The organism is Pseudomonas sp. Tul2A7 (assembly GCF_054790505.1).
This window is the reverse complement of sequence record NZ_CP186499.1, coordinates 4,217,672-4,333,014: the sequence shown is the minus strand read 5'-3', so window position 1 is coordinate 4,333,014 and position 115,343 is coordinate 4,217,672. Positions and strand designations below refer to the sequence as shown.

The 115,343-nt window shown below is 59.0% G+C and carries 103 protein-coding genes and 3 pseudogenes (2 of these 106 running past the window's edge); 51 read left to right on the top strand and 55 right to left on the bottom strand.

The window, feature by feature from the left end; all coding sequences use genetic code 11:
- Nucleotides 1–9,389, bottom strand: partial view of an autotransporter-associated beta strand repeat-containing protein gene (locus tag ACOYXJ_RS19520; protein ID WP_460371086.1) — the 5' portion only. It extends 1,138 nt beyond the left edge of the window; the window shows 9,389 of its 10,527 coding nt (coding positions 1–9,389); its start codon is at nt 9,387–9,389; its stop codon lies beyond the left edge, outside the window.
- Nucleotides 9,390–9,901: 512 nt separating this feature from the next.
- On the opposite strand from ACOYXJ_RS19520, the gene ACOYXJ_RS19515 reads away from it, so the two are divergent.
- Both ACOYXJ_RS19515 and ACOYXJ_RS19510 read left to right on the top strand, forming a co-directional pair.
- Nucleotides 9,902–10,861: a nucleoside-specific channel-forming protein Tsx gene (locus ACOYXJ_RS19515; protein WP_150795839.1), complete on the top strand. Its 960-nt coding sequence runs from the start codon at nt 9,902–9,904 to the stop codon at nt 10,859–10,861.
- A 15-nt stretch (nt 10,862–10,876) separates the two neighbouring features.
- Nucleotides 10,877–11,899 carry a purine-nucleoside phosphorylase gene (locus ACOYXJ_RS19510; RefSeq protein ID WP_460371083.1) on the top strand — a complete coding sequence of 341 codons (1,023 nt, stop codon included), beginning with the start codon at nt 10,877–10,879 and terminating at the stop codon, nt 11,897–11,899.
- 122 nt (nt 11,900–12,021) lie between these two features.
- On the opposite strand, the gene ACOYXJ_RS19505 is transcribed toward ACOYXJ_RS19510, so the two are convergent.
- From ACOYXJ_RS19505 to ACOYXJ_RS19495, 3 genes are all read right to left on the bottom strand, one after another.
- Nucleotides 12,022–12,978, bottom strand: coding sequence for a quinone oxidoreductase family protein (locus ACOYXJ_RS19505; protein ID WP_460371081.1), 957 nt, complete (start codon nt 12,976–12,978; stop codon nt 12,022–12,024).
- 30 nt (nt 12,979–13,008) lie between these two features.
- Nucleotides 13,009–13,182 (bottom strand): DUF1427 family protein, encoded by a 174-nt coding sequence (locus tag ACOYXJ_RS19500; protein WP_007969534.1) that lies wholly within the window; start codon nt 13,180–13,182, stop codon nt 13,009–13,011.
- A 224-nt stretch (nt 13,183–13,406) separates the two neighbouring features.
- Nucleotides 13,407–14,189 carry an AraC family transcriptional regulator gene (locus ACOYXJ_RS19495; RefSeq protein ID WP_460371079.1) on the bottom strand — a complete coding sequence of 261 codons (783 nt, stop codon included), beginning with the start codon at nt 14,187–14,189 and terminating at the stop codon, nt 13,407–13,409.
- Between the two features lie 136 nt (nt 14,190–14,325).
- On the opposite strand from ACOYXJ_RS19495, the gene ACOYXJ_RS19490 reads away from it, so the two are divergent.
- Together ACOYXJ_RS19490 and ACOYXJ_RS19485 are read left to right on the top strand one after the other, a co-directional pair.
- Nucleotides 14,326–14,553, top strand: a complete 228-nt coding sequence (locus ACOYXJ_RS19490) for a DUF6555 family protein (RefSeq protein ID WP_007919026.1) — start codon at nt 14,326–14,328, stop codon at nt 14,551–14,553.
- Between the two features lie 38 nt (nt 14,554–14,591).
- The gene (locus ACOYXJ_RS19485) at nt 14,592–14,864 is read left to right on the top strand and encodes a hypothetical protein (protein ID WP_150811723.1); all 273 of its coding nucleotides are present in this window, start codon (nt 14,592–14,594) and stop codon (nt 14,862–14,864) included.
- 23 nt (nt 14,865–14,887) lie between these two features.
- On the opposite strand, the gene ACOYXJ_RS19480 is transcribed toward ACOYXJ_RS19485, so the two are convergent.
- The 3 genes from ACOYXJ_RS19480 to ACOYXJ_RS19470 all read right to left on the bottom strand — a co-directional run bounded on the left by ACOYXJ_RS19480 (nt 14,888) and on the right by ACOYXJ_RS19470 (nt 16,923).
- Nucleotides 14,888–15,055 (bottom strand): metallothionein, encoded by a 168-nt coding sequence (locus ACOYXJ_RS19480; protein ID WP_016982823.1) that lies wholly within the window; start codon nt 15,053–15,055, stop codon nt 14,888–14,890.
- A gap of 926 nt (nt 15,056–15,981) precedes the next feature.
- Nucleotides 15,982–16,434, bottom strand: a complete 453-nt coding sequence (locus tag ACOYXJ_RS19475) for a DMT family transporter (RefSeq protein ID WP_150794919.1) — start codon at nt 16,432–16,434, stop codon at nt 15,982–15,984.
- A gap of 3 nt (nt 16,435–16,437) precedes the next feature.
- Nucleotides 16,438–16,923 carry a DMT family transporter gene (locus tag ACOYXJ_RS19470; RefSeq protein WP_016987941.1) on the bottom strand — a complete coding sequence of 162 codons (486 nt, stop codon included), beginning with the start codon at nt 16,921–16,923 and terminating at the stop codon, nt 16,438–16,440.
- A gap of 113 nt (nt 16,924–17,036) precedes the next feature.
- Here ACOYXJ_RS19470 and ACOYXJ_RS19465 point away from each other — a divergent pair, with 113 nt between their 5' ends.
- Complete coding sequence (locus tag ACOYXJ_RS19465; protein WP_460371075.1) at nt 17,037–17,972, top strand: LysR family transcriptional regulator; 936 nt, start codon at nt 17,037–17,039, stop codon at nt 17,970–17,972.
- Nucleotides 17,973–18,180: 208 nt separating this feature from the next.
- Here the strand turns inward: ACOYXJ_RS19465 and ACOYXJ_RS19460 are convergent.
- The 3 genes and pseudogenes from ACOYXJ_RS19460 to ACOYXJ_RS19450 form a co-directional block, all read right to left on the bottom strand.
- Nucleotides 18,181–18,774: pseudogene (locus ACOYXJ_RS19460) on the bottom strand (methyl-accepting chemotaxis protein); the annotation flags it as partial.
- 312 nt (nt 18,775–19,086) lie between these two features.
- Nucleotides 19,087–19,863: pseudogene (locus ACOYXJ_RS19455) on the bottom strand (cache domain-containing protein); the annotation flags it as partial.
- A 201-nt stretch (nt 19,864–20,064) separates the two neighbouring features.
- Nucleotides 20,065–21,381, bottom strand: coding sequence for a Na+/H+ antiporter family protein (locus ACOYXJ_RS19450; RefSeq protein ID WP_122598902.1), 1,317 nt, complete (start codon nt 21,379–21,381; stop codon nt 20,065–20,067).
- A gap of 184 nt (nt 21,382–21,565) precedes the next feature.
- Here ACOYXJ_RS19450 and ACOYXJ_RS19445 point away from each other — a divergent pair.
- Both ACOYXJ_RS19445 and ACOYXJ_RS19440 read left to right on the top strand, forming a co-directional pair.
- A pseudogene (locus ACOYXJ_RS19445) lies at nt 21,566–22,996 on the top strand (cache domain-containing protein); the annotation flags it as partial.
- Between the two features lie 150 nt (nt 22,997–23,146).
- Nucleotides 23,147–23,902: a methyl-accepting chemotaxis protein gene (locus tag ACOYXJ_RS19440; protein ID WP_371044236.1), complete on the top strand. Its 756-nt coding sequence runs from the start codon at nt 23,147–23,149 to the stop codon at nt 23,900–23,902.
- A 296-nt stretch (nt 23,903–24,198) separates the two neighbouring features.
- Here the strand turns inward: ACOYXJ_RS19440 and ACOYXJ_RS19435 are convergent, their stop codons facing one another.
- From ACOYXJ_RS19435 to ACOYXJ_RS19420, 4 genes are read right to left on the bottom strand one after another with little or no spacing between them, the layout of a single operon-like run.
- Nucleotides 24,199–25,512 (bottom strand): sensor histidine kinase, encoded by a 1,314-nt coding sequence (locus tag ACOYXJ_RS19435; RefSeq protein WP_137218752.1) that lies wholly within the window; start codon nt 25,510–25,512, stop codon nt 24,199–24,201.
- Nucleotides 25,509–26,177 (bottom strand): response regulator transcription factor, encoded by a 669-nt coding sequence (locus tag ACOYXJ_RS19430; protein WP_007915592.1) that lies wholly within the window; start codon nt 26,175–26,177, stop codon nt 25,509–25,511. Before ACOYXJ_RS19430 ends, ACOYXJ_RS19435 begins: the two co-directional genes overlap by 4 nt.
- 3 nt (nt 26,178–26,180) lie before the next feature.
- Nucleotides 26,181–26,492 (bottom strand): PepSY domain-containing protein, encoded by a 312-nt coding sequence (locus tag ACOYXJ_RS19425; protein WP_007915591.1) that lies wholly within the window; start codon nt 26,490–26,492, stop codon nt 26,181–26,183.
- On the bottom strand, nt 26,492–26,800 hold the full coding sequence (locus tag ACOYXJ_RS19420; RefSeq protein ID WP_150794913.1) for a PepSY domain-containing protein: 309 nt from the start codon (nt 26,798–26,800) through the stop codon (nt 26,492–26,494). The genes ACOYXJ_RS19425 and ACOYXJ_RS19420 overlap by 1 nt, the downstream gene beginning before the upstream one ends.
- Nucleotides 26,801–27,045: 245 nt before the next feature.
- Between ACOYXJ_RS19420 and ACOYXJ_RS19415 the strand changes: the two genes are divergently transcribed.
- The 5 genes from ACOYXJ_RS19415 (at nt 27,046) to codA (ending at nt 32,424) form a co-directional block, all read left to right on the top strand.
- Nucleotides 27,046–28,125 (top strand): patatin-like phospholipase family protein, encoded by a 1,080-nt coding sequence (locus ACOYXJ_RS19415; protein WP_460371072.1) that lies wholly within the window; start codon nt 27,046–27,048, stop codon nt 28,123–28,125.
- Nucleotides 28,126–28,210: 85 nt separating this feature from the next.
- Nucleotides 28,211–28,567 (top strand): 6-carboxytetrahydropterin synthase QueD, encoded by a 357-nt coding sequence (gene queD, locus ACOYXJ_RS19410; protein WP_007915588.1) that lies wholly within the window; start codon nt 28,211–28,213, stop codon nt 28,565–28,567.
- A 198-nt stretch (nt 28,568–28,765) separates the two neighbouring features.
- Nucleotides 28,766–29,578, top strand: coding sequence for an alpha/beta fold hydrolase (locus ACOYXJ_RS19405; protein WP_460371070.1), 813 nt, complete (start codon nt 28,766–28,768; stop codon nt 29,576–29,578).
- A gap of 312 nt (nt 29,579–29,890) precedes the next feature.
- Nucleotides 29,891–31,162: a cytosine permease gene (gene codB / locus ACOYXJ_RS19400; protein ID WP_460371068.1), complete on the top strand. Its 1,272-nt coding sequence runs from the start codon at nt 29,891–29,893 to the stop codon at nt 31,160–31,162.
- 14 nt (nt 31,163–31,176) lie between these two features.
- A complete protein-coding gene (gene codA, locus ACOYXJ_RS19395; protein WP_150794909.1) occupies nt 31,177–32,424 on the top strand; it encodes a cytosine deaminase in 1,248 nt (415 codons plus the stop codon).
- A 19-nt stretch (nt 32,425–32,443) separates the two neighbouring features.
- Here the strand turns inward: codA and ACOYXJ_RS19390 are convergent, their stop codons facing one another.
- Complete coding sequence (locus ACOYXJ_RS19390) at nt 32,444–33,646, bottom strand: aromatic ring-hydroxylating oxygenase subunit alpha (RefSeq protein ID WP_460372986.1); 1,203 nt, start codon at nt 33,644–33,646, stop codon at nt 32,444–32,446.
- A 223-nt stretch (nt 33,647–33,869) separates the two neighbouring features.
- Here ACOYXJ_RS19390 and ACOYXJ_RS19385 point away from each other — a divergent pair, with 223 nt between their 5' ends.
- The gene (locus ACOYXJ_RS19385) at nt 33,870–34,523 is read left to right on the top strand and encodes a carboxymuconolactone decarboxylase family protein (protein WP_150794907.1); all 654 of its coding nucleotides are present in this window, start codon (nt 33,870–33,872) and stop codon (nt 34,521–34,523) included.
- 65 nt (nt 34,524–34,588) lie between these two features.
- On the opposite strand, the gene ACOYXJ_RS19380 is transcribed toward ACOYXJ_RS19385, so the two are convergent.
- Nucleotides 34,589–35,569 carry a diaminopimelate epimerase gene (locus tag ACOYXJ_RS19380; RefSeq protein WP_460371065.1) on the bottom strand — a complete coding sequence of 327 codons (981 nt, stop codon included), beginning with the start codon at nt 35,567–35,569 and terminating at the stop codon, nt 34,589–34,591.
- A gap of 244 nt (nt 35,570–35,813) precedes the next feature.
- On the opposite strand from ACOYXJ_RS19380, the gene ACOYXJ_RS19375 reads away from it, so the two are divergent.
- A complete protein-coding gene (locus tag ACOYXJ_RS19375) occupies nt 35,814–36,965 on the top strand; it encodes an MFS transporter (protein ID WP_460371063.1) in 1,152 nt (383 codons plus the stop codon).
- A gap of 100 nt (nt 36,966–37,065) precedes the next feature.
- Here the strand turns inward: ACOYXJ_RS19375 and ACOYXJ_RS19370 are convergent, their stop codons facing one another.
- The 7 genes from ACOYXJ_RS19370 to ACOYXJ_RS19340 all read right to left on the bottom strand — a co-directional run bounded on the left by ACOYXJ_RS19370 (nt 37,066) and on the right by ACOYXJ_RS19340 (nt 48,433).
- Complete coding sequence (locus ACOYXJ_RS19370) at nt 37,066–39,492, bottom strand: TonB-dependent siderophore receptor (protein WP_460371061.1); 2,427 nt, start codon at nt 39,490–39,492, stop codon at nt 37,066–37,068.
- 98 nt (nt 39,493–39,590) lie between these two features.
- Nucleotides 39,591–40,574, bottom strand: a complete 984-nt coding sequence (locus ACOYXJ_RS19365; protein ID WP_460371059.1) for a FecR family protein — start codon at nt 40,572–40,574, stop codon at nt 39,591–39,593.
- A 40-nt stretch (nt 40,575–40,614) separates the two neighbouring features.
- Entirely contained in the window at nt 40,615–41,106 is a 492-nt protein-coding gene (locus ACOYXJ_RS19360) for a sigma-70 family RNA polymerase sigma factor (protein WP_460371057.1), read from the bottom strand.
- 104 nt (nt 41,107–41,210) lie between these two features.
- The gene (locus ACOYXJ_RS19355) at nt 41,211–41,585 is read right to left on the bottom strand and encodes a c-type cytochrome (protein WP_460371055.1); all 375 of its coding nucleotides are present in this window, start codon (nt 41,583–41,585) and stop codon (nt 41,211–41,213) included.
- A gap of 205 nt (nt 41,586–41,790) precedes the next feature.
- On the bottom strand, nt 41,791–46,260 hold the full coding sequence (locus tag ACOYXJ_RS19350; protein WP_460371053.1) for a hemagglutinin repeat-containing protein: 4,470 nt from the start codon (nt 46,258–46,260) through the stop codon (nt 41,791–41,793).
- 97 nt (nt 46,261–46,357) lie between these two features.
- Nucleotides 46,358–48,085, bottom strand: coding sequence for a ShlB/FhaC/HecB family hemolysin secretion/activation protein (locus tag ACOYXJ_RS19345; RefSeq protein WP_460371051.1), 1,728 nt, complete (start codon nt 48,083–48,085; stop codon nt 46,358–46,360).
- A gap of 108 nt (nt 48,086–48,193) precedes the next feature.
- The gene (locus ACOYXJ_RS19340; RefSeq protein WP_150794862.1) at nt 48,194–48,433 is read right to left on the bottom strand and encodes a hypothetical protein; all 240 of its coding nucleotides are present in this window, start codon (nt 48,431–48,433) and stop codon (nt 48,194–48,196) included.
- 68 nt (nt 48,434–48,501) lie between these two features.
- Between ACOYXJ_RS19340 and ACOYXJ_RS19335 the strand changes: the two genes are divergently transcribed.
- Both ACOYXJ_RS19335 and ACOYXJ_RS19330 read left to right on the top strand, forming a co-directional pair.
- Nucleotides 48,502–49,611, top strand: coding sequence for an HlyD family secretion protein (locus ACOYXJ_RS19335; protein ID WP_460371049.1), 1,110 nt, complete (start codon nt 48,502–48,504; stop codon nt 49,609–49,611).
- Nucleotides 49,608–51,200, top strand: a complete 1,593-nt coding sequence (locus tag ACOYXJ_RS19330; protein WP_460371047.1) for a DHA2 family efflux MFS transporter permease subunit — start codon at nt 49,608–49,610, stop codon at nt 51,198–51,200. Before ACOYXJ_RS19335 ends, ACOYXJ_RS19330 begins: the two co-directional genes overlap by 4 nt.
- Nucleotides 51,201–51,338: 138 nt before the next feature.
- Here ACOYXJ_RS19330 and ACOYXJ_RS19325 read toward each other — a convergent pair whose 3' ends face one another.
- Nucleotides 51,339–51,779, bottom strand: a complete 441-nt coding sequence (locus tag ACOYXJ_RS19325) for a carboxymuconolactone decarboxylase family protein (RefSeq protein WP_186615839.1) — start codon at nt 51,777–51,779, stop codon at nt 51,339–51,341.
- A 186-nt stretch (nt 51,780–51,965) separates the two neighbouring features.
- On the opposite strand from ACOYXJ_RS19325, the gene ACOYXJ_RS19320 reads away from it, so the two are divergent.
- A complete protein-coding gene (locus ACOYXJ_RS19320) occupies nt 51,966–52,265 on the top strand; it encodes a hypothetical protein (RefSeq protein ID WP_110720605.1) in 300 nt (99 codons plus the stop codon).
- Between the two features lie 224 nt (nt 52,266–52,489).
- On the opposite strand, the gene ACOYXJ_RS19315 is transcribed toward ACOYXJ_RS19320, so the two are convergent.
- The 3 genes from ACOYXJ_RS19315 to ACOYXJ_RS19305 all read right to left on the bottom strand — a co-directional run bounded on the left by ACOYXJ_RS19315 (nt 52,490) and on the right by ACOYXJ_RS19305 (nt 55,726).
- Entirely contained in the window at nt 52,490–54,058 is a 1,569-nt protein-coding gene (locus tag ACOYXJ_RS19315) for a sensor domain-containing diguanylate cyclase (protein WP_460371044.1), read from the bottom strand.
- Between the two features lie 177 nt (nt 54,059–54,235).
- Nucleotides 54,236–55,009 carry an aldolase gene (locus ACOYXJ_RS19310; RefSeq protein ID WP_460371042.1) on the bottom strand — a complete coding sequence of 258 codons (774 nt, stop codon included), beginning with the start codon at nt 55,007–55,009 and terminating at the stop codon, nt 54,236–54,238.
- 12 nt (nt 55,010–55,021) lie between these two features.
- Entirely contained in the window at nt 55,022–55,726 is a 705-nt protein-coding gene (locus ACOYXJ_RS19305) for a haloacid dehalogenase type II (protein WP_460371040.1), read from the bottom strand.
- Between the two features lie 109 nt (nt 55,727–55,835).
- On the opposite strand from ACOYXJ_RS19305, the gene ACOYXJ_RS19300 reads away from it, so the two are divergent.
- Nucleotides 55,836–56,693, top strand: coding sequence for a LysR substrate-binding domain-containing protein (locus ACOYXJ_RS19300; protein WP_460371038.1), 858 nt, complete (start codon nt 55,836–55,838; stop codon nt 56,691–56,693).
- 17 nt (nt 56,694–56,710) lie between these two features.
- Here ACOYXJ_RS19300 and ACOYXJ_RS19295 read toward each other — a convergent pair whose 3' ends face one another.
- From ACOYXJ_RS19295 to ACOYXJ_RS19280, 4 genes are all read right to left on the bottom strand, one after another.
- On the bottom strand, nt 56,711–57,232 hold the full coding sequence (locus ACOYXJ_RS19295; RefSeq protein WP_460371036.1) for a hypothetical protein: 522 nt from the start codon (nt 57,230–57,232) through the stop codon (nt 56,711–56,713).
- Nucleotides 57,232–57,960, bottom strand: coding sequence for an alpha/beta hydrolase (locus ACOYXJ_RS19290; protein WP_460371034.1), 729 nt, complete (start codon nt 57,958–57,960; stop codon nt 57,232–57,234). Before ACOYXJ_RS19290 ends, ACOYXJ_RS19295 begins: the two co-directional genes overlap by 1 nt.
- A 3-nt stretch (nt 57,961–57,963) precedes the next feature.
- Nucleotides 57,964–58,461, bottom strand: a complete 498-nt coding sequence (locus ACOYXJ_RS19285; RefSeq protein ID WP_150811783.1) for a PAAR domain-containing protein — start codon at nt 58,459–58,461, stop codon at nt 57,964–57,966.
- A gap of 135 nt (nt 58,462–58,596) precedes the next feature.
- Complete coding sequence (locus ACOYXJ_RS19280) at nt 58,597–59,262, bottom strand: ribonuclease T2 (protein ID WP_460371031.1); 666 nt, start codon at nt 59,260–59,262, stop codon at nt 58,597–58,599.
- 165 nt (nt 59,263–59,427) lie between these two features.
- Here ACOYXJ_RS19280 and ACOYXJ_RS19275 point away from each other — a divergent pair, with 165 nt between their 5' ends.
- From ACOYXJ_RS19275 to ACOYXJ_RS19210, 14 genes are all read left to right on the top strand, one after another.
- A complete protein-coding gene (locus ACOYXJ_RS19275; RefSeq protein WP_095121097.1) occupies nt 59,428–59,898 on the top strand; it encodes a hypothetical protein in 471 nt (156 codons plus the stop codon).
- Between the two features lie 49 nt (nt 59,899–59,947).
- The gene (locus ACOYXJ_RS19270) at nt 59,948–60,913 is read left to right on the top strand and encodes a phospholipase D family protein (protein WP_460371029.1); all 966 of its coding nucleotides are present in this window, start codon (nt 59,948–59,950) and stop codon (nt 60,911–60,913) included.
- Nucleotides 60,914–60,986: 73 nt separating this feature from the next.
- Nucleotides 60,987–62,684, top strand: a complete 1,698-nt coding sequence (locus ACOYXJ_RS19265; RefSeq protein WP_460371027.1) for a copper resistance system multicopper oxidase — start codon at nt 60,987–60,989, stop codon at nt 62,682–62,684.
- An 11-nt stretch (nt 62,685–62,695) separates the two neighbouring features.
- Nucleotides 62,696–63,565: a copper resistance protein B gene (locus ACOYXJ_RS19260; protein WP_460371025.1), complete on the top strand. Its 870-nt coding sequence runs from the start codon at nt 62,696–62,698 to the stop codon at nt 63,563–63,565.
- Nucleotides 63,566–63,595: 30 nt separating this feature from the next.
- Nucleotides 63,596–63,970, top strand: a complete 375-nt coding sequence (gene copC / locus ACOYXJ_RS19255; RefSeq protein ID WP_150794849.1) for a copper homeostasis periplasmic binding protein CopC — start codon at nt 63,596–63,598, stop codon at nt 63,968–63,970.
- A gap of 3 nt (nt 63,971–63,973) precedes the next feature.
- Entirely contained in the window at nt 63,974–64,843 is an 870-nt protein-coding gene (copD, locus tag ACOYXJ_RS19250) for a copper homeostasis membrane protein CopD (protein WP_460371023.1), read from the top strand.
- Nucleotides 64,844–64,902: 59 nt separating this feature from the next.
- Nucleotides 64,903–65,694, top strand: a complete 792-nt coding sequence (locus tag ACOYXJ_RS19245) for a transporter substrate-binding domain-containing protein (protein ID WP_460371021.1) — start codon at nt 64,903–64,905, stop codon at nt 65,692–65,694.
- Between the two features lie 257 nt (nt 65,695–65,951).
- Nucleotides 65,952–66,647 (top strand): WbqC family protein, encoded by a 696-nt coding sequence (locus tag ACOYXJ_RS19240; RefSeq protein ID WP_460371019.1) that lies wholly within the window; start codon nt 65,952–65,954, stop codon nt 66,645–66,647.
- A 96-nt stretch (nt 66,648–66,743) separates the two neighbouring features.
- Nucleotides 66,744–67,379, top strand: coding sequence for a class I SAM-dependent methyltransferase (locus ACOYXJ_RS19235; RefSeq protein ID WP_102902326.1), 636 nt, complete (start codon nt 66,744–66,746; stop codon nt 67,377–67,379).
- Nucleotides 67,376–68,041: an acetyltransferase gene (locus tag ACOYXJ_RS19230; RefSeq protein WP_460371017.1), complete on the top strand. Its 666-nt coding sequence runs from the start codon at nt 67,376–67,378 to the stop codon at nt 68,039–68,041. Before ACOYXJ_RS19235 ends, ACOYXJ_RS19230 begins: the two co-directional genes overlap by 4 nt.
- Entirely contained in the window at nt 68,038–68,964 is a 927-nt protein-coding gene (locus tag ACOYXJ_RS19225; protein ID WP_460371015.1) for a glycoside hydrolase family protein, read from the top strand. Before ACOYXJ_RS19230 ends, ACOYXJ_RS19225 begins: the two co-directional genes overlap by 4 nt.
- Entirely contained in the window at nt 68,964–69,338 is a 375-nt protein-coding gene (locus ACOYXJ_RS19220; RefSeq protein WP_110720593.1) for an EamA family transporter, read from the top strand. Before ACOYXJ_RS19225 ends, ACOYXJ_RS19220 begins: the two co-directional genes overlap by 1 nt.
- A gap of 32 nt (nt 69,339–69,370) precedes the next feature.
- A complete protein-coding gene (rffA, locus tag ACOYXJ_RS19215; protein WP_150794844.1) occupies nt 69,371–70,498 on the top strand; it encodes a dTDP-4-amino-4,6-dideoxygalactose transaminase in 1,128 nt (375 codons plus the stop codon).
- Nucleotides 70,492–72,060 carry a hypothetical protein gene (locus tag ACOYXJ_RS19210; protein ID WP_186615816.1) on the top strand — a complete coding sequence of 523 codons (1,569 nt, stop codon included), beginning with the start codon at nt 70,492–70,494 and terminating at the stop codon, nt 72,058–72,060. Before rffA ends, ACOYXJ_RS19210 begins: the two co-directional genes overlap by 7 nt.
- A gap of 78 nt (nt 72,061–72,138) precedes the next feature.
- On the opposite strand, the gene ACOYXJ_RS19205 is transcribed toward ACOYXJ_RS19210, so the two are convergent.
- A complete protein-coding gene (locus ACOYXJ_RS19205; RefSeq protein ID WP_460371012.1) occupies nt 72,139–72,351 on the bottom strand; it encodes a hypothetical protein in 213 nt (70 codons plus the stop codon).
- Between the two features lie 119 nt (nt 72,352–72,470).
- Nucleotides 72,471–72,971 carry an Lrp/AsnC family transcriptional regulator gene (locus ACOYXJ_RS19200; protein WP_460371010.1) on the bottom strand — a complete coding sequence of 167 codons (501 nt, stop codon included), beginning with the start codon at nt 72,969–72,971 and terminating at the stop codon, nt 72,471–72,473.
- Nucleotides 72,972–73,090: 119 nt separating this feature from the next.
- On the opposite strand from ACOYXJ_RS19200, the gene ACOYXJ_RS19195 reads away from it, so the two are divergent.
- From ACOYXJ_RS19195 to ACOYXJ_RS19185, 3 genes are all read left to right on the top strand, one after another.
- Nucleotides 73,091–74,125 carry a histone deacetylase family protein gene (locus tag ACOYXJ_RS19195; protein WP_150794841.1) on the top strand — a complete coding sequence of 345 codons (1,035 nt, stop codon included), beginning with the start codon at nt 73,091–73,093 and terminating at the stop codon, nt 74,123–74,125.
- Nucleotides 74,126–74,175: 50 nt separating this feature from the next.
- The gene (locus tag ACOYXJ_RS19190; RefSeq protein WP_460371008.1) at nt 74,176–75,228 is read left to right on the top strand and encodes an ornithine cyclodeaminase; all 1,053 of its coding nucleotides are present in this window, start codon (nt 74,176–74,178) and stop codon (nt 75,226–75,228) included.
- A 128-nt stretch (nt 75,229–75,356) separates the two neighbouring features.
- Entirely contained in the window at nt 75,357–76,772 is a 1,416-nt protein-coding gene (locus ACOYXJ_RS19185) for an amino acid permease (protein WP_460371007.1), read from the top strand.
- An 86-nt stretch (nt 76,773–76,858) separates the two neighbouring features.
- On the opposite strand, the gene ACOYXJ_RS19180 is transcribed toward ACOYXJ_RS19185, so the two are convergent.
- The gene (locus ACOYXJ_RS19180) at nt 76,859–77,221 is read right to left on the bottom strand and encodes a DUF6124 family protein (protein ID WP_460371005.1); all 363 of its coding nucleotides are present in this window, start codon (nt 77,219–77,221) and stop codon (nt 76,859–76,861) included.
- A 709-nt stretch (nt 77,222–77,930) separates the two neighbouring features.
- Between ACOYXJ_RS19180 and ACOYXJ_RS19175 the strand changes: the two genes are divergently transcribed.
- The 4 genes from ACOYXJ_RS19175 to ACOYXJ_RS19160 all read left to right on the top strand — a co-directional run bounded on the left by ACOYXJ_RS19175 (nt 77,931) and on the right by ACOYXJ_RS19160 (nt 80,723).
- The gene (locus ACOYXJ_RS19175; RefSeq protein ID WP_460371003.1) at nt 77,931–78,386 is read left to right on the top strand and encodes a hypothetical protein; all 456 of its coding nucleotides are present in this window, start codon (nt 77,931–77,933) and stop codon (nt 78,384–78,386) included.
- Nucleotides 78,387–78,395: 9 nt separating this feature from the next.
- The gene (locus ACOYXJ_RS19170; RefSeq protein WP_460371001.1) at nt 78,396–78,941 is read left to right on the top strand and encodes a hypothetical protein; all 546 of its coding nucleotides are present in this window, start codon (nt 78,396–78,398) and stop codon (nt 78,939–78,941) included.
- A gap of 348 nt (nt 78,942–79,289) precedes the next feature.
- Nucleotides 79,290–80,276: a tRNA dihydrouridine(20/20a) synthase DusA gene (gene dusA / locus ACOYXJ_RS19165; RefSeq protein ID WP_460370999.1), complete on the top strand. Its 987-nt coding sequence runs from the start codon at nt 79,290–79,292 to the stop codon at nt 80,274–80,276.
- Between the two features lie 75 nt (nt 80,277–80,351).
- Complete coding sequence (locus tag ACOYXJ_RS19160; protein WP_460370997.1) at nt 80,352–80,723, top strand: DUF2388 domain-containing protein; 372 nt, start codon at nt 80,352–80,354, stop codon at nt 80,721–80,723.
- On the opposite strand, the gene ACOYXJ_RS19155 is transcribed toward ACOYXJ_RS19160, so the two are convergent.
- Nucleotides 80,724–81,557, bottom strand: a complete 834-nt coding sequence (locus tag ACOYXJ_RS19155) for an undecaprenyl-diphosphate phosphatase (protein WP_102902269.1) — start codon at nt 81,555–81,557, stop codon at nt 80,724–80,726. It lies immediately after the preceding gene.
- A 505-nt stretch (nt 81,558–82,062) separates the two neighbouring features.
- On the opposite strand from ACOYXJ_RS19155, the gene ACOYXJ_RS19150 reads away from it, so the two are divergent.
- The 3 genes from ACOYXJ_RS19150 to ACOYXJ_RS19140 all read left to right on the top strand — a co-directional run bounded on the left by ACOYXJ_RS19150 (nt 82,063) and on the right by ACOYXJ_RS19140 (nt 85,499).
- Entirely contained in the window at nt 82,063–82,803 is a 741-nt protein-coding gene (locus ACOYXJ_RS19150) for a winged helix-turn-helix domain-containing protein (protein WP_150731707.1), read from the top strand.
- A 279-nt stretch (nt 82,804–83,082) separates the two neighbouring features.
- A complete protein-coding gene (locus ACOYXJ_RS19145; protein ID WP_150794835.1) occupies nt 83,083–83,715 on the top strand; it encodes a winged helix-turn-helix domain-containing protein in 633 nt (210 codons plus the stop codon).
- A gap of 389 nt (nt 83,716–84,104) precedes the next feature.
- The gene (locus ACOYXJ_RS19140; RefSeq protein WP_150694573.1) at nt 84,105–85,499 is read left to right on the top strand and encodes an undecaprenyl-phosphate glucose phosphotransferase; all 1,395 of its coding nucleotides are present in this window, start codon (nt 84,105–84,107) and stop codon (nt 85,497–85,499) included.
- Between the two features lie 617 nt (nt 85,500–86,116).
- On the opposite strand, the gene ACOYXJ_RS19135 is transcribed toward ACOYXJ_RS19140, so the two are convergent.
- The 6 genes from ACOYXJ_RS19135 to galE form a co-directional block, all read right to left on the bottom strand.
- Nucleotides 86,117–88,195, bottom strand: a complete 2,079-nt coding sequence (locus tag ACOYXJ_RS19135) for a YjbH domain-containing protein (RefSeq protein WP_077573807.1) — start codon at nt 88,193–88,195, stop codon at nt 86,117–86,119.
- Entirely contained in the window at nt 88,192–88,950 is a 759-nt protein-coding gene (locus ACOYXJ_RS19130) for a capsule biosynthesis GfcC family protein (protein WP_460372984.1), read from the bottom strand. Before ACOYXJ_RS19130 ends, ACOYXJ_RS19135 begins: the two co-directional genes overlap by 4 nt.
- Nucleotides 88,950–89,615, bottom strand: a complete 666-nt coding sequence (locus tag ACOYXJ_RS19125; RefSeq protein ID WP_141127449.1) for a YjbF family lipoprotein — start codon at nt 89,613–89,615, stop codon at nt 88,950–88,952. Before ACOYXJ_RS19125 ends, ACOYXJ_RS19130 begins: the two co-directional genes overlap by 1 nt.
- An 11-nt stretch (nt 89,616–89,626) precedes the next feature.
- On the bottom strand, nt 89,627–90,742 hold the full coding sequence (locus tag ACOYXJ_RS19120) for a polysaccharide biosynthesis/export family protein (protein WP_174244467.1): 1,116 nt from the start codon (nt 90,740–90,742) through the stop codon (nt 89,627–89,629).
- Between the two features lie 90 nt (nt 90,743–90,832).
- On the bottom strand, nt 90,833–91,069 hold the full coding sequence (locus tag ACOYXJ_RS19115) for a hypothetical protein (protein WP_007910552.1): 237 nt from the start codon (nt 91,067–91,069) through the stop codon (nt 90,833–90,835).
- 230 nt (nt 91,070–91,299) lie between these two features.
- On the bottom strand, nt 91,300–92,316 hold the full coding sequence (galE, locus tag ACOYXJ_RS19110; protein WP_460370993.1) for a UDP-glucose 4-epimerase GalE: 1,017 nt from the start codon (nt 92,314–92,316) through the stop codon (nt 91,300–91,302).
- 390 nt (nt 92,317–92,706) lie between these two features.
- Here galE and galU point away from each other — a divergent pair, with 390 nt between their 5' ends.
- Both galU and ACOYXJ_RS19100 read left to right on the top strand, forming a co-directional pair.
- The gene (galU, locus tag ACOYXJ_RS19105; RefSeq protein ID WP_007910549.1) at nt 92,707–93,540 is read left to right on the top strand and encodes a UTP--glucose-1-phosphate uridylyltransferase GalU; all 834 of its coding nucleotides are present in this window, start codon (nt 92,707–92,709) and stop codon (nt 93,538–93,540) included.
- A gap of 29 nt (nt 93,541–93,569) precedes the next feature.
- Nucleotides 93,570–93,974, top strand: a complete 405-nt coding sequence (locus ACOYXJ_RS19100; protein WP_150794830.1) for a phosphohexomutase domain-containing protein — start codon at nt 93,570–93,572, stop codon at nt 93,972–93,974.
- Between the two features lie 142 nt (nt 93,975–94,116).
- Here ACOYXJ_RS19100 and ACOYXJ_RS19095 read toward each other — a convergent pair whose 3' ends face one another.
- The 8 genes from ACOYXJ_RS19095 to ACOYXJ_RS19060 all read right to left on the bottom strand — a co-directional run bounded on the left by ACOYXJ_RS19095 (nt 94,117) and on the right by ACOYXJ_RS19060 (nt 103,807).
- Nucleotides 94,117–95,247 (bottom strand): SGNH/GDSL hydrolase family protein, encoded by a 1,131-nt coding sequence (locus ACOYXJ_RS19095; RefSeq protein ID WP_460370990.1) that lies wholly within the window; start codon nt 95,245–95,247, stop codon nt 94,117–94,119.
- Nucleotides 95,248–95,465: 218 nt separating this feature from the next.
- A complete protein-coding gene (locus ACOYXJ_RS19090; protein ID WP_460370988.1) occupies nt 95,466–96,512 on the bottom strand; it encodes an acyltransferase family protein in 1,047 nt (348 codons plus the stop codon).
- Nucleotides 96,513–96,524: 12 nt separating this feature from the next.
- Nucleotides 96,525–97,628, bottom strand: a complete 1,104-nt coding sequence (locus tag ACOYXJ_RS19085; RefSeq protein ID WP_016986717.1) for a hypothetical protein — start codon at nt 97,626–97,628, stop codon at nt 96,525–96,527.
- Entirely contained in the window at nt 97,619–98,851 is a 1,233-nt protein-coding gene (locus ACOYXJ_RS19080) for an MATE family efflux transporter (protein WP_460370986.1), read from the bottom strand. The genes ACOYXJ_RS19085 and ACOYXJ_RS19080 overlap by 10 nt, the downstream gene beginning before the upstream one ends.
- The gene (locus ACOYXJ_RS19075; protein WP_150794827.1) at nt 98,848–99,960 is read right to left on the bottom strand and encodes a polysaccharide pyruvyl transferase family protein; all 1,113 of its coding nucleotides are present in this window, start codon (nt 99,958–99,960) and stop codon (nt 98,848–98,850) included. Before ACOYXJ_RS19075 ends, ACOYXJ_RS19080 begins: the two co-directional genes overlap by 4 nt.
- Nucleotides 99,961–99,975: 15 nt before the next feature.
- Entirely contained in the window at nt 99,976–101,058 is a 1,083-nt protein-coding gene (locus ACOYXJ_RS19070) for a glycosyltransferase family 4 protein (protein WP_110720569.1), read from the bottom strand.
- A 40-nt stretch (nt 101,059–101,098) separates the two neighbouring features.
- The gene (locus ACOYXJ_RS19065; RefSeq protein ID WP_150794826.1) at nt 101,099–103,327 is read right to left on the bottom strand and encodes a polysaccharide biosynthesis tyrosine autokinase; all 2,229 of its coding nucleotides are present in this window, start codon (nt 103,325–103,327) and stop codon (nt 101,099–101,101) included.
- Nucleotides 103,328–103,366: 39 nt separating this feature from the next.
- Complete coding sequence (locus ACOYXJ_RS19060) at nt 103,367–103,807, bottom strand: low molecular weight protein-tyrosine-phosphatase (RefSeq protein ID WP_460370983.1); 441 nt, start codon at nt 103,805–103,807, stop codon at nt 103,367–103,369.
- A 293-nt stretch (nt 103,808–104,100) separates the two neighbouring features.
- Between ACOYXJ_RS19060 and ACOYXJ_RS19055 the strand changes: the two genes are divergently transcribed.
- Entirely contained in the window at nt 104,101–105,057 is a 957-nt protein-coding gene (locus tag ACOYXJ_RS19055; RefSeq protein ID WP_460370981.1) for a glycoside hydrolase family protein, read from the top strand.
- A 202-nt stretch (nt 105,058–105,259) separates the two neighbouring features.
- Complete coding sequence (gene tal, locus ACOYXJ_RS19050; protein WP_102902254.1) at nt 105,260–106,186, top strand: transaldolase; 927 nt, start codon at nt 105,260–105,262, stop codon at nt 106,184–106,186.
- 216 nt (nt 106,187–106,402) lie between these two features.
- On the opposite strand, the gene rssC is transcribed toward tal, so the two are convergent.
- Complete coding sequence (gene rssC, locus ACOYXJ_RS19045) at nt 106,403–106,885, bottom strand: anti-sigma factor antagonist RssC (protein WP_003226553.1); 483 nt, start codon at nt 106,883–106,885, stop codon at nt 106,403–106,405.
- Nucleotides 106,885–108,066 carry a two-component system response regulator RssB gene (gene rssB / locus ACOYXJ_RS19040; RefSeq protein ID WP_460370979.1) on the bottom strand — a complete coding sequence of 394 codons (1,182 nt, stop codon included), beginning with the start codon at nt 108,064–108,066 and terminating at the stop codon, nt 106,885–106,887. Before rssB ends, rssC begins: the two co-directional genes overlap by 1 nt.
- A 275-nt stretch (nt 108,067–108,341) precedes the next feature.
- Here rssB and ACOYXJ_RS19035 point away from each other — a divergent pair, with 275 nt between their 5' ends.
- A complete protein-coding gene (locus tag ACOYXJ_RS19035; protein ID WP_460370977.1) occupies nt 108,342–108,641 on the top strand; it encodes a PilZ domain-containing protein in 300 nt (99 codons plus the stop codon).
- Nucleotides 108,642–108,693: 52 nt separating this feature from the next.
- Here the strand turns inward: ACOYXJ_RS19035 and ACOYXJ_RS19030 are convergent, their stop codons facing one another.
- Nucleotides 108,694–109,383 carry an MlaA family lipoprotein gene (locus ACOYXJ_RS19030; RefSeq protein ID WP_038362262.1) on the bottom strand — a complete coding sequence of 230 codons (690 nt, stop codon included), beginning with the start codon at nt 109,381–109,383 and terminating at the stop codon, nt 108,694–108,696.
- A 198-nt stretch (nt 109,384–109,581) separates the two neighbouring features.
- Between ACOYXJ_RS19030 and ACOYXJ_RS19025 the strand changes: the two genes are divergently transcribed.
- Complete coding sequence (locus ACOYXJ_RS19025) at nt 109,582–110,202, top strand: HAD family phosphatase (RefSeq protein WP_460370974.1); 621 nt, start codon at nt 109,582–109,584, stop codon at nt 110,200–110,202.
- A 108-nt stretch (nt 110,203–110,310) separates the two neighbouring features.
- Nucleotides 110,311–110,574 carry a DUF4404 family protein gene (locus ACOYXJ_RS19020; RefSeq protein WP_077573823.1) on the top strand — a complete coding sequence of 88 codons (264 nt, stop codon included), beginning with the start codon at nt 110,311–110,313 and terminating at the stop codon, nt 110,572–110,574.
- Nucleotides 110,575–110,746: 172 nt separating this feature from the next.
- On the opposite strand, the gene queF is transcribed toward ACOYXJ_RS19020, so the two are convergent.
- Entirely contained in the window at nt 110,747–111,577 is an 831-nt protein-coding gene (gene queF, locus ACOYXJ_RS19015; protein ID WP_460370972.1) for an NADPH-dependent 7-cyano-7-deazaguanine reductase QueF, read from the bottom strand.
- A gap of 61 nt (nt 111,578–111,638) precedes the next feature.
- Nucleotides 111,639–112,166 (bottom strand): copper-resistant cuproprotein CopI, encoded by a 528-nt coding sequence (gene copI, locus ACOYXJ_RS19010; protein ID WP_460370970.1) that lies wholly within the window; start codon nt 112,164–112,166, stop codon nt 111,639–111,641.
- A 165-nt stretch (nt 112,167–112,331) separates the two neighbouring features.
- Between copI and ACOYXJ_RS19005 the strand changes: the two genes are divergently transcribed.
- Nucleotides 112,332–113,012, top strand: a complete 681-nt coding sequence (locus ACOYXJ_RS19005; protein WP_460370968.1) for a heavy metal response regulator transcription factor — start codon at nt 112,332–112,334, stop codon at nt 113,010–113,012.
- The gene (locus tag ACOYXJ_RS19000) at nt 113,012–114,358 is read left to right on the top strand and encodes a heavy metal sensor histidine kinase (RefSeq protein ID WP_460370966.1); all 1,347 of its coding nucleotides are present in this window, start codon (nt 113,012–113,014) and stop codon (nt 114,356–114,358) included. The genes ACOYXJ_RS19005 and ACOYXJ_RS19000 overlap by 1 nt, the downstream gene beginning before the upstream one ends.
- A gap of 119 nt (nt 114,359–114,477) precedes the next feature.
- Here the strand turns inward: ACOYXJ_RS19000 and ACOYXJ_RS18995 are convergent, their stop codons facing one another.
- Nucleotides 114,478–115,343, bottom strand: the 3' portion of a protein-coding gene (locus ACOYXJ_RS18995) for a lipoprotein-releasing ABC transporter permease subunit (protein WP_150794820.1). Its footprint extends 379 nt past the window's final position; 866 of the gene's 1,245 nt are visible here — the last part of the coding sequence; its start codon lies off the right edge, out of view; its stop codon occupies nt 114,478–114,480.

The window sequence follows — 115,343 nt, the reverse complement described above, 5'->3', positions numbered from 1 at the left end:
CCATTGCGGCTGACCACCAGGTTCACCGAGTTGGCGTCATACACCAGGGCGCTGTTGAGGAACGCGTATTGCGGCAGGTCCGCAGCGCTGAAGGTGCCGTTCACCCCACCACCCGCCGTGATCAGCGAATACGTGGTGTTGCCGGTGAACGGTGCCAGGGAATTCACTTGCAGCCCGCCACCCAGCGTTGCCGTGCCGCCGACTGCCAGTGGCGTTGCGGTGGGTGCGCTGACTGTCAGCGCCAACACACCGTCGGAGGCGTTGGTCAGGTTACCGGCGACGCTCAGGGTTCCGGCTTCGGACCCCGAAGCGACAACCCCATGGTTGACCACGGAACCGACGCTGCCATTACCGCTCAGCCCTGCACCATTGGCCACGGTGACCTGACCGCCCAACGACGCCCGAGCCAAGGGTCTGCCGATTTGCAGCACACCTTGGTCGACCGATACGGTGCCGCTGAATGGGTTATCACCGGTCAACAGCAAGGTACCGGCGCCACGTTTGGCCATCGCCCCGAGACCGCTGAGGACCCCGTTGAACAGACCATTGACGTTTTGTTGGAACACCAGCGAAGCGTTGTTGAGAATGTTGCCCTGCAGGCTGGTGGTATTACCGATCAACGTACCGCCGCTGACGGTGGTGCCACCGCTGTAGGTGTTGGCACCGCTCAATACCAGCGTGCCGGCATCAAGCTTTTCGATACCACCCGTGCCCACCAGCGGCGCGGAAATTTCCGCACTTCCCCCGGCATTGACCCGCACCGGTGCAAGGCTGCCGTCGGCGCCATTGACCGGCGTCAACGTCCCGCCAGCCCCCGGAACCAGGCTGTAGCCGCCGGAGAGGAATTGCAGACCGGTGAAGTTCTGATTGCCCTGCACGGTCACAGTACCCGCCTGGCCACCGAACACCGCGAACTGACCGTTCGAAGCGAGCGCCTGCGTGCCGTTCGGGTCGGTCCAGTTAGTGCCTGGCCCCCACACGCCACTGCCGCCACCAATGCTGCCATCCGGATTGGTTTTGCCACCGTTCCAGAACTGCACCTCACCCGGCGTGCCTTGCACCAGCAGGTTGATCTGATTGGCGATCGCGGTTTGCAGGGTCAGATTAGCCGCCGAAACCGGCAGGCTGCCATACACCAGACCGTTGTCGGTCAGGCTGCCGCCGTAGCTGAACAGTTGATAAACCCCAGTGCCGAAACCGCCGGCATTGCTGACGTTCAGCGTACCGTCGAGGGTCAGGTTGCCAGCGACATTGACCACCGTGGTCGAACTGGTTGCCGAGCCGAGGCTGAAGTCCAGATTGGTCCCCGAGGACAGTGCCAGCGAACCGACCGACAAAGGTGTCGCCGTGCCACCGCCAGCCAGCGTCGCACCGCTGGCCAGTTGCACGGCGCCGCCGAGCTGACCGCCACCGCCGATGCTCGCGCCGCTGGCAACGTTGACGTTGGCGCTGTTGAGCACACCGTTGACGATCAGGTTGCCGGCCTGCACCGAGGTGTTGCCGGTGAAGGTGTTGTTGCCGCTCAGGAGCAATTGACCGGTACCGGTTTTGTTCAGCGTACCGGCGCCGGTGAGATTGCCGGTGTAGCTGCCATCGGCGTTTTGCTCGAAGGTCAGCGTCGCGTTGTTGACGATCGCACCTTGCAGGCTGCTGGTGTCACCGCGCGTCGTGCCGCTGTTCAACGTGGTGCCACCGCTGTAGGTGTTGGCACCACTGAGGACGAGATCGCCGCTACCGTTTTTCAGCAGACTTCCGGTGCCGGTCACAGCACCGATCAGCGTGGTGTTCTGATTGCCGGCAAGGGTCAGTTGCGCGCCAAGGTTGACGGCGTTGGCCAGTTGCAGCGCCGAGGTGCTGTCGAGTATGCCGTCACCGGTCACGTTAAGCGCACCGCTGCTGAGTGCACTGTTGTTGCCAAGAACCAGCGTACCGCCGGCGAGCTGAGTGCCGCCGCTGTAAGTGTTGCTGCCGTTGAGGGTCAGGCTCGATGCGCCGGCCTTGATGATGCTGCCGCTGCCACTGACCACGCCGTCGAGGGTCAGGGCGTTGGAACCGGCAACGGTCAAACCACCGTTGACGACCACGTCGTTACCGAGGCTGACGGCCGCATTGCTGTCCAGCGCCGTGCCATCGGCGGCGGTCAACACACCGCTGCCGAGCGCCGCGTTGTTGCCAACCACGATCTTGCCGCCATTGAGCGCCGTGCCACCGGTGTAACCGTTGGCCGCGTTGAGCACCAGCGTACCCGTGTCGTATTTGCCCAATGTGCCGCTGCCGTTGAGCGCAACACCAATGGTCGCAGTGGCATTGGGATCAACACGCACCGTGGCATTGCCCAGCGAACCGTTGACCAGGTTCAGCGAGCCCGCCGTGCCATTCACCAGGCTGTAGCCATCGGTGACGAACTGCATGCCAGTGATGGTTTGCGCGCCGTTGACGGTCACCGTGCCGGCCGCGCCCTGGAACACCGCAAAGCTGTTGGTCCAGGCTTGGTTTGTGGTGCCGTTGACGTCGGTCCAGTTGGTGGTGCCGGTGCCCCAGGTGCCGCTGCCGCCTTCGACCGAACCGTTGGCCACCAGTTGATTGCCGTCCCAGAACTGCACGGTGACGCCCGGTGCGGTGACCAGCAGGTTGATCTGATTGGCCAGTGCGGTTTGCAGGGTCAGATCGCCCGGGCTGACGCTGCCCGGCAGTGTGCCGAGGAGCATGCCGTTGTCGGTCAGGCCGCCGGTGTAGTCGATCAGGCGATAGACGCCGCTGCCAAAACCGCCGATGTCACTGACGTTGAGGGTGCCGTCGAGGGTCAGGTTGCCGCCGACATTGACCAGCGCATTGCCGCCACCGGACACCGGTGTACCGAGGCCGACGTCGAAGTTTGAATTGCCGTTGAACAGCAGCGAACTGACGCTCAGCGTACTGCCGGTGACGCCCGCCAGATGACCGCCATCGGCCACCGTCACGGCACCGCTCAACGTGCCGCTGCCACCGAGGGTGCCGCCGCTGTTGACCAGCACATTGCCGCTGGCCAGTGAGCCGTTGACCTGCAAGGTGCCGGCGTTGACGTTGGTGTCACCAGTCAGGTCGCTGATGCCGCTGAGGGTCAGGGTGCCGCTGCCGAGTTTGCTCAGGCTGCCGTCACCGCTGAGGATGCCGGCGAACGTGCTGCTGACGTTGTTGCCACCGAGGCTCAACGTATTGCCCGTACCGATCAGCGCAGTGCCGCTGCCCGTGAGGCTGGCGAGACTGCCCGAGGCACCGAGATTCAACGCCGCGCCACCCGCGAGATTGACCGTGGCGTTGTTGCCCAGCGCCGCGCCACTCAGCGTGGTCAGGCTGCCGGACGCCACATCGAAGGTGCCGCTGAAGGTGTTGTTGCCGCTCAGGGTCACGTCGGCCAGACCATTTTTGCTCAACGTGCCGGCGCCAGCGATCACACCGCCAAGGGTCAGATTATTGTTACCGGACAAGGCCAGATTGGCATTGACGTTGAGGTTGTTGGCCAGCACCAGTGGCGCGGAATTGTCGAGGGTGGAAGCACCGGCCACGGTCAGCGCGCCGCTGCCCAGAGACGCGCCCGTACCGAGGGTCAGCGTGCCGGCATTCAGCGTAGTACCGCCGGTGAAGGTGTTGATGCCGTTGAGTGTCAGGTTCGACGCGCCGTCCTTGATCAAGCCACCCGCGCCGCTGACGACACCGGCGAGGGTCAGGTTGTTGCTGCCGGCGTTGCTCAGATTGGCGTTGAGCACGACGTTGTTGCCCAGGCTCAGCGCGCTGTTGCTGTCCAGCGCCGAAGCACCGGCCACGGTCAGGTTGCCCAGACCCAGTGCCGAGTTGCTGCCGGCGGTCAGGGTGCCGGCGTTCAGAGTGGTGCCGCCGAGGAAGTTGTTGTTGCCGCTGAGGGTCAGGTTGGCTGCGCCGTTTTTACTCAGGCTGCCGGCGCCGTTGACCGTACCGGCCAGGGTCAGATCCGCCGTGCCGCCGATGCCGAGATTGCCCGCCAGGTTGACCGCGTTGTTTACCGAAACCGCAGTGCTCGCATCCAGTGTGGTGCCGCCCGCCGCATTCAACGTGCCGGAGCCCAACGCCGAGTTCGACGCCAGAATCAGTCCGCCGGCGTTCAGCGCCACCGGCCCGAGGAAGGCGTTGTTGCCGCCGAGGGTCAGGTTCGCCACGCCGGTTTTGATCAGGCCACCAGTGCCGCCAATCACGCCGTTGAGGGTCAGTGCATTGCTGCCGACCACGGTGAGGTTGCCGTTGAGCGTCGCGGCGTTGGCCAGTGTCACCGCTGCATTGCTGTCCAGTTGCGTACCGGCATTCGCCGTCAACGTGCCGGTGCCGAGCGCGGTGTTGCTGCCGACGATGATCTTGCCGCCGTCCAGTTGCGTGCCGCCGGTATAGGTGTTGGCACCACCGAGCACCAGGGTGCCGGCGTCGAGTTTATTGAGGATGCCGCTGCCATCGATATTGGCATTGATGGTCGCCGTCACGCCCGGATCGACGCGCAACGAAGTGGTGCCGCCGGTGCCGTTGACCGCCGTGAGTTGCCCCGCCGCACCGTTGACCACGTTGTAACCGTCAGTGAGGAACTGCATGCCGGTAAACGCTTGGGTGCCGTTCACCGTCACCGTGCCGGCAGTGCCCTGGAACACCGCGAAATCGCCGGCCCACGGCTGGTTGACCAAACCATTGGCGTCGGTCCAGTTGGTGCCGACCGCATTCCACGTGCCGCTGCCGCCATCGACCACGCCGTTGGCAATGGTCTGGCTGCCGTCCCAGTAACGAATGTTGACGTTCGGCGCCGACACTTGGATGTTGATCTGATTGGCCACGCCGGTCTGCACCACCAGGTCGCCGAGGCCGTAGCCGACCGGCACGCTGGCGACGTCCAGACCGAGATTGGTCAGGGCGCCGGTGTAGTTGAACAGCCGATACACGCCGACGCCAAAGCCGCCAGCGTCGGTGACGTTGAGATTGCCGTCGAGGGTGAGGTTGCCGCCGACATTCATCAGCGACGCGGTCGACGGTGTGCCCAGTGCCACATCAACGTTGCTGCCGGCGCCGAGAGTCAGAGCACTCGCCGACAAGGTGTTGCCCGACGACAACGCCAGATGCCCACCGTTGTTGATGTTGACCGCGCCGAGCGCCGAGCCGGTACCGGTCAGCGTGCCACCGGTATTGACGTTGACTTGCGCACTGCCCAGCGAACCACTGAGATTCACGATACCGCCATCGATCGCGGTATTGCCGGTAATGCCGTTGATCCCGGTGAGGTTCAAGGTGCCGGTGCCGACTTTGACCAGGCCGCCGCTGCCGCTGAGATCGCCGTCGAAGGTGCTGGTGACGTTGCCGCTGCCGACGGTCAGCAGGTTGCTGCCGGTGAGTTGCACACTGCCGCTGCCGGTCAGCGCACCGAGGCTGGCATCGCTGCCCAGATTCAGCCCGGCGCCGGCGCTGATGTTGACGCCGGAGGTGTTGCCCAATGCGTTGGTATTGAGCGTGGTGACGCTGCCCGAGATGATGTTCAGCGCGCCAGTGAAGGTGTTATTGCCGGCCAGGGTCAGGTCGGAAAGGCCGTTTTTGGTCAGGCTGCCGGCGCCGTCAATGATGCCGTTCAAGCTCAAATCGTTGTTGCCGGCGACGGTCAGTCCGGCATTCAGGGTAATGGCGTTGCCGATGCCGAACGATGCGCTGTTATCCAGCGTTGCCGCGCCACCGACGACCAATGCGCCACTGCCCAGACCGTTGGCATTGCCAAGGGTCAACGTGCCGGCGTTGAGTGTGGTGCCGCCGCTGAAGGTGTTGTTGCCATTGACGGTCAGGTTGGCTGCGCCGTCCTTGATCAACTGGCCGGTGCCACTGGTGACACCGCCGAGGGTCAGGTTCTGCGTACCGCCCACGGTCAGCGCCGCATTGAGGGTGACGGCGTTGTTGAGGCTGACCAGCGGCGAGTTGCTGTCGAGCGTTGCCGCGCCAGCAACGGTCAGCGCACCGGAGCCCAATGCAGAACTGTTGCCGACGGTCAGAGTGCCGGCGTTCAGCGTGGTGCCGCCGAGGTAGTTGTTGGCGGCATTGAGAATCAGATTGGCCGCGCCGTCTTTCACCAGACTGCCGGCGCCGCTGACCAGACCGGTCAGGGTCATATTCGCCGTGCCGCCGATGTTCAAGGCGCCGGCCAGCGCCACGGCATTGTTCAGGCTGACGGCGGTGTTGGCGTCCAGCGTGGTGTTGGCCGCCGCGTTCAACGTGCCGGAACCCAGCGCGGTGTTGCTGCCGACGGTCAGTTTGCCGGTGTTCAACACGGTGTTGCCAAAATAACTGTTGGCGCCGTTGAGGGTCAGGTCGGCAGCGCCGTTCTTGGTCAGTCCACCGATACCGGCGACTACGCCGCCGAGGGTCAGCGCATTGCTACCGCCCAAGGTCAGGGTGCCGCCGAGGTTGACGTTATTGGCCAGGGTGGCGGCGGTGCTGGCATCGAGGGTGGTGCCGTTCGAGGCGTTGAGTGTGCCGGTGCCGAGGGCGGTGCTGGAACCGACAATCAGTGACCCGGCATTCAGCGCCGTGGTGCCGGTGTAGGTGTTGTTGCCGTTGAGAGTCAGGCTCGATGCGCCGGTCTTGATCAAACCGTTGCTGCCACTGATCACCCCGCCAAGGGTCAGCGCATTGGCGCCGCCGGCGGTGAGGTTGGCGTTGAGGGTGATTGCGTTGTTCAGGGTCACCGCCGTGCTGCTGTTGAGGGTACTGGCCCCGGCGACAGTCAGGGCGCCAGTGCCCAGCGCCGCGACGTTACCGACAGTCAAGCTGCCGGCGTTCAACGTGGTTCCGCCAGCGAACGTGTTTACCCCATCGAGGGTCAGGTTGGCGGCGCCGTTCTTGATCAGTTGACCGGCGCCGTTGATGACACCGGAGAGGGTCAGACCGCTGCTGCCGCCGAGGCTCAGGGTACTGCTGTTGAGGTTGATGTTGTTGCTCAGGTTGACAGCGGTGTTGCTGTCCAGCGCTGAGACATCGATGACGTTCAATGCACCGCTGCCCAACGCGGCCGCGTTGCCCACAGTGAGCGTGCCGGCGGCCAGCGTGGTACCGCCGAGATAAGTGTTGGCACCGTTGAGAGTCAGGTTGGCAAAACCGCGCTTGGTCAACCCGCCACTGCCGCTGATCACACCACCGAGGGTCAGGTCAGCGCTGCCACGCACTTCCAGATCACCGCCAAGGGTCACCGCATTGGTCAACGCGGCCGTGGTGCTGGCGTCGAGTTTGGTGCCTGCCGCTGCGGCCAGGGCACCGGTACCCAGCGCCGTATTGGAACCGACAATCAGCGTACCGGCATTGAGCGCAGTGCCGCCGGAGAAGGTGTTGTTGCCGCTGAGGGTCAGATCCGCCGTGCCATTCTTGATCAAACTGCCGACGCCGCTGACAACGCCGCTCAGGCCCAATGCCTGAGTGCCGCCGATGGTCACCCCGCCCGCCAGCGCAACGGCGTTGGCCAATGTCACTGCGGCAGTCGCATCCAGCGTGGTACCCGCCGCCGCATTCAGTGCGCCAGTCCCCAGCGCGGTGTTGCTGCCAACGAACAGGCTGCCGGCATTGAGCAGCGTGTTGCCGCTGTTGGTGTTGTTGCCGCTCAAGGTCAGGCTGGCGCTGCCGGATTTGGTAATCCCACCAGTGCCGGACAACACGCCGCCGAGTGTCAGGGCATTGCTGCCGAGCACGTTGAGCGCGCCGGTCATGCCGATGTTATTGGCCAGGGTGACGTTGGTGGTGCTGTCCAGACTGGTGCCGGCGGCGGTATTCAGCGCACCACTGCCCAGCGAGTTGTTGTTGGTCACCAGCAGGCTGCCGGCGCTCAGGGTGGTGGTGCCGGTGAACCCGCTGTTGGCGCCACTGACGGTCAGGCTGCCGCTGCCGGTTTTGGTCAGGCCGCTGCTGCCGCTGATCAAACCGCCGAGGGTCAGCGCGCCGGTGCCGCCGGCGGTCAAGGTGCCACCGAGGCTGATGGCGTTGTTCAGGCTGATCGTGCCCGGGGCGCTCAACGTTGTCGCGCCAGTGACGTTGAGGGTGCCGGTGCTCAGCGCCAGGTTGTTGCCCAACTGCACGGTGCCGCCGTTGAGCGTGGTGTTGCCCAGGTAGGTGTTGGCGGCGCTGAGGCTCAGTTGCCCGGAACCGACTTTGGTCAAACCGCCGCTGCCGGAAATCACCCCGCTCAGGGTGGTAGCGTTGGTGCCTTGCACCGTCACGCCGCCAGCGCCGAGGGAAATCAGGTTACTGACGTTCAACCCGGCATTGCTGGCCTGGAGAATCCCGCCGTTGGATGTGATTACGCCGCTGCCGAAGGTCGCGTTGTTGTTGAACTGGGCAACACCACCGTTAAGCGTGGTCGCGCCGCTGACCAATGGCCCCTGCAAGGTCCAGGTGCCGCTGTTGAGGGTCAGGTTGTTGAAGTTGACGTAGGTCGCACTCGATGCGGTGCCGACACCCGTGGTGCCGCCGCCGACGCCGATCGGGTTTTGCAGGATGAGGCTGTTGGTGCCGCCCGCGCCACCATCGACCGTGCCGGTCGGAGCGAAGGTCAGGTTGATGCCGATCAAACCGCCGAGGCCGACGCTGATCTGTACACCGTCACCGACGTTGACGCTGGAGCCGGTCACCGCGGTGAAGGTGTTGGTGCTGGCCGCGCCCATCGACACACCGCCGGTAATCGCACCGGCGTTGGTGAAAGTGTTGCCCGCCGCCGAGGTTTCGAACGCAATTCGGCCGTTGATCACACCGGTGCTGCTGTTGGTCATGTTGACCTGCGAGCCACCGTAAACGCCGATCACCGGGGTATCCGCCAACGTGATTCCGCCGATCGAGAGTCCGGTCGAGGTGATGGTGCCGTTGTTGGTGATGCTGGTGGTGCCGGTTGCCGCGTTGTTAACCGAAAGGGCCAGGCCGTCGATGCTGGTCAGGTTGAGCCCGAGCAGCATGCCCGTACCACGGATGATCCCGCTGGCGTTGTTGAGCACACTGACCGTGCTTGTTGCGCCAGTGCCGATGAACGCGCCGCCGCTCAACACCGAGACCAGGCCGAGCAGCGCCGGGTCAATGGTGCCGGAGTTGTTCAGGGAAATGTTCACCCCGGTCAGGTCCATCACATGGCCGCCGAGGGTCGCGTTCATCTGCGCCCCGCTGTTGACGTTGACCGTCAGGCCACTGGTGGCGCTGGAAAAATTATTGAGAAACAGCGGCAGGCTCGGCACGCCGGTACAGGTCACCGTTGAACCCGCTGTGGAGCACGTGGCCAACGCAGGTGCGCTGACGCCGCCGAACAACAGCCCGGCAACGCTCAAGTGCACAGCAAGGGAAAGAGGGGAAAAGCGCGAAACGAGGGCGACACCAAACCTTGCTTCCACGGGCTACTCCTTGTCGTGGCCAATTTCTTCCTTGAGCGCGCGAAGAGCCGTGCTTATTCCACACGCGTATCAAGACTGCGACGGTCATCACAAAACCGCGTTATTGGGGACAAAGCTAGTAGACGCCCGGCAATGGGGCACGGATTAAATGGTGTTAATACTTTAATACTAGAGGGGTCTGGAATCGGCGTTTCAGCCCGCAAGCACTGGTCTGAGGGCGATACAAAACCTGTGGGAGCGAGCCTGCTCGCGAAAGCGGTGGGTCAGTTGAGAACTGCTTTTCTGACATCCAGCCTTCGCGAGCAGGCTCGCTCCCACAGGGAACTTCGAGTGCGCAAAACCGTACCTGACCGCCCCATCAGCAAATGCTGTGAAACCTTCGAAATTTCAGAGCATTGAGAAAACTGGTACGCCTTGTGCAAACGTTTGCGTAACGTCAATCCCAACATTTTCGTAACAAAACCGTACAAGCCCACGGAACACGGGCCTTGATCTGTAAAAAAGGACTTTGAATGCCCATCGCATGCCCTTTTCGCGCACCTTTCTCGTGCACGTTTGCTGTTTCCCTGCTACTGACCGGCGTTACCGGACTTCTCAGCCACAGCGCTTTGGCGCAACCGGCCGCCAAGGAAGAATCCGCCCAGGGCGAAGCGCTCAGCCCCGAAGCCAGCCCGCCGAAAAAAGGCGCCTACCTGTCGGACTGGTACAACCAGGACCTGATGCTGATCGGCAGCAAAGACATCAGCTTCGGCCCGCAACCGGCCGACGACATCTATCTGGAATACGAGTACTTCGGCCGCAAAGGTCCGTTCGAGTTGTACGGCTACATCGACATCCCGAAGATCTTCAACATCGGCAACAGCCACGACAAAGGCGTGTGGGATCACGGCTCACCAGTGTTTATGGAACACGAACCGCGTATCTCCATTGATTACCTCGCCGGCCGCAGCCTGGCCATCGGCCCGTTCAAGGAATGGTACGTCGCGTTCGACTGGATCTACGACCACGGCAGCCGCAAGGAGAACCGCGCCAACACGCTCTACAGCGGTTTCGGCACCGACATCGACACCCACTCGCGGGTCAATCTGTCGGCCAACCTGTACGGTCGCTATCAGTGGGAAAACTACGGCGCCAGCAATGAATATTCCTGGGACGGCTACCGTGCGCAACTGAAGTACATCGTGCCGATCGACAAATTCAGCAACGGCGCGTCGCTGACTTACATCGGCTTCACCAACTTCGATTTCGGCTCGGACATCCACAAGGACAACCCGGCGCGCACGGCCAATGCGACGGTAGCGACCAACGTCTTGCTCTATTCGTTCACCCACTTGCGCTTCACTCTGGTCGGCCGTTACTTCCACAACGGCGGCAACTGGGAGGACGGCAGCGAGCTGAATTTTGGCGACGGCAATTTCCGCGCGCGTTCCAACGGCTGGGGTTACTACGCCGGTGTCGGTTATCAATTCTGAATTGAGGAGTTTTCCATGCAAGCAATGATGCGTTTGACCCTGGCCGGTGCGGCCCTGCTCACTTCCACCGCATGGGCGGCCGAGGCACCGATACAACCGAAAGTCGTGCTGATCACCATGTTCGCCCCCGAGGCGCAGCATTGGATCGACCGCCTCGAGCTGAAACAGGAAATCCGCGTACCGGGTCTGTCGGCCGAGTACCCGAACATCCGCTGCAACGCGCAGCAGGTCTGCCTGTTGACCACCGGCATGGGTCAGACCAACGCCGCCGCCTCAACGCTGGCATTGGCCTTGTCGCCGAAATTCGACCTGCGCAAAAGCTACTTCCTGATCGCCGGCATTGCTGGGATCAGCCCGAAACATGGGACCATCGGCACCGCTGCATGGGCGCACTATCTGGTGGAGTTCGGCACGCAATGGGAGATCGATTCGCGTGATGCGCCGTCGACCTGGCCGACCGGCTACCTGGGCATCAACACCAAAGGCCCGGACGAAAAACCGCCGCTGGACTACAAGACCGAAGTCTTTGAACTCAATCCGAAACTGCAGGCCAAGGCGTTCGCCCTGAGCCACAAGGTCGAGCTGAGCGAAAGCAAGGAGTCCGCCGCGTGGCGTCTGAAATATCCTTCGGCACCGGCCAATCAGCCGCCGGTGGTGACGCGCTGCGACACACTGGCGGGCAACACCTGGTTTTCAGGCACGCGCCTGAGCGAACGGGCCGAGGTCTGGACCAAACTGCTGACCGACAACAAGGGCGAATACTGCACGACGCAGCAGGAAGACAACTCCACCTATGAGGCCTTGCTGCGTGCCAGTCGCGAAGGTCTGGTCGACGTGCAACGCCTTGCCGTGGTGCGCGCCGGCTCCGACCTTGACCGCCCGGAGCCGGGTGGCAGTGAAGTGGACAACCTGCTCAAGTACGCCGATCAGGGCGGTTTTGTGCCGGCGCTAGAGAACCTCTATCGCGCGGGTAATCCGCTGGTGCAGGACATCCTGAAGAACTGGTCGGCGTGGGAAAACGGCGTCCCGCAAACCTAAGCCCGACACCCATCTAATGTAGGAGTGAGCCTGCTCGCGATAGCGGTGTGTCAGTTTAATCATGAGTGACTGATACACCGCTATCGCGAGCAGGCTCACTCCTACACGGGTTTTGCGGTGGGTCAGGGAATGAGGATGACCTTGTCGCCGCTGCCCAGATTCACATCGCCATAACGCTGTAGTCCCTCGGCCAACGGCACCTCGACCAACCCTTGCGGCAACGGCAACAAGCCTTCATCGAAGAACCGCCCGAACTGCTCCAGCATCGCCGCACACGCTGCAACGCCATACAGCAACGAATTGATCCCAACCACCGAACCGCCCTTGCGATACAGCGCCAGTGCCGGCAGTTGCACATGCCCGTCCACCGGCGCGGCGATGATCGCGATCCGGCCGAAGCTAGCCAATGCCGCCACCGACGCTGGCAACCAGAAACCGGTGGTGTCGAAGATCACATCGGCGCCGCCGCGATACACCGCGTTGACCTGTGCGCCGAGGTCTTCCGGCTTATCCAGCTGAATTGTCTGATAACCCTGCGCCTGCAAATCCGCGACCTGCTCGGGTCGGCGCGCCGCTGCCAGCAATTGCGCGCCACGCACCTTCGCTAGCGCCAATGCTGCGGTCGCTACCGCCCCGCCGCCGATCACCAGCAAACGCGTTTCAGCCGTTACCAGACTGCGTTCCAGCGCATCCCACGCCGTGGTGTACGGCACGCCGAGGCTGGCGGCCTGAGTAAAACTCAGGTGCGACGGTTTGTGTGCGACGCCGTTGGCCGGCAGTTTGACGAACCCGGCGTGGGTGCCATCGGCGAAAAACCCCAGCTCACGACCGGTGCCCCAGACTTCCTGACCGATCAGCGTCTGTGGGCCTTCAATCACAACACCGGCGAAATCCCGACCGGGAATCCGTGGCAGCGTGGTGTAGGGAAAACGGCCGAGGACGTTTTTCACATCGCTGGGATTCAGGCCGGCAGCCTTGATCTGTACCAGCACTTCGTCAGCGCCGGGTACCGGGGTCGGCACCTCGACATAGCGCAGGGAAGACAGGTCACCGGTTTTATCGAATTGCAGTGCTTTCATGGGGACATCCACCAAAGGAAAAGAGGAGATTCAGGACAACCAACCCGCGACCAGTTGCCGGCCCATCGGCCACAACTGCTCACCGGCCAACATGCCGAGCAAACCCACCAACGCGATGGCCGGTGGCGCGGGAGAACGGAAATCCAGCGCGCCGTACAACAGGCCGACGCCCAGACCGATGGCCAGCGAAATCAGGTAGTTCATGGGGAGGAACTCCGCCCGTGGAAAGGAATGGGCAGAGTCTAGGGAATCGGCGGGGATGGCATCGGCCAAGGACTTCTGAATTTCGGACAAGTATCGGATGCACACCACAGAACCCTGTGGGAGCGAGCCTGCTCGCGAAGGCGGTGTGTCAGTGAAGGATGAGTCAGCTGATCCATCGCATTCGCGAGCAGGCTCGCTCCCACATTGGATCTGCGCTGGTTTGATTAATCCTGTTCCACTATGAATTGCGAGGGGGCGACACCCAATTCGCGGCGGAACATGTCACTGAAACTGCTGGGCGAGTAGCCGAGTTCCCGGGCAATCACACTCACCGCCACGCCCTGAATCAACTCTGCCACCGCCGTCGCCAGTTGCACCTGCCGCCGCCATTCGGCGAAGCCCATGCCGAGGCTGTCCTTGAACAACCGCGCCAGCGTGCGCACGCTGGCCCCGGCGTTTTCCGCATGCTGCTCGAATGGAATCTCTAGCGACGGCGCGGCCATCACCGCCTGACACAGATTCATCAAACGTCGGTCGGAGTCATCCGGCATGGGGATCTTCAACTGCGAACGCCGTGCGCGTTTCAGCTCCAGCAAGGCCAACCCGACCAGCGCCTCGTAATACGCCGGATCCCCGCTATCACCCTGCTCCACCAGCCCGACAATCAACTCGCGCAGCAACCCACAGACCTCGATCACCTGCACCGTCGTGTCCAGCGTCGCCGCCAACGCCGGGCGCAGGTAGATATTGCGCATCTGCAGATCCGACACCACCCGAATCCCGTGCGGCACACCCGGCGGCAACCACACTGCGCGTTGCGGCGGCACCACCAGCGCTTCGTGCGGCGTCTCGACCCACATCACCCCGCTCATCGCATACAGCAACTGTCCCCAGACATGCTCGTGCGGCTCGATAAACAAGCCGCGCGGATAGGTACGCGCCAGCGGCTGCACGGGCACATCGGTATCACTGAGATCGGGGGGCGTGGCGAGGGCCATGGCGAGCATTCATTGGGCTTGGCGGGAACGCCATGGTAACCAGTGCGCCACAGCGTCGCCAACGATAGATACCGTCGGACAATCCGAGTGAATTTTCCCGATGCGCCGCGATCCCTCTATTACCACAGGGAGGAATACGGGCTTTATGAACAACGCAAAACTGTATGTCATCGAATACACCCTTCACGGCACGCCCAAGTCGTTCATTATCCGCTCGGACAAAATGGACAACACCGAGGCGTGGCATTGGGCGAGTTGCGACGCCGGGGTCGGCCGCATCCCGCGCTTTGGCCGTGAGAAGGTGCAGAAGACCAGCAAACCGATGGCGGAAAAATTCGGCGTGGAAAACGTCGTCTGGCGACCGACCAGCTAAGCTCAGCTGGCGATCGGCATCATTCGGGGGAATGCACCATGACCAATATCAGCAGCCCGGCGCATCTGGACTACGGCCTTGATACGTTGTTCGGGCGTATCACCAAAAGCGTGGACTGCCGCGTTGGGCTGGAGGCGGTCGTAGATGATCCGTTTCGCTTTGCGCTGCGGGTGCCGGCACCGCTGCCGGAAGACCTTGATCAAGCGAAAACCGTGGTGGTCAGGGTTGAAGGGCGAAGGCTGCAAGGTACGGTGCGGCATGCGGAGCGGCTGGATGATGAGAGCCTGAAACTGGAAGTGGAGCCTGATTAGGCTCCACTTTTTTATGGGTGCTGTTATTTCGGATGGGCGCAATGGCAGCCTTTGCTTGAACATTCTTCGCCACTTTTGTGGTGGTGGGCGCAGGCTTCGCAGCAATAGTGTTTGCCGTGGACGGCGTAGGAATGATCGCCTTCCTTGATCGTGCATTTGCAGTTGGGACAATCGCATTTTCTATCAGGCATGGGGGCAGACTCCTTGGGTGGTGGTTGTCTGGGGCTTGAAGGGCAAGCCGTGATAACCAGTGTAGAAGCTGCCGGAGATTTGGGGATTTGGGGGGTTGGGGGCATATCCGTTGCTGCGGGTGTTGCCGCTGGCGGTTTCGCTCTTACAGCGACTCACTTTTCCAGACGCCGAAAAGTAAGCAAAAGGCTTTGCCCCTGGCGTACGGCACTTCGCTGAGGCTCAGTGTTCCCTCGCTACGGTGTCCATCCGGGGGCATCGCCTACGGTTTGCTTCGCTGCACCTCCTCTCGATGAATGCGGCTGCGCCGCACGGCGCTGCGCGCCTACCCCCGGATGAACACCTTCGCTCGGCCTGCCGAAGGGGCAAAAGATCAAAAGCCGAAGCAAGATCAAGAGCCAGATCAAGAGCCCCTCACCCTAGCCCTCTCCCGGAGGGAGAGGGGACTGACCGGGGTGTTTGGGGGAGGTACGCCGACGTGAAATACCGAGTCGAACTCAGATCTTGAAAAACACCCAAATCGGCCCCCTCTCCCTCTGGGAGAGGGCTGGGGTGAGGGGCAAACACACCACAAATCAAAAGCCGAACACCCGCTCTTCACCACTCAAGGCCGAGTGTCAGCTCGCCTGCTTTTGATCTTGATCCACGGGCGACGTCGGAAGGCTGAGTGGAGGGATTGATCCGGGCGTGGGAGCGCAGCGACCGTTTGGCGCAGCCAAACACAGCGGGAGTAGGTGCAGCGCAGCAAACCGGAGACGCTGCGCCCGGATCGATCCCGCAGCGAAGGAACCCCGAGCCCCAGCGAGCGGGCCGCACGTAGGAGCAAGCCTTTTTGGTTACTTTTTCGGCGTCTGGAAAAAGTGACCCGCCGTAAGGGCGGAACCCTAATCAGCAACACCCAAAGCAACGGATATGCCCCCAATCCAAATCACTCAGCAGCACGCGAACTCCGATACATAAACACCAAAGCCACCCCCAAACACACCATCGCCAAAATCCGCGAACCAGACAGCTCAATCGCCGGATTCCCCAACCAGCCAAAATTATCAATCAACATCCCCATCCCCAACTGCCCGACAATCACCGCCACTGTCGCCACAGCCGTCCCCACCACCGGCACCGCCCCGACCATCACCATCATGTACACCACGCCAAACAACGCCCCGGTCAACTGCCACTTCGGCACATCCAAAAGACTCACCGCATGCGCCGGCTCAAAAAACAAAATCAACAAACCGGTCGAAACCGCGCCCACAACGAATGTCAGCAAACTACTGCGCAACACCCCAACGCTCTCGCCCAGACGCCCATTGATCGCCGCCTGCACACTCAACACCGCACCGGCCAACACCACCACCGCCAACAAAATAATCAGACTCATCACTCACCCCCGCGCAATCAAAACCAAAGCCACCACAATCAACCCCAACGCCAGCCACCGCTCGGCATTGACCTTCTTGCGCGTCGCCCCGAACCAGCCGAAATGGTCAATCAACACACTCTTGCCTACCTGACCCGACAGAATCGCGATCATCGTCATGGCAATGCCGATGTGCGGCGTCGCCAGGGTCAGCACCACCACATACATCGGCCCCAGAAACCCGCCAATCAACTGCCAACGCGGCAGATCAGTCAGTGCCGGCCCCTTCTGCGGCCCCGCAAACAACAACAGCAAAAACAGAATCGCCGAGCCGACCCCGAAGATGCTCAAGGTCGCCCACAGATGCCCGACCTGAACCCCCAACGGCCCGAGCAATCCGGCCTCCACCGACAAGCCCATGCCCGCGAGAATCACCAGCGGCAGCAACAACAAGCGCAATCCGGATTTCGTCGCCGGTGCGCTGACACTCACCTCATCCAACGTCTGCATAAACAACATTCCACTCAAGTAAACGATGGCGCGGATTATCGGCTGGCCAAGCTGTGCGATAAATGGGAGCATCCGGACAACACTTTTGCGCAACTCGCACAGCAGGACGAACGATGCACGGGCTCAACGAACTTGGATTCAAAGCGCTAAGGCTGTTTGTCGCGGTGCTCGACCACGGCAGTTTCTCCGAAGTGGCCCGCCGTGAAGGCGTGGCGCCCTCCTCGATCTCCCGGCAGATCCAGTTGATGGAACAGGCGCTGAACCAGCAATTGCTCTACCGCCACACCCGCGCCGTCACGCCGACCGAAGCCGGGCGCATGCTCGGTCACCATGCGCGGCTCGTGCTGGTGCAACTGGAAGAAGCCGAACAGGCGTTGCAGGAGCAGCAAAGCGAACCCACGGGCCTGGTGCGCATCAACGCCCCGGTGGTGTTCGGCCAACGGCATCTGACGCCGTGGCTGGGCCAGTTGTGCGCGCGCTATCCGAAGCTGCAACTGGATATCCAGCAGACTGACCATTACGTCGACCCGCTTCAGGAAGGCGCGGATCTGCTATTTCGCATCGGCCCGTTGCACGACTCGAGCATGCAGGCACGGATTGTGGCGCCGCACCGTTTTCAGGTCGCAGCCAGCCCGGCTTATCTCAAGCGCCACGGTACGCCGCAGAAACCCGAAGATCTGGCGCAACACCAATGCCTGGCTTACAAAGGCGCGACCGGCCAGCAGCGCTGGTTTTTCCGCCGCGATGGCGAGGACTGGACGCCGTATTCGGTGAAGGGCCCGATCACCGGCAACCACGCCGACACCCTCACCCAAGCGGCCGAGCAAGGTTTGGGGCTGGTGATGTTTCCGTCGTGGTTGATTGGTGAAGCGGTGCGCGATGGCACGCTGGTGCCGGTGCTGGGGGAATATCAGGTGTCGAACAGTCTGGAGCCGCAGCAGATTGCGGTGTTGTGGCCGGGGAGCCGGAGGTTGTCGGTGAAGGTGCGGACGGTGATTGATTTCTTTATCGAATGCTTTGGTGAGGTGCCCTATTGGGATAGACCTTGAGGGGCTGAAGATCAAGAGCCCCTCACCCTAGCCCTCTCCCGGAGGGAGAGGGGACTGATTGGGGGATATTGCAGGCATGCACTGACCTGAAAGCTCTGCTGTGAATCCATAATCGACTCGATTTCTCAGGTCGATGGATGACACAAGACACCTCGGTCAGTCCCCTCTCCCTCCGGGAGAGGGTTAGGGTGAGGGGCTTTTCAGGCGGTCAGATACGGAACTGACCCACGAGTTTGCCAAGGCGCTGCCCCAGCTCCGCCAAACTACGCGAAGTCTGTGCACCCAGCTGCGTCTCATCGGCCACGCTGTCCACCGCCACCGCAATCTGATGCACGCTGCGGTTGATCTCTTCGGCCACCGCCGTCTGCTCTTCCGCCGCGCTGGCAATCTGCGCGTTCATCGAGTTGATCGTCGCAATCAACGATGCCATCGCATCCAGCGAAGCCCCGGCCTGATTGGCTTGCTGTGAAGTGCCGTCACCCGCTTCGCTGGAACGGCGCATCGCCTCGACCGCCGATTGCGTGCCCGCCTGCAAACGATCGATCATGCCCTGAATTTCCTGGGTGCTGATCTGCGTGCGACTGGCCAATGCCCGCACTTCGTCCGCCACCACGGCAAAGCCGCGTCCGGCCTCGCCAGCGCGCGCCGCTTCGATCGCCGCGTTCAGCGCCAGCAGGTTGGTCTGTTCGGCGATCGAACGAATCACCCCGAGCACACCCACAATCGACGTCACGTCCTGCTGCAGGCTGTCGAGCGACACGCCGCTGCTGCGGATGTCATCGACCAGCGCATGAATCTGTTTGATGCTGCCGGCTACCACACGCTTGGCGCTCTGGCCTTCTTCGTCGGTCTGCTGAGCAGCGACAGCGGCGTTCTGCGCGCTCTTCGCTACTTCTTGTGCGGCGGCGGACATTTCATTGATGGCGGTGGCGACCTGATCGGTTTCGTGACGCTGACGCTCCATCGCCTGATCCGAACGCTGGGCCTGATCGGACACTTGCGTCACCAGACCGGTCAGTTGCGTGGTCATCTCGGTGATCTGCCGCACCAGGCCATGGATCTTGTCGACGAAGCGGTTGAACGAGCCAGCCAGTTCGCCGAGTTCGTCCTGACTGGTGATGTTCAGTCGGCGGGTCAGATCGCCCTCACCCGCCGCGATGTCATCGAGGTTGGCTTTCATCAGGGTCAACGGGCGCAAAATGGTATTGGCCAACAGCATTCCCGCCGCCGCGATCACCAACAGCACCACCACCGCCACGCCGACGATGCTCAGCACCACGCCTTGCATGCGTTCCTGCACCTGCGCTTCGACCAACGCTACTTGCGCTTCGATGCCGTCGAGGTTGACGGACGTACCGACGGCCATGTCCCACTTCGCCAGATATTCGGTGTAACCGAGTTTCGGCACTAGCACCTTGGCATTCCCCGGCAGCGGCGAGCTGTATTGCAGATAGTGCGTGCCGTCCTTCGCCACTTTCACCAGACCGAGATTGACGTAAACGCCATTCGGATCGCGGTTGTCCTTGAAACTTTTGCCCACGCCTTCAGGGTCATTGGCCTTGAACAGGCGCACGGTCTCGGAGTCGTAGCCGAAGAAGTAGCCGTCCTTGCCGTAGCGAATGCCCGACAGCAGTTTGATCGCCTGTGCGCGTGCCTCGTTGTCACCCGGCGCGGCCGCGTCGTACAACGGTTTGATCGTGGTCATGGCCACGGCGACGTAACTTTGCAGAGTGGCTTTGGCATCGCCGAGCAGGCGTTCGCGGGTCTGTTCGACCTCTTTGTGCGCCTGTTCCTGGAGGATGAACAGCGTGGTCAGGCTGATGACCAGCGCAAAGAGCAACACCGGGAGAACGGCGAGGGAGAGGACTTTAGCCTTGAGGCTCAGGCGCATTGTGGGAGCTCACTCTTTTGGTTTTATTGGCGTGGTTAAAGGCTTTAACGGCACGCCATCACAAAAGTTGAGCTTCGGTATGAGGATCGTTCCCACGCTCTGCGTGGGAATGCAGCCCCGGACGCTCCGCGTCCAACAACGTGACGCAGAGCGTCACAAGAGGCATTCCCACGCAGAGCGTGGGAACGATCACCGGCGGGTTCAGAGAACCATCGCGGCTACCCAGCCGAACGCCAGCAACGGCAGGTTGTAGTGCAGGAACGTCGGCACCACGGTGTCCCAGATGTGGTGATGCTGACCGTCAATGTTCAGCCCGGAGGTCGGGCCCAGCGTCGAATCCGAAGCAGGCGAACCGGCGTCGCCCAGTGCGCCGGCGGTACCAACGATGCACACGATAGCGATCGGGCTGAAGCCCAGTTGCACGCACAGCGGCACGAAAATCACCGCCAGGATCGGTACGGTCGAGAAGGACGAGCCGATGCCCATGGTCACCAGCAAACCCACCAGCAACATCATCAAGGCACCGATGCCCTTGCTGTGATCGATCCACGCCGCCGACGTTTGCACCAGTGTCTGCACTTCCCCGGTGGCCTTGATCACTTCGCCGAAACCGGAAGACGCGATCATGATGAAGCCGATCATCGCCATCATCTTCATGCCTTCGGTGAACAGATCATCGGTCTCGCGCCACTTGACGATGCCCGATGCCGAGAAGATCAGAAAGCCGACCAGCGCGCCGATAATCATCGAGTCCAGCAGCAACTGCACAATGAACGCGGCGGCAATCGCCACCCCGGCAATCGCCAGGCTCAGTGGGTTGTACTGCACCGCCACCTGTTCGACTTGCTCGATCTTCGCCAGGTCATAAACGCGTTTCTTGCGGTAGCTGATAAAGGCAATGCCCAGCCCCACCAACATGCCCAGCGCCGGAATGCCCATGGCGTGGGTGACGTTGATGCCACTGATGTCGACACCACTGCGCGCAACATTTGCCAACAAAATCTCATTGAGGAAAATGTTACCGAAACCTACCGGGAGGAACATGTACGGCGTGATCAGACCGAACGTCATGACGCAGGCGATCAAACGGCGATCAAGTTGCAGCTTGGTCAGTACATAGAGAAGTGGCGGCACCAGCAGCGGAATGAACGCGATGTGGATCGGCAGGATGTTCTGCGAAGCGATCGCCACCACCCACAACAGGCCGATCAACAGCCATTTGACGCTGCCACCGCCCGTCGCATGTTGCCGGTCGACCATCGCCAACGCCTTATCGGCCAAGGCGTGGGCCAGGCCGGACTTGGCAATCGCCACGGCGAAAGCGCCGAGCAACGCGTAGGACAACGCCACCGTAGCGCCGCCGCCCAGGCCACTGTTGAACGCCTTGAGCGTGGCGTCGATGCCCAGACCACCGGTCAGACCGCCGACCAGCGCGCCGACGATCAAAGCGATCACCACGTGCACGCGGGACAGGCTGAGAATCAGCATGACGCCGACTGCCGCTATGACTGCATTCATTTCACTACCTCGAAAAACACTGCGGTGGAAACCACACCGCCAGACAGGATGAGTCCGCACAGGTTGACCGGCGGATTTGCAAAGAGGGTCTTATTAGAAGGGCGCGCACTGTGCCGCAGAGTGGCCGCAGTGTCAAAGCTACGGGGTGATTGATCGTTCCCACGCTCTGCGTGGGAATGCCTCAATGGACGCTCTGCGTCCGCTTTGGGACGCGGAGCGTCCGGGGCTGCATTCCCACGCAGAGCGTGGGAACGATCACGTACAAAGCATGACAGTGCGGCAATTGGTCATATTGTGTTTCAAGGATAAAGAAAGCCGATTTGAGGCCGTTACAGTGCAAAGTCTCAGATATTTATCGAATAAGGACGTCCCCATGTCGCTCAGACAACTTTCCATCCAATGGAAAATCACCCTGCTCGCCGGCCTCTGCCTGGCGGGTATCGTGACCCTGTTGGTCGGTCTTTCGCTGTATCGCATGGAGCACAGTTCTGAACTGGTGAAAGCTTCGAGCATGGAAATGCTCACCGAGTCGGCGCAAGCGCGCATCGAGTCGCAAGGTGAAGTGCAGGCCGCCGGCATTCGCCAGCAGTTCATGGACGCCTATCAATACGGCCACGGCTTCTCGCGGCAGGTGCTGTTCCTGCGCGAACAGGCCGAGAAGCGCTTCCTCGATGCCTTCGACCTGCGTGAGGACATGACCCGTCAGGTCAAATCGGCGCTGCAAGCCAACCCGGACTTGCTCGGCCTGTCGCTGGTGTTCGAAGCCAACGCCCTGGACGGCAAGGACGAACTGTTCGCCGGCCAAGCCGAATTGGGCAGCAATGACAAAGGCCGTTTCGCCCTGTACTGGTCGCAACCGACCCCAGGCAAAGTCACCTCGATGGCCCTGCCGGAAAGCGACATGGCCGACACCAGCACCGGCCCTAGCGGCCAAGCTGCGAACGCCTGGTTTACCTGCCCGCGTGCCACGCTCAAACCGTGCGTAATCGAACCGTACTTCTATGTGATCGACGGCCAGAAGGTGCTGATGACCAGCATCGTCTTCCCGCTGATGGTCAACGGCAAAGTCATCGCCTCGCTGTCGGTCGATATCAACCTCAACAGCCTGCAAGCGATCAGTCAGGGCGCGAGCAAGAAGCTCTATGACGGCCAGACCGCCGTGAGCATCATCAGCCCCGCCGGCCTGCTCGCCGGTTACAGCCCGGACGCCGGCAAACTCAGCCAGCGTCTGGATACCGTGGATAAAGTCAGCGGCGCCGAACTGCTGAGCAAACTCGCTTCCAGCAGCAGCGTCAGCAGCCTGCACAGCAACGGTCAGTTGAAAGTGCTGTCACCGTTTCCGCCGATTCCCGGCGGCCCGTCGTGGGGCGTGTTGCTTGATGTGCCGGAGAAAGTTCTGGTCAGCCGCGCCGAGGCGCTCAAGCAACAATTGGATGCCAGCAATAACTCGGGCACTTTGATCGAACTGAGCCTCGGCGTGCTGGCGGCGTTGATCGGTTTGCTGCTGGTGTGGCTGATGGCGCGCAGCGTGACCAGACCGATCCTCGGCGTGGCACACATGCTCGAAGACATTGCCAGCGGTGAAGGCGATCTGACCCGCCGTCTGGCCTACGACAAGCAGGACGAACTGGGTCAGTTGGCCGGTTGGTTCAACAAGTTCCTCGATAAGTTGCAGCCGATCATCGCCGAGGTGAAGCGTTCGGTGCAGGATGCGCGCAACACCGCCGATCAATCCTCGGCCATTGCCACCCAGACCAGCGCCGGTATGGAACAGCAATACCGTCAGGTCGATCAGGTCGCCACTGCCTCCCACGAAATGAGCGCCACCGCACAAGACGTCGCCCGCAGCGCCGCACAAGCTGCCGAGGCTGCCAAGGATGCCGATCGCGCTACCCGTCAGGGCCTGACCGTGATCGACCGCACCACCGCGAGCATCGACACCCTCGCCGCCGACATGAGCGCAGCGATGGTGCAGGTCGAAGGCCTTGCCGCCAACAGCGAGAAGATCGGCGCGGTGCTGGAAACCATTCGGGCCATCGCTGAACAGACCAACCTGCTGGCGCTCAACGCTGCGATCGAAGCGGCGCGTGCCGGTGAGGCCGGACGTGGTTTTGCCGTGGTCGCCGACGAAGTCCGCAACCTCGCCCGCCGCACACAGGAGTCGGTGGAAGAAACCCGTCAGGTCATCGAGCAGTTGCAGAGCGGTACGCAGGATGTGGTCGGGTCGATGGGCAACAGCCATCGTCAGGCTCAGGGTAGCGTTGAACAGGTTGGCCAGGCCGTGACCGCGCTACGCCAGATTGGCGATGCGGTGACGGTGATCAGTGACATGAATCTGCAGATTGCCAGTGCCGCTGAAGAGCAGAGTGCGGTGGCTGAGGAGATCAACAACAACGTGGCGACGATTCGTGACGTGACGGAGTCGTTGTCCGGGCAGGCGAATGAGTCGGCGCGGGTGAGCCAGTCGCTCAATAGTCTGGCGAATCAGCAGCAGAGTTTGATGGATCAGTTTCGGGTGTGATTCGCAGGTTGCGGGGTGTCAGTGGGATTCCCCCCTCACCCCAGCCCTTTCCCCCCAAGGGGGGCGAGGGGGAAAGGGAGCCGATCTCCATGTTATTCAAGACCTGAGTTCGGCTCCATATTTCAGATCACGGTGATGCTTTCAAACCTGAGTTCAGACTCGGTGTTTCAAATCACGGTGATGCTTTCAAAACCTGAATTCGGCTCGGTATCTCACGTCGGCGTAACTCGAACATACACCTCGGTCAGTCCCCTCTCCCTCCGGGAGAGGGTTAGGGTGAGGGGCTTCTAAAAGACTCACCGCCGAGGCAACTCGATCACCACCTTCAACCCGCCCCACTCACTCTCGCCCAACACCAGCAACCCGCCCCAGGTCTCGACAATATCGCGGACAATCCCCAGCCCCAGGCCATGCCCGTGGGTCTGCTCATCCAGCCGCGTCCCCCGGCTGAACACCTCAGTGCGCTGTTCTTCGGGAATCCCCGGGCCGTCATCTTCCACGCTCAGGGCAAAGCCGTCCGTACGTTCAATCACACTCAGGCGCACTTCGGCATCCGCCCACTTGCAGGCGTTATCCAAAAGATTACCGAGCAACTCGAGCAAATCCTCCCGATCCCACGGCAACTGCAACCCCGCCGGCGCAACATAACTCAGCGCCAGATGCTCGCCATGAATCATGTTCAACGTCGCCAGCAACCCCGGCAGCTCCGCATCGCAATCAAACAGCGCCCCCGGCAGTGCATCACCGGACAGCCGTGCGCGGTTCAATTCACGATTGAGCCGTTGCTGCACCTGCTCCAGCTGTTCCTTGAGGACCTTGCGCAGCTCAGGATGGGCATCGAGTTTTTCGCTGGAGGCCAGGCTCAATAACACCGCCAGCGGCGTTTTCAAGGCGTGCCCGAGATTGCCCAAGGCATTGCGTGAACGCTTGAGGCTGTCTTCAGTGTGCGCGAGCAAATGGTTGATCTGCGCCACCAGCGGCTCCAGCTCCACCGGCACCTGATCATCCAGTTGCGAACGCTGGCCCTGCTGCAATTGCGCGATCTGCTCGCGAGCCCTTTCCAGCGGCTTCAACGCGCGGCGCACGGTCAATCGCTGCAAGAACAGAATCAACAGCAATGCCGCCAGCCCCATGCCCAGACCGATCTGGCGCATGCGCTGGAAGCTCTCGCGCACGGGGGTGTAATCCTGCGCGACGCTGATCGAAATCGACTGGCCCAAGCGCCGATAATCCGAGCGCAGCACCAGCAACTGTTGGCCGTCCGGGCCCAGTTGCAGATTGCTGTGCAGACCGGGATGGTCGAGCAGCGGCAGGTCCTGATCCCACAACGAACGCGAACGCCAATGGCTGTCGGCAAAGTCGATCCGGAAGTAATGCCCGGAAAACGGCCGCTGATAGGCCGGTGACAAATGCCGCTCATCCAGTTGCAGGCCTTGCGGCCCACGCACCAATGCCACCAGCAAACTTTCGCTGTCGTTGCGCAAACCGGCTTCGAGATAACGCTGCAACCCCACTTCGAACAACCACAGACTGGTTTGCGCCACCACCACACCGACGACCACCATCACGCTGATCAAACCCAGGCTCAAGCGGCGCTGGATCGACCTCACGAAGCTTGCCCGCCGAACAGGTAACCCTGGCCGCGACGGGTTTCGATCACGCTTTTGCCGAGCTTGCGCCGCAGGTGATTGACGTGCACTTCGAGGACGTTGGAGTCGCGCTCGGTTTCACCGTCGTAGAGGTGTTCGGCGAGGTGGCTTTTGGAGAGAATCTGCTCAGGGTGCAGCATGAAATAGCGCAACAGGCGGAATTCCGCAGCGGTCAGTTGAATGTCGGCGCCGTCGCGAACCACGCATTGCCGACCCTCGTCCAGATGCAGGCCGGCCGCCTGCAATGTCGGCTGATTGGCCTGGCCTTTGGAGCGGCGCAACAATGATTGAATGCGCAGTTGCAGCTCTTCAGGGTGGAACGGTTTGGTCAGGTAATCATCGGCACCGGCCTTCAGGCCTTCGATGCGCTCGGCCCATGAATCGCGGGCCGTGAGGATCAGCACCGGAATTGCCAGACCACCGGCGCGCCACTGCGCCAGCACCTCAAGCCCTGGCACGCCCGGCAGGCCGAGGTCGAGAATGATCAGGTCATACGGCTCGCTGCTGCCCTGATACAGCGCATCACGACCGTCCGCCAGCCAATCCACCGCGTAGCCTTGGCGTTGCAGGCCGGCGAGCAGTTCGTCGGCCAGCGGTACGTGGTCTTCCACCAATAGCAAACGCATCGATCAATCTTCCTTGTCTTTCACAAGTTCGCCGGTATCGGCCTTCAAATGCAGCTCACGGGCGACACCTTCGACGGTGAGCAACTCGACTTCATAAATGTAGACGTCGTGTTTTTCTTCCAGCTCGACTTCCAGCAACTTTGCGCCGGGATAGCGATCCATCGCCTGCTGCAGCACTTGCTCCAGCGGCAGGATCACGCCCTGCTTACGCAAATCAAGCGCTTCGTCCGGGCCGAGGTCGCGAGCCATCGCCGTCGAGCAACACATCACCAGCGCCAACGCCGTGCGGCGGGTGGCGCGAACATTAACCTTCATTACGTATCCTGATGATCCTTGAGAACCTGCCCAGTCACCGCGTCTAATTCCAGATCCCACTCCAGCCCTTGGGGATCACGCATTTCGATCTGGTAGATGTACTTGCCGTACTGCTCTTCCAGCTCGGTGTCGGTGATCGTCGAGCCCGGATGTTTGGCCAGCGCGGTGGCGTTGAGCTTCTCGAAGGAGACGATAGTACCAGCGTCGCGCAGACGCAGGGCTTCGTCAGGGCCGAGATCGCGGGCGTGGGCGAGGCTGGCAGTAAAACCAATGATCGAGGCAATGGACAGGGCAGTCAGGGCTTTCATGGGGTCTCCGTATTTTTATGTGTTGCTTACGGTGGGCACCTTAGCGGGATGAACTTAACTGAAACTGAATTGCCATCATTGCTCTGAATCAACATACAACCCCTGTAGGAGTGAGCCTGCTCGCGATAGCGGTCTATCAGTCAAATAAGTGTTAACTGACACACTGCTATCGCGAGCAGGCTCACTCCTACAAGGTTTTGCAACATGTGCTTATAATTGTTCGCTTGCTAACGATCGAGACCGGTATGACCGCCATCCACATCAAATTCGCCGCCCTCACCCTCAAGGCCGGCCCGCGCGCCATGGCGCGCATTCGTGCGCAAGGCCTGAACGCCGCCGACGTCGGCACCCTGCCCGGCGCCGCCGGTGGGCCGAAGGCGTTGGGGATTCAGGGACTGGATCTGGCGCTGTTCGGCGAATGGCTGCCGAGCGCGCCGCGCGAGCGTTCGCTGATCGGCGCCTCGGTTGGCTCCTGGCGCTTTGCCAGCGCCTGTCTGCCGGACGCCGCCGAAGGCATACGCCGCCTCGGTCAGTTGTACGCCGAGCAGAATTTCAACAAAGGCGTGACCATGGCCGAGATCAGTCAGAGCTCGCAGCGCATGCTCAATGACCTGCTCGACGGCCGCGACGCAAGCATCCTCGACAACGCGCATTACCGCCTGAACATCATGGTGGTGAAAAGTCAGGGACGTCTGGCCGATGACCATCGCGGCCGCCTCGGTCTGGCGCTGGGCTCGGTGATTGCCGACAACTTGCGCGGTCGCGCGCGGCTGTCGCGGCACTTCGAACGGCTGATCATCCACGACCCGCGCCTCGCCCCACCGGTGAATGCGCTGAACGATTTTCCGTCACGCTTCGTCGCCCTGAATGCCGGCAACCTGCGCCAGGCGTTGCTGGCATCGGGTTCGATCCCGATGGTCATGGAAGGCGTGCGCGATCTGCCGGGCGCCGGTGCTGGCACCTTCCGCGATGGCGGTCTGCTCGATTATCACCTCGACCTGCCGTACAGCGGCGACGGCATCGTGCTCTATCCGCACTTCACTGATCGGGTCATTCCCGGCTGGTTCGACAAGACCCTGCCATGGCGCAAGGCCTCGGTGGAGCGCTTGCAGGACGTGCTGCTGCTCGCGCCATCGAAGGAATATCTGGCGCGCCTGCCCTACGGCAAACTGCCCGATCGAAATGACTTCAAACGCTTCATGGGCGATGCGCCGAGCCGGCAGAAATACTGGCACGCGGCGATGGACGAGAGCCGCCGCCTCGGCGACGAATTCCTTGAACTGACTGCCAATGGTCGCCTCGCCGAGCGCTTGCTGACCCTTTAGTCAGCACGGCCAAACACAAGCTGGTAAACTCGCCGCCTGCCCGAATCGCTGCGGCGAACGCCATCTGAACAGAGCTGAAAATACCGTGGAAATCTTCAAAGAATTTACCTTCGAATCCGCCCACCGCCTGCCGCACGTCCCGGACGGCCACAAGTGCGGGCGTCTGCACGGTCACTCGTTCAAAGTGGCGCTTCACCTCAGCGGCGACCTCGATCCGCACACCGGCTGGATCCGCGATTTCTCCGAAATCAAAGCGATCTTCAAGCCGCTGTACGAGCGTCTCGATCACAACTACCTGAACGACATTCCCGGCCTGGAAAACCCGACCAGCGAAGTGCTGGCCAAATTCATCTGGAATGAAATGAAGCCGCTGCTGCCGGAACTGAGCGCGATCCGGATTCACGAGACGTGCACCAGCGGTTGCATCTATCGCGGTGAATAACGCAGCGCGAATCCCCTTTTGTAGGAGTGAGCCTGCTCGCGATAGCGGAATGACATTCAACATGGATGTCGACTGATACACCGCTATCGCGAGCAGGCTCACTCCTACAAGGGATTTGTGTTTTGCCAGAGAACAGCCTTCACGGCTGTTTTTTTACGCCTATGCTTTTTGGCTCCCACCCGCCAAGAGGACAGGCCGATGACGGACTGGCTGCTGGATCAGGTCTTTGACTTCAACGGGCACCACATTCGTTACGCCGTACACGGCGACGGCCCGCCGCTGGTGTTCGTGCATGGCACGCCGTTTTCGTCGTACGTGTGGCACCGGATCGCACCGCACTTTTTCGCCACGCATCGCGTGCATTACTTCGATCTGCTGGGTTACGGGCGCTCCGCGCAACCCGACGCCGACGTCTCCCTCGGCGTGCAAAACCAACTGCTGGCGCAGTTGCTCGAGCATTGGAATATTGCAAACCCCGACGTCGTCGCTCATGACTTCGGCGGCGCCACCGTGCTGCGTGCACACCTGCTCAACGGCAAGGATTACCGCAGCCTGACGCTGATCGATCCAGTCGCATTAACGCCGTGGGGTTCGCCATTCGTGCAGCATGTGCGTCAACATGAGGCGGCGTTCAGTGGCCTGCCCGACTACATCCAGCGTGCCATTGTGCCGACCTATATTCGCGGGGCGATTCACCGCGAGATTACCGACGAGGAACTGGCGCCCTACGTGCAGCCGTGGCTGGGCGAGCCGGGGCAAGCGGCGTTCTACCGACAGATTGCGCAGATGGACGAGCGCTATACCCGAGAAGCCGAAAGCCTGTACCCGACGATCCGCTGTCCGGTGCAGATTTTCTGGGGCGAAGAGGACCAGTGGATCCCCATCGAGCGTGGCCGAGCGTTACATCAAATGATCCCGGGATCACAATTCCACCCGATTGCCAACGCCGGCCACCTCGTCCAGGAAGACGCCCCCGAAGCCATCGTCGCCGCCCTGCTGCGCTTCCTCTGACAAGCCCCAAATGCCCCTAATACCGATCGTTCCCACGCTCTGCGTGGGAATGCCTCAACGGACGCTCCGCGTTCGGCTTTGGAGTGAGACGCGGAGCGTCCCGGGCTGCATTCCCACGCAGAGCGTGGGAACGATCTACACAGAACGCCTTCGCGAGCAGGCTCGCTCCCACATTGGGCCTGAGTGCATTCAGTTGCACCGCTTTCGCGCCAATCCGCGCGGCTCGTCTATACATAACCCGCGCCCTCCGGCATTTGGCACGACCACTGCAACCCTCCCCCGCGTCTCCTCCACTCCTGCAAGGACCGCCCCATGACGCAGAACGATCCCGGCAACGATTACCCCCTCAGCGAAGTCCCCATGCACGCGCGCAAAGGCCTGGCCTCGACAGCGATGGTGCTGCTGGGCTTCACGTTTTTCACCGCGACCATGTTTGCCGGCGGCAAGCTGGGCGTGGCGTTCAGTTTCGGCGAGATGATGGCGGTGATCATCGTCGGTAATCTGCTGCTCGGTCTCTACGCGGCAGGCCTTGGCTATATCGCCTTCAAAAGCGGCCTCAATTCGGTACTGATGGGCCGCTTCTGCTTCGGCGAAGTCGGCAGCAAGCTCAGCGACCTGATTCTCGGTTTCACCCAGATCGGCTGGTACGCCTGGGGCACCGCGACGGCTGCCGTCGTGATCGGTAAATATTTCAATCTCGACGAAGGCACGGTGCTCGGCCTGATGGTGCTGTTCGGTCTACTGTTCTGCGCCACCGCTTACGTCGGTTATCGCGGACTGGAGATTCTCTCGTACATCGCGGTGCCAGCGATGATGTTGCTGCTGATGCTGTCGATGTGGGTGGCGACGGTGAAAGTCGGCGGTTTCGAAGGTTTGCTCAGCGTCGTGCCAAGCGGCTCGCTGGACTGGTCGACGGCGATCACTCTGGTGTTCGGCACCTTCGTCAGCGGCGCGACGCAAGCCACCAACTGGACGCGTTTTTCACGTTCGGCGCGGGTCGCGGTGCTGGCCAGCCTGATCGGTTTCTTCATCGGCAATGGCCTGATGGTGCTGATTGGCGCATACGGCGCCATCGTCTACCAACAACCGGACGTGGTTGAAGTGCTGCTGTTGCAAGGTTTCGCCATGGCCGCGATGGCCATGCTGTTGCTGAACATCTGGAGCACTCAGGACAACACCATCTACAACTTCGCCGTCGCCGGCTGCAACCTGCTGCGCACCGGCCGACGCAAAACCGTGACCCTCGCCGGCGCAGGGATCGGCACCCTCCTCGCGCTGCTGGGCATGTACGACATGCTGGTGCCTTACCTGATTCTGCTCGGCACGGTGATTCCGCCGATTGGCGGGGTGATCATGGCGGACTTTTTCTTCCGTTGGCGCGGGCGTTACCCGCGTCTGGCCGACGCACGGTTGCCGGCGTTCAACTGGCCGGGGCTCGGGGCCTACGCCGTTGGCACCGTCGCCGCGTTTAACTCGCCGTGGGTCGCGCCGCTGGTAGGGATCGCCGCTGCCGCGCTAACGTATGTCATCGTCACCGGTGTGCTCGGCGCTCGCAGCGCCAGCGCGCCACTACAAGACCTATAAAAAGGATTCGCCTGATGCACATCATCAACGCCCGTTTGCGCAACCAGGAAGGTTTGCACGAATTGCACCTTGAAGACGGTCTGATCCGCAGCATCGCCCGGCAGACCGAAGCGCCCACTCTCGGCGCGGATGACCTCGACGCCGGCGGCAATCTGGTGGTGCCGCCCTTCGTCGAACCGCACATTCACCTCGACGCCACCCTCACCGCTGGCGAGCCACGCTGGAACATGAGCGGTACGCTGTTCGAAGGCATCGAGTGCTGGGGCGAGCGCAAGGTCACCATCACCGAAGAAGACACCAAAACCCGCGCGAAGAAGACCATTCAGACGCTGGCCGCCCACGGCATCCAGCACGTGCGCACCCACGTCGACGTCACCGACCCGCAACTCACCGCACTCAAGGCCATGCTCGAAGTGCGCGAGGAAAGCCGTCACCTCATCGACCTGCAAATCGTCGCGTTTCCGCAGGAAGGCATCGAGTCGTTCCGCAATGGCCGCGAGTTGATGGAGGAAGCGATCCGCATGGGCGCGGATGTGGTTGGCGGCATTCCGCATTTCGAATACACCCGCGATCAGGGCGTCAGTTCGGTGAAGTTCCTGATGGATCTGGCTGAGCGCACCGGTTGCCTGGTCGACGTGCATTGCGACGAAACCGACGACCCGCATTCGCGCTTCCTCGAAGTGCTCGCCGAAGAAGCGCGCAGCCGCGACATGGGCGCCCTCGTCACCGCCAGCCACACCACGGCGATGGGTTCTTACGACAACGCCTACTGCGCGAAACTGTTTCGCTTGCTCGGTCATTCCGGAATCAGTTTTGTCTCCTGCCCGACCGAGAGCATTCACCTGCAAGGGCGTTTCGACAACTTCCCGAAACGCCGTGGCGTGACCCGTGTGAATGAGCTGCTCGAAGCCGGGATGAACGTGTGTTTCGGCCAGGATTCCATCGTCGATCCGTGGTATCCGCTGGGCAACGGCAACATCCTGCGAGTGCTCGAAGCGGGGCTGCACATCTGCCACATGCTCGGTTACCGCAACCTGCAAAGTGCGCTGGATCTGGTGACCGACAACAGCGCCAAAGCCATGCACCTGGGTGAGCGCTATGGACTGGAACAGGGGCGCCCGGCGAACCTGCTGATTCTGTCGGCGGACAGTGATTACGAGGTGATCCGCAGTCAGGGCTTGCCGTTGTACTCGATTCGCGGCGGCAAGGTGTTGATGAAGCGGCAGATGCCGGTGGTGGAGTTCAACCAACTGCCCGGTTGAGTATCCGGCATGCGCACTGTCACCGAACCGGCTCGGATAACCCCATGCGCTGAGCCGTCAGCGCTTGCTGGATCACTCGGTGGAAATGCTGCAGAGCCGGTTCATTCCTTCCGAACGTCAGGTGTGTCTGCGCACCTGACGCAATGCCCTGCTGTATTTTCGTGCTGACCTCGAAGTCCTCGCCGTCCACCGTTTCCAGCAGCAGCTTCATGTTCTTGTCCCAGAGATCGCGCTCACGTCCTGTGGTGGCTGCATGCGGGGTATACAGCGCGACCTGCGCCAGGCAGGCGCCGGGCGTTTGCGGCTTCGGGAACACCCGCCAGATTTCAAGGTGATCGCGCTGCCAGAGCAGTAGCGTATTGGGAAAAAGAAAATAAATGACCAACGAATGCTTGAGTAGATTCCACTGTTCGGGAGGTTGATCGCGCAGCGTCAGAATGCTTCGTCGCGGCATGATCAGACGCGCATCGTTGCCAAAGGCCTCGAAATGGCTGACCGCTGGAAGAAAAATCGACGCCACGGTTTTCTGATGCAGAAACGGGAAATGCCAGTTCTCGAAAAACGTCTCCAGTGCATTTTTCCAATTGAACGGTTTCTCGAGCAATCGCGTTTCATACAGAGAAAAGTTTTCCAGGCGCAAATGAGCCATTTCCGTATCAAGCGTACTCAATGGCCGCTTTAAACTGCCCGCTTGTCCGGGCTCCCGGGCAACCCATATCAGACCGTGCCGTTCGAACACCGGCAAACTCCGCAGGTTGCGCTCGGCGCACGTCAGGCCCGAAAAACTGCCGGCCGGCATCAATTGCACAAGCTGGCCTTGAAGGTTGTACATCCAGCCGTGATAAGGACAAGTCAAAGCGTTTTTCAGCGTCCCTTGCCCCTCGACCAGTCGCGCGCCGCGATGCCGACAGACATTGATGAACGCGTTCAATGTGCCATCGGCCGCGCGAATGATCACGATGGGCACGCCACTCAAGTCATCCGTCAGATAAGCCCCCGGATGGTCCAAACAGGCACTCAATCCCATCAACAACGGATAGGCACCGAACAGACCGGCCTGTTCCAGTGCCAACTGGTGCGCACAGTGATAAACGGACACCGGATTGAGAAACGGCGCGTCCGCCAGGCTGGTAGAGCCCTGATCCAGCAGGCTGAATATTTTGCGCAGGAGTAAAACTTGCGTTGGATGATCCATCATCGCCTCCGGATACTGATCGGGCATCGACACAGCAGGAGTCTTTGCGATTGAGCTGCTTCCCTTTTAAGCGCAATTCGGGCATCCGTAAACTGTAAGAACTAACAGGTTCGCGCCCGCAAACATTGAGCTAAGGTATCAGGGCCGCCATCGCAACGGGCCGCACACCCCCTCTCGGATGTACGCTTTTTCATGCTGAAGTTCGTGCGTAGTTGATCAGCCGCCATCCTCATTTGCTTGAGGACTCGCCATGAAACACAACCCTCACTCCCCTCCCATGACCACGCTGTATACCGAAGGTCGCCAGACCTTTGTCGAACTTGTACCTGACGGCGGTGCCCGCCTCGACGCGTTGTTTCATACAGTACCCGCGTTGGGAGAACTGGCAGTCGGTGTTGTATACGGACATCTGCATGCACGACCCGGACTCGACCCGCGCCTGCGTGAAGCCGTGTCATTCGCCGCGATCGTGGCCTCAGGCATGATCGGCCCGCCATTGAGCGTCCATCTCAAGACGGGGCTGGCCTCGGGACTGGCGCCGGGCGAAATGACCGAAGTGCTGCTGCAGGCGTCGGCATTCGCGGGGTTTCCCCGAGCGGTGAGCGCGGCCGAGCAACTCAATCGACTGTTCGACGAGGCCGGCCTGATATCGCCTCCCGCACCGACGCCGCGAGAGGTGGCTTTGGCGTTCTGTGAGCTCGTGCGCGAAGGACAAGCGCCGATTTCTGTCAGTACCGCAGTGAAGCGCCAGTTGAAGCATGCCCGCAGCCTGTCGCTGCTGGCGACATCGGCGCACTCGGTGATCGTTGAATGTTTTGAACAGCAGTCGACCGCGCAAGCCTTGCTACGACTCGAGGTGCAGGGTGAAGCCGTGACGAGCGTAACGCTGTTCAAGGCTCACTGACCTCGCGCCGGCACGGCCTCGCCCCAACGTTCTGCCGACACTGGCGCAGGCTGCGCCTGCAACGGTTATACGATCAGGCGGGCGGTGCCGAACAAGCTGACACGCAGCAATTCACCGTGGACCTCTTCCAGCAGAATCGGCGCCGTGCCGCCGGGCATGACGACGTGTACGGCGCCACCTGTGACCCAACCGACCCGCCACGCCGCTGACGCCACCGCGCTGGCACTGGTGCCTGAGGAGGCGGTCGGCCCTTCGCCGCGTTCGAACACCCGGGCAACGATGCGTTGTGTCGCCTCGCGCGCGGCCCATTGCAGATTGACGCCCGCCGGGCAGGGCTGCCCGGCGCCGGCCGGCATGGCGTAAGCGATCCGGGTCAAAACCTCATTCAATGGCGACTCACGCATCTGCTCATTGTCGGGCAATGCGCCCTTGTCGCTGAGCAGTGTCACGCAATGCGGGTTGCCGATGCGTACGAACTGGCTATGGGCCCACGACGGATCGAGCTGCACCAACGGTTGCACAGCGCTGACCTCCCGACCGTTGAAACCGACGGTTGGCGTCCACGATGCGTCAACGGCATCAGGTCCGAATACGGGTTGACCGAGGTCCAGCCAGAAGCCCCGAACGCCTTCGACCTCGGCAGGTTTTACCGAGGTTTCCACCGGCTCACCCTTGTCATGATGAACGCGCAACAGCGCACCCTGCTCCGCCATCCAGCCTTGCGCGGCGAGAAACTCAGAAAAAATCGTCAAGCCATTGCCACTGCGTTCGGCCAGCGAGCCATCGGTGTTGACGATCAGCACCTCGAACGGCGGTGAAGCCTGGAACGGACCGATCAACAGACCGTCGCTGCGGTGGGATTTGCTGTTCGCTGGACGCTGACCTTCGGGCCAGTCACAACACAACGTGATGGCTGCGCGGCTCCAGATCTGTCTCGACGAAGCAGACTGCGCGGCACTGGCCGGTAAATCAATGCCCGCCTCGCGCAATGCCTGCGGCGCAATCACCCCGTAAATATTGCCCCGTGCATCGTAGAACTGCGTCATCACCGGCCTTTGCTGTTAAATCCCCTGAAGCCGCCACTGTAAAACGCAATCCCTTGTGGGAGCGAGCCTGTTCTCGATAGCGGTGTGTCAGTCGACATTTTTTTCAATTGACGCACCGCTATCGAGAGCAGGCTCGCTCCCACAGGGTAGGATGTCGGCTGTACGTCCTCGCATGACTGGCGATCGAACCTCGACGCTCAATCACTGTCCTTCGGGGACGCGACGTTTTTTGCCAAGGATCGATATGACCAGCCTCAACCCTCAAGACACCTTCGTCCCCGGACGCCTGCAACAGATGTCCACGCGCATCGCCTTTTTCATCGCCGGGCTCGGCATTGCCGCGTGGGCACCACTGGTGCCCTACGCCAAATCCCGCGCCGGACTGGATGAGGGCACGCTGGGGTTGTTGCTGTTGTGCCTGGGGGTGGGTTCGATTCTGGCGATGCCGCTGGCGGGGATTCTGGCCACGCGCTTCGGCTGCCGGCGTGTTGCCACTGGCGGCACGTTATTGATCTGCGCGGCGTTGCCATTGCTGGCCACGGTGTCGTCGATACCGGCGTTGATCGCCACGCTGTTCATGTTCGGCGCCGGCCTGGGCACGGTGGATTCAACGGTGAACCTGCAAGCGGTGATCGTCGAACGCGCCAGCGGCAAGAACATGATGTCGGGTTTCCACGGTTTGTTCAGTCTGGGCGGGATTGTCGGCGCGGCGGGGGTCAGTGCCTTGCTCGGCCTGGGTTTGACGCCACTGGCCGCCATGCTGGTGGTGGTCGTGGTGTTGATCGCGGCGCTGTTCAAGTGCGTGCCGCACATGTTGCCTTACGGCAGTGAAAGCTCGGGCCCGGCATTCGCCATCCCCCACGGCATCGTGCTGTTTATCGGCGGGATGTGCTTCATCGTCTTTCTCACCGAAGGCGCGGCGCTGGACTGGAGTGCGGTGTTTCTGGCGCAGGAACGCGGGATCGACACCGCCTATGCGGGGATGGGTTATGCGGCGTTTGCATTGACCATGACGGCCGGGCGTTTGATGGGTGACCGGATTGTGCGGATTGTCGGTGCCACGCGGATCATTTTGTTTGGTGGTCTGTTGGCGGCGGCCGGTTTGTTTCTGGCAACGTTTGCTCCGAGCTGGGAAGCGGCGTTGGTCGGTTATGCGCTGGTCGGCGCGGGGTGTTCGAACATCGTGCCGGTGCTGTACACAGCGGTGGGCAAACAGACGGTGATGCCGGAGAGCATCGCCGTGCCGGCGATTACCACGCTCGGTTATGCAGGGATTCTGGCCGGGCCGGCGGTGATCGGCTTTGTGGCACATGCCAGCAGTTTGAGTTTTGCCTTTGGCTTGATGGCGGTGTTGTTGGTCGCGGTGGCCATTGGCGGCAAAGTCCTGAAGGTATGAGATCGTTCCCACGCTCTGCGTGGGAACGCCTCAATGGACGCTTCGCGGGGACGCAGAGCGTCCCGGGCTGCATTCCCACGCAGAGCGTGGGAACGATCAGTTAAAACCCGACGCTGGCCTGCACAAAGAACGTACGCGGCGCGCCCACATACATCCCCGAGTTGTTGTCGCTGGAGCGGGTGAAGTACTGCTTGTCGAAGACGTTCTTCACCCCCGCACCCAGTTTCAAATTCGACACCTGCGGCCCGAAGTCATAGCCGCCGCGCACGTTCCAGGTCACGTAACCCGGAATGTCGCCGTACTGCCCGTCCGCCGTGCCGTCGGTGATGTAGTTGCCGTTGAAACTGCCATCGGCATTCACACCGGTACCCGGCGAGCGCTGTTTCGATTGAGCGAAACCGTCAAGGTTGTAGGTCCAGCGGTTGATGTCATAGCGCAAACCGACGGTCGCCACCTGCCGCGAATAGAACGGCAGATCACGGCCCTTGAAACCCGGAATCTCCCCTTCATACGTGGCGCGGGTGTAAGTGAAACCGGCGTTGGCGGTCAAACCGTCGAGACGCGGATCCAGCGCCGCCATGTCGTAATGCACCGAGGCTTCGATGCCTTGGTGCTTGGTCGCACCGAGGTTGGTCCAGCCGACATCGTTGCTGATGTATTGCAGCTCGTCATCGAAGTCGATGTAGAACAGCGTCACTTCCCCGCCCCACACGTCATCGTTGTAGCGCGTGCCGATCTCGTAGGTCTTGGCCTTTTCCGGCTCCAGACCGTTGGCGGTCTGATCACCCGAACCGCCCTGACCGAGCTGGAAATACTGCAGGCTGCCGAACGAGGTTTCGTAGTTGGCGAACAGTTTCCACGCGTCCGAGAGGTGATACATCACGCTCAGCGCCGGCAGCGGTTCGTTGCTTTCGATGCTGCGGTTTTTCGCCTGCACGGGTTTGCCGGCCGTGTCGAGCACGGCGCGGTCATGCCAGTCGGTGCTGATGTGTTCGAAGCGAATGCCCGGAGTGATAGTCCAGTTGCCGACATCGATTTTGTTATCGATATAGACCGAGTTGGCCTCGGTGCCGCCCGTGCGGTCCTGGAACACATGGCCGTCGGAGGTCGGCGTGAGCACCGGCTGGTTGTTGACCAGCGCCACACGGCTCGACGATTCGTGCATCGCCTCTTTCAAGTAACGGTAACCGACGCTGACTTCCTGGGTGGTCGGGCCGACATCGAAAACCCGCGACACCCGTGGCTCGATGCCCAAGGTGTAGTAGGAACGCGGGTATGAGCTGAGGGTTTTCTGGTCGCGGGCGGCGATGGTGCTGCCACGGAAACTGTCGGTGTAATAGGTCAGAATTTCCGCTTGCGTGCGCTCGTCGATCTGGCGGATCCACTTGAACGACACGTCCTTGCGCCGACCGGTGAATTGGTCGTAGTCCCGTACGGAGTCGTACGGTTTGTCATCGTACTGTTTCTGCGTCAGACCGCCGGGCATGTCGGCCGTGGCGTCGTAGTAGTGGAAGTTGAGGCTGAAATCGTCCTGATCGGTCGGCGCCCAATGGGTCTTGAGCAGCACGTCGTCGATGTCGTTGCCGTTGTTGCGTTCGCGGTAGCCGTTACCGTTGACGCCGGAATACAGCAACGCCACGCCCATGCCGTTGTCGGCAGTGCCGCCGAGGAAAGCGGTGTCGATGTGTTTCCAGCCACCGTACTGAGTGGTTTCCAGGGTGGTGCCGATTTCACCGGTGGCTTTTTCCGGGATCGCTCGGGTGACGAAGTTGATCACACCGCCGACGTTTTGCGGCCCGTAACGCACCGAGCCGGCGCCTCGCACCACATCAATGCTGTCGAGGTTGCCCGAGGAAATCGGCGCCATCGACAGTTGCGGCTGGCCGTACGGGGCGAACGCCGCCGGCACACCATCGATCAACACGGTGGAGCGCGGCGACAGACGCGAAGTCAGACCACGCACTCCGACGTTCAGGGAAATATCGCTGCCGCCGGTGCCGTTGGAATCCTGCACCTGCACGCCCGGCACACGCTTGAGCACGTCACTGACGTTCATCGCGCCCTGCTCGACCATCGCTTCGCGGCGAATCACCGTGCGCGCACCGGGGTGGTTTTGCACCACGGCGGCATTGGCATCACCGAGCCAGTCACCGACTACTTTGATGTCGGTCACGCCCAGTTCCAGCGGACCGTTGCTGGCGGCGGAAGTCGCGGCCGGCGACAGCGTCACCGAACCTTCATTGATCTGATAATCCAGACCACTGCCCTGCAGCAATTGGCGCAAGGCCTGCTCCGGGGAGATATCACCGTCGACCGCCGGCGCCTGTTTGCCGGCGACCAGGTCCGGGCTGAAAAACACTTGCAGCGATGTCTGCTGACCGAGTTCGCTGAGGGCCTGACCCAGTGGCTGTGCGCGGATATGGATCGCTTCGCCAGCGAAGGCCAGCGGCATCGCCGCGTTGACCGCCAGCGCAAGGGCCAGCGGCAACCAAGGGGATTTTTTGTTGTTGGCAGGGGTGTTTTTCACGTCGTACGTAGTCCTGTGGATCGCAAGAGTGTGCGGCTGTTAATGCAAACCAGTTGCAGTTGAACAGGAAGACGATGAACTCGAAAAAAACCTGAATTTTATTTTGCGATTATTTCCTGACTGCCATCCGCGAGAGTGCGAACGGCCACCGGCAGGATGCTCGGCAAGGCCTTGAGCAAGGCGTCGGTGTTGTCGGATTTGAACACGCTGGTCAGGCGCAGACTGGCCACGGTCGGGTTGGCCACGGTCAGCGGCTTCTCACGATAGCGCGACACTTCGGCGACCACTTCGCTGAGGCTGGCGTTGTTGAACACCAGTTTGCCGCTGCGCCACGCCGTTAATTCCGCCGCGTTGACCGCATAGGCTGCGGCGACTTTGCCTTGCGCATCGACAGAGGTGCCAAGGCCTGCGGTCAGGTTGATGAACTGATCATCCGCTGCATCACGCCCCTGTACTTTCACTGTGCCCTGCTCCACCGCCACGCGGGTTTGCGCGATATCGCGACGCACATCGAAACGCGTGCCGGTGACTGTGACCTTGCCATTGCCGGTCTCGACCACGAACGGTCGCGAGGTGTCGTGCGCAACGCTGAACATCGCCTCGCCTTCGCTCAATTCGATGACGCGACGCTCCTTTTCATAATGCACCTGCAAGCGACTGCGACTGTTCAGATCAATCACCGAACCGTCCGGCAGCGCCACATGTTTACGCTCGCCCAGCGCCGTGGCGAACTCGGCACGGTAACCGCCCGGATGATTCAAACCACTGAACAAACCCAGCCCGAGCGCTACCGCCAGCACACTGGCAGCCACGGCATAACGCAGCAGCGGACGGCGTTGGCGGCGGGTTGGTGGTGTTTCAACGAGGGCTTTGAGGCGCGGTGCCGGGAGCAAATCTGCCGCCGACCACAAGCCCTGGAGCAACTGGAATTCGTCACGATGCTGCGGATGTTGATTCAGCCAGGCGTCGAAGCGCTGCTGCTCGTCGGCATCGATGGCCGGCTCCTGCAAACGCACAAACCAGCGAGCCGCGTCATCGCGCACCGTTGTTTGCCCGCACGCGCAATCACGCGTATCCATCATGGAATGTCCTGTTGGGCTGGGGAGGAAATGTCGCAGCGGCTCATGACTGCAACCCGTCGAGGCGATCACGCAGATGCCGCAGGGTGCGGATCATATACTTTTCGACCATGTTCTTGGACAGCCCCAGGCGTTCGGCGATTTCGGCCTGAGTCAGGCCCTCGATCTTCTGCCAGACAAAAATCTTGCGGCAATTGACCGGCAGCTCGCTGAGCGCCCGCTCGATGGAGTCGGCCAGCTGGATCGCCTGCATGTAATGCTCCGGGTCGCCGGATGACGACTCACTGTGATCAAGGGCCTGTGACTCCATGGCGCCGCGCCGATCCTCACGCCGATAACCGTCGACCGCGATATTGCGCGCGGTCTGGTGCAAATACGCCCGTGGCTGCTGCACCGCCGCCGAATCCGACTCAAGCACCCGCACAAAGGTGTCGTGCGCCAGATCCTCGGCCTGCGCGCGATTGCGCAGGCGACGAGTCCAGGTGGCGATCAACTCTTCGTAATGCTCGAAAAAGCCGGGTCTGCGGGGACGCATGGGGGTATGGGCGGCGTGCTGAGGAAAGGGGCGTGAATAGTAATGGTTACCATTAAGCCGAAGCAATGGATTCCTCGACCGACTGTCCGCGCAGCAACTGAAGATCAGCGTTTTAGCGCAATCACGCCGCTCATGTATTCATGCAGATCGCGCAGATCCTTAATGCTCCAGGCGTGTGGCGGTATCTTTACCCCGTTCTCCTGCAACGTTTTCGGAATCAGGTTGCCGTTCGGGCGAAGGATGATCGACGACACAATCACCCCCGGATATTCATTCAGGCGTTTTTTGAACGCAGGCGTTGTCAGGTCAGGTGTGGGCGGATTGCTTTTATGCGCCAGCGGCCCGGTGCCTTTTATATCGGCGCCGTGGCACACAGCGCAGCGCTGTGAATAGAGGTTTTTACCATTGCTGTTATCCGCGAAGGACACGGATGGTTGGGCGATCAACAAAACCCCGAGTACAGCGAATGCCGTTTTCATTGTTTGCCTCCATGGCATTTAGGAGGCGCAAGATAGTCGAGTTTTAACGCCCGGGGCAAAACCAAAGTGGGAGCGAGCCCGCTCGCGAAGGCGGTACATCAGTCACTTGATGCATTGACTGATCGGACGCTTTCGCGAGCAGGCTCGCTCCCACAGGGTTTGGTGGTGAATGCAGGTTCAAGTGCATCCACCACTGGCCAGTGAATCAGCCTTTTTCGTCGATCCCGGCTTGCAGGGTCTGGGTGTCCAGATGCCCGCTCAGGGTGACCGGGCCGACTTTCAGGTTGCCGTTTTCCAGGGAAACCTTTGGTGCGTTTTCCTCGGCTTTATGCGGCAGATCAAGGCCCGCTTTCATACCGTAGTCACGGTTACTCAGATCAGTGCTGCTGACCTTAGAACCACCCAGATCGACCTTCCCTTGCGCCGCCGAAATCCGCGCGCCGCTCAGTTGTGTCGCGCCGCCAACTGCTAAGTTCACGTCTTGGCTGGCACTGATCCCGGACGCCTGCGCAACGCTGTCCTTGTGCGCGTACTCACCCTGCGCTTTCAGCGTCGGCTTGTAGTCGGTGCCGGCGAGTTTCTCCTTGTCGCTCGGTGGATTTTTCTTCGCGGTCAGGCCCAGATCAACATCGACCTTGGCGTGATTGCTGGAGTCCTGACGGCTTTCGACGCTCAGATCACCCGCGACCTTGCCGCTGACAGTTTTTGCGTCGATCCGCGCCCCAGAAAGCTGTGCATCACCGGCACTCTTCAAAACCACGCTGTCAGCCTTGATCTGGCTGTTCTGCTGCGTGCTGCCTTGCAGGTAATCCACACCGACTTTCGCCCCGGCATTGAAGCCGTGGTCGCTGCTGGCCTTCTCATCAGCGGCGGTCGGGGTTTTGCTGCTCAGGTTGCCGCCAGCATTCAGCGCCACGTTCCAGTTATTGCGGTGGTCGGTGGACTGCGCCGATTCCTGCACATAGCCGCCCTTCTGCGCGTCGATGTTGACGTTCGGTGCGCTGACTTGCGTGCCCTGCAGATGAATCGAATCACCGCTCAACGCGATGCCGTTCTGGCTGCTGAGCTGGCTACCAGTAAGGGTTTTCGAATCCTCGTTGACCCGACCGATATTGAAGTTGCCACTCAGATTGCCACCCTGATCACGGCTCTTCTCGCTGCTGGTTTTGCTGCCGCCGCCCTTCAAGCCGCCGCCGAGGTTGCTGCCGGTGGCAGTGTGAGTGTCGGTAGCGGCTTGCAGATCGAGCTTGCCGTCGGCGTGCAGATTTATGGCGCCAGCGCTGTCGATCTTGCTGCCTTGCTGGACTTGATTGCCGCCGCTGCTGAGTTGCACCGGACCGTTGCCGCTGATGCTCGCCACATGGGCCTGCGTGTCAGTGCTTTGCTTGCCGGTGTGATCGAGTTGAAAGCCGGCGCCGAGATCGACGTTGGTGCCATCGGTACCCGGCAAGGTGCCGACCGTCAGCGAGCCATTGCCGCGCAGGCTGCTGTCATTGTTGCTCTGCCGATCGGTGGCCTGATTCAGCGCCAGATCACCGCCAGTCTTGATATTCACACCGCCCTGCCCGCCGTCGAAACGGCTGCCGTCGAACTGCGCATCGCCGCCGACCTTGATGTTTACACCCTGGCTGCCGGCATAAGCGCCGACGACGGCGGTGGATCTGTCCTTGCTCGACGCACTGCTGCCACCCGCGCCGCTGCCGGCGACATTCACGTCTTCACCGGTCTTGGTGTAGACGCGCACGTCGACCTTGGCATCCACCGCGTTCGCGCTGCTGTTGTGTGAGTTGCTCGCGGCATCGGCAAGCAGTTGGTCAGCGCTGATGTTCACTGTGCCGGCGCTGGCGTTGTATTGCGTGCCTTGGTCGTGCAGCGTGCCGGTGGTTTTCACATCGACAGTGCCGCCGTCAAAACGGCTGACCACAGCGTTGTTGTTTTGCTCGGTTTTGCTGGCGCTGCCGTGACCGACCGCAACGTCGATTCCGACATTCGGCTGACCGAGATTGGCCAGCGAGTCCTTGTCCGGCACCTTGCCGCCGAGCACGTCTTTGACTGCGCCCGCGATCGGCCGGGCGATGTCCTTGTATTCGACGTTGGCGCCGATGTCCGCCGACCAGTTGCTCTCATTGTGCGTGCTGCTGTCAGTGTTGCTGGCGGCACGGTTGTCGATCTCGTTGGCGGCAACATTCAGACCGTTGCCAGCCTTGAGCTGCGCGCCTTCGGTAGCGAGTTTGTCGGCATTGATTGTCAGGCCACCGCTGCTCTGCACACTCGTGGTCTGTGCGATGGTTTTGCTGGTCGAATCCTGCGCCGTGCTGTGGGCGAAATCGACGCCACTGCCGGCACGGTCGAGGCCGCCGGTGTAGTAGAAACCACCGCCGGTGCTGGAGGTATCGGTCGAAGTTTTATGGCTGTCTGCTTCCGCGAGCAACGAGACGTGTTTGCCGCTCAGCGTGGTATCGCCAGCAGTGGATTTCACTTGCGCGCCTTTGAGCGTCACGTCACCGCCCGCCTTCACCTGCACACTGCCGCCGCTGAGGCTGGAGCCTTGCTGGGTGACGTCGTTGCTAGTGACGGTTTGCTGTTTGTCTTCGTAGTGAATCCCGGCGCGATACTGCTCTGGCGTTTGCTCTTTGGCGTACGCATCGAAGCCACGGGTTTGCGTGGTGTCAGTGCTGTCGTGAGTGTTCTGCGCCGAATGCACATTGACGTCACCCGCCGCGTCGGCCGTCAGCGCCCCGTCAGCCTTGACCGTCGAGCCGGCCACTGCAATGTCCTTGGCGCTCTTGAGCTTGAGGTTGCTGTCGGACACCAGTTCACTGCGCACGGTGCTGCTGTCCTGGCTGTTTTGCCGCGACTCGTCCTTGGTGATGCCGAAGAACTTGCTGTCCTTGTCATGGTTGTTGCTGTGCGAGGAGTCCTGCACGCCGTCGATGATCAGCGAACCTTTATCGCTGATCACGCTGGCGTCGGTGCCGCCACGCACCTGGCTGCCGCTGATGCGCACATCGTCAGCCTTGACGATCAGTTTGCCGCTGGCGTTGATTTTGCTGCCCTGATGCTGGGTCTTGCCCTTGTCGGCATCGCCGGTCTTGCCGAAGAAACCACCGCCGACCAGGTCACCGGAATAGCGATTGTCGCTGCTGCGATTGGTCCGTGTGGCGGTGGCGATTTCCAACTGTTTGCCGGCCAGTTGCACGTCGCCGGCGCTGCTCAATTCGGCGCCTTCGGAGCGCAACAACGCGGCGGTTTGCAGGGCGATGTTACCGGCCTTCAACTGGCTGGTGACGCTGCGCTGCTCTTCGCTGCTGCTGTTCCAGTCGGCTTTCCACAGGTGTTTGCGATGGTTGCCTTGATCGGTTTGCGTGTGGCTTTCGGTGGCCGCAGTCAGGCGCAAGTCGCCGCCGCTTTGCACGTCGAGAGTCTTCGCGGCTTGGACTTTGGCGGCTTTCAGCTCGGTGTCTTTACCGGACGACAACTTGGCGTCGCGGCTGGCGATAATCTGGCTGCCATGCTGCCGCGATTCACTGTCGGTCTGGGTGCGATCATAGGTTTCCCAGGTGATGCCGATGGTGCTGTTGTTCCAGTTTTCACGCTTTTCCTGGAGCTTGCGGCTTTCGACCGCCGACAGGGTCAGGTTGCGCTTGGCGTCGAGCGTGACGTCACGACCACCGACGTCAGTGGCGGCCAACGTCAGGTCCTTGCCGCTGTGCAAAGCGACATCGCCCTGACTGCTACGGATACCGGCACGGGTCGCGTCGAGGCTGTTGTCCACCGCTTCACCGCTGACACTCAAGTCACCGGCCGAGCGAATCTGCACGCCGTCACGCCCGGCCACTTGCACTGCGCCAACCCGCACGCCTGCGCCTTCGGCCGTGCTGACAATATTGATGCGCCCGGCCTGCATCGCGCCAAACAGGCTGGCGTCGATGCGTTGATCAGCGGTATTGCCCGCCGGATCCACGGTTTTCACCTGACCGCTGGCGTAATCAACCTGATTGCGCCCGACGGTGAGATTCAACTGATCACGCGCAGTGATCGCGCCCTGACTGTCGATACGCGGCGCGATCAGGTTGATCGAGCCCTCACCGTTGCGCAGGCCACCGCCCTGAATCTGCAACTGACCACTGGCGTCGCGGGTATTCAGGCTTTGCAGTTTGCCGTCATTCAATTCCGGACGACCGACCACCAGATTGGCGTTCGGCGTGTTGATAAAACTGCCGCCATTGACCGAGATGCCGTTGGGGTTGGCCAGCACGTAATCGGCGGGCCGGCCGAAGATTTCCTGCGCGCCGTTGATGGCGGACGGGTTGCGACTGATCACTTCGTTGAGGATCACGCTCGCGGCCTGGCCTTGCAGTTGCGGGTTGGCCGCCAGTTGCCCGGCCAATTGCGATTGCCCGGCCTGTAAGGCGTTGTTCAGCACCAGGCCCTGGCGGTCGACGTTGTAGTCGAGGAACTGGTTGTGCGACAGGCCCGAACCGTTGGGCGCGACGATGTTGACGATGGGCACACCGCCCTGGGTCTGCAATTGCGCGGTGCCGCCGGGTCCCGGGGCGACCACGACGCCACCGGCGAGCGCGCTCGGCAGGTGCACGGCGAAGAACAGGCTGGCAATCGCCCAGCGCAATTTGCCCCGAGGCGAAAGATGAAATGCAAAGGTGTGTGCTGGCATAAAAACGTCTCCATGTGAGTACGGCATCACGTTGCGCGTTTAGTCTTGGCCGTGGCTGACGCGCTCAGATCCGACGGCTGTTTGTTCACTGCGTTGTTCAGATTTGCAGGCCCACGCGCATCAGCCAGGTTTCAGGCTCGTGCTGCAGACCGTTCGGCGTGTTAAGCGCGCGTTGGTAATCGACATCCACTTGCAGGTTCTTCCAGCCCAGATTCACGCCGACACTGGCGCCACTCAGGCGCTGGCCCTGAGCGCCGTGATCGGCCTTGATCCAGCCGTGGTCGAGGCCCGCGCGCGGGGTGATCTGCACCGGCCACTCAGTGCGCAAAGGCAAGCGCAGGGTGTTGCGCCAGATCGCACCGCTGGCGCCGGAGGCACTGCTGACCCGATAACCGCGCACCGCCGAATCGTCGGTGCCGAGCAATTGTTCGATGGCCGGCAACGGATCCGGGCTGTACTGCAAATTAAGCTGGCTCTGCCACTGCCAGGCCTGCGCGCCAAGCTGACCATTGCGCCATTGGCTGAGGCCAGCGCGGTACTTGCGGAACTGTGCCTTGGGCAGGTTGTTGATCTGCTGCTGAGAGTCGTCGTCGGCGCCAAACCAGCGCAGCCCCTGGGCGTAATTGACGTCGAGGTTCCACACCGCGCGGTCGAGCCAGAACAGATTGAGCCCAGCCTCGGCCACGGTGAGGGTCGGGCTCTGAATACCGAGGCGAACGTCTTGCAGATAGCTGTCGACATCCTTGTGCGCCAGTTGCAGGTTGGCGCTGAGCTGGCGACTCTGGTCGCGCCACAACACGCGGTCGGCGCGCAGACTGACCTGATCGGTGATGCCGGTGCTGTGGAAAGTCACGCTTGGCAGTTTGAACGGCGCACGGTATTCGGCGTGGCTGGCGAACACGCTATAAGTCCAGTAGCCGTAAGGGATCGCGTAATACAGGCTGGCATTGCGGTTGTAGCGGTCACCCTGATTGAGGGTGTCGCTGGCGCTGAGGCTCAACAGGTCGTTGAGTTGCAGCGGGCTATCGAGACTGAGGCTGACGGTGTCGCGGTCGCGCCCAGTGCTGGCGCTGCCGAGGTTGTCGATCCCGGCATTCAGGGCCCAGCGTGACGGCGCAGCGCTGCGCGAGCGCAGGATGATTCGCGAGGCGCCGGGCTGGCTGCCGGGAGCGATATCGGCGGTGAGATCGATCGAACGCAAGCGATTCAATTGATCGAGGCCTTGCTCCAGATCGCGCAGGTTCAGCGGCTCGCCGAGCATGTTCGGAAACGCGCCGCCGAGGGACACCGGCAGACTCTGATCGGCCAGTTCGATGGACTCGATGTAGCCTTCGTCAACACGGATATCCAGCGACTGCCCCGCTGCTGGTGCGCTGAGCAGATACGGACGGCTGGCGATGTAGCCCTTGTCGACGTAGCTCGCGGTGATGGTCGCCAACAGATGATTGATCTGGCCGACGCCCATGCATGGCACCAGTAGCGGTTTGATCCGTGCGTTGAGTTTGTCGCTGTCGATCAGCGTGACACCACCGATGTGCGCGCCGCTCAATGGCCAGCAACGTTCATCGGGAGCAACGGTTTGCGGGATGGCCGGGGTGATCGGCGTCGGGCCGAACGCGCCACGCTCCAATTGCCGTTTTCTCTGTTCAAGTTGCAGTTGTTGCAGATCGCGCTGTTGCTGTTGCTGCTGGCGCAGCACTTCCTGGCCCGGCGCTACAGGTTCGGCGGCTTCAATCGAGGAGGCACACACACTCAACACAAAGGCCGACAGCAGCGGGCAAAGCGGGGAACGACGGCGAAAAACAGCGCGAAACGGAAACGGCACGCAACATCCTTGCGATCATAAAATGGCGTAATGCCATGTCATCAATGATCGTGATAGTCGGAGCCCTCCTACACAAATGCAAGACGCTTCCTACAGCGCTTACATTTCTTAAACAATTGCTTTGCCTGGCTTTATTGTCAGCAGCAAGGCCACGGCACTGCACGCTATCAGGGTTTCCCCGAGGGCCTGAAAGTTGCCGGCGCGCGTCAGTCCCACGCTGACGGGGCGAGGCGAATCAATTGCAGCGCCTGGATCACTGCCGTTAAAAAATGCCTGCTCCAAAACCTGAGCTTGGCGCGAACCTTCTTCAGCGCAAACAAGCAACTGACGATCGGCGTCAGAAATCATTTGCGACTAAATATTACCTACGTCATATTACAGCCGTAATAACGACCCGTTTACGCAGGTAATTCGCCATGACCAGCATGCCCACCCTCGAACCTGTTGTGGTGAAGACCAAGCCGCCCCTGCTTAAACGCTTGCTGCTTCCCGGCGCGGGTTTGCTCGCGCTGATCTTCGCCGGTGTGTACGCCGTGCACTGGTGGGGCGCCGGGCGTTTTCTTGAAGAAACCGACGATGCCTATATTGGTGGCGATGTCACGGTGATCGGGCCGAAAGTCGCCGGTTACATTGACGAAGTGCTGGTCAGCGACAACCAGCACGTGAAGGCCGGCGACGTGTTGATCCGCCTCGACGCCCGCGACTATCGCGCCAACCTCGCCAAGGCCGAAGGCGCAGTGGCCGCCGAAGAAGCCCTGCTGGCCAACCTCGACGCCACCGAACAACTGCAACAAGCAGTGATCGGCCAGGCCCGCGCCGGCATCGATGCTGCCGGTGCGGAAACCGCACGTTCACGGGATGACAACGCACGCTACAAACGCCTGGTGACCACCAATGCCGTGTCGGTAGAAAGCGCACAACGCGCCGACGCCACCTTCAAAACCGCGCAAGCCCTGAGCGCCCGCGCCCAGGCCGAACTGCTCGCCGCGCAACGCCAACTGGCGGTGATCGACACCCAGAAACAACAGGCCCGTGCCGCCCTTCAACAAGCCCGCGCCGAGCGTGATCTGGCGCAACTGAACCTCGGCTACACCGAACTGCGCGCGCCGGTCGATGGGGTGATCGGCAACCGGCGCGCACGGGTTGGCGCCTACGCGCAGGCCGGTTCGCAACAGTTGTCGGTGGTGCCGGCCAGAGGCTTGTGGGTCGATGCCAATTTCAAGGAAGACCAATTGGCGCGGATGAAACCCGGGCAACGCGTGAGCATCCGCGCCGACGTCCTCTCCGGTCAGGAATTCCACGGCCGCCTCGACAGCCTCGCCCCCGCCACTGGCTCGCAATTCAGTGTGCTGCCGCCGGAAAACGCCACCGGCAACTTCACCAAAATCGTCCAGCGCGTACCGGTGCGCATCCTCCTCGACCCGGCCGACGGCGTGCTCGGTCACCTGCGCCCGGGCCTCTCGGTAACGGCGGAAGTCGACACCCGCGCGCAACCGGAAACCAGCGCCGTGGCCGTCGCGCCATGAGCACCACCCTCGCCGCCCCAGCGCAACCGTTCAACGCGGCGGACATGGCGACCGCGACCAAAGTATTCGCCTTCGCTACCATGTGCATCGGCATGTTCATCGCGCTGCTGGATATCCAGATCGTCTCGGCGTCGCTGCGCGATATCGGCGGTGGACTCTCCGCCGGTACCGATGAAACCGCGTGGGTGCAGACCAGTTACCTGATCGCCGAAATCATCGTGATTCCGCTGTCGGGCTGGCTGTCACGGGTGTTCTCGACGCGCTGGTTGTTCTGCGCTTCGGCGGTCGGTTTTACCTTGGCGAGTTTGCTCTGCGGCATCGCCTGGAACATCCAGAGCATGATTGCCTTTCGCGCGCTGCAAGGTTTTCTCGGCGGCTCGATGATTCCGCTGGTGTTCACCACGGCGTTCTTTTTCTTCACCGGCAAACAACGGGTAATCGCCGCCGCGACCATCGGCGCGGTCGCGTCACTGGCGCCGACATTGGGGCCGGTGATTGGCGGCTGGATCACCGATATTTCCTCGTGGCACTGGTTGTTCTACATCAACCTGGTGCCGGGGATTTTCGTTGCCGTAGCGGTGCCGATGCTGGTGAAAATCGACCAACCGGAATTGTCCCTGCTCAAAGGCGCGGACTATCTGAGCATGGTGTTTCTCGCGCTGTTTCTCGGCTGCCTGGAATACACCCTCGAAGAAGGCCCGCGCTGGAACTGGTTCAGCGACCAGACCATTCTGACCACCGCGTGGATCAGTGGCTTGGCAGGATTGGCGTTCATTGGCCGCACCTTGCACGTGGCCAATCCGATCGTCGATCTGCGTGCGTTGAAGGATCGCAATTTCGCCCTCGGCTGCTTCTTTTCGTTCGTCACCGGCATTGGCCTGTTCGCGACGATTTACCTGACACCGCTGTTCCTCGGCCGCGTGCGCGGCTACAGCGCACTGGACATTGGTCTGGCGGTTTTCTCTACTGGCGTGTTCCAGATCATGGCGATTCCGCTGTATGCCTTTCTGGCCAATCGCATGGACCTGCGCTGGATCATGATGATCGGCCTGGGTTTATTCGCGGTGTCGATGTGGGAATTCAGCCCGATCACCCACGACTGGGGCGCCGGCGAGTTGATGCTGCCGCAAGCGTTGCGCGGGATTGCTCAGCAACTGGCAGTGCCGCCGGCGGTGACGTTGACCTTGGGAGGGTTGGCACCCGCACGGCTCAAGCATGCGTCGGGCCTGTTCAACCTGATGCGCAATCTCGGCGGTGCGATTGGTATTGCGGCGTGTGCGACGATTCTCAATGACCGCACCAACCTGCACTTCACGCGGTTGGCCGAGCATCTGAACAGCAGCAATGAGGCGATGAATCAGTGGCTGTCGCAGGTCGGCGGCAACCTCGCGAGTCTGGGCCAGAGCGGCGACGTCGGCGTCACCGCCAGCCTGCGCCAGTTGTGGCTGCTGACTTACCGCGAGGCGCAGACGCAAACCTACGGCGACACCTTTTTGATGATCGGGGCGTGCTTCGTCATCGCCACCGCGATGGTGCCCTTGATGCGCAAGGTGCAACCACCGGCGGCGCCGAGTGCGGATGGGCATTGATCACTATTTTCTGGCCATGCTTATTTCCCCTGTGGGAGCGAGCCTGCTCGCGAAAGCGTCGTATCAGTCACCATGGTTGTTATCTGACACTCCGCTTTCGCGAGCAGGCTCGCTCCCACAGGGGTTATGCGTTGAGGCTTAAGCCTGTGGGGTTTTGCGGAAGCCCACCGCCAGACGGTTCCAGCTGTTGATGGTGTTGATTGCTACGGTCAAATCGACCATTTCTTTCGGGGTGAACTGGGCTGCGACTACTTCGTAATCTTCGTCCGGCGCATGGGTCAGGCTCAGCTGCGTCAACGATTCAGTCCACAGCAGCGCGGCGCGTTCGCGGTCGCTGAAAAACGGCGCTTCACGCCAGGCGGTCACCGCGAACAGACGACGCGGGGTTTCGCCGCCCTTGATCGCATCGGTGGTGTGCATGTCGATGCAGAACGCGCAGCCGTTGATTTGCGAAGCGCGCAGCTTGACCAGTTCGATCAGGTTTTTTTCCAGCGGCAGTTTGGACACCGCGGTTTCCAGCGCGATCATCGCTTTCAGAGCGTCTGGGGAAGCGGTATAGAAATCGGTACGAGGTTTCATGGTGGCTCCGGGCAACAAGTGAATGTGTGGCTACGTTAGTCCTCGCACCCGGCTCGGCAAATAGCCAATATTCCAGAAGATCAGGAGGCCACTGGGTGCAAGGGCTGACCGCTCGTCAGCCAACCGGCACCAAGGGGCCTGCGCGTCTGACCAATATCAGGTACATCCCCTTTCTGGAGACGGATCATGATCACGCGCAAACTCACTTCGTTGTTACTGGCCGGGCTGCTGGCCAGCGCCTCGGCCGCCAGCTTCGCCGCCAACGATGGCGCTGACGCCACCGGCACCAAATCCGGCGCTACGAGCGGTTCGACCATGCCACCGGATAACACGCCGGGCGCGCCTTCGGGCGGTAATGGCTCCGACGGTGCCGGTTCCGGTACCGGCACCAACGGCGGCGCCAGCGGTTCGGGTTCGGGGGCTGGCGGCGGCACCGGTTCGGCCGGCGGCGGGACTGGCGGTGCGGGCGGTGGCACGGGCGGCTGAACGAACAAGAGCCATCCGTGGTGAAAACCCTCGGTGGTATGGGTATTCACATAACCTTGGCTTGATGAAAATCACTGTGGGAGCTGGCTTGCCAGCGATAGCGTCAGCACAGTCAACATCTTCCTTGACTGACCGACCGTTATCGCTGGCAAGCCAGCTCCCACAAGTTCCTGCGACAATCACACAATCCCCTCTCACCCACAGGGTTTGTGCCAGGCTCTGGGTTAGCGATCGGAGCGCATCAATTCGGCCAGGCCGCTGTCCAGCGACAGCACCGCCGCGCGATTGCGTCCGGCATTTTTTGCCTGATACAGCGCCGCATCGGCACGCTGGATAAACACTTCCGGGCTGTCATTGCCGCTCGGAATAAACGAATAACAACCCAGACTCACCGTCAGGTAACCGGTCGGCGAGCCACTGTGGATGATGTGCTTGTCGATCACGCTGCGGCGGATCTGCCCGGCAATCGCCAGCGCACCGTTGATATCGGTGTCCGGCAACAGCACCGCAAACTCCTCGCCACCATAACGTACCGCCAAATCAGACTTGCGCTGACAGCACGTCTGCAGCACCTGTGCGACCTGGGTCAGACAATGATCCCCGGCGACATGCCCGTAGGCATCGTTGTAGCGCTTGAAGAAATCGATATCGAGCATGATCAGGCTGACCGGGCTGACCTGCCGCGCGCCACGGGCGAATTCGATCTCCAGCGAGCGCTCGAACAGACGTCGATTGGCCAGCCCGGTCAGGCTGTCGTGGGTCGCAATCTGCTCCAGTGTGCGCTGGGCCTTGCGCAGATTTTTCTCGATCCGTTCGCCGTCACGCACCTGGTGAATGAACACCCAGCCAAACAGGCCGACGCCAAGGATCACCAGGGCGACAATCACACTCGACTGGAATGCGCGGGCGTACCAACCCTCGAGAATCGTGTCGCGCGACGTCGCCGCCGACACCACCAGCGGATACGCCGCCAAGCGCCGATAGCCGTACAAACGCACAACGCCATCGACCACCGAATCGATCATTGCGGTGCCAGCCGAGGCTTCGGGCAGCAACGTGCGATAAATCCGCCCTTGCGCCAGCGACGTGCCGATCTGGTTTTCAACAAACGGACGGCGGGCGAGCAAGGTGCCGTCGCTCAGACCGAGAAACATGATGCCTTGGTCATCGAGGCTGAAACTTTCGAAGAAACGATCGAAGTACGACATCTTGATCCCGGCCAGCAGCACACCCTGAAAATTGCCGGCGTGATCATTGATGCGCTTGGAAATCGGGATGATCCACTCGCCGTTCTCGCGGCTGCGGATCGCCGGGCCGATGTGCGCCACTGTCGAGGCATTCTGCTGGTGGAATTTGAAGTACTCGCGGTCGGCCACGCCATTGCCACGGGGCAGATCGGCAAACGAGGTAATCACCCATTGGCCTTCGCGATCGAACAGGAACACCCCGTGCAACTGATCGAGTTGCTGCACCCGTCGGGCAAAAGTTCTCTGCAAACGCGGTTTCTGCGCGGCGCCGTAGCCGTCGTCCTGAATCCATTCGACCAGGCTGGTCATCACCAGATCGGCGGCGAGGAATGTGTCCTCGGCCTGCTGCGCCATGGCCCGGGTCAGATTGCTCGAAGCCACCTCCGCTACCGCCAGATCCTGCCGTCGCGACTGCTCCAGTTGCAGGTACAGCAAACCGGACAGGCACAGACTCACTGCAACGATAAACAGCACCGCGGCTTTGCGTAACGGCAGGCGTTTAAGCGCGCCGGGGGCCTGTTGCGGGTCGTGAATAGGGATAGGCAAAAGCAAGTCCTGGGCAGGTACGACAAGGGCGCCAGCGGGAAAACCCTTATGTTTGTGAGCGTAGCCCACCGGAATCTACGGGGCAAACACCCCGGTCCCGCCCAGGTATATCGGCGCGCAACGAGTTTGGATGATCGCTGTTCGCAGATTTATTTTCGATTGCCTCTTTCGGGTTAGTCAGTTGTGAAGGGCCAGGCGCCGCATCGCACTGTGCAGATGCGCGCGCGCACTTTGCGGATCACCTTCGCGCATCTGCTCATAGGCGCGTTGTGCAATGGCATGAGGCACAGGCTTCAGTTCCCGTTGCGTGGCCATCGCCAGCAATTGCACCTGCGCGGCGCGCTCCAGGTAATAGAGGTCGTCCCAGGCTTCGGCGATGGTCGGCGCGGTAACGATCACGCCGTGATTTTTCAGGAACAGAATGTCGGCATCGCCCATGACACTGCCGATACGGTCGCCTTCGCACGCGTCCAGCGCCAGACCGTTGTAATCCTCGTCTACCGCCGTGCGCCCATAGAACTTCAGCGCGGTCTGCCCCAGCCACAACAGCGGCGGCCCTTGCAACAGGCACAGCGCCGTGGCGTGAGGCATGTGGGTGTGGAAGGCGACTTTCACTCGCGGCAGTTGCTTGTGCAGGCGCGCATGAATGTAAAACGCCGTGGCTTCCGGCTGGCCTTCGCCTTCAACCACATTGCCGTCGAAGTCGCAGACCAGCAGATTCTGCGCAGTCACTTCGGCAAACGCATAACCGTAGGGATTGACCAGAAACAGATCGTCATGCCCCGGCACCATCGCCGAAAAATGATTGCAGATGCCCTCCTCCAGGCCATGCAACGCGGCCAATTGAAAGCACGCCGCGAGTTCGCTGCGCGCGGTGATGATCGCTTCCGTGTCGAGGTTCAGCGCTGTCGGGCGTGAGGCCCGCGCACTGGCGCTCAGGGTGTGAGCCATGACGATTCTCCGTTACCAACCGAGGGATTTGAACAGCGGCAACACTTGATCGAGGCGGTTGAGGATCGCGTCGGGGCGATAGTCCGGCAGCAACTGGCGACCGGTGCCGCGATCGATCCACACACAGCGAAAACCCATGTCCCGCGCCGCCGTGTGGTCGAGCATGGGGCTGGCGCAGATGTGCACCACCTCTGCGCGGCTGACGCCCAACTGCTCATGAGCGTAGTCGAACAGGCGCGGCGCCGGTTTGTAGGCGCCGGCCTGTTGCGCGGTGATCACCCGATCGATATAGCCGCCGAGTTGCGCGACGTTGCCGGCAATGATCTCGTCGTCGGTGTTGGAGACGATGCACAGTTTGAAACCCATGGTTTTCAATTCACGCAGGGTCTCGATCACCTCGGCAAACGGCGGCATTTTCGGGATCGCGGCGGCCAGACGCTGGCTGTCTTCGGGCAGGCTGGGCAGGCCCAACTCTTCCAGGGCCAATTGCAGGCCGAGGGTGCTGAGCTCGCGGAATGATCGGTGCGGCGGCGTTTGTTCGAGGCGATGTTCATGGCGATCATAGACTTCGATCAGTTGCCCGACGTCGACCTGATGCTCGCCCTTCTCGCTGAGAATTTCGCCGACAACGGCTTTGAGGCCTTCGTCCCATTGAATCAACGTGCCGTAGCAATCGAAGGTCAGCCACTGCGGGCGCGGGGTGTGGATGAGTGTCATTGGTCGAATCCTCTGTAGTGAGGACTTCAGCTTATGAGCGCTCGGTGATAGTGTGAAATTAAATAAATAGCCAATCGTCAGTTGAAAAGCCACTATCGAGAGCGCCGCCATGCTGGACCTGGAATTACTGAAAACCTTTGTCTGCGTGGTCGATGAAGGCAGCTTCACCCGCGCCGCCGAGCGCGTGCACCGGACCCAGTCGACGGTCAGCCAGCAGGTGCGCAAACTCGAAGACCTCGTTGGCCACGCCCTGCTGCTGCGCGACCGTACCGGACTGAATGTCGCCGTCACCGAACACGGCGAACTGCTGATCCACTACGCCCGCCGTTTGCTCGCGCTGTCCGCTGAAGCCACTGAAGCGCTGGCCAGCGACCTCGACTTGGAAATCCTGCGGATCGGCATGCCGGAAGACTTCGACGCGCGGCGCATGGCACTGATCCTTGCAGGCTTCACCCGCAGCCATCCGCAAGCACGGCTGGAAACTCTCAGCGGCATGAGCCTCGATCTGCGCCAGCGCCTCGATGCCGGCGACATCGACATCGCCCTGATCAAACGCGAACCCGATAGCGGCCCGGCGTGGGCGACCTGGCCGGAGCGGCTGGTGTGGGTCAAAGGTGCGGAGTTTGATTCGTCGAGCGGTGTGTTGCCGTTGGCGTTGTTTCCGCAAGGCTGCCTGTATCGGCAGCGCGCCATTCGTTTACTCGATGTTGCCCAGCGACCGTGGCGGGTGGCGTTTGGCAGCCACAGTCTGACCGGGATTCAAGCAGCGGTGGCCTCAGGGCTGGGAGTGTCGGTGCTGCCGGTGTCGGCGGTGTTGCCTGAGCATCAGGTGTGTACGGATTTGCCGGAACTGGCGCCGACGGAATTGGCGTTGGTCAGTCGTGAGGGTGTGTTGAGCGGGTTACAGCGCGGTCTGGTGGAGTTTTTGCGTGGGGAGTTGGGGGTGGATGCGGGGGGATTCGCCTGAAATCCCCCTTGCTTCTGTTATCGGGGTTTGTTGATTTCCCGCAGCAGATCCGCGACGGGAATGTTCATGGTGTTGGAGTAGTAGGGTTTGTAGCCGTAGGCGGTGACGACGACTTTGCAGGGGATTTGTTGTTTGTTGGCGAGAAGGTGGTTCAGTTCTGCCACTGACAGATCTCTCTCCGTACTTCGGTCGCTGGAGGTTTCAGTGATAAATGTACTGGTCGAAAAGGAGAATCTGGAGTTACCGTTTTCGCGTATATCAGAATCTACCAGCCCCACTGCAGAAAACTGAATAGCTTTGCCAACCGAAAAATCGTGGTCATCCGCTAACGCGCACCTCAATGTCCCCGAAGCCATCCCTTGCCTTTCGCCTCGGCCAAACAGGTTCAAAACATCCACATCGGATTGATATTTGATGACATATAAAAGGGAACTCGACCTGTCTACGGACACATAACTTAAATTTGCCGGAGGCTGTAAATGGTCCTTTGCACATCCCGAACAGACAGCCAGAACCACGCTAAGGAAAAACCTGTACATCACGAAAACTCCTTCATGATTGAATCAAACAGCAAGTCACTTGCAGATTTACCATCAGCGATTGGGGCGTTTAGCAATCCCAGTGCGTTAGCGTGATTCGTGTCGACATTTACGTTAATTGACGGTCCGCAGGAGATAATCCATTTTTCCCCGAAGTCCGCGACCCCGTCTGATGGGTCTCTCTTGGAAGGTGTTGCCTTGATATTGATCCAATCAACCGAAACTGGCGCGGGACGTTCGCGATAAATGTCTGAGCCCAGCCACACCAAAGCCCCTTCACCCACAGGATCCAGAGTGATCAGCATCTGAACCTTGTAACCCCAATCCGACATTATTTTGGACAGGTGCGCACCATTCCAGCCGCCGAGGCTATGGCCGACGATATACACGGGACAGCTTTTATACGGAATAAGGCTTAGCACGTGCCGTTGAATGTCCTGCTTTCCTCTGACTTCGTTGTAACCCAACCATTCCGATTTATATTTCCCTTCTCCCTTTAATGTCTCAGTGCGCCGATCAAATGCAAGTCGTGCATCCTGGATGTTTTCATAAGGCCCCGAAAAATAATAACTCTCCTTATCTCCCGCACCTCCGATAAAAACCACAATCGCCTTGGTACTCTCCACCGGCACAGGCTTGTCACTGACATCCTTCTTGTCCGTCAGCGCATGTTCCTTGTGCAGCTTGTAATTGTTGCCCTTCGCGCACGTTACCGTTTCAGCAGTCATCCCTTACTCCTCCAAAAACAACTTGATGGTTTCCGGCAGATGCGAGCTGACTTGGTGAGTAAATCCGTTCGCGTCAGACACCCCATGTTCCAGACGTCCGTCAGCGCGCTGAATAACGTAAGGATGATCAGGCATGGGCTCACCGGTCACGTCATTGACCAGTTTCAACCGGTCAGTGAAATGCACCGGCATCGGCAACAAGCCACTGAAGGGAGCCGATGTCACTGTGTCACCGATGATGACCGTGCCTGAACCGCCGATGACGACATTGCCGTGACCACCGGTGCTGTCCAGTGTCGCGGCGTTCAAACCATTGATGAACACCGTCGACGCAACAGCGCCGGTAATCGGGCTACCGCAGGCGGATTTGTCAGTCATCCGCGCAGCCGCCAAGCCGTCGAAATTCACATTCGGGGAGCCACTGACAATGGGATTGGTGCCATGTCCCGGCAATGGGCAGGCGGTTGGATCGGTGACGCGGGCGGCGGGTTTTCCGCTCATGAACAGCTCCTTGCAATGTTGCGGGTCATCCTTTTGGGGGGCGCAAGCATGCGGGAATTTTCCAGGCGCTTCAAACCTTCAGACCCAAAAAGGCGCCCGATCGGGCGCCTTTTTGATACGTGGAAACCGCTCAGCTTAGCGCGACGGCGGCACCCGGATATCCCCCGCCCGGCACTGGGTTTTCACACCTTTGCCACACGCACCGAACTGCAAATCCTTGCCCATGCACACGCGCACTTCCGACAGTTCCGGGCCGCTGCAAATGACCGCGATGCCATCCGCCGGAATCCCCGGGTTGGCCTTGCGGAACAGGTCAGCAATTTCCTGCGCTTCGAAGTAATAGGAACTGCTGAACGGTTGCAGTTCATCGGGGATTTTCACCGCCGCTACGGCTTTGTCCGCTTCATCCAGATAACCCATCGCGCCGAGGCCGCTGCAGGTGCCGTGCTTGGCCCATTCGTGGTCGAGCAGTTTTTTGGTCGGGAACAGCGTCAGGCCCTGGCTGGTTTGCGCCGCGTTCAGCGTGGTCAGCGGCGGGCAGGATTCCGGCCAGCCACCCTTGGCGTATTGCGGCCACAAACCGTGCAGCACGAAGCCGTAGCCCTTGCCCGTGCACTGCGAGTCATCTTTGTGCGTCAAACAAAAGGTCGGCGACCAGGACAACGCCAGCAGGTAGTAATCGAACACCCCCGCCACCGATTCCGCCTGGGCCTTGCTCGCCTGCGATTGGCGCGCCGAACTCAAACCGATGCTACCGGCCGTCAGCGCAATCACTGCCAAAATTGTAAACAGCTTTTTCATCTACCCGCTCCTTGGGACGCCTGCGTCCGTGGTTTTCAATCCTGACCAGACTTGGCCAGCGCTGATTTCGACACGCTTGTGTTGCAAGCGCATGACGCAAGGCAACGCCGTACGCCGTTGAAAGGTCTACGATTAACAGGCAGACATCAAACCAAGGGATCCGAAATGAGTAAAGCAGACGAACTCGCCGCCAAACTCAAGCAAACCCGGCACACCCACGCGGATGCCGCGCTGGAGATCGATTGCTGGCCGGCGCAGGTGTACGACTTGTACCACCGCATCGAGGCGTGGCTGCAGCCGGTCACCGAGGTTGGGTTGAAGATTCGCCGCAATCCGACCCACGTTTGCGAAACCTCACCCGATGGTGAGCCTCACGATTACGCCATCGACCAACTGGTGATCGAGGCCAATGATCGAAGCCTGACATTTGATCCCATCGCACGATTTACCGAGGATGGCGCCGGCCGGGTGCAAATCACCCTGGAAGACAGGAACACCTATCTGCTGCGCACCGTCGATGAACACCATGAGAGCCACTGGTGGTTGCAAACCGTCGAAACCGGTCAGGAGCTGGATGCGATTGCGCTGACCGAGAACAACTTGTTGCAGGTAGTGCAGGAAGGGCTTGGCCTCTAGGGTCAACAACTCCGGCAGAATTTCTTTTAACCCTCTCAGAGTTGTACTGATGACACGATTGATTCAAAACCAGCAACAACTCGCTCAATGGGCGCGCGAAGTCAAAGGTTCACTGGATATTGCCGTAGCCTTTTGGGGCGAAGGCGCCATTTCGGAACTGGGTCTTGATCAACGCCAGGGGGACGTCCGTATTCTGCTTGATCTGTCCGCCGGGGCAACCAACCCCGCAGTGGTAAGACATCTGCTGCAACTGCATCCAGCGAAGATTCGCAGCCTCCCCCGACTCCATGCCAAGGCTTATATTGGCGAAAACGAACTGATCGCAGGGAGCGCCAATGCGTCAGCCAATGGCTTGGGCATTGAGGGTCAGGCAGCCAATCACTGGATTGAACTCGGCATCCTGACGGACGATACCGTAGCGATACAGGACGCAAAACGCTGGTTCGCTGAACGCTGGTCTGAGTCGGAGGCCATCGATGTCGACAGTGCCTGCTTCAAAAAAATCGAAGCGGCCTGGACAGCTCGGCAAAAATTCCGGCAAGTGCAAGACACCCAGCCTGACTCGCTGATCGCGGCGGCCATGAAAGACCCTGAAGCTTTTGAGTCGGAACGCTGGTTCGTTACTGTCGACATTCACGATATGTCCACCAAAGGCAAAAAGGCTCTGGCGCAAAAGTCGAAGGAACTGGGGCAACCGGCATTTGGCTGGGAGAGCTGGAGCGATATCCCGCAGCATGCACACTTCATCAGCTTCTATCACGATGGGGAGCAGTTCTGTTTTGCTGAAGAGGACGGTGCCAATGAACCCGTCTTTTACTCGGCTGCCGGGCAACCCGAGTTCATGCAGTATGTGAGCGCCAGTCATATTCCAGGTTACAAAAACAACCTGGGAGCGCTGCACGAATGGCTACCGCTGTTACACAAAGCCAAAGCGAGCACTTCCAACTGGAAGTCCGAGGGTGGAATGTGCATGGATCTCGGGACGTTTGCCGCGTTAAACCTGTCAAAACTGTAATCTCCGCCTCAGCCAACTGAAAGCTGGCGCTGGTTAGCCTCCCCGTCATGAGTCAAACGGGGATTTCCAGCGCATGCCTTCCAACCCATCACGACGCACCTTCGTCAAAGGCTTCGCCGCCGGCAGCCTGCTCGGTGGCCTCGGTCTGTGGCGCACGCCGGTCTGGGCGCTGAATGCGCCCGGTCAATTGCATGAACTGAGCGGCAGCGACTTCGAGCTGTTCATCGGCGAAACTCCGGTCAACTTCACCGGCAGCCCACGCACGGCGATGACCATCAACGGCAGCCTGCCCGGCCCGCTGCTGCGCTGGCGCGAGGGCGATACGGTGACGCTGCGGGTGCGCAACCGACTCAGCGCCAGCACCTCGATTCACTGGCACGGCATTCTGCTGCCGGCGAACATGGACGGCGTACCCGGCCTGAGTTTTCACGGCATCGAACCGGGTGGCGTGTACGTCTATCAATTCAAGGTGCGGCAGAACGGCACCTACTGGTATCACAGCCATTCCGGCTTGCAGGAACAGGCCGGCGTCTACGGGCCGCTGGTGATCGACGCCAGGGAACCGGAGCCGTTCCAGTACGACCGCGAGTTCGTGGTGATGCTCAGCGACTGGAGCGACGAAGGCCCGACCAGCCTGATGAAAACCCTGAAAAAACAGTCCGACTACTACAACTTCGACAAACGCACCGTTGGCGATTTCATCAATGACGTCAGCGAAAAAGGCTGGGGCGCCACCGTTGCCGATCGCAAGATGTGGGCAGAGATGAAAATGAATCCCACCGACATTGCCGACGTCAGTGGCGCCACTTACACCTTCCTCATGAATGGCCACGCGCCGGACAACAACTGGACCGGCCTGTTTCGCCCCGGGGAAAAACTGCGTCTGCGCCTGATCAATGGCTCGGCCATGACCTACTTCGACGTGCGCATTCCCGGATTGAAAATGACCGTAGTTGCGGCGGACGGCTTGCACGTCAAACCGGTCAGCGTCGATGAACTGCGCATCGCCGTGGCCGAGACTTACGACGTCATCGTTGAGCCGGACGCCGAGGCGTACACCCTGTTTGCCCAGGCTATGGATCGTACCGGTTTTGCCCGTGGCACCCTCGCCACTCGCGCCGGGTTATCTGCGCCCGTACCGGGTCTGGACCCGCGCCCACTGGTGACCATGGACGACATGGGCATGGGCGGCATGGATCACGGTTCAATGGACATGAGCACCATGGATCACTCGACGATGGGGCCGATGCAATCCCATCCCGACAGCGAAAAAGACAATCCTCTGGTGGACATGCAAGCCATGACCACCGCACCAAAACTCGACGATCCCGGCCTCGGTCTGCGCAACAACGGCCGCCGCGTGCTCACCTACGCCGACCTGCGCAGCACCTTCGAAGACCCGGATGGCCGCGACCCGAGCCGCACGGTCGAACTGCACCTGACCGGCCACATGGAGAAGTTCGCCTGGTCGTTCAACGGCATCAAATTCTCCGACGCCGAACCTTTGCGCCTGATGTACGGCGAGCGCATCCGCCTGGTGCTGGTCAACGACACGATGATGACCCACCCCATTCATCTGCACGGCATGTGGAGCGATCTGGAAGACGAAAACGGCGACTTCCAGGTACGCAAACACACCATCGACATGCCGCCCGGCACGCGCCGCACCTACCGCGTCACCGCCGACGCACTCGGCCGCTGGGCCTATCACTGCCACCTGCTGTACCACATGGAAATGGGCATGTTCCGCGAAGTGCGGGTAGAAGAATGAGGGGGCCGATGATGACTCGACTCACAGCGTTTTCTTTGTTGCTGATCGGCAGTTCGGCGATGGCCGCCAACGACATGCCGGGCATGGATCACAGCCAGATGTCCGGCATGGATCATTCCGCGATGCAAAGTATGGCCGACGGCATGATGCAGCCCGCCGCGCCGACCGAAAGCCGCACGCCGATCCCGCCACTGACCGATGCCGACCGTACAGCTGTGTTCACCAGCCCCGGCGGCCATCAGGTCCATGACAGCGCGATCAACAGCTACTTCCTCGCCGACAAACTCGAATGGCAGGACGCCGATGACGGCAGCGCCTTGGCCTGGGATCTGTCCGGCTGGATCGGTGGCGACATCGATCGTCTGTGGCTGCGCTCCGAAGGTGAACGCAGCAACGGCAAGACCGAAGACGCCGAGATTCAGGCGCTCTGGGGCCATGCGATATCGCCGTGGTGGGATGTGGTCAGCGGCGTGCGTCAGGACTTCAAACCCGGCGCGCCGCAGACTTGGGCCGCGTTCGGTGTGCAGGGCATGGCGCTGTACAACTTCGAGGCCGAGGCCACTGCGTTCATCGGCGAAGGCGGCCAGAGCGCGCTGCGATTGGAGGGTGACTACGACATCCTGCTGACCAATCGCCTGATCCTGCAACCCACCGTCGAAGTCAACGTCTACGGCAAGAACGATGCGCAGCGCGGCATCGGGTCCGGCCTTGGCAACACTGAAGCCGGCCTGCGTTTGCGCTATGAAATCCGCCGCGAATTTGCGCCCTACATCGGCGTGACCTGGAACCGCACCTACGGCAACACCGCCGATTACGCCCGCGACGAAGGCGAGGATCGCAGCGAAGCGCGCCTCGTGCTTGGTGTGCGGATGTGGTTCTGAATTCCATAAAAAACAACCCGGAGCTCTTGCATGCACACCTTGAAAATCAGCCTTGTACTCGCCAGCGGCTTGTTCCTGAGCAGCCTCGCCCAGGCCCACCCGAAACTGCTCTCTTCGACCCCGGCCGAAGGTGCCGACGGCGCCGCGCCCGGCAAGATCGAACTGCATTTTTCCGAGAACCTGCTGACAAAATTCTCCGGCGCCAAACTGGTCATGACCGAAATGCCCGGCATGGCCCATTCGCCGATGCCAATGAAAGCCAAAGTCAGCGCCGGCAGCGACCCGAAAAGCATGCTGATCACCCCGCTCGCGCCGCTGCCCGCCGGTACTTATCAAGTCCAATGGCGCGCGGTGTCTAGCGACACGCACCCGATCACCGGCAACGTCACGTTCAAAGTGAAGTGAGCGATGGCTGAACTGATCAACATCGTGCTGCGGTTTGCGTTGTATGTGGATTTGCTGCTGTTGTTCGGGCTGGCGTTGTTTGCGCTGTACGGCGCTGGGACGCTGCTGCGGTTTCGGCCGGTGCTGCGCGGGATGGCATTGATCGGGGCGTTGTTGTCAGTGGCAGGATTGGTGCTGATGACCCGCGCCATGAGTGGCGAAACCGCGCTCGCGGCGCTATGGCCACACCTGCAAATGATGCTGCTGGAAACCGACGTCGGGCTGGCGTGGGCAGTGCGGATGATCGCGCTGATCGTGCTGTTGATCAGGCCGGGCGTGTGGCTCGCATCGATGGCTGGCGCCGTCGCCCTCGCCTCTTTGGCCTGGAGCGGGCACGGGGCGATGGACGAAGGAGCACTGCGGTTCTGGCATTTTCTCAGCGACATTCTGCACCTGCTCGCGGCGGGCGCGTGGCTGGGTGCGATGCTGGCGCTGGTGTTGATGGCGCGGGGGCCGGTCGATGAAGCTCGCATTCGTTCGCTGGCGTTAGCGGTTCGGCGCTTTGAGTGGATCGGTGCAGTGATTGTGCTGACGCTGTCGATTACCGGCGTGGTGAATTATCTGTTCATCGTCGGCCCGAGGCTGGATGAAGTCTTGCTCGGCACCTACGGGGTGCTGCTCGCGATCAAGGTTTTACTGTTTGCCGGGATGTTGGTGTTGGCGGCGTTGAACCGCTTTCACCTTGGTCCGGCGTTGGCGCAAGCATTGCGCAATGGACACTATGTCATCGCGGCAAATGCGCTAAGACGCAGCGTTGTCGTTGAACTGGCAATCGCATTGCTGATCGTGGCGCTGGTGGCGTGGCTAGGCACGTTAAGCCCGGAAGCAGGGTGACACCCGGGAAAGCCTTTCACTACACTGGGCCACCGTCCTTCTCAGAAGCCCCGATCGCAATGACAACACTAAAAAGCACGATGATCCTCTGCGGCCTGCTGACCCTGGCCGCCGGCGCCCATGCCGAGCAAACCCCTTCGCACCTCGACAGCATCCAGCAACAAGGCCAGTTGCGCGTCTGCACCACCGGCGACTACAAGCCCTACACCTTCAAACGCCCCGACGGCGATTTCGAAGGCATCGACATCGCCATGGCCCGCTCGCTGGCCGACAGCCTTGGCGTCAAAGTCGAATGGGTGCAAACCACCTGGAAAACCCTGATGCCGGACATGCAGGCCGGCAAGTGCGACATCGGCATGGGTGGCATTTCGGTGACCCTCGAAAGGCAGAAAAAAGCCTACTTCAGCAACACCCTCGACACCGACGGCAAGATTCCGCTGGTGCGTTGTGCCGATCAGTCCAAATACCAGACGGTCGAGCAGATCAACCAGCCCAACGTGCGCTTGGTCGAACCTGCCGGCGGCACCAACGAAGCCTTCGTCCACGCCTTCCTGCCCAAAGCGCAACTGGCCCTGCACGACAACGTGACGATCTTCCAGCAACTGCTCGACAACAAGGCCGACGTAATGATCACCGACGCCTCGGAAGCGCTGTATCAGCAGAAACTCAAACCGGGCTTGTGCGCGGTGAATCCGCATCAGTACATGCAATATGGCGAGAAGGCCTATCTGCTGCCGCGCGATGACATCAGTTGGAAACTGTATGTCGATCAATGGCTGCACTTGAGCAAGGTGACCGGTCAATACCAGCACGTGCTTGAACAATGGCTGGCCGTGGCGCCTGCGCAATAAAGCAGCGTTTGCGTTAGCGCCCATCCGGCCCGTCAGCCTTGATCGGGGCTCGCCGCCCTTTTCGGGCGAGTCCCGAATGGGCAAAAATCACACGAAAAGAGTGACTGTCAGCCCCCCGCAGCTTAAGATGCAACAAAAAATGACGAAGTAGTTGTTTCAAGGATGAATAATATTCTTGCAAGCAAAAGATTAAAAATTCGTTATTACTACAAGTTAGAGTTATTTAATCAAGATTTACCGCCGCAAAGGACAAGTACTTGAAAAAAGTCGCGATACTTCAATCCAACTACATACCGTGGAAAGGGTATTTTGACATGATCGCTGCAGTGGATGAGTTCATCCTGTATGACGACATGCAATATACTCGGCGCGACTGGAGAAATCGCAACCAGATCAAAACTCCTCAAGGCACGCAATGGCTCACTGTACCGGTACTGGTCAAAGGCAAGTATCACCAGAAAATCAGAGAGACCGAAATCGACGGTAGTGACTGGGCGGCCGCACACTGGAAGGCGTTGGTGCAAAACTATAGCCGCGCGCCTTTTTTTCAGGAAATTGCCCAATGGCTTGAGCCTCTCTACCTGGAAAACAATTACACACACCTTTCAGAACTTAACTACCGCTTCATTCAGGCCGTTTGCGAATATCTCAATATAAAGACCGTTATTCGTCACTCTTGGGACTACACATTGTCCGAGGGCAAGTCAGAACGCCTTGCAAATCTATGCGCGCAAGCAGGCGGTAGCGAGTACATCTCTGGCCCGGCGGCAAAAGATTATCTCGAACCCAAGGTTTTCGAAGACATGGATATCAAACTGTCCTGGTTCGATTATGCAGGCTATCCGGAATATCCACAGTTGTGGGGTGAGTTCACACACGGCGTTACGATACTTGACCTGCTTTTCAACTGCGGAAAAGAGTCTTGCACAAAAATGAGGTATGTCACTCAATGAAGCTCTCCATTGTAGCGACTCTCTACCAATCGGCTTTGCATTCAGAAGAATTCCATTCCCGTGCCAGCGCCGTTGCCACTCTTGTGAGAAAGATTTATGCAAAGCGATAAAACAACTCTGCTGGGAGAAGTAGCAAGCTACTACTCGGAGAAACTCGCCTTGCATGGCGACACGCCGCGGGGTGTTGACTGGAACGGCGAGCAAGGCCAATCCCTGCGATTTGAGCAACTTTGCAAAATCATCGACAGTACGCAGGCATTTTCTGTGTGTGACCTTGGCTGCGGATATGGCGCGCTGGTCGACTATCTGAAAAGCACTGCCCGGACGTTCAACTACCTGGGCGTGGATGTTTCTCAGGAAATGGTAGCGTCGGCGAACCAACGCTATTCGGGCTGCACCGAGACACGATTCATTTGCGCCTCGTCGCCCGACAGTGTTTCGGACTACAGCGTTGCCAGCGGCATCTTCAATGTTCGCCTCGGTCGTTCCGATGAGGAATGGCTGGCTTATCTGGAAGACACCCTTGATACGCTGGACAGGAGCAGTCGGCTGGGCTTTTCTTTCAACTGCCTGACTTCTTACTCGGATGAAGAAAAAAAGCGCCCGGATTTGTACTACGCCGATCCTTGCCTGATATTCGATCTGTGCAAACGTCGTTACTCGCGACAGGTCGCCCTGTTGCATGATTACGGATTGTACGAGTTCACTATTTTGGTGAGGAAGACCGGATGAAAACGAAACTGGTAATCTTTGGCTCCGGCGATATTGCACAGCTGGCACATTTTTACTTCAGCACCGACTCCGATTATGAAGTTGTCGCGTTTACCGTAGACAGCGATTATATCGACGAGACCGTTTTTTGCGGATTACCGGTTGTGCCGTTCGAGACCATCAACCAGCAATACCCGGTCGACAGTCACCAGATCTTCATTGCCTTGAGTTATTCAAAGCTCAATGCTGTAAGAAAGGAAAAATACCTGGCGGCTCGACACTTGGGCTATACCTTGGCCAGCTATATCAGCAGTCACGCCACGGTATTGAATGAAGGTCGAATCGGCGACAACTGCTTCATACTCGAAGACAATACCATTCAGCCTTTTGTGACCATCGGCAACAATGTCACTTTGTGGAGCGGCAATCACATCGGCCATCACTCCACGATCCAGGATCATACGTTCATCGCTTCTCATGTCGTGATTTCCGGCGGAGTCAATATCGGTGAACAATGCTTTATCGGCGTCAACGCCACCCTGCGCGACCATATAACGATAGAAGCCAAATGCGTGGTCGGTGCCGGGACTTTGCTGCTGTCGGACGCCGAACCGGAAGGCGTATACATAGGGACCGCCACTGAACGCTCCAGAGTTCCAAGCAGCAAACTGAGAAAGCTATGAAGTCGACCTGGAAAAAACTCGGCCAGTTATTTACGGTCGAGGGTGAACCCCGCCATCCCAAACTGACCTCTCATGCGGCCAATCCGTTGCCCGTACATTTATACGATGACGTCTTTCGGGTCTTTTTCAGTAGCCGAGATTGCACCAACCGCTCTTCCGTGGGTGCGGTAGACATTGATATCGAGCAACGCAAAATCATCAAGGAACATCCGCAGCCATTTTTTGAACACGGTCCACAAGGCAGTTTTTTTGCTGACGGTGTCAGTATCGGTAACTGCTACACCGTGAACGGTGTGCGCTATATGCTTTTCATGGGATGGCAAGCGCCAAGTGACCAGCACTGGAGAGGTGACATCGGGCGTCTGGTGGTCAGTGCCGATGCCAGCACCCTGACACTCGCCAGCCAGACCCCCTTCATGAGCGCCGACGCACACGACCCTGTCAGCCTGTCCTACCCGTGGGTGGAAGACGATGGTCGCGGCGGTTATGACATGTGGTATGGCTCGACCCGGACCTGGGATGCCGGGAACGGTGAAATGGTCCATGTCATCAACTCGGCACACTCCATCGATGGCGAGCGCTGGCAACGGACCGGGCTTGCAGTGCCGTTCGAAATCAATGTGGCCCAGGCTTTCTCACGTCCCACTGTTGCCAAAAACCCACTGGGCGGCCTGGAGATGTGGTTCTCCTACCGCAGCGGCGCCGGAGAAAGTTACCGGATCGGCTATGCAACCACCGATGCAGGCAATCAGTGGAGGCTGGCACTGGAGGAAACAGGTATTGGTGTTTCTGCGCAAGGCTGGGATTCGGAAATGATCGAATACCCGTTCGTGTTTGATCATAAAGGCAACAGATACATGCTCTACAACGGAAACGGATATGGCAAAACCGGCTTTGGTCTTGCCATTCTGGAGAGACACTAATGGCTCGCCTGTTCGACTACACCTATATTTTGGCGACCATTTTATTCACTGTTTACGGACAACTCATCCTTAAATGGCGGATTGGCAAATATGGTGCGCTACCAGCGGATCCAATTGCCAAGTTAAAGTTTCTGTTTTACTTGTTTCTTGACCCGCTCATTATTTCCGGCTTCTTTGCAGGTTTTTTGGCATCGCTCGCATGGATGGCGGCCATGACCAAATTTGAGCTCAGTCATGCCTATCCTTTCATGAGTCTCAACTTCGTTATTGTATTGCTGCTCAGTGGCTGGCTACTCAGCGAGCCCATGACTCTCCAAAAATCAATCGGCGTCGCCCTCATTATTGCGGGAACGATTGTGGCTGCACGTGGCTAATCAAGTAATCGTCGATTCAACGGACAATTAAAATGACTCAGCGTATTCCCTTCAATTGGCCACACATGACCGGCAAAGAGCTTTACTACATTGCCGAGTCCCACTTCAATGGACGCCTGGCCGGCGACGGTCCGTTCACCAAGCGCTGCCATAACTGGCTCGAAGAAAGAACCGGCTGCAACAAGGCATTGTTGACTCACTCATGTACAGCAGCGCTGGAAATTTCGGCACTGTTACTCGATATCGAGCCGGGCGATGAAATCATCATGCCCTCTTATACCTTCGTGTCGACGGCCAACGCTTTTGTTCTCAGAGGTGGCGTACCGGTTTTTGTCGATATCCGTGAAGACACACTCAATATCAATGAAGCCCTGATCGAGTCGGCCATCACCTCTCGAACCAAAGCCATCGTACCAGTGCACTATGCCGGCGTCGCTTGCGAAATGGACAGCATCATGGCGCTTGCACGGCGCTACAACCTCAAAGTTGTGGAAGATGCCGCGCAAGGCGTAATGGCCACCTATAAAGGTCGGGCGCTGGGAAGTATCGGCGACTTGGGGGCCTACAGCTTCCATGAAACGAAAAATGTCATTTCCGGGGAAGGCGGCGCCCTGCTCGTGAATGATCCCGCAATGGCGCTGCGCGCTGAAATAATCAGAGAAAAGGGAACGGATCGAAACCGCTTCTTCAGAGGCGAAGTCGATAAATACACATGGCAGGAAGTGGGTTCCTCTTTCCTCCCGGGCGAGTTGATTGCCGCGTTTCTCTGGGCCCAACTCGAAGAAGCGGATCGAATCACCCAAACGCGCCTGGCAAGCTGGAACAGATACCACGAAGCACTTGCGCCTCTCGAAGCCAAAGGCATTCTTCGGCGCCCCATCATTCCTGAAGATTGCCAACACAACGCTCACATGTACTACGTATTGCTGGCGGAAGACATCGACCGACAAACCGTCTTGAATACGTTCAAAAGTCAGGAAATCGGCTCCGTCTTTCATTACATCCCGCTGCATTCGTCCCCGGCCGGGCAACGGTATGGCCGAGTGCATGGTGATATGAAAGTCACCGACTTCCAGTCCGAGCGCCTGGTACGCCTGCCTCTCTGGGTCGGCATCACTGAAGAGCAACAAAACCGGGTAGTCGAGATTCTTGCATGCTGAACCGCTGGACACTTCCAGGCCAACAAGCGCTTTGCTGGCTTGCCGTCATATTCGCTGTAGGTTTTCCCCGCATCATGGTGTTAGGCGATTTGCCCTCAACGGATGAGGGTGTTTTCGCCTATTTTTCACAGATCATGTTTTCCAGCGTCGCTTCCGGATCCGGACTGCCGGATACCGGCACATTGATGCTCTACCCCATGCTTGTATCCTGGATATTTGACCTGCCCTTCAACCACTTCTTTTTACTGCGCATCACAGATCTGATCGCAGCGATCACAGCGGGTGTACTTTTTTACAGAATCATCGAAAAAGAATCTCAAAGCCATTTGGCAGCGGCGTTGATATCGATCATTTTCCTATTCACGATGAATCAACCGCTATTTATCCAGTCCGGTTTCAAAAACAGCATTTACGCGGCATACATCCCGCTGTTCATTGCATTACTCTGGTCTCGCACCGCTGAACAAGGCGCTCGAACCTGGCTGTGGATCGGTGCATTGGGTGCGGTGTCGATTCTGCTGCGGGAAACCTTTATACCCTTTGTTGTATTGGGGGCCGCGTCTGTCCTCGTTTCTCGTGGCTGGAAGACATTCTTTCGATTTTCGTTCGGCGTCGTTCTGGGAGGCGTCGTTCTGACGGCAGCGGCACTGATTTTACGTGGCGGGTTTCAATCTTTCGTCGATGGCTATGTAAACGCTGGCGACTTCTACACCTCAATGAAAGATCAAATAACGTCACTGCTCATCGCAAACGGTACGCTCGCGGCGAAGCAAAGTGTCATTGCACTGTGGATGACTGGCCTGGCCGTCGCCGGACTGCTTGGCCACATTATTTACAATCGCCGATTTGATGTTCTGAAACGCCTGTTGTTCTGGATAAGCGTCGCTACCGTACCGCTGCTGGAGCCCCTGTCAAAAATCGGCTTCCCTTATCACTTCAGTGTTTGCCTGCCAGGACTGGCCGGCCTTTGCGCGCTGTCGTGGGAGCAACTGGTCAGCCCTCACTCCAAGGCTGTAAAAGCAGCAGCAGTGGCAGCGCTTATCGCAGTATGCGCAACCTTGCTCCAGAGCAAAGTTCCGCCGTTGCTGAACGCCTTCGCAGCCAATAAAGAAAATCTGCGGGGTTTCACCAGCAACACCTGGCGTCCAGAGGCCATTGCTCAATCCAACTATCTGTTAGCCGCCGATGCCATCGCCAAGGTCGCGCCTGCTCACGGAACACTGGGTATCAGCGGCTTCATGTTTTCACTCTTTCCCCTCACGGGATTACTGCCTTCCAGCTACGAATCCAGTCACTTGAGCGCGATGGTCATAAAGTACGGACTGGATGAATCAGCTTTCAAAAACGCACTGGCGGCCTGTCCTCCGGATATCGTCATGACGACTACCAGAACTGACTTTCCCGGCTCGGACATCATTGCCAACGCGATTGAACACTCTGGTCTCTACACTGCAGTCACGACCATTCCAGTCTCCCCCGAGAAGTCATACGGAACATTTGCCGGCACTGTTTACAAAAGAACCGGCCAGAGCAATGTGCCGCGCTCATCCTCTTGCCTATAAGGCATATAGGCTTTCTGCAAGCACTGCCTGAGAAGGCATCGAAACGTAAAAAGGGCGCCCCCGGGGCGCCCTTTCCATTCAGTCATCATGCAACATCCCGGAGCTGTACTGATTGAGACTGCTGCCGATACTGTTGCCACCGAACCTCAACGTATTGGCATTGCGCCCCTCCGGCGACTGACAGTCGCTGGAGAAACAACTGGTAGTGGTCAAACCACCCGCTCCGGAACAGGCACTCAACACCGATACTGCAGCAGCAATCAACAGCACTTTGACGACATTGGCGCTCATGGCACGATTCCCCTCGGGATGAACAGCGACGATCTTGTCTCAGCAGACTAGGCCTGCTTCGCACGCGGCAAGATGAAACTTTGCTGATCGACAGCAGCGGTTCAGCATCGCCTGCCCGTTCAATCTTTTCCCGGTTTGGGAATCGCAATCCGGCTACTGGTCTTGACCTCACGCAACGCCAGGCTGGACTGAATAGAGGCAATCCCCACCTGACGCCTGAGCACCTGCTCGATGAAGTCGCTGTAGCTATCAAGATCCTCGGCCAACACCTGCAACACATAATCGGCATCGCCGGTGATCTTGTGGCAGGCCACCACCTGCGGCAATTGCGCAATCACCGCCTCGAAAGCGTCCGGTGCGTGGTCAGCATGGGTGGAAAAACGAATGTGCACGAACGCCATGATATCCAGCCCGAGCATCCGCCGATCAAGGTTGGCCTGATAGCCCTTGATGACCCCGGCCTCCTCCATGCGTTTGCGCCGCCGCCAGCACGGCGTAAGGCTCAGCGACAGCCGTTCACTGAGTTCAGCGTTGGAAATACTCGCGTCTTCCTGCAATAACTCAAGAATCGCCAGGTCGGTCTCGTCGAGACTGATGCGTTTGGATATTTTTTTCTGCACGACGCCATTCCTGAGTAAAAACGCCCGAATAATCGACTGAATCACGAACACAAAGCAAAGAAAGCGCAGCCAAGCCGGAACAGAATATTTGCACTGGCTAACAATAACGGATGCGCAGAATGTTTACAGTTTTCAGTGATTCCCATCGTTTGCACCACGGCACCGAATTGAAAGACGGCGTGCTCAAACCGTCGTTCGAACAACCGAGTCGCGCCGACACCGTGCACAACCGCGTCAAACAGGTCGGCCTCGGGCAGATCGTCGAACCGCGCGCGTTTGATCGCTCGTGCTACGTCAATGCACACAGCGAGCGCTACGTCAGTTTTCTGGAACATGCCTGGACTGAATGGTGCGCAACGGGTCGCACTCACGATGCCTTGCCGCTGGTATGGCCGGTGCGCGATCTGGCCGGCGAAGAGGTGCCGACGTTCATCGACGGCAAGCTCGGCTTCTATGCCATGGATGCCGGCTCACCGATCACTGCAACGACCTGGCAAGCGGTGAAAACCAGCGCCGATATCGCCCTCACTGGCTTGGCCCTGCTTGATGAAGGCCACGACAGTGCCTTCGCCCTGTGCCGTCCACCCGGCCATCACGCCGCGCGCGAATACATGGGTGGTTATTGCTACCTCAACAACGCCGCGATTGCCGCGCAACAAGCCATCACCCAGGGCGCCAAACGCGTCGCGGTGCTGGACGTCGACTTCCACCACGGCAACGGCACGCAGAACATTTTTTACCAGCGCAGCGACGTCATGTTTGTGTCGTTGCACGGTGAACCGGCGGTGTCCTATCCGTACTTTTCGGGTTACAGCCACGAAGTCGGCGCGGGTGTCGGCGAGGGTTACAACCTCAACTATCCATTGCCGAAAAACACCACGTGGGAGAGCTATCGCAACGCCCTGCTCCACGCCTGCAAAAAACTCCAGCAGTTCGCCCCTGAAGTGCTGGTGATTTCCCTCGGTGTCGACACGTTCAAGGACGATCCCATCAGCCACTTCCTGCTGGAAAGCGAGGACTTCATCGGCATCGGTGAACTGATCGCCAGCGTCGGCTGCCCGACCCTGTTCGTCATGGAGGGCGGCTACATGGTCGATGAAATCGGCATCAATGCCGTCAACGTGCTGCACGGTTTCGAGAGCAAACGCAGCTGAGCCGCCCGCAGCTCTACAACCTTTCAATGACCGGATCGGAGAATAAGACCATGACGCTTTTTATTGATGTCGATGATGCTGCACGCCTGTTCACCCAAGTCGGTATCCGCCACGCCATCCGCGAAATGGCCGGCTACATCGAAGCGGATTACGCACGCTGGGCGCAGTTTGATAAATCGCCGCGCACGGCTAATCACTCCACCGACGGCGTGATCGAGTTGATGCCCACCGACGACGGCCAGCAGTACTCGTTCAAATACGTCAACGGCCACCCGAACAACGGCCAGCAGAATTTGCTGACGGTCATGGCCTTCGGGCTTCTGGCGGATGTGCAGAGTGGCTATCCGACGCTGCTCAGCGAACTGACCTTGACCACCGCCGTGCGCACCGCCGCAACTTCCGCGCTGGTGGCGCAATCGCTGGCTCGTCCGGGTTCGACTTCGATGGCCCTCATCGGCAACGGTGCGCAAAGTGAATTTCAGGCGCTGGCCTTCCATGAAATGTTGGGCATCAACGAAATCCGCATTTTCGATATTGATCGCGACGCTTCGCTCAAGTTGAAACACAACCTAGCGGCGTTTCCGGACATCGACGTGATTCTGGCCAGCTCGGTGAAGGAAGCGGTCAAGGGCGCGGACATCGTCACCACGGTCACCGCCGACAAAGCCTACGCAACCATTCTGACACCCGAAATGATCGAGCCCGGCATGCACATCAATGCGGTCGGCGGTGACTGCCCGGGTAAAACCGAACTGCACGCCGACATCCTGCGCAACGCCCGGGTCATCGTCGAGTTCGAGCCGCAAACGCGCATTGAAGGCGACATTCAGCAACTGGAAGCCGATTCCCCGGTGATCGAGTTTTTCCGGATTGTGCAGGGCGAAGTCGCCGGACGCCAAAACGATGCGCAGGTGACGGTGTTCGATTCGGTGGGTTTTGCCCTGGAAGACTTTTCCTCACTGCGCTACCTGAAAGACCTGGCTCAGGCACAGCAAATCGGCCAGCGCATCCACCTGGTGCCGACGCCGGCCAACATCAAAAACCTCTTTCAACTGCTCGATCCGCAACCGGCCAAAACCTCGCGTCTGCGCACCGTCAGTTGATCGGTCATGACCGCCCCCAAGCCACAGGGGGGCGATTCACCTTGTGATTAGCCGCTGCACCTCTAACAAGAATGCTCGACACCTACTTTCTGCCAAAACTCAAAAACATAAAATCAAGAGGTTTTGCAATGAAATCGACCCCTTCCGGGCTGCCAGAACAGCCCGCGCTGCAGCGCACGCTCAGCAATCGTCACATCCAGTTAATGGCCATTGGCGGCGCCATCGGTACCGGCCTGTTCATGGGCTCCGGAAAGATCATCGCGCTCTCCGGGACGTCGATCATCCTCATCTACATGATCATCGGTCTGTTCGTGTTTTTCGTCATGCGCGCCATGGGCGAAATGCTCCTGTCCAACCTCAACTTCAAAACCTTCGCCGACTTCGCCGGCGCCTACCTCGGCCCGCGCGCGGCGTTCTTCCTCGGCTGGTCGTACTGGCTGAGCTGGAGCGTGGCGGTGATCGGCGACGCCGTCGTGGTCGGCGGATTCTTCCAGTACTGGTTCCCCGACGTACCGGCGTGGATACCCGCCGTGGGCATGCTGGCAACCCTGTTCGCCCTCAACGTGCTGACCGTCAGGCTGTTCGGTGAAGTGGAATTCTGGTTCGCGATCATCAAGATCATTGCCGTCGTCACCCTGATCGGCGTCAGCACCGTGCTGATTGCCAGCTCGTTCGTCTCGCCCAGCGGCGTCACCGCGTCCCTGAGTCACCTGGTGGACAAACAGGCAGCGTTCCCCAACGGCTTGTTCGGCTTCTTCGCCGGATTTCAAATGGCGATCTTCTCCTTCGCCGGCACCGAACTGATCGGCACCGCCGCCGCCGAAACCCGCTCGCCGGAGAGGACTCTGCCCAAGGCAATCAACTCGATTCCGCTGCGGATCATCCTGTTCTATGTGCTGGCACTGACCTGCATTATTGCCGTGACCTCCTGGCAACAGGTCTCTCCGGTCAAAAGCCCCTTTGTCGAACTGTTCCTCGTCGCCGGGTTTCCCGCAGCCGCCGGCATCGTCAACTTCGTGGTCCTGACCTCGGCGGCCTCCTCGGCCAACAGCGGCGTGTTCTCCTCGAGCCGCATGCTGTTCGGGCTGGCCAATCAAGACAACGCCCCCGGCCTATTCCGCCGACTGTCGAGCAACAGCGTGCCGCTGCTGAGCCTGGCGTTCACCACGCTGTTGATGCTGGTCGGCGTGCTGGTGCTGTTCATCGTGCCGGAAGTCATGACCGCATTCACCATCGTCTCCACCGTGTCGGCGATTCTGGTGATCTTCACCTGGTCGACCATCCTTGCGTCTTACATCGCCTACCGCAAAAAACGTCCGGATCTGCATGCGAAGTCGGCTTACAAGATGCCCGGCGGCGTGCCGATGGCTTGGTTTTCGTTGGCGTTTTTGGGGTTTGTGCTGGGATTGCTGGCGTTGCGGCCTGATACGCGGATTGCACTGATGGTGATGCCGGGGTGGTTTGTTTGGTTGGGCATTGCTTACCAGTTGACGCGGTTGAGGAAGCCGAAATCTGCGGTTGAGTCGGCGAGGCAGTTTGGTTAGATCTGCGAGTGAAAGCCGTCACCTGGAAGTGACGGCTTTTTGTTATCAGTGAAAGAGCATTTCACCTGCCCATGGCGGGAAAAGCTTTACGCCTTCACCTCAACGTTATCCAACGCCTGATTCACCGCCAACTCCCCCAACATCACCACCTGCGCGATGCCCAACGCGGTTTTGCGGTGCGAGGGATCGAGTACTGCGGCAAAGTTGTTGAGCATTTCCGAGGCAGAACTCAGCGTTTCACTGGCATTGGCCAATAGGGATTCCGAGTCGTACTTTGGGTTGGCGAGGTACATGCGCTCGGGCTCGTTGACGCTGGCCATGATGTGGCCGGCGGGAAGGAGGTAGTGATCGAGGGCGCGCTCGGCGGCTTCGTGGAGTTTTTTGGGGTTGAGGGAATCGTAGGGGGATGCGGGATCGGTTTCTGGTGGATTCGGTGTTGGTTTGAACATGGTGTAACTCCTGACGGATAAACGAAAAGGAGCCATCACTCTCGCTACCAAACGAAGGGTGGAGGCCATACGCAGGTTGGTAGACCGGTCGTCAGGAACCCCGGCGCATCCGAAGACGCCCCGCGCATGACCACCATAAAACGAAGACGAGAAACGCCCTCGCAAGACAGTAGTCTTGTGCTTCTGACGGAGACGGGCTACCAAACCCGATCACTGGTTTTCAGTGACGTAGGGACGATAGAACCTGCGGGCTAGAGGCACAAGCCGGGGGATTCTGTCTTAGGTGTAGGGGGAAGAGCAAGGTGGTGTAGGCTTACGACTGCAGCAAGAGACTTCATTTAAACAGACGCGGCTTTTTCTGCTGGAAGGTCTCAACGAGCACGCTAAACGATCCAAATATTGTCACCAACGCAGAGAGCACATCGTTCTTCTTGAAGCACTGTCCGTCCCTCCGATGATGAATTGGACATACCTACGCTAAACCCCTCGATTTCCCTAGCCTCCAAGCCAACAACGCAGATCCTGTACCACTTTTATTCCAATCCGCCTTTGAAAACATGGACCCTAGGCATAGTCAAACGCAAAAAATTAAGGAAGAATCGTTTTTGGACTCTAGAGCCTAACAAAAAAGACTAGATAGATATCTAAAAGACCAGAGCTTGCATTTCAATTTTCTACACCAACGCATCCAAGGATTGAATCTGACACCATGAATGAAAGAAATCTTTACAATGTAATTTCAGGAATCGAAAATGTAACCAACTTCCACGAGCGTGAAACCGATCGCTCGGCGGAGGACATTTCCTACTACGAGTTCGGCTTTGACTTCGCCGAAATGAAATTTTTCGGAACCCAGATTACGAGCCCTCTATTTACACTAAATAGATTCAATCTATTATTCAGGTACACTCTAAAAAAAGAAACCACAAAGGGAAACATTTTAGACGCACTCAATGAGTACAACGCAAATAGACCCCTGATAAAAGTAACACTAATGGAAATAACCGGAAAAAAATTCGCGATAAAATTCAGCTCAGACTTTGTAAGTGACGACAATGTAATTTCAGAAGCCCAGATAGTACCCTTAATTAATATCTTAGCGCCAAGCCCAGGAGATTTCGTTACATTCCTATCTAAAAAGAAGATCTCTTTAAGCCATATGTGAGGCTGCGACGTGAGCATTCTCAATATAATATTTGTGTGCATTTCCTCACTCATATATTTTGGCATATTTTACGGCTTCAAAGAATTAGCTAAAACTTACGACTGGGCTTACAACGTAGGCGTACCATGCCTTGTAGCAGCCACAACACTACTAAACTACATAAAAGACAGAATATCCGAAAGAGACCCCACGAGCAAACTACACAAAGTTACGACAGAACTAAATAGCGTTAAGACAGAACACGAAACCAACAACAAACGACTAAAAGCAAATCACGAAAAAGAACTAAAGGAATGCACAAAAAAATATGAAAACCACATAACAGAACTAAAAAATGAAATCACCCTTCTCCATGGAAAAATAAGCATTAAAGATACAGTGATCCACGGCTTCCGAAGTGGGATAACAAAAAATCTGCTAAAACATGGAAGCACTCAAGAGTTCTTTCTGTATGCGCAAAATCTTTGCGATAAAATCAACTCAGACCTAGACATGAATACTCTAGCGCCTGTGCTGACGCCTGAGACAATGAAATACTTGGACATTTTCCAATAACTGAAGCAACCTTCCTGCTTTCTCCTATGCCGTTTTCGCAGTTTTTTTCTGCAAAACGGCAATAGGCTGAAACATTAAAACCCTAATAGACCATTTAACCAACTTCCAAGACCTCAGCTCACACACCAAGAATAGAGTTCGATTATTTTCATCTACGCTATTATTTTCGATGCATCCATCCGTGTCGAGATAGCGCCAGGTGAATTAGGAACCATGAATTAGAGGCCAGACAGAGGGTCAGCTCCAGATTCATAGCGAACGGGAACAACTAGTCACGACACTGGGACTCTGCCCCACCCTTTCCTGATAAACTCCCCAACCTTCGCCCCTCTGATCCAGATTCCTCCAATGTCTCTACAACCCGCCCCACTCTCCCGCCGCTTCTCCGTCGCCCCCATGATGGACTGGACCGACCGCCATTGCCGTTTCTTCCTACGCCTCCTATCGAAGAACGCCCTGCTCTACACCGAAATGGTCACCACCGGCGCGCTACTCAACGGCGATCACGAGCGTTTCCTCCGTCACAACGAAGCCGAGCACCCTCTCGCATTGCAATTAGGCGGTAGCGTTCCGCTGGATCTGGCCGCCTGCGCGCGCATGGCGCAGGAGCACGGCTACGACGAGGTAAACCTGAACGTCGGCTGCCCAAGCGATCGTGTGCAGAACAACATGATCGGCGCGTGCCTGATGGGTCATCCGCAACTGGTGGCGGATTGTGTGAAGGCGATGCAAGACGCGGTGTCGATTCCGGTGACGGTAAAGCACCGCATCGGCATCAACGGGCGGGACAGTTACGCGGAGTTGTGTGATTTCGTCGGCACTGTCCGAGATGCCGGGTGCACCAGTTTTACCGTGCATGCGCGGATTGCGATTCTGGAGGGATTGTCGCCGAAGGAGAATCGCGACATTCCGCCGTTGCGGTATGACGTGGCGGCACAGCTGAAGGCGGATTTTCCGGAGTTGGAGATTGTGCTGAATGGCGGGATCAAGACGATGGAGGCTTGCCACGAGCATTTGCAGACGTTCGACGGTGTGATGTTGGGGCGTGAGGCTTATCACAATCCGTATTTGCTGGCGGAGGTGGATCAGCGGTTGTTCGGCAGTTCGGCGCCGGTGATCAGTCGGGCTGAGGCGTTGGCGCAGTTGCGTCCTTATATAGCCGAGCATTTGCTGGCCGGTGGTGCGATGCATCACATCACGCGCCATGTGCTGGGCCTGGGCACGGGGTTCCCGGGGGCGCGGAAATTCCGTCAGTTGCTGTCGGTGGATATTCACAAGGCCAAGGATCCGCTGGCGTTGCTGGATCAGGCGGCTGAGTTGCTTGAAGGTCGTTGATTGAAGTATTGAGTGTGCGGGCGACGCATGAGCGTTGCCCGGCGTTTTGATGTACTGACAGGATGTCTTTTGTTTATGCCCGCGTTTAGTTTTTCCGGTTTCAAGCGTTACGCCTTTCTTGCCTTGTTCAGCTTCACTTCCGACGTTTATGCGCACTGCGATGGCTTTTGTATGGGCCGTACCGATACGCCGTGGGAAGTGACGCAGTTCTCTGGCCTGTCGATCATGGTGCTGTTGCTGACGCCCTTCTCTGCCACCAACAACACCACGGAAAGCTTTAAACGCGTTTACTCCGCCGAGGTGCAAGAAGACGCGCGACTCTATCTGGCCAGCGACGGCATGCTGCAGGCCGCGTATTTCACCTCGGCCTTGCAGCGCTATCGCCTGGAGTCGCCGGATTCGGCGCTAAACGATCTCGCCGTTGCGGCGTTGATCAGCGCTCAGTGATCAGGCGGCCGCTGCTGCGGTCCAGTTGACCCAGCCAAACAACCACGTTGCCAGAATCAACAAGCCAAACGCGATCCGATACCAGGCGAACGCGGCGTAGCTGTGGTTGGCAATAAACTTCAGCAAGCCGCGCACGGCGATCATCGCGAAGATGAATGCGGTGACGAAGCCCAGGGCGAAGACTGGCAGGTCGTTGGGCTGGAACAGGTCGCGGTATTTGTAGCCGGAGTACACGGCGGCGCCGACCATGGTGGGCATGGCGAGGAAGAACGAGAACTCGGTGGCGGCTTTGCGCGACAGGCCGAAGAGCAAACCGCCGATGATGGTCGAGCCGGAGCGTGAGGTGCCGGGAATCATCGCCAGGCATTGTACGAAACCGACTTTCAGTGCGTGGGACCAGCGCATGTCGTCGACGTGCTCGACGCTGATCACATGGCTGCGCTGTTCGGCCCACAGCATGATGATGCCGCCGACGACCAGTGCCACGGCGACGGTGATCGGGTTAAACAGGTATTCGTGAATCGCGTCGGCGAACAACACGCCCAAGACCACGGCGGGCAGAAAAGCGATCAGCAAGTTGAGGGTGAAACGTTGCGCATTACGTTCGGTGGGCAGGCCTTTGATGATTTCAAAGATCTTCGGTCGAAACTCCCAGACGACGGCAAGAATGGCACCCAGTTGAATAATGATGTTGAAGGCCATGGCGCGTTCACCGCCGAATTCCAGCAGGTCAGCGACGATGATCTGGTGGCCGGTACTCGAGATCGGCAAGAACTCGGTCAGGCCTTCTACCGCACCTAATATCAACACCTGGAAAAGTGTCCAGAAATCCATTAATCCTCCGTCAGAGCGCTCTTGGCGAGCGACCGGGTAATAACACTCAGGGGTTGAGTATCTGCAATGAGACCATTGACATACATAAACGCAAAAGTTCATCAGCCATAAAGATTACGTCTTATTAAAAGACACACTCAAGCCATGTTAGTAATCGTCGGCCGACGAACTACGCAGAAAATATTTAGGCCTTTCTGCAGAAAAAAGTTGCTCGCACAATAAAGTGTGATCAATATCACATTATGCAGAGATGGCCAGACAGTGGCAGATGGACATAGACAAAGCCATCGCAATAAGCTCAAAATAGTGGCACCATTGCATATCGCCACCATCTAAGCAGTAGTTCACCCCTCCGAGAAAATCAACTAAAAGCTTGAAAAGCTTAATTATTGTTAGAAAACTCGGGAGACACGTCTAAAATCCGCGCAAATGTTACCAATTGTCAGTCACAGATGAGAACCGGTGCTTTAACATCCCGATGTCAGCACTTAATTCGAGTCAATGCATGATGCTCTCAGGGAACTTAGCGACTAGAAGTCCGCGCCCGACAAACGACGAACCTGGTGTTCTTACTCTGGGTCGTACCCGTGGCGTGGCTGAACATTTCAAAGCGCTAGTCGCCCAGCATTTACGCACTGATGTGGCGCTCGAAGCCGATGCGTACACTAGTTCATATCAGTTGAATGAACAGTCTGGTTCGTATCGAGCGATATTCCTGGTTATCGACAGCCCACAGGCCCTCGAAGACAATCTTGCGCTGGTCGAGAACCTGCGCAGCGACAACTTGAAGCCGATCATTTGCGCGGTCATCACCGGTCGCGGCGCCTTCAACAAGATCAAATATTATCTGGCTGGCGCGGATGTTTGTATCAAGCTCAATACCCTTTCCGACGATAGCGCCGAGTTGCTGGGCGAGTTCTTCAACAGCGAAGAATGGCAACGCGATATCGATCTGACGCTTGATCCGACCCGTATCTGCCTGATGGGCACCAGCAAGAAACTCGATATCTCGTTTGCCGAAATGAAGATCCTCGAAGCCTTCGCGCAAACCAGCAATCACATTCTGAGCCATGATGAAATCGCCAGCATCATGGGTCTCAACACCAATTTCTACGACCCTCGCGCACTGGAAAAATCAATCAGTCGCTTGCGTGGAAAAATCAAGGACATGTATGGTACAAACGCGATTCAGAGCATTCGCGGCTATGGCTATCGCCTGCTGCGGGGTCTGATATCGACTGCCTGACTCTCGGGCAGCCTTCCCTTTTGCATACGTACGAAGGATCGTCTGATGCAACCATATAGCTCCCGTTCTGCTTCACGCCTGTTTGAAATCAAGCAATTGAATGAGCGCGACAACACGACCCATAACAATAAAACTCCATAACATAGCAGCAGATCGAGTGGAATTTATCGAGGGCCAATCTTGGGCCCAGACCCTGCCTATCGATTACTTCCGAGGAAGTCATTGCTCGCCTGCCGATTTTTCTTTTAGCCAATTTTGGTGTGTATTTAGGAGAGAGACATGGAAACTAGTACAACCCTCCCAAGGAAATATTTTGTTGTCGTGACTCACAGTACAACGTCGCAACGCGAACTGGAGAGCATGCTGTCCAGTGAACGTTTCAATTCGTTTGAAGGGGTTGATTCGCCCTCTTCCGCTCCAATGGTGATGGAGTTCACATATCCAGGCATCAGTCGCAAAAACGCCCCGCGCAGTATTGAACACGATACTCAGCGGATATTGGCCACACTTGAGTCCGAATGGCGCGCAGCACAATCGGTCAATCCTTTCCAGAATGTCCCGGCGATAAGCGCGGAAACCCGCAATATGCCGCCCGCCATTGAAGGTGATATGCCCGGCAATGAAACCTGGCATCTCAACCCTGATCAGGGTGCACTGGTCAAAGAAGGTGTTGAAATCAGCCTGACTGGCCTGGAAACAGCATTGGTCAGGAAAATGCTCAGCCATGAAGAGCGTGTTGTCAGTCGTGACGAGCTGATTCTCAGCATCGGTCGAGAACCGGAACAATATCGCGGCCTGGAAATGTGCCTGAGTCGTCTGCAAGACAAATTCAAAAGCGCCAGTAATGGTGAGCGACTGTTTCGTGCCGTCAGAAATCGCGGTTATTGCCTGATTCAGGAAGTCGTCGCGTAACCACGAAAATCTCCACGAACAGAACAAACAGAAAAAGTGCGATTACAAAAACAACAAGAGCACTCTGTTTGGCTAGATTTTCCTCCCTGAATTAAACATTCCCTGCCTCCACCCTCCAACAGTAACAAATACAACATACTTTATTCACCCCTCGCTCTACGACCTTTTCTAACACCCTTCTATTTAATTATTAAAAAGTTGGCACTGTGCCATCTTGTTAGAACTCGTCAGACACCATTCCAGCCAATAACTTAGTCTATTGACTGACGACAGTTCGGCATATCGATGTTGTTACCTCAGGACACTCGTTAAAACAAAAACAATAAGTCTGCATAACAACTCGGATTTCAACTGTTGAAACCTGAATGGACGTCTTTTGGGGATACCGTATGGATCTTTCTTTAAGTATCAATCGAAGCACAGGCCTCAAGGGACTGACCTTTTGGGGCCAATGGGCGCTGGCACAGGGCTTTGTGGTGACGCTGCTGTTCATACTCGCCGAGCAACACACCGGGACGGTCGCGTTCTACTACCGGATGTGTGCAACGCTGGCAGTACTGGCGTCGGTGCCGGCTTATACGTTTAGCGGTGTGTATCGCAAGCGTGACAATTACCTGACCGGTCTCGGTCGACTGTTCATGGGTTGGTCGATGACCATGGCGGCGTTGGCGTGTATCGCTTTTGTCTGCCAGGCCGATGAACTGTTTTCGCGGCAGGTGATTCTGAGCTGGGCGGTGTATGGCTTCCTCGGTCAGGCGTTTCTGTACGCTCCGCTGCATGCGTTTTCCAAGTACTACCAACGGTCGCGTAAAAGCGAGCACAAGACGCTGATCGTCGGCACCGGCGAACTGGCCTTGGGTCTGGCGAAGAAGCTCAGCCAACTGGAAAACCTGCCATTGGTAGGTTTGGTCAGCAATGGCGATGTGTCTGCGCTGGGTCCGGATGCACCGCGCGTGGTCGGCGATCAGGAACAGTTGCTGAAGCTGATCGAGGCGCATGACATCCGTCGTTTGTACATCACCCTGCCGTTGTGTGAAGCAGCGAAAATCGAAGCGATTTATGGTGACTTGCTAGGGGCCAACGTTGATGTGGTGTGGGTGCCGGATCTGAACAGTCTGACCCTGCTCAATCACTCGGTGAAGGTTGTGGACGGCCTGCCGGCGATCTACTTGAACGAGAGCCCGCTGACCAGCCGCCCTACCGCTGCTTTGAGCAAGAGTCTGGTCGAGAAAACCGTGGCGTTTCTGGCGATCATCGCGCTGAGTCCGATCCTGCTGATCATTGCGTTGGCGGTGAAGATCAACTCGCCCGGCCCGGTGTTCTTCAAGCAGGATCGCCATGGCTGGAACGGCAAGGTGATCAAGGTCTGGAAGTTCCGCTCGATGCGTGTTCACGATGACCGTGAGGTGAAGCAGGCCAGCCGTAATGACTCGCGCATTACCGCAGTCGGCCGCTTTATCCGCCGCACTTCGCTCGATGAATTGCCGCAACTGTTCAACGTGTTGCAGGGGCATATGGCTCTGGTCGGCCCACGCCCGCACGCCGTCGCGCACAACAACTACTACTCGGGGAAAATCCTCGCGTACATGGCGCGTCACCGGATTAAACCGGGGATCACCGGGTTGGCCCAGATCAGCGGCTGCCGCGGTGAGACAGACACCATCGACAAGATGCAGAAGCGTGTGGAGATTGACCTGCAGTACATCAACAGCTGGTCGTTGTGGCTGGATCTGAAGATCCTGGTGAAGACGCCGTTTACGTTGCTGTCGAAGGATATTTACTGAGGTTTAAAGCTGCATACCGCAAGGGGACGAAAGTCCCCTTTTTTGTGGGTGGGATTTGGGAGTGGAGCTGGATTGCGGGTGAATGCAAAAACTGTGGGAGCGAGCCTGCTCGCGAAAGCGGTGGGTCAGGCAATGATGATGCTGACTGTGCTGACGCCTTCGCGAGCAGGCTCGCTCCCACAGGGATTCGGGAATGGTTCGGGATTTGTGGCGTGATGAATATCCAGTGTGGGAGCGAGCTTGCTCGCGAAAGCGGTGGGCCAGGCAATGATGATGCTGACTGTGCTGACGCCTTCGCGAGCAGGCTCACTCCTACAGGGGATTTGTGCTTGGCTCGGGATTTGGGGTGTGACAAATAACCAATGTGGGAGTGAGCCTGCTCGCGATGGCGGTGGGTCAGGCAACAGGGATGTCGACTGAACGGACGCTATCGCGAGCAGGCGAAGGCCTACAGGGGATTTGTGGTTGGCTTGGGATCTGTGATGTGACAAATAACCAATGTGGGAGCGAGCCTGTTCGCGAAAGCGGTGGGTCAGGCAACGAGGATGCTGACTGTGCTGACGCCTTCGCGAGCAGGCTCGCTCCCACAGGTTTTCGGGTGTTCGGGAGATCCGCGCTTACTCCGTGATCTTCTCGAAATTACGATAAAACATGTCCCCTTCCCGGCTATCGGTCATCGAGTGCAGCTGATAGCTGCGGCTGAGTCGCGCACCACCGTCACGGGTCAGTGGGGCCCAGACCAGGTTGGCGCGGCGCATGGTCGACATGCTCATCATTTCGTCGAACGGGATCGACAGGTAGATGCCTTTGTCGAAACTACCTTCGCCGTACTCCGCGCTACCCGCCGTGGTGATCGTCGCCCACGCACCAAATCGCACACCATTGAAAAACTCGCGCGAGATGTCCAGCGTGCCGCCCCAGTCACCGGCCAGATAACGCCCGACGCTCACCGCCGCCAACGTATCGAACGGCAGATCGGTATACGCCGTGACATGCCCGGTCACCACCGAGTAATCACGCAGGGCAAAACCCTGATCGAAATCGCGCTGACGCACCCAGTTCAGATCCGCGCCCACCGACCAGCGCTCACCGGTCGGGCGGAATAACACTTCACCGCCGACACCGGCAAACATCGATTCCAGATAACCGCCATAGACCATGCCGTACCAGTCTTTATCCAACTGCTCGGCATGGCTGACCTGGAACAACGGCATGGTGGTGTTGGACGTGGTCAGGTACTGACGCAAATCCGTGCGCACACGCGGCAAACCGCTCGGCGCATCGTAGGTGAACTTGTCGAAGTTGTTGGCCAGGTTGGCGCTGAGCAACCCGCTCCACCAGGTGTTGCGGTTGAAGCGGTATTCGGCGTCGGCATCAGCACTCAATTGATAGAGCAAGCCATCCGGGCCGCCGACGTTCTGCTTGAAGCCCAGCCCCACGCCATAACTGAAATGCTGCGGTGCTTCGGTGTAGAGGGTCTTCTCGTTATGCGGCATCGCCGGGTTGATCTCGGTGGTGCGGTGCAACGATTCAAGTGGCTCTTCGTTGTTGATCACTTCGCGGAAGGTCTGGCGCGGCAAACTGGTTTCTTCCAACGGCAAGTCGTAGCGCTTGTTGACCACGGTGAACCAGTCGATGTCGTCGTTGACGCTGTTGTCGAGAATCCGGCTCGCCCGGCCCACAGCCTTGGACGAATGGAAGTAGCGCTGCTGCTCGCCATACACGATCAGCTCGGAATCACGCTGGGTGATGCGCTCGACCTTGTAGCCGGCATTCTGCTGCAAACGCTGCGAGACGTTGGCCCAGTTGACCTGATCCATCGCTGTGTTCGGGGCCTTCGCCGGCAGCGGTTCCGGGGTCGGATCGTAAGTCTTCGCCGGTGCCTTGCGGCTGACGAAATTGGTGTGAAAGGTCACGCCGAACATCGCCGTATTACCGCGCTCCCACGCCGCGCTGACATCGACCGAATCGGTCACCTTGAACACCGCGCCAAGGTTGATCGGCGAGTCCTGCTTGATCTCGTTGTCCTTCGGCTCATGCTTGTAGTCATTGCCTTCAAATTCGAGTTTCAGACTGAGGCGATCCCACGGCGTCTGGTAACTCACGCCACCGAAGAACGACGGCCGGCCACGGAAGTACGAACCCGAGTTGACGTCACCGGTGCCTTCAAGAGCCGGCCGGGTATCGAAGCGATCGCTGACGTAGCCCAACGGGTTGTCGATATCGCCGCGATTACCGAGATAACCCCAGGCAATCCCGGCGCTGAAATCGAAGTTGTCGTAGCGTTTGTTGGCGACGAAAAATTCACTGGAGAACAAACCCGTACCACCGATATCTCGGAAGCCCAGCGCCACGTCGGGCAACCAGTGACTTTCCTGCCACAGCCGGACTTTGACGTCGACCGCCTTGTCCTTATAGCTTTGACTACCGCTGAGGGCCTCCGAGCCGTACGGCCGGTTGGTGATCGCGGTGTAGCGAAACGAGCCTTCGAGCCAGTCCAGCGGCTGCAACGACACGCTGTAGCGGCTGTACGGATCGGTGCGGTTGGCGTTGACGCTCAACTCGCCGGCCGGCGCCATGCGCGCGGTCGGCGTCTGCAACAGACCGGTGCCACCGAAGTCATTCTGGGTAATACGCGGCTCGGCATGAGCCAGACCGCAGGGCAATAACAACACAGCTGCAAAACGTAACTTCAACGAACCACCTCGGCCAGCTGCGTGGCAATGAATTCGGCCAACTGCTGATTCAGTTCAGGTAGAGGCGGATCAAGATCATCATTTTTCACCGGCACCAGAATCTTGCTGCCGGCCACGGGAAAGTGTCCGGACTCGCGATTCCAATGGGCGATGCCGACACGTTGCGAAGCGCCATTGGGCTGGATCAGCCACAGGAAATCGGCTTCGGCATCGGCCAGAATCGAACAGCCTTGCAGGTATTCACGGGCCTCTTGCAACGGCTGATACGGCAGGTGGCACGGCTCAGCGACGGCACCGAGTACTTGCACTTCGTCGACGCGCTTCGGATAGACCAGACGATCGCCGTCATCGAGGCGAATGTTGCGCGCGAAGCCAACCTCCAACGCGACCGGATCGAGATCGGCGATCTGCCTTCCCGTCACCGGCATCTGCCGCACTTCTTCGGCAATGCGCTGCGCCAGTGCCGCACGATTCGGCAGATCGAACAGCATCGACATGCGTTGCAGCACATCCAGATCAAACAGCACACCGACCTTCAGCCGTGTCTGCTCTTCAATCAGCGACTGCCGCAGCAATCCGCCCGCCAGCCAATAGCCTTCGGCATTCGGCACGGCTTCGCCGATCACATCGAGCAAGCGCCCGCCGGGTGGCAGCGGGACTGGCCCGGGATTGGCAACATCACCCGACACCGTGACGGCCGCCTGACCCACACTCGCGACCAGCATCAGGCTCGCCGACAACATTTTCAGACGCATCACGGCAGGTGCCTGCGATCAGGGGTCAGTTGCACAACCTTGACGCGCAACTGCGACGTCAGTTGCTGCTCACTCTGCAAAATGAAACCGTCACGCGGGTCGACCCAGTAACGATTGGTCGCGCTCAGGCCAATGGCCGGGGCGTCAATGTGTTCATCGACACGCAGCACGGTGTATTCCTTGTCGAGAATCTTCAGGGTCTGTTCGGAGCGACGCGAGAAGCGACTGTTGACGATCACGCCGACTTCCTGACCCTTGTAGAGGTCGATCCAGCGCCGCGTGGTGAAACCGTCCGCGACGTGATGCAGGCCTTGCTTGAACGGCGAGTCATCGGCCAACCGCGTGCCATCCAGATCGCCTTCCAGACCCAGGCCAATGGTGCGCACGGCGAGGCCATTGCGCAGCAACAGAACCTGTTTGCCCGAGGCGACCCAGAACTGCAGGTCTTCACGCTCGCGCACCAGCGCCAGCACCCCGGAGCCGGACGGCGTGGTCAATTTCAGCTGCGGGTAATTGACCCCGGCCACTTCGGCCGCCGACACGTCGACTTCATCCGGGCCGACGACTGCCGCTTTAAGGTTATTCAACGAAGCGCTCATCAGCGGGTTACAGCCGCACAGCAACGAGGCCGCCATCAGGCAGAGGCCAACTTTCAAAATATTCAAAGTCGGCGACCTTATTTGCTGTTGTTACTGTATTCGCTCCAGTTCTTCGCAGCGGAAGCGCCAGTGCCGACAATCGATGCCGATGGCACCAACTGGCTGATCAAGCGGTTCCAGCGAGTCACGTTGGCAGGCCCGACGTACACGACGTCCTGCGGGCGGACTTCGAAGTGCGAAGCGAGCGCCATGGCGGTCGGCGATTCGGCCTCCAGCTGGTAGATCTTGGCCGGTTCGACATCGAGGTTTTCCACACCACGAATGACATAGACCGCGTTGCCATTGGAGGTGGTCTGGGCCAGGCCACCAACCGATCCGAGCACGTCGGTGAGGTTCATCGTCGCGGTCTTGAAACTCAGTGCACGCGGTTGGTTGACCTCGCCCATCACGTAGATGCGCTTGTTGTCGTTGTACGGCAGATACAGCTGATCACCACCCTTGAGGTAGACATTCTGCAACTCGGAATCCTGCTGATTGAGCGAGTCGAGATTCAGCGGATAAGTGCGACCCTTGCGCGTCAGCAACAGTCCGGACAAATCGGCGTTGTTGGTATCGATACCGGCCGAACCAAGGGCTTCGACCACGCTCAGCGGATTGGTGGAAATCGCTTGCGGGCCGGCCTTGGTTACCGCGCCGGTGACCACGACTTTCTGGCTGGCGAAACGCAACACCGCGACATCCACCTGCGGCTCGGCGATGAACGCCGAGAGCCGTTGTTCAATGTCCGAGCGCAGTTGCTGGATAGTCCGGCCGGTGGCCTGGACTTCCTTGATGAACGGGTAGTAGAGCGTGCCATCGGAGCGCACCAGTCGGCCGTTGGCATCGATCTGTTGTTGCGCGCCGGACGGGGCCGTCAGCTCAGGGTGATCCCACACCGTGATGTACAGAACATCGTTGTTGCCGATGCGGTATTCGGCCGGGGTCGCCAACAGCTCCGGCGGCAGCGACTCACGCTTTTGCGTGGCGCGGTTCATGGCGATCAGCTTGGGCGTGATCGGAATCAGCTCGACCCGGCTGCTTTCGCTGGCACCCTGGCGGGTGATGTCACTGGTGCTGAGGTATTGACCGGGGGAAAACATGCAACCTTGCAAAGCGAGACTTGCCAACATTAAAAGATAAACACTACGAGTCATAATGGCACTACGCTATTCAAGGGCGAATCCAAAAACAAAGTCACCCGACTTGCGTCGGGCGACCCTGTACTGCACTAACAGAACTTCCTGTTAGTTATGCGTGCCGGTTGTACCGGTGGTACCCGTCGTACCGGTGGTACCGCCGTTGGCACTGCCACCGCTGTTAGACGCCGCTACAGCACTGGCAACCATTGCAGTACTGGCTGCGGGCGCTTGAGAAGCCGCCACGTTGCCACCTACATTGGTTACCGCTGTCAGCGGTGCTTCAGCGGCGGCAGCCCAGTTGCTCAACATCGTCAACAGGGCAACTGCCATCACTTTTTTCATATCAACTCCTTTCTAACATTCGACCTGTTATAAAACTGGCCTGAGTTAGCGGTGGTGAGTTCAAGTCCGCAAAAAGCGCGAACAAGATCCGTCGTTCTTTCACAGTCTTACCCAACTGATAAAAGTCGAACGGCAGGTTTATATCTACGGACTTGCAAAAGGCATTGCCAGTGTAATTTCCCGACGTTATCTAACAACCTGACTGAAAATAACATTGGACTAAATGGCCATCATCGCGAGTAGCCTTGGGGATGATTCGATTGCCAGCGCCAAGTGTCAGTGACCATATCCTGCAAGTTGCGCGTGGCTTTCCAGCCAAGTTCCTTCGCAGCCTTGGAGGCGTCGGCCCAGCTCTCGGCGATATCCCCGGAGCGACGCGGCATCATGCGATACGGCACCGGTTGCCCGCAGGCCTGCTCGAAGGCGTGGAGCACTTGCAGCACGCTGTAACCATCGCCGGTGCCGAGGTTCCAGGTATGAATGCCGCTACGCCCGGAGATCGACTGCAAGGCCTTCAAATGCCCGTCCGCCAGATCGACGACGTGGATGTAATCGCGCACGCCGGTGCCGTCGACCGTCGGGTAATCGTTACCGAAGATCGACAACTCCTGAAGGCTGCCGACCGCGACCTGGCTGATGTAAGGCACCAGATTATTCGGGATGCCGTTGGGGTCTTCGCCCATATCGCCGCTGTGGTGAGCGCCGATCGGGTTGAAGTAGCGCAGCAAGGCGATGCTCCAGCGCGGCTCGGCCTGACTCAGGTCGCGCAGGACATTCTCGACGATCAGCTTGGACTGGCCGTAGGGATTGGTCGGGTTGCCAGTGGGGAAGTCCTCGCGGATCGGCATCTGCTCAGGCTCGCCGTACACCGTGGCCGACGAACTGAACACCAGGCGGAACACCCCCGCCGCCGCCATTGCCTGGCACAGATTGATGCTGCCGCTGACGTTGGTTTCGTAGTACTCGAGCGGCTTGCGCACGCTCTCGCCGACCGCCTTCAGGCCGGCAAAATGCAGCACCGCTTCGATATTGTGTTCGCGGAAAATCCGGTCGAGCAATGCCCGGTCACAGACATCGCCGCGGATCATCCAGGCACTCTTGCCGCAAATGCCTTCAACGGCGTGCAACGCGGCTTCGCTGCTGTTGCAAAGATTATCCAGTACAACAACTTCATAACCTGCTTCAAGCAATGCAAGTGTGGTATGCGAGCCGATATAGCCGGCACCACCCGTTACCAGAATCTTCATAGTGCTATCCGTCTTTGGATGAGTGACAAGTAGCGTGTCAAGCCTGATTTATTGAAGATGTGTCACAATCCACACAAACAGGCGACAACAACCGAAAACAAAACTAGTTCAATGACTGGCAATAAATATTTTTGCAGGTCACACTGTATTGCTTGGTACTTATTAGCACTCCCTGTGCACTCATCACTATCAACAGATACCGACTAAAAATAACCAATAACGCACTTACCGACATCTCATAACATTGTCGTGTTTTACCGCCACTGGCATTTGCCATTAATAACCTGACTCAGGTATTAAAGTAAGCCTTCAATCCAACATTGAACTTGTACGCCCTTTATTAGTGCGCGCATCTGTCGCCTGTGTTCCATGACTGTCCAGGATACTTTTATGATTCGTAAATGTTTGTTCCCCGCTGCCGGCTATGGCACGCGCTTCTTGCCGGCCACCAAAGCCATGCCGAAAGAGATGCTGCCGATCGTCAACAAGCCGTTGATCGAGTACGCCGTTGAAGAAGCGCGGGACGCCGGTCTGCAACACATGGCCATCGTCACCGGTCGCGGCAAGCGTGCGCTGGAAGACCATTTCGACATCAGCTACGAACTCGAACACCAGATCCGTGGTACCGAGAAAGAGAAATTCCTCGCCGGCACCCGCGAGCTGATCGACACCTGCACCTTCTCCTACACCCGTCAGGTGGAAATGAAAGGCCTGGGCCACGCAATTCTCAGCGGTCGCCCACTGATCGGCGATGAGCCGTTCGCCGTGGTACTGGCCGATGACCTGTGCCTGAACCTCGAAGGTGACGGCGTGCTCACCCAGATGATTGAGCTGTACAAGAAATTCCGCTGCTCGATCGTCGCCATCCAGGAAGTCCCGGCCGACCAGACTCACAAGTACGGCGTCATCGCCGGCGAACTGATGTCCGACGGCATCTACCGCGTCAACAACATGGTGGAAAAACCGGCCCCGCAAGATGCGCCGTCGAACCTCGCGATCATTGGCCGCTACATCCTCACCCCGGACATCTTCGACCTGATCGCCGACACCCAACCGGGCAAGGGCGGCGAGATCCAGATCACCGACGCGCTGATGAAACAGGCGCAGAACGGTTGCGTGCTGGCCTACAAATTCAAAGGTCTGCGCTTTGACTGCGGTGACGCCGAGGGTTACTTGCAGGCGACCAATTTCTGCTACGAAAACGTTTACCTCAAGGGCCGCTGAGACGGCTCCCTTCACCCAACGAGGCCACCATGAACATTGCACAACATTCCGTAGAGATTGAACGCGAGGTGGGTAACCTCGGGGTGATGAGCTGGCTGTCCCGCCATCAACCGTTGCCCAGCGCCAACGAGTCCTGGCTGGGCACGATTCTGCTGGTGGAGCGCATTGGCGTGTTTCCGGCATCCGGTGATATCCGCCGGCCGCTGCGCGATCCGTATCCGCTGCTTGCGCATCTGAAAAAGCTGTATGGCGCGCAGGCATTGGAGATGGATGACCAGGATGGCCTGAAAGTGATCTTCAGCGACTGGCGCTTTCGTGTGAGGATTTGCTGTAACGACCCGGCGATCATCATCAACATTGAGACGCGCTGCGATACGCGATTGATGCCGCAGAAGATTGCGGAATTGCTCGAGCAAGTCGACGCCTTCGAATAACGCCCCTCACCTGATCGTTCCCACGCTCCGCGTGGGAATGCATCCAGTGACGCTCTGCGTCACCCAGCGAAGGGACGCGGAGCGTCCCGGGCGGCGTTCCCACGCGGAGCGTGGGAACGATCACCGCTCTGGGGTTTGCGTGTTATTTAGGGGCGGCGTCGCAACGATCCTTGGCGCCGGTGATCCAGCCATAGAAGTAGTCAGCAATCACCTTCCCGCCTGTGGCCGGTACCGGATGAATCTTGTCCGGGCCGATCATCGCGGCCGCGTAGCGTTTGACGTCCGGCCCGAACGCACACTGAAGATTGGCATACCCCAGATGCTGCTCACGCGCCCAAGGCTCCAGCACCTGTGCATACGCCGACATCGGATACGCACTGGAGCGCGTGGTGTCCTGGCGCATGATCAGGTTGATGCTCGCCTGCGGCTGAATCTCGCGCAGCATGCCCACCAGCCCCTGCACGTTCTGCAGATACTGCGCAGGCTTGACGCCGAAACCCTGATCGTTGCCACCGAGCATGATCAGATAAACATCAGCAGGAATCTTCGACACCGCAGCTTTCCACTGCACTTGCCATTGCGGGTCCTTGTGATAGAAGTCCGCAGAGGCCGCACCGGAGGCCGCCAGTTTCGAGACCCGCACGCCGTTCTGATCGTTGCTCATCCACAGACCAAACAACGTCGGCGCGCCCTTCACAACTTCCAGTTTGAAGGACCAGTCTTTCGCTGCCGAGAGGCCTGTCAGCGGTACTTCCTGAACGCCCGAACCTTCAAGCTTCAACGGCTGCCAATCTTCTGAAGGTGACCAGCGATAACGGATCTCAGAGGATTCACCAGTACCGAGGTAAAGCAGTTTCGCCTGAGTGACAGCGGTATCGATGCGCGGCGTCGGACTCGCATCGACTTGCAACCATGCACCGGGCCGGCCTGTCACCGTGCGGCTGTCCGGACTCGCCTGGCCCAGGTCTGAAACCTTCCAGTCGCCGCCAAAGTACTTGTCACTGCTGCGGGTGTATTTGAAATGCGTGCCGCCCAACGCGGCACCGTGGTTGAAACCGACGTAACCCGGCCCGGCAAACCCCACCTCCCCGGCCACGCGCTGCACCAGTTTGTTCAGATAGAAATCCTGCCCGGCGCTGTAGCTGTCGCCGATCACCGAGACCGACAAGACCTTGCCGGCCTTGCCTTCACGCCACTGCGCAAAACGCTCGCGGGCATCACCTACCTGAACCACCGACGCTGCCACGGGTTGCGCATCATCTACTGCGAACATGCAAAATTTCCTTCAATCTGAAATGCCCCACTGAATAACGGGATGTACACAGATCAACTGTAGGAGTGAGCCTGCTCGCGATAGCGGTCTATCCAATACAAATGCATTGACTGACACAACGCTATCGCGAGCAGGCTCACTCCTACATTTATCACGGTCATCCGCTAAATCTGTGTACACCAAGAAAACCTGTGGGAGCGAGCTTGCTCGCGAAGCTCTTAGCTGTTCTGTGGTTGCACCACCGGAGTGATGGGCGCCGCCGGTTTCTTCTTCGCCACCCGCTCCCCAAGAAACAACACAGAGGTGAAATTGAACCGGCTGAAAATCATCGACAACACCACCGGCCCGAGCAAGCCACAACTCAAGCCACCGAGCACGAGCAAGCTCTCATCCTTCACCCCCAACCGCCCCAACACAAACCGCGACGTCGCCGCGAACAGCACATGGAACAGGAAAATCGCATAGGAATACCCGCCCAGCCACGTCAGCGCCTTCGAGCGCATATCACTCGACAGCAGCGCGATGCAAGACACGCAACCGACGGTCAAACCGATCAGACTACGACGATCAACAATCAACTCACGATCAATCGCCGCGACGTACAGCAACGTCAACGAGATCAACACAAACACCAGCGGCCCGATCACCTTGAAGCGCTGCTTCAACGCGTCGACATTCTCCTGGCCAATCATCCCCGCCACGAAAAACGGCAACAGGTAAATCGCGCCGTTAATCCCGAACGCATCGAACTTGAACGGCGGCAACAGAAACAACACAGCCGCAAACGCAAACAGCCCATACAGGCGCGTCGCTGAACGCAACATCCCGCGCCACTCCAGCAGCCCGACGAACATGAAAATGATGAACACCGCCTGCAGGAACCAGAAGTGGTTGATCGGCACCCAGAACGACAGCAACGCGTCGATCACGCCGACATCCTTGTTCACCCCCGGCCCCACCGCTTGCAACACCGAGAACGGTACACCGACGCAAAACAGCGGCACGATCAAGCGGCGCACCTTGCCGCTGAAGAACGCGGAAAAGTCGTTGCCACGAATCTTGTAGATCGAATAGATGTACCCGGAAATGAAGGTGAACAGCGGCATGCGCACGTACACCATCGAATCGGCGATCACCCGGAACGGCGAGCCGATATCGATCTTCAACCCGCCACCCAGCGGGCCGATGACGTGATAGAGCACCAGCAACAGGCACGCCAGGCCGCGCAGGGTTTCAATCTCCAGGGACTTTTTCTTGCTCGACATAAAGCACCTGCCTCAATTCAGAATTCTTGATTCAACCTGCACCGGTTTGTTTGCCCGCAGCATCAAGCCCAGGCCAACGAACAACACCGGCACCACCATCGAGAAGTGCCGGGCGAAGGAGCCGAAGTCCGGCTCGAACAGACCTTGCACCAGCAGAAACGCCAGCGGGATCGCGATCAGTTCCTTGGGTTTGGTCTGGATCGGCGCGCCTTTGTAATCGGTCGACGTGATGACTTTGAACAACAGCAATGCGGTCATGATCATCAATGCGACGAAGATCACCTGACCCGGCCCGGACAGCAGAATCAGCTCCACCGGGAACGACAAGCGGAAGAAGATGATCATCGAGTCCAGCGCTTGCGAAACGAAGTCGCTGCCGCTGAGCCACGACACGATCAACGATTTCGAGCCCTCCTCGCCCGCCGTGCGCAGTTCGTTGTTACTGGCGCGAATCGATGACACCGGAAAACCCAGGGCGAGCTGGATCGACATCGCCACTGCCAGATAAAACAGGAACAGCATCAGGAAGAAGGTCGTGCGCGACACGTACTTTTTCATCACGCAGACGCCGACCCACGACAGCGAAAACAGAATCCAGTAGGGCCGGATGAGCACGCCGTAGATCACTGCCGAGAGAAAAAACCCGCCGCGATATTTGCGCGTCAGCGAGCTGAGCAGAATGCTCAATACCGCCACCGACACGATGATTTCCTTGGTCAGGTTCTCCAGGAAAAACGAGCGCACGATGCCCCACAGGCACAGGGTGCCGAAGATCGCCAACGGCATGCGCCGGAACACCACCACCGGAATCGCCGTGAGGAAAAAATTGCAGAACATGCCGTAGGCCCAGGCATTGGTCAGGTTGATCCCGGTGGGCCGCAGCAGGAACGCCGAACACTCGTAGGACGAGCGATCGGGCGAGAACGGATTCCAGAAGTTGCAGTTGTCGGCACGGGCGTAGGACGACCACAAGGTCATCGCATCGGGGCCCGGATCACGGGGAATCAGCAGCGGCATCGCCACCGAGAGAAATAGCCCGGTGAACAGGATCAGGAACGAGACATACGAATCGAGTCTCTTGCCACGAAACTCGATGCACGGCAGTTTCAGGCCCATGACACGGCAGCCTTCTTCGCACCGGTCACGCGGGTCAGTACGGCGATTACACCGAGCTGCACGATGATCGCGAAGACATTGCCCCACGCCGCGCCGTAGATCGAATAGTGTTTGATCAACACATAGCTGACCGGCACTGAAACCAGCAGACAGATCGCCGCGCTGGCGAGCGATACGCGACTGTTTTTCGAGGCAATCAAACCGCCCCAGACAATGTCGCCAATCGCGCGCAAAGCGAAGGAAAAAATCAGCACGCCGAGGATCGCATTGTCCGGACGCGGCACGCTGGTGGCGACGTAATCGAGCACCACGTTGAAAAACACATAGATCGCCACCGCCACCGCAGCCGACACGACTAGCGAGCGCATGACCCACTTGTTGATGAACAGTTGCTTGACCGTGAATGCCTGCTGATCAGCCTGAAAACGCTTGGCCAACACCGGAATCCCGACCACCGCCACCACCGCGTACGACAAGGCTTGCAAGGTGTTGGCCGCCGACCACGCGTACACATATTTACCGAGGCTGGCGTAGGGTTCCAGGTCGATGATCAGAAAGCGCTCGGCGTACTGACTCAGCGCAATCAGCCCGGTGCCGAGGTAGAACGGCAATCCGGCCTTCCACACCGTGGCCGTGGCCAACGTGCCGGCGACTCGTCCCTTGTGCACGTTCACCACAATCAAGTAGCCGGCGACGATCACCAGCACGTTGGCGGCGACCCACAGCCACAACACACTGGCGATTCCCGACACCCAGCCGAGCATCATCCCGCCCACTGCCAACACCGCCCACAGGCCGGTCTTGATGAAGAACAGCAATGCGCCCGCCGTGGCTTTCTGCGCGGAAAACACGAACGAGTTGATCTCGAACGACAGGTGTTCGGTGAGTAACACCAGCGTCACGCAAAGGATCAGCGCGGCGCTCGCTTCAACTGTCTGGAACAGTGAATAAATCAGCACCGTCACCACCGACAGCACCAGCCCCACCGCCAGATACAGCAGCAAAACCTTGTCGACCACGCGGCGCGAACTGCCGCCGACGCTGATCAAGCGATTGATCTCGGAACTGAAACCGACGCTGTAGAACTTCGACGCAATCAGCGATGCTGCGACCACCACGCCGTAAAACCCCAGCGCCTCATACCCGAGGTAATGGGTGATCGCCAACACCAGCAAAAACTTCGCGCCTAACGCTCCGCCGCGAAGCAGCAGCCGAAATATCATCGAACGACACCCTTGATAATGTCGTCCATGGCCACGGTCTTCGCCTCGATTTCACGGCAGGTGTCGGTCAGGCGTTTGCCGAAATTCGCCAGCGCATTCGGCGCGTAAACCGTGTCGATGATGGTGTCGACATTGATGTCGCCGCCGTTGATCACCCAGTCTTCCACACCCATGTCCTGATAGGCGCCAAAGCCCTTGCGTTCATAGCTGATGTGGTACGCCGGCACGCCGGAGAGCAGCGATTCGATAGCGCCGTGCAGGCGCACGGAAATCACCAGGTCCGGTTGGTATTTGGCAATCGTCGCCTTCAGCGACAACAGGTCTTCGGTGATGCCCAGCTCTCGATAGAAAGCGCCGTCATCGTTGCCACGCACCGCGCTCTGTACGGCGCAAACCACTTTGCTTTTGTTCTTCAGGCGCTGCAGCAGCACTTTCAGATTGGCCACGTAAGCGACTTTCTTCTCCTTGCTCCACTCCGGCGGCTTGCGCAGTACCACGCACACCGTGGCTGGCGATGACGCGCAGCGGGTGAACTTCGCTTGCTGGAGGATTTTGCTCGCCAGCGACTGCACCGCCAGATCCGGCGCGCGGTAGACGTTGGCGCAGGCATCGAAAATCGCCGAGGAGCGATTGTCGCGCACGAACACCGCATCGGCGCTGGCGTAGTGCTCGACGATCTTGCTGCTCTCGCCGTGGAACGGACCGATGCTTTGCGGCAGGTACACCGACGGTACTTTGCTGAGAATCGCGGTTTCCAGTTGTTTGGCGTGGCCGAGTTTCAGCTTGATGTGTTCGAAGGCGCTTTTCGAGCGCATGTAGCCGCCGCCGACACCGACGATCAGGTCGGTTTTCTTCAGCAGATCCGCCAGCCCGGCGTAGGACTGATTGAGAAACACCGCTTGTTTGACCCGGCCCAAACCCTTGGCCGCCATCACCGGTGCGTCAAAACGCGGGTGCGGCAGATAGCTGAAAGAATCCGGATCGGAAGCGACGACACTGATCGCCGTGTCTTCGCCAAAGTTGCGCTGCACCAGGGCAATGGCCAGATCGACGAGCAAGCCGTCACCGGAGTTGGAGGCACTGTAGCCATGCAAAATCGTTACGTTCATATGCTTGAGTTCTACTTAAAAAGTGGGAGCGCGGTACAAGTCGTAGGTCTGGCGAATCATCAACGCGGCGCTGAAACGCTCGCGGACGATGCTCCGACCTTCGTTGCCGAGGTCGAGCAGGCGTGGTTTCTGGATGATGGTCAGCACATCCGCCAGCGCCTGGTGATCACCGGACGGGAACACATAACCGGAGACCTCATTGGTGACCAGTTCCGGCAGCGACGTGCAATTGCTGGCGATCACCGGCAAGCCCATGGCCATGCCTTCCAGCGGCACCATGGCGAAACCTTCCCAGCGACTCGGCACAATCAACGCATCGGCTTTCTGGTAAAGGGCCTGCACTTCGCTCGGCGTGACCCATGGCAGGTATTCAACAGAGTCCATCGGTGGGCACTCCACCGAGTCCTCGTTCACCGCGCTGCCGACCACAGTCAGTTTCAAGTCTTTGCGCTGCACGTTGGCGAAGGCCTTGAGCAGCACGTCGAAGCCTTTCTGATAATCGAGGCGACCGACGAAGAGCAGATGAATCGGCTCGGGACTCGCCGCTTTCGGCGCGTCATCCTTGCGGTGAATGCCGTTGTAGATCAGCTTCATGCGCTTGCGCTCGATGCCGAAACGCGCGGCTTTATCGAGTTCGTACTGGCTGACGCAAATGATCACGTCAGTGACTTTCTGCAATACTCGCTCGATCCACGCATAGACTTTCTGCTTGGTCGGCGAGCTTTCCATCAAGAACGAAAACGCGTGTGGGCAGTAGACGATTTTCGGCTTGCGCCACGGTCGCAACAGCACACACACGCACCGGCCGATGACTCCGGAAAAGGTGCTGTGCAAATGCACCACATCGGGTTTTTCCTTGAGCATCACCTGGGTCAGGCGCCAGGCGAAACGCAGCAACGACGGCACATTGCGCCCGGTACGCGGGAAGGTGCGGATCTGTTGCGCGCCGATGCCGTGCAACTCTTTGGCCTGATCCTCCGGGACCAGATACACCAGCTCGTAGTTCGCCGCATCGCCTTCGGGCGAAGCCGAAATCGTCCGGATCACCGTCGCGACGCCACCTTTGATCGTCTCTGCCACGTGCAGTATTTTCTTCACAAATCACCCACTTCAAACAGGAAAAAACAGTCGCTGACAGTCAGGATTTGTCGGACGCGTATTCGTAGTTGTAATAACCGTTGCCGCCGTTGCCGTAGTAACTGGCCGCACGCTTCTCGACGCCATTGAACACCGCGCCTTTCAACTCGATGCCGTTCTGTGCGAAGCGGCGGATGGTCAGTTCGATCTCTTTCGCCGGGTTCACCCCGAAGCGCGTGACGATCAGGCTGATCCCGGCTTCACGGCCGACAATCGCGGCATCGGTGACCGCCAGTAGCGGCGGCGTATCGATGATCACCAGGTCGTAGCGCTCGCTGAGTTCCGCCAGCAATTCGCGGAAGTTGGCGTGCATCAGCAGTTCGGAAGGATTCGGCGGCACCTGACCACGACTGATGAAGTGCAGGTTGTCGACTTCGATTTTGTTGATCGCCTGATCGATGCTGCAGCGCTTGACCAGCAGGTCGGACAAGCCGTTGGTGATCGGCGTGTTGAGGGTTTTGTGCAGGTGACCTTTGCGCATGTCGGCATCGATCAGCACCACGCGCTGGCCGCTCAGGGCCATGACGGCGGCAAGGTTGGACGAGACGAAGGTCTTGCCCACTTGCGGGCTCGGCCCGGAAATCATGATGCGATTGTTGGTCGAATCGAGCCCGGCGAAGTGCAGGCAGGTGCGCAGGCTGCGGATCGATTCGATCGACAGATCCGTCGGATTGCGCAGAGCCAACAGGTACGCCGGTTTGTCGACACCGTCGCGGGCGCGGCCTTTTTTGTTGTCTTCTTCATCCTGCAAGGCGCTGTACGGAATCGACGCGTACACCGGCAAACCGAGTTGTTCGATGGCTTCCGGGCCTTCCAGACCACGGCTCAGGGATTTGCGCAGCAGCACCAGCGCCACGCCGACAAAAGCGCCGAGGAAGGTGGCAATCAGCACAATCAGGGCTTTTTTCGGTTTGACCGGGCTGGTCAGGTCGACATCCGCCGCATCGACCAGACGCACGTTACCCACGGCGCCGGCGCGGACGATGTCCAGCTCCTGGGATTTGTTCAGCAACTGCGTGTAGATCTGCGAGGCCACTTCGACATCGCGGGTCAGGTTGAGCAACTCTTGTTGTGTGGCGGGCAGATCGCCGACTTTGCCTTCCAGCGATTTCTGTTGCTGGGTCAGTTCGCCAATCTGGCTCATCAACGCGCGATAGGCCGGGTGCTGTTTGGTGAATTTGCGGTCCATCTCCGCTTGCTGCATTTTCAGCTCGGAAATCCGCGTTTCCAGCGCCACCGACTGACCGAGCACCGACTGGGTTTCCAGCGAGATGTTCACGGTCTTGCCGTGGGTCTGATAGGCGTTCAACGCATCGCTGGCCTTGGCCAGATCACGCTTGACCTGCGGCAACTGGCTTTGCAGGAAAGCCAGACTTTGCGCCGCTTCCGCCGAGGTGCGGCGCACGTTCTGATCGACGTACAGCGCGGCAATCTTGTTGAGAATCTTCACCGCTTCAGCGGCGTCGCTGCTGGCCAGCGCCAGTTTGATAATCCCCGATTCCTTGCCCTGCTCGGAGATATCCAGTGCGTCCTGATAACCCTGAATGGTCACGATTCGCGGGTTGCGCACCACTTCGAAACGCGTACCGGGGTTGGCCAGCAACTGGCTGATCTGCCCTTCTACACCGTCCTGCGCGAACGCTTCACCGGCGGTGCCTTCGACCAGCAGGTTGTCGTTGTCATCGAGCAACTGGAAGTGCTTCTGTTCGCCGGCGATCAGGGTGAGCTTCTTGCCCAACAGCTCTTTAGGCAGATTGAGCCGGGCAAACTCCAGACGTTCACCGCCCCAGGCGTAACTGTTCAGGCCGAAACGCGGTGCGGCGACGCTGGTCTCGGTCTCGCCGCGATAACGCCGGGCGAGAAAGCCGCCGATCATCGGGAAGGTATTGGGGGTGACATCGATGTCCAGGCGCAGGTCGTCGACGGTTTTGCCGATCACTGCGCGGGATTTGATGATGCCGATTTCGGTCACCGACGGCGATTGCCCGCCGAGCATGCTGTTGAGGTCGGAGAAGCCGAGCATGTCGTTCTTTTTTGGCTCGACCTGCACCAGCGCATTCGCCAGGTACACGGGCGTGGCCAACACTGCGTAGGCCACACCGGTAACCATGAAGGCGCCGGTGAGCGCGCCGATCAACCATTTCTGGTCGATCAAACTGCCGAATATGCCGAGAAGATCAATACTGTCTTGATCATTGTCGCGGGTGCCGATGACGGACGGTAACTGCATAAGTCTGTTCTTACCATTCATTGATCTGAAGAATATTCATCAACGCGCGAGGCGTTGTGCCCATGAGCTAACAGCATCTTCAATCAATGCATGGGCATGAATAAAAGCGGCCTTGCCTTGACGATACGGATCTTGTATTTCGCGCTCGCTCTGCCATTTGCCGAGCAGAAATACTTTGCCCCTCGCATGAGAGGCAATCTTCAATACTTGATTAACATGCTGTTTTTCCATCACCAGAATCAGGTCTGATTCATTGACGATGTCCGCGGTCAGTTGCCGTGCGATGAAGCCTTCGGCGTTATGGCCATGGTCTTCGAGCACTTGCCGGGCGGACGCTTCGACGCCCTCGCCAACCCGTGCCGACAGGCCTGCGGAGGAGACGGTGATCGCTGAGTGGGCCAGCGCGTTACGCAGCATCAGTTCTGCCGTCGGACTACGGCATATATTGCCCACGCAAACGACAAGGATCTTTCTGAACAAGGTTTTACTTTCCTGTGTAATGTCAAACGGCCAACATCCCGAGAGCAATTTAATGAACCCTCAGATCTTTCTTCACTCGGAAATAGATTCGCCCTGTTAGTACCGAAGCATTAAGTACCACAGCGTTTAAAAGCCCCCCAACCACAATTAGCGGACTAAAAATAACTGTGATTTTCGCGTGATTGTTTTCCGACAAAAAATAACATTCGCGCACTTAGTGCCATCACCTCACTCGAAAATTGAGCAACGAGATCATTTATTCGCAGTTGTCACTTCTCTTCGGGAGAGCAGACATGAAAACAACACATCTCAAAAAACTCGGCGCGTTGGCACTGATGGTGGCCGGGGCTACAACTCAGGCTCACGCCAGCGAACTGTTTCCCAACCTTCCGGCGAAGAACATCGGCGTACAAGTGAAGATCCAGAACTTCACGGCCGCCGACGCCGCGCAGATCAAATCGGCAGGCTTCGGTTTTGTCCGCTTCGGTGTGTGGAGCGACAGCCTGACCGCCAAGGCTTATCAGAAACAGGTCAGCGACGCCTTTGCGGCGGCGCAATCTGCGGGCCTGCCGGTGTTGCTGACGGTCCGCGCGATCAAGGCGTTGCCCGCCACATCGAGCGCCGAGCTGACCACTGCCGGTGAAGGTTTCGCCAAAGCTGTGACCGGGCTGCAACAGTCGTACAGCGCGCAACTGGTGGCGATCGAGTTATGGAATGAACCGGACCTGGAAACCTACTGGCCGACGCGCAATTTCGACACCACGTTTGTGCCGTTCATGAGCGGCGTGTGCAAGGGGCTGCAAGAACAGCCGCTGTCGACGCCAGTGGTCGGTTACGGTTTCGCCCGCCCACCTAGCGCAGGTTCTGCTTCAACGGTGGCATTGAGCCGCATCGTCAACGAATACCCCAAATGCCTGAGCGCCGTGTCCTATCACCCCTATGGCATGACGGCTACGCAGATCAGCAACGCGCAGAACTTCATTCAGCAGAACTTTCATGTGCCCGGAATCATCAGTGAGTGGGGTATCTCGGCACTGGCCTCCAACGGCGGTGCAGAGGGCCAAGCGAGCAAGATCAACGCGTTTATTGGCGATGTTAAAAAACTCAACATCCCGCTGACGTCCATTTATGAATGGAAGAACAGTGATTCGGGCAGCAACGATCGCGAGAAGAACTTCGGCCTGCTGACCTCTGACGGTCAGCCGAAACCGGCACGTATGTCCGTTGAAGCCCTGTTGAACGCCCAGTAGCGCATGCACAACCGGCCTGTACGCAGGTCGGTTACTTTGAACCTGTTGGCCGTTTTGGCATCGTATTCATCGATAACCCGCCCCACCTTTCAAACAATCGTTTTCAGGTTGTTGCCGCAGGGGCCATCGATACACGTACCCGCCCTTGAGTGGCTGTCAGCGCTCGGGTAATGTCATCAGACCCATAGGACAGAGCACGCCCATGACTTCCAAGCTGGAACAACTCAAACAATTCACCACCGTAGTTGCCGACACCGGCGACTTCGAAGCGATCTCCCGGGTCAAACCGGTCGACGCCACCACCAACCCTTCCCTGCTGCTCAAAGCCGCGGCCATTCCGGCCTACGCCGAGCTGCTGAACGCCTGCGTCAGCGACTGCAAGGGCGATGTCGGCCTGGCCAGCGACCGTTTCGGCGTTGCGGTGGGTCAGGAAATTCTCAAAGTCATCCCGGGCCGTATCTCCACCGAAGTGGATGCACGCCTGTCGTTCGACAAGGACGCCGTGCTGAAACGCGCGCATCGCTTGATCGAGCTGTACGACAAGGCCGGCATTGGCCGTGATCGCGTACTGATCAAGATCGCCTCGACCTGGGAAGGCATCCGCGCCGCCGAAGTGCTGGAGAAGGAAGGCATCCAGACCAACCTGACCCTGCTGTTCTCTTTCGCTCAGGCCGCCGCTTGCGCCGATGCTGGCGTGTTCCTGATTTCGCCATTCGTGGGCCGCATCTACGACTGGTACAAGAAGGCCAACGGCAACGACTACACCGGCGCTGATGATCCGGGCGTACAGTCGGTTACCCGTATCTACAACTACTACAAGTCCAACGACTACAAAACCGTGGTCATGGGCGCGAGCTTCCGCAACCTCAACCAGATCGAGCAACTGGCCGGCTGCGACCGCCTGACCATCAGCCCGGACCTGATCGATAAGCTGGCAGCCGACACCGGCAAGCTGGAGCGCAAACTGGCCCCGGGCAACGCCGGTGAAGCCCGTCTGAGCCTCAACGAAGCGCAATTCCGCTGGTTGTCCAACGAAGACGCGATGGCCACCGAGAAACTGGCTGAGGGCATTCGTCAGTTTGCTCGCGACCAGGAGAAGCTTGAGGCGCTGCTGCAGGCCAAGCTGTGATTTGATTTTCTGAAATGCAAAAAGGGCGAACCTTCACAGGTTCGCCCTTTTTTGTGTTTGCTGGAGATGTTCAGTGTACTTGCGGGCGCTATCGCGAGCAGGCTCACTCCCACAAGGGATCTGTGGTCTGATCGCGATTGTGTGTCGAATGAAGAACCCTGTAGGAGTGAGCCTGCTCGCGATGAGGCCAGCAGGGCCTACCCTCAATTCAGCGAATCAATGCCGCTCGAGAGCATTCACCAGATCGTGGAACGCTTCACGATTGGAATCGTTCAGGCCCATGAGGATCTTGTGCGCTTCGAGCACCTTGATCCGCACCACTTCTTCCGACTGGTCCTGATCCGGCAGGTCGTCCAGGCACTCCGGGCATGGCACCGGGTGGTTGACGATGTTGAAGACCTGCTCGAAACCCATCGATTGCAGCAGACGGGTGATGTCTTCGTGGGTGGTGACGACAGTCGGCAGCAGGCCGACCTTCTGCCGCGACAGGATCGACAGTTTGGCCAGCAGGCCCAACGTCGTGCTGTCGATGCTGCGGGTTTCGGTCAAATCGATCACGATCGCGTTGAAATTCAGCGCGGTGAAGATTTTCTCAATAGTCGCATCCAACGCCGAACACAGGGTCAGGCGAACTTCACCGACGAATTTCAGGACGAAGGTGCCGTCCTGCTCGGCGAACTGGATTCTACCGGTACTCATTAAAGATTCCTGCTCAACACCAACAGGGCGATATCATCCGGCATCTCCCCTAGCGTGGCCAATCCAAACACTTGCCGCAGACCATCCAGGCTGCCGCCCGCCGACTTCACCCGTTGAGGCAAAGCGGCTTCTTTTTCCTTGAGCGTAGGTTCTGGCAAAAGATCCAGAATGCCATCGGACATCAGCGTCAGGCTGAACGTCGGCGGCAGCTCAAGCACGTGATCTTCGTAGGTGGCTTCATTGAAGAGGCCCACCGGCAGACCACGCCCTTCGAGATAACGAACACTGTCAGGCGTGTACAACACAGGCAACGGCAGATGGCCGCCGATGCTATAGGTCAACAAACCGGTCTCCTCGTCGATGACTCCACCGACCATTGTGACGTGTTTACCCAGCTTACAACTGATCAGCCCCCGGTTGATATGACCAAGGACTTCCGAAGGCTTGAATTCCGGCAAAGTGCCGTTGCGCTTGGATTCGAACAACAGGCGCGTGGTCATGAACTTCAGCAGCACGGTGACGAATGCTGAAGAGGCGCCATGACCGGATACATCCGCCAGATAGAAAGCAACCCGGCGCTCGTCGACACGGAAATAGTCGACAAAATCCCCCGACAGGTACAACGACGGGATGATCTGGTGCGCGAACTTGAATTCGTCGATGCTCCACGGGCTTTCCGGCAGCATGTTCATCTGCACTTGGCGACCGGCGTTCTGGTCTTCCTGGAGCAGGTTCAGGCTGGCCTCAAGCTCGCGGTTGGCCTTTTCCAGCTTCTCGCGGTAGCGCTGGTTTTCCACCAGCAGGCGCGCACGATCCAAGGCCCGGCACACAGAATGCTCGAGCACCGCCAGATCTTCGAGAGGCTTGATCAGGTAGTCCGCCGCGCCCAGGCGTAGGGCCTCGACCGCGTCGTTCATCACGCCGGCACCCGACACCACGATCACTGGCGTTTGCGGCGATCGCTCGGTGACCTGACGGATCAGTTCGAGACCGCCCATCTGCGGCATGCGCAGATCGCAGATGACCAGGTCGGGCGTGTCTTGCTCGAATACCTGAAGACCCTGTTGGCCGTTGCTGGCCTGCAGGACGCTGAAACCACTGTCTTCCAAATAGGCCGCGAGGCTCGCGCGCACTACTTCGTCATCATCGATTATCAGCAGCGTGGCACTGGTTTTTGGCATGTGGGCAAACGGCGCCAGAATTAGGTTGGCGTAGTTGGCGGGGCATTTGGCCCTGCGCAGACTACTGGATTCGCTTTCTAGCCTCTCTACTGCACCGCTTTCGAGCATTGGCTGCAAACGCGGTTACACCAGAGGTGCCCTTCTAAGGCGCAGACGGTACTCCCATCCGCAGAGCGTTTCAAGCATGCGCCGATGGTCGCTTGACGACTTTACTTGTCAAATCACCGAGAGTTATAAGAACAGCTCAAACCGTAACCCAATGGAAGGACGAACCTATGAGTCAAACCAGTCGGGACTACAGCGAAAAGCGCGATTTCATCCGCATGCGGGTCGATGCCGATGTCGTGTTGATTCATGAAGGCGATGAGGTTTCAGGCGTTTGCATCGACCTCTCCAGCAGTGGCATGCAGGTCGACGCACCGCGCCAGTTCGCGGTTGGTGATCGTTTGAGCGTGCGCATCGACTCCGATCACGCCGCACTCAGCGGCCTTGAGGCCGAGACCGAAGTGGTCTGGGTCAGGCCACAGGATGGCGGCGGCCAGAAGCTCGGCCTGACCATCCTGAAGATGAAATAGCTACACACAAAAAAGGCGACCCTGAGGTCGCCTTTGTGTTTACCGGTCGAGATTAAAAATCGTCTTCGACCTGGCCATCTTTCACTTTGAACTCGCGGTTCTGCAAGTAAGCGTTGCGGATGAAGGTGTACTTGTCGCCGCTGATCAACTTTTCGCTCGACAGCAGGCTGGCGCGGGTGTCGACGATGTTCAGACCGAAGATCGAGTTACGCGTAGGCACGTGGTCGATGTAGCGGTACATCCCGGTGTAGCTGTCGACGTACTTGGAAGGCGCATCACGCAACGTGCTCGGCCCCATCAGCGGCAGCATCACGTACGGACCGCTACCTACGCCCCAGTAACCGAGGGTCTGACCGAAGTCTTCGTCGCTGCGGTTCAGGCCCATTTTGGTGCCGACATCGAAGAAACCGAGCAGACCGAAGGTGGTGTTGAAGATCAGGCGGGCAGTGTCAACGCCAGCAGCAGCCGGTTTGGCCTGCAGGATGTTGTTGGCAAGGTTGGTGACGTCACCGACGTTGCGGAACATGTTGTGGATGCCGTCTTCGAGGAACTGCGGCGTGACAAACTCATAGCCCTGGGCCAATGGCTTCAGCGCGTAAGTGTCAACGAAGTCATTGAACTGGAAAATCGGGCGATTGACGCTTTCCCAAGGGTCTTCTTCCGTTGCCGCCTGAGTGGCGAACGGCGCCAGCAACAGGCCGGCACATACACTTAGCTGAGCGAGCGGATAGCTCCAGCGCATAGAAAAACTCCTTGGATTTGTACTGTCGCGGGCATCGGGGCCCGGGCATTAAGGCCGCTAGTATAAGCGCAAAAGCCCTTTTGGACAGTCGGCCAATTGTGCAAAGTTGTAGGACGCCTCCCACACCGCGTTTCACATAGCCGTCACGCAACTGTCACCTGGAATGACTAGCCTTATCGCTATTTCAGGGACGTTGCCATGTCACATGCCGAAACCTTGCCCGTCGCCGCGTCCAGCCTGACCGCCGTACTGTTTGGACTCAGCGGCTGTCTGGTGGATTTCGGTGCCCGCGCTCGTCTAAATACCATTGCCCGGCCCGAATATGCCGAGGCCACGCCGGGCGCGCTCGACAGCCTGCACAGTTTGCAGCGCCAGCAGATTCCCTGCGCCTGGCTGGATGAACTGTCCCCTGCCCTCGCCCAATCGTTATCAAACTCGCTACCGGCCTGGATCAAACCCGCGCAATATTCGGCAACAATCAATCCATGGCCTGCGCCGAACGCTTGCTGGCAGGCCCTGATGGATCTGAACGTCAGCGTTCTGGACGGTTGCGTATTGGTCAGCGGTGAGCCGCGCCTGTTGCAGGCCGGCCTTAACGCTGGGTTGTGGACCATCGGCCTCGCCTCCTGCGGCTCGCTGTGCGGCCTGGCGCCGGGTGAATGGCAAGCGCTGAGCCAGAGAGAACGCGAACAGTTGCGTGGCAAGGCAACGATGCAGCTATTCGGGCTCGGCGTGCATTCGGTCATCGATCACTTGGGCGAACTCGACACCTGCCTGGCGGACATCAGCCTGCGCCGGCTCAAAGGCGAAAAGCCCTGATCGGGATCATGCAGGTTTGCCGGGAGTGGATTAATCTAAAGGTCAGCCATAGACCTTTGGCGCGCGGCTGCGGTCAATGCCAGTGCCTATTGATAAAAGGAAACCACCATGCCCGCCCAAGAACTGCAAAAACAGCTCGATACCCTGCGCGAGCAGCTGGAGCAGAATCCACCGCTGTCGGAAGTCGAACGTGAAGACCTGCGTGTGCTGATGGCGCAAATTGAATCCGAAATTCAACTGGAAAATGCCACTCAAGACGCCAGCATCGCCGATGGCGTGAATCTGGCGGTTGAACGCTTCGAAGTCGAACACCCGGCTATTGCCGGCACCCTGCGCAATATCGTCAACGCGCTGGGCAGCATGGGGATCTGACTCCCCCCGAAACGCAAAAAGCCCTGCCATCACTGGCAGGGCTTTTTCATTTCAACTTTGGCAATGCGTTCCCCTGTAGGAGTGAGCCTGCTCGCGATAGCGGTGTGTCAGTTAACATCATCGTCAGCTGACACACCGCTATCGCGAGCAGGCTCACTCCTACAGTTGATCTTTATTGACGCACGAGGCGGTGGTTCGGCAGCTGTACGTTTTCGGTGCTGCGATACGGATTGATATCCAGACCACCGCGACGCACGTAACGTGCAAACACCGTGAGTTTCTCGGGTTTCAACAAGCGCTGCAGATCAAGGAAAATCCGCTCCACACACTGCTCATGGAAGTCAGAGTGCTGGCGGAAGCTGACGATGTATTCCAGCAAACTGGCGTGATCCAGTGCCGAGCCACGATATTCCACCACCACTGTGCCCCAGTCCGGCTGACTGGTCACCGGGCAATTGGATTTGAGTAGATGGCTATACACCGTCTCCTCGACAACCCGCGACTCATCGCAACGCAACAGTTCCGGGCGCGGATGCTCATAGTTGCTGACGCTGATATCCAGATCGTCGATGCACACGCCGGGCAACGCCACAACGCCTTCTGCTTCAACGTCCTTCAGACTGCGAACCCGCACGCCGACCGGTTTGCCGGCGGCGGCAGACAAATCCTTGACCAGCGTCGCTTCCAAAGAAGTGACGTCGGCAAACGCCGTCTGGTTCAGCGAGTTCAAATACAGCTTGAACGACTTCGATTCGATGATATTCGGCGAATCCGCCGGAATGCTGAATTCGCCGATCGCCACCACCGGTTTACCCGACGGCAGCAGCCACGACAACTCGAAGCAGTTCCAGAAATCCACACCTTTATACGGCAGGGTTTCGGCGGTCAGACCCAGCTCGGCCCATTTCGCGGTGCGCGGAATCGGGAACAGCAGGGACGGCGTGTACGTGGCGATGTATTCGCTGGATTTGCCCAGCGGCGAATGTTCGGCTGCGGGATGCATGGCGGAAACCTGACTGAATAATCAGCGGATTCTACCAGCCTTTACCCACACCTTTGAGTGCTTACTGACTGACAGTCAGTTTGCCGACCATGCCCGCCTGATAATGCCCGGGAATATTGCAGGCGAATTCCAGACTGGTGGCCTTGCTGAAGGTCCAGGTCAGCTCGGCGGTTTTGCCCGGCTCGACCAACACACTGTTCGGATCATCGTGCTTCATGCCATGGCCCATCGCTGCGTGATCCATGCCGGCCATATCGTGGGACATTTCCTTCATGCCGGTAGGCGTGAGCATGCCGCTTTGCTGCATCTGCAACATTTCCTGCTGGTGTTTGGCGTGCATTGCCGCGTCACCGAGGTTGAATTCGTGCAACAACTGGCCTTTATTCACCAGCACAAAACGAACGGTCTCACCGGCCTTGATCTGAATGGTCTTGGGATCGAAGGACATATCGCCCATCACCACTTCAATGCTGCGCGAGGCTTTGGCGGCCGGTGCTGGCTGGCCGAAATCGTAGGTGTGCGCGGGAGCTGCAAACGCCGTCGAATTCATTGCCAACAAACAGATGGCCAGGGATTGGCGTAAAAACATGGTCGTTCTCCAACAAGATAAGGTTCAGCCTGTGGGAAACTTTAGCCGGCCGGCGCTGGCATCTACCTGACAGGCAGATTACAACTTTGTCAGGTTGGCGTTTGTCACCTGCGCTCACGGTATAAAGCTTTAGTTTCTACACCCCCGAACCCACCCGAGTCGCCCATGAAACTGTTGATCGTCGAAGACCAAGCGAAAACCGGCCAATACCTGCGCCAGGGCCTGACCGAGGCCGGGTTCAATACGGAACTGGTGGCCGACGGCAACAGTGGTCAGCAACTGGCGCTGAGCGGCGATTACGCGCTGCTGATCCTCGACGTGATGCTGCCGGGACGCAGTGGCTGGCAGATTCTGCACGCAGTGCGCAGCGCCGGGCTGGATACGCCGGTACTTTTTCTCACGGCCAAAGACGCCGTGGAAGACAGGGTTCATGGCCTCGAACTCGGTGCCGACGACTATCTGGTCAAGCCCTTCGCCTTCTCCGAACTGCTGGCGCGGGTGCGCAGCCTGTTGCGGCGCGGCAGTGCCACACCGCAGGAAACCAGCCTGCAACTGGCCGATTTGCGTCTGGATCTGATCCGCCGCCGGGTTGAACGCAGGGGTCAGCGCATCGACCTGACCGCCAAGGAATTCGCACTATTGGAGATGCTCCTGCGTCGGCAGGGCGAAGTGCTGCCGAAATCGCTGATCGCCTCGCAAGTCTGGGACATGAATTTCGACAGCGACACCAATGTCATCGAAGTCGCGATCCGCCGTTTACGCCTGAAGATCGACGACGAATTCCCCAATAAACTGATCCACACCGTGCGCGGCATGGGTTACGTGCTCGAAGAGCGTGGCGCCTGATGCGTCGTTTGTCCCTGAGTTCGCGCCTGGCCCTGTTGTTTGCCGCCTGCACCGCCGTGGTTTCACTGTTTGCCGGCGTGCTGTTCAATCGCGCCAGCGAGGCGCACTTTATCGAACTCGACCAACAGCAATTGGACGGTAAGCTGATTGGCCTGCGCCGCGCCTTGCAGGATGTTCAACCCGCGCAACGCGAGACACGGCTGGCCGATGAGCTGAGTCGTCAGGCCGACCTGTCGCTGCGCATCACTGGCAGTGACGGCCAACGCTGGTACGACAGTTCGACGCAAATCCCCAAGGATTTGCCGCCAGCATCCGGCCTGTCGACCGTGAGTCACGACGGCACCGACTATCGCGTGCTCAACGCCGCGCTCTACCCGGAAAAAGCCGATTCACCGCAATTGACCTTGCTGCTGGACATCACCCATCACCAGCATTTCCTGCAACGCATGCAGCACCTGATCTGGCTAACGGTCGGGCTGTCAGCGCTGGCCACCGCTTTGCTCGGCGCCTGGGCCGCACGCAGCGGCTTGCGTCCGTTGCGGCGCATGAGCGCTGTCGCCCGTGGGATTTCCGCTCAATCGTTGAACGCCCGACTGCCGGAAGCGCAAATGCCGCCCGAGCTTGCGGAAATGGCCCACAGCTTCAACGCCATGCTCGCACGCCTCGACGACTCGTTTCAGCGGCTCTCGGCGTTTTCCGCCGACATCGCCCACGAACTGCGCACCCCGCTGTCGAACCTGCTGACCCACACTCAAGTCACCCTCACCCGCCCACGGCCAATCGAGGATTACCGCGAGGCGCTGCACAGCAATCTCGAAGAACTGCAATGGATGGCGCAGTTGGTCAACGACATGTTGTATCTGGCCAAGGCTGATCACGGCTTGCTGATGCCCAAGCGTGAACCCTTGGAATTGGCGGATGAGACCGATCTGCTGCTGGAGTTTTTTGCGCCGCTGGCGGAGGACGCCGGGGTCAAGCTGAGCCGTGAGGGCAATGCGCAGATCAAGGGTGATCGCAGTATGTTGCGCCGGGCCTTGTCGAATCTGCTGGATAACGCGCTGCGGTTTACCCCGGCTGAGGGCTATGTGAGCTTGCGGATCGTTGATCAACCGAATGCGGTACGCATTTCAGTCGAGAACAGTGGCGAAGGGATTTCTGCGGAGTTGTTGCCACGCCTGTTTGATCGATTTTATCGGGCCGATCCGGCGCGACAGGAAGGTAGCAGTGAGCATGCGGGATTGGGATTGGCGATTACTCAGTCCATCGTCCGCGCCCATGGTGGGCAGATTCATTGCGAATCAGAGGCGGGATGGACGCGGTTTGTGATTGAGTTGCCTCGAACCTGATCGTTCCCACGCTCTGCGTGGGAATGCAGCCCGGGACGCTCCGCGTCCCTTCCAGAGCCGAACGCGGACCGTCCGTTGAGGCATTCCCACGAAGAGCGTGGGAACGAGCATGGAGTCGCTTACGAATATCTCAGCGCGTGAGCCGGCTCGATCTTCGCCGCCCGCCAGGCCGGATACACCGTCGCCAGGAAGCTCAGAATAAAGCCCGCCGAGCAAATCAACAGCACATCCCCGCCCTGCAATTCCGATGGCAAATTGCTGACGAAATACACATCAGAACTGAAGATATGCTGCCCGCTGACTCGCTCGATCCAGCCCACGATCTGACTGACATTCAGCGCGGCGATCACGCCCAACACGCCGCCAATGATCGTGCCGACAATACCGATCACCGTGCCTTGCACCATGAAGATCGCCATGATCTGCCGTGGCGTGGCGCCAATGGTGCGCAGGATCGCGATGTCCGCGCCCTTGTCGTTCACCACCATGATCAGGGTCGCGATGATGTTGAATGCCGCCACCGCGACGATCATCAGCAACAGCAGGCCGATCATGGTTTTTTCCATTTTCATCGCGCTGAACAGGCTGCCCTGGGTGTGGGTCCAGTCGTCAGCCTTGAACTCGGCGCCCAACCCGGCGGCAATTTCCGAGGAGACTTTCGGCGCGGCGTACAGGTCTTTCACTGCCAGACGCACGCTCTGTACCTGATTCGGCTCCCAGTGCTGCATGGTCGCGGCGTCTGCGACGTGGATCAGGCCCATCGAGCCGTCCAGTTCGGCGCCAACCTTGAACACGCCGACCACGTTCAGTCGCTGCATACGCGGGGTGATGCCACCCGGCGCGGTGCTGACTTCCGGGACGATCAGGGTGATTTTGTCGCCGACATTGAGGCGGAAACGTCGTGCGGTGATTTCACCAATCACCACGCCGAACTCGCCAGGTTTCAAGGCATCCAGACGGCCCTGCACTATGTGCTGGGCAACGA

Coding starts and splice junctions, on each gene's coding strand:
- ACOYXJ_RS19440 (WP_371044236.1), top strand. CDS start 23,147: ATGGAACAGCAATACCGTCAGGTCGATCAGGTCGCCACTGCCTCCCAC.
- ACOYXJ_RS19350 (WP_460371053.1), bottom strand. CDS start 46,260: ATGCCAGCACACACCTTTGCATTTCATCTTTCGCCTCGGGGCAAATTG.
- ACOYXJ_RS19130 (WP_460372984.1), bottom strand. CDS start 88,950: ATGCGTCTGAAAATGTTGTCGGCGAGCCTGATGCTGGTCGCGAGTGTG.
- ACOYXJ_RS19320 (WP_110720605.1), top strand. CDS start 51,966: ATGATCACGCGCAAACTCACTTCGTTGTTACTGGCCGGGCTGCTGGCC.
- ACOYXJ_RS19405 (WP_460371070.1), top strand. CDS start 28,766: ATGACGGACTGGCTGCTGGATCAGGTCTTTGACTTCAACGGGCACCAC.
- ACOYXJ_RS19355 (WP_460371055.1), bottom strand. CDS start 41,585: ATGAAAACGGCATTCGCTGTACTCGGGGTTTTGTTGATCGCCCAACCA.
- rssC (WP_003226553.1), bottom strand. CDS start 106,885: ATGAGTACCGGTAGAATCCAGTTCGCCGAGCAGGACGGCACCTTCGTC.
- ACOYXJ_RS19430 (WP_007915592.1), bottom strand. CDS start 26,177: ATGCGTTTGCTATTGGTGGAAGACCACGTACCGCTGGCCGACGAACTG.
- ACOYXJ_RS19160 (WP_460370997.1), top strand. CDS start 80,352: ATGCCCGCGTTTAGTTTTTCCGGTTTCAAGCGTTACGCCTTTCTTGCC.
- ACOYXJ_RS19095 (WP_460370990.1), bottom strand. CDS start 95,247: ATGTTCGCAGTAGATGATGCGCAACCCGTGGCAGCGTCGGTGGTTCAG.
- ACOYXJ_RS19185 (WP_460371007.1), top strand. CDS start 75,357: ATGAAATCGACCCCTTCCGGGCTGCCAGAACAGCCCGCGCTGCAGCGC.
- rssB (WP_460370979.1), bottom strand. CDS start 108,066: ATGCCAAAAACCAGTGCCACGCTGCTGATAATCGATGATGACGAAGTA.
- ACOYXJ_RS19145 (WP_150794835.1), top strand. CDS start 83,083: ATGGAAACTAGTACAACCCTCCCAAGGAAATATTTTGTTGTCGTGACT.
- ACOYXJ_RS19080 (WP_460370986.1), bottom strand. CDS start 98,851: ATGATATTTCGGCTGCTGCTTCGCGGCGGAGCGTTAGGCGCGAAGTTT.
- ACOYXJ_RS19140 (WP_150694573.1), top strand. CDS start 84,105: ATGGATCTTTCTTTAAGTATCAATCGAAGCACAGGCCTCAAGGGACTG.
- ACOYXJ_RS19150 (WP_150731707.1), top strand. CDS start 82,063: ATGATGCTCTCAGGGAACTTAGCGACTAGAAGTCCGCGCCCGACAAAC.
- ACOYXJ_RS19065 (WP_150794826.1), bottom strand. CDS start 103,327: ATGCAGTTACCGTCCGTCATCGGCACCCGCGACAATGATCAAGACAGT.
- ACOYXJ_RS19180 (WP_460371005.1), bottom strand. CDS start 77,221: ATGTTCAAACCAACACCGAATCCACCAGAAACCGATCCCGCATCCCCC.
- ACOYXJ_RS19365 (WP_460371059.1), bottom strand. CDS start 40,574: ATGATGGATACGCGTGATTGCGCGTGCGGGCAAACAACGGTGCGCGAT.
- ACOYXJ_RS19090 (WP_460370988.1), bottom strand. CDS start 96,512: ATGTCGAGCAAGAAAAAGTCCCTGGAGATTGAAACCCTGCGCGGCCTG.
- copI (WP_460370970.1), bottom strand. CDS start 112,166: ATGTTTTTACGCCAATCCCTGGCCATCTGTTTGTTGGCAATGAATTCG.
- tal (WP_102902254.1), top strand. CDS start 105,260: ATGACTTCCAAGCTGGAACAACTCAAACAATTCACCACCGTAGTTGCC.
- ACOYXJ_RS19085 (WP_016986717.1), bottom strand. CDS start 97,628: ATGGGCCTGAAACTGCCGTGCATCGAGTTTCGTGGCAAGAGACTCGAT.
- ACOYXJ_RS19245 (WP_460371021.1), top strand. CDS start 64,903: ATGACAACACTAAAAAGCACGATGATCCTCTGCGGCCTGCTGACCCTG.
- ACOYXJ_RS19220 (WP_110720593.1), top strand. CDS start 68,964: ATGGCTCGCCTGTTCGACTACACCTATATTTTGGCGACCATTTTATTC.
- ACOYXJ_RS19335 (WP_460371049.1), top strand. CDS start 48,502: ATGACCAGCATGCCCACCCTCGAACCTGTTGTGGTGAAGACCAAGCCG.
- ACOYXJ_RS19415 (WP_460371072.1), top strand. CDS start 27,046: ATGACCGCCATCCACATCAAATTCGCCGCCCTCACCCTCAAGGCCGGC.
- ACOYXJ_RS19195 (WP_150794841.1), top strand. CDS start 73,091: ATGTTTACAGTTTTCAGTGATTCCCATCGTTTGCACCACGGCACCGAA.
- ACOYXJ_RS19470 (WP_016987941.1), bottom strand. CDS start 16,923: ATGCAGACGTTGGATGAGGTGAGTGTCAGCGCACCGGCGACGAAATCC.
- ACOYXJ_RS19420 (WP_150794913.1), bottom strand. CDS start 26,800: ATGAAAGCCCTGACTGCCCTGTCCATTGCCTCGATCATTGGTTTTACT.
- ACOYXJ_RS19380 (WP_460371065.1), bottom strand. CDS start 35,569: ATGACGCAGTTCTACGATGCACGGGGCAATATTTACGGGGTGATTGCG.
- ACOYXJ_RS19100 (WP_150794830.1), top strand. CDS start 93,570: ATGAACATTGCACAACATTCCGTAGAGATTGAACGCGAGGTGGGTAAC.
- galU (WP_007910549.1), top strand. CDS start 92,707: ATGATTCGTAAATGTTTGTTCCCCGCTGCCGGCTATGGCACGCGCTTC.
- ACOYXJ_RS19300 (WP_460371038.1), top strand. CDS start 55,836: ATGCTGGACCTGGAATTACTGAAAACCTTTGTCTGCGTGGTCGATGAA.
- ACOYXJ_RS19230 (WP_460371017.1), top strand. CDS start 67,376: ATGAAAACGAAACTGGTAATCTTTGGCTCCGGCGATATTGCACAGCTG.
- ACOYXJ_RS19270 (WP_460371029.1), top strand. CDS start 59,948: ATGACACGATTGATTCAAAACCAGCAACAACTCGCTCAATGGGCGCGC.
- ACOYXJ_RS19375 (WP_460371063.1), top strand. CDS start 35,814: ATGACCAGCCTCAACCCTCAAGACACCTTCGTCCCCGGACGCCTGCAA.
- ACOYXJ_RS19310 (WP_460371042.1), bottom strand. CDS start 55,009: ATGGCTCACACCCTGAGCGCCAGTGCGCGGGCCTCACGCCCGACAGCG.
- ACOYXJ_RS19260 (WP_460371025.1), top strand. CDS start 62,696: ATGACTCGACTCACAGCGTTTTCTTTGTTGCTGATCGGCAGTTCGGCG.
- dusA (WP_460370999.1), top strand. CDS start 79,290: ATGTCTCTACAACCCGCCCCACTCTCCCGCCGCTTCTCCGTCGCCCCC.
- ACOYXJ_RS19500 (WP_007969534.1), bottom strand. CDS start 13,182: ATGAACTACCTGATTTCGCTGGCCATCGGTCTGGGCGTCGGCCTGTTG.
- ACOYXJ_RS19515 (WP_150795839.1), top strand. CDS start 9,902: ATGCCCATCGCATGCCCTTTTCGCGCACCTTTCTCGTGCACGTTTGCT.
- ACOYXJ_RS19190 (WP_460371008.1), top strand. CDS start 74,176: ATGACGCTTTTTATTGATGTCGATGATGCTGCACGCCTGTTCACCCAA.
- ACOYXJ_RS19295 (WP_460371036.1), bottom strand. CDS start 57,232: ATGTACAGGTTTTTCCTTAGCGTGGTTCTGGCTGTCTGTTCGGGATGT.
- copC (WP_150794849.1), top strand. CDS start 63,596: ATGCACACCTTGAAAATCAGCCTTGTACTCGCCAGCGGCTTGTTCCTG.
- galE (WP_460370993.1), bottom strand. CDS start 92,316: ATGAAGATTCTGGTAACGGGTGGTGCCGGCTATATCGGCTCGCATACC.
- ACOYXJ_RS19075 (WP_150794827.1), bottom strand. CDS start 99,960: ATGAACGTAACGATTTTGCATGGCTACAGTGCCTCCAACTCCGGTGAC.
- ACOYXJ_RS19025 (WP_460370974.1), top strand. CDS start 109,582: ATGTCACATGCCGAAACCTTGCCCGTCGCCGCGTCCAGCCTGACCGCC.
- ACOYXJ_RS19450 (WP_122598902.1), bottom strand. CDS start 21,381: ATGAATGCAGTCATAGCGGCAGTCGGCGTCATGCTGATTCTCAGCCTG.
- ACOYXJ_RS19030 (WP_038362262.1), bottom strand. CDS start 109,383: ATGCGCTGGAGCTATCCGCTCGCTCAGCTAAGTGTATGTGCCGGCCTG.
- codB (WP_460371068.1), top strand. CDS start 29,891: ATGACGCAGAACGATCCCGGCAACGATTACCCCCTCAGCGAAGTCCCC.
- ACOYXJ_RS19235 (WP_102902326.1), top strand. CDS start 66,744: ATGCAAAGCGATAAAACAACTCTGCTGGGAGAAGTAGCAAGCTACTAC.
- ACOYXJ_RS19055 (WP_460370981.1), top strand. CDS start 104,101: ATGAAAACAACACATCTCAAAAAACTCGGCGCGTTGGCACTGATGGTG.
- ACOYXJ_RS19465 (WP_460371075.1), top strand. CDS start 17,037: ATGCACGGGCTCAACGAACTTGGATTCAAAGCGCTAAGGCTGTTTGTC.
- ACOYXJ_RS19290 (WP_460371034.1), bottom strand. CDS start 57,960: ATGACTGCTGAAACGGTAACGTGCGCGAAGGGCAACAATTACAAGCTG.
- ACOYXJ_RS19305 (WP_460371040.1), bottom strand. CDS start 55,726: ATGACACTCATCCACACCCCGCGCCCGCAGTGGCTGACCTTCGATTGC.
- ACOYXJ_RS19340 (WP_150794862.1), bottom strand. CDS start 48,433: ATGATTTCTGACGCCGATCGTCAGTTGCTTGTTTGCGCTGAAGAAGGT.
- ACOYXJ_RS19035 (WP_460370977.1), top strand. CDS start 108,342: ATGAGTCAAACCAGTCGGGACTACAGCGAAAAGCGCGATTTCATCCGC.
- ACOYXJ_RS19225 (WP_460371015.1), top strand. CDS start 68,038: ATGAAGTCGACCTGGAAAAAACTCGGCCAGTTATTTACGGTCGAGGGT.
- ACOYXJ_RS19115 (WP_007910552.1), bottom strand. CDS start 91,069: ATGAAAAAAGTGATGGCAGTTGCCCTGTTGACGATGTTGAGCAACTGG.
- ACOYXJ_RS19155 (WP_102902269.1), bottom strand. CDS start 81,557: ATGGATTTCTGGACACTTTTCCAGGTGTTGATATTAGGTGCGGTAGAA.
- queF (WP_460370972.1), bottom strand. CDS start 111,577: ATGCATCCCGCAGCCGAACATTCGCCGCTGGGCAAATCCAGCGAATAC.
- ACOYXJ_RS19330 (WP_460371047.1), top strand. CDS start 49,608: ATGAGCACCACCCTCGCCGCCCCAGCGCAACCGTTCAACGCGGCGGAC.
- ACOYXJ_RS19000 (WP_460370966.1), top strand. CDS start 113,012: ATGCGTCGTTTGTCCCTGAGTTCGCGCCTGGCCCTGTTGTTTGCCGCC.
- ACOYXJ_RS19205 (WP_460371012.1), bottom strand. CDS start 72,351: ATGAGCGCCAATGTCGTCAAAGTGCTGTTGATTGCTGCTGCAGTATCG.
- ACOYXJ_RS19275 (WP_095121097.1), top strand. CDS start 59,428: ATGAGTAAAGCAGACGAACTCGCCGCCAAACTCAAGCAAACCCGGCAC.
- rffA (WP_150794844.1), top strand. CDS start 69,371: ATGACTCAGCGTATTCCCTTCAATTGGCCACACATGACCGGCAAAGAG.
- ACOYXJ_RS19505 (WP_460371081.1), bottom strand. CDS start 12,978: ATGAAAGCACTGCAATTCGATAAAACCGGTGACCTGTCTTCCCTGCGC.
- copD (WP_460371023.1), top strand. CDS start 63,974: ATGGCTGAACTGATCAACATCGTGCTGCGGTTTGCGTTGTATGTGGAT.
- ACOYXJ_RS19265 (WP_460371027.1), top strand. CDS start 60,987: ATGCCTTCCAACCCATCACGACGCACCTTCGTCAAAGGCTTCGCCGCC.
- ACOYXJ_RS19210 (WP_186615816.1), top strand. CDS start 70,492: ATGCTGAACCGCTGGACACTTCCAGGCCAACAAGCGCTTTGCTGGCTT.
- ACOYXJ_RS19385 (WP_150794907.1), top strand. CDS start 33,870: ATGAAACACAACCCTCACTCCCCTCCCATGACCACGCTGTATACCGAA.
- ACOYXJ_RS19005 (WP_460370968.1), top strand. CDS start 112,332: ATGAAACTGTTGATCGTCGAAGACCAAGCGAAAACCGGCCAATACCTG.
- ACOYXJ_RS19120 (WP_174244467.1), bottom strand. CDS start 90,742: ATGACTCGTAGTGTTTATCTTTTAATGTTGGCAAGTCTCGCTTTGCAA.
- ACOYXJ_RS19360 (WP_460371057.1), bottom strand. CDS start 41,106: ATGCGTCCCCGCAGACCCGGCTTTTTCGAGCATTACGAAGAGTTGATC.
- ACOYXJ_RS19510 (WP_460371083.1), top strand. CDS start 10,877: ATGCAAGCAATGATGCGTTTGACCCTGGCCGGTGCGGCCCTGCTCACT.
- ACOYXJ_RS19390 (WP_460372986.1), bottom strand. CDS start 33,646: ATGCCCGATCAGTATCCGGAGGCGATGATGGATCATCCAACGCAAGTT.
- ACOYXJ_RS19480 (WP_016982823.1), bottom strand. CDS start 15,055: ATGCCTGATAGAAAATGCGATTGTCCCAACTGCAAATGCACGATCAAG.
- ACOYXJ_RS19425 (WP_007915591.1), bottom strand. CDS start 26,492: ATGAAGGTTAATGTTCGCGCCACCCGCCGCACGGCGTTGGCGCTGGTG.
- ACOYXJ_RS19485 (WP_150811723.1), top strand. CDS start 14,592: ATGACCAATATCAGCAGCCCGGCGCATCTGGACTACGGCCTTGATACG.
- ACOYXJ_RS19475 (WP_150794919.1), bottom strand. CDS start 16,434: ATGAGTCTGATTATTTTGTTGGCGGTGGTGGTGTTGGCCGGTGCGGTG.
- ACOYXJ_RS19495 (WP_460371079.1), bottom strand. CDS start 14,189: ATGCTCGCCATGGCCCTCGCCACGCCCCCCGATCTCAGTGATACCGAT.
- ACOYXJ_RS19280 (WP_460371031.1), bottom strand. CDS start 59,262: ATGAAAAAGCTGTTTACAATTTTGGCAGTGATTGCGCTGACGGCCGGT.
- ACOYXJ_RS19490 (WP_007919026.1), top strand. CDS start 14,326: ATGAACAACGCAAAACTGTATGTCATCGAATACACCCTTCACGGCACG.
- codA (WP_150794909.1), top strand. CDS start 31,177: ATGCACATCATCAACGCCCGTTTGCGCAACCAGGAAGGTTTGCACGAA.
- ACOYXJ_RS19285 (WP_150811783.1), bottom strand. CDS start 58,461: ATGAGCGGAAAACCCGCCGCCCGCGTCACCGATCCAACCGCCTGCCCA.
- ACOYXJ_RS19020 (WP_077573823.1), top strand. CDS start 110,311: ATGCCCGCCCAAGAACTGCAAAAACAGCTCGATACCCTGCGCGAGCAG.
- ACOYXJ_RS19175 (WP_460371003.1), top strand. CDS start 77,931: ATGAATGAAAGAAATCTTTACAATGTAATTTCAGGAATCGAAAATGTA.
- ACOYXJ_RS19325 (WP_186615839.1), bottom strand. CDS start 51,779: ATGAAACCTCGTACCGATTTCTATACCGCTTCCCCAGACGCTCTGAAA.